64 protein-coding genes, 1 tRNA gene and 2 pseudogenes (1 of these 67 running past the window's edge) are annotated in these 83,165 nt (G+C 37.8%); 38 read left to right on the forward strand and 29 right to left on the reverse strand.

All coding sequences use genetic code 11. The annotated features are described in order from the left end of the window. From BTO22_RS12570 to BTO22_RS12585, 4 genes are all read left to right on the forward strand, one after another. Positions 1-801, forward strand: the 3' portion of a protein-coding gene (locus BTO22_RS12570; RefSeq protein WP_105055828.1) for an HlyD family secretion protein. It extends 267 nt beyond the left edge of the window; only the last 801 of its 1,068 coding nucleotides appear in the window; its start codon lies beyond the left edge, outside the window; the stop codon is at positions 799-801. Positions 802-814: 13 nt separating this feature from the next. Next, positions 815-1,840: a DUF2955 domain-containing protein gene (locus BTO22_RS12575; protein WP_105055829.1), complete on the forward strand. Its 1,026-nt coding sequence runs from the start codon at positions 815-817 to the stop codon at positions 1,838-1,840. Positions 1,841-1,963: 123 nt separating this feature from the next. After that, positions 1,964-2,968: a glycosyl transferase family protein gene (locus BTO22_RS12580; RefSeq protein ID WP_105055830.1), complete on the forward strand. Its 1,005-nt coding sequence runs from the start codon at positions 1,964-1,966 to the stop codon at positions 2,966-2,968. Between the two features lie 184 nt (positions 2,969-3,152). Then, positions 3,153-3,422 (forward strand): DksA/TraR family C4-type zinc finger protein, encoded by a 270-nt coding sequence (locus tag BTO22_RS12585; protein WP_105055831.1) that lies wholly within the window; start codon positions 3,153-3,155, stop codon positions 3,420-3,422. Between the two features lie 68 nt (positions 3,423-3,490). On the opposite strand, the gene BTO22_RS12590 is transcribed toward BTO22_RS12585, so the two are convergent. Together BTO22_RS12590 and BTO22_RS12595 are read right to left on the reverse strand one after the other, a co-directional pair. Continuing rightward, entirely contained in the window at positions 3,491-3,985 is a 495-nt protein-coding gene (locus BTO22_RS12590; RefSeq protein WP_105055832.1) for a GNAT family N-acetyltransferase, read from the reverse strand. Positions 3,986-4,151: 166 nt separating this feature from the next. Then, positions 4,152-5,783, reverse strand: coding sequence for a glycoside hydrolase family 13 protein (locus BTO22_RS12595; RefSeq protein ID WP_105055833.1), 1,632 nt, complete (start codon positions 5,781-5,783; stop codon positions 4,152-4,154). 144 nt (positions 5,784-5,927) lie between these two features. On the opposite strand from BTO22_RS12595, the gene BTO22_RS12600 reads away from it, so the two are divergent. The 10 genes from BTO22_RS12600 (at position 5,928) to BTO22_RS12645 (ending at position 19,965) form a co-directional block, all read left to right on the forward strand. After that, positions 5,928-6,806, forward strand: a complete 879-nt coding sequence (locus BTO22_RS12600) for a LysR family transcriptional regulator (protein WP_105055834.1) — start codon at positions 5,928-5,930, stop codon at positions 6,804-6,806. A 106-nt stretch (positions 6,807-6,912) separates the two neighbouring features. After that, positions 6,913-8,091, forward strand: coding sequence for an MFS transporter (locus tag BTO22_RS12605; protein ID WP_105055835.1), 1,179 nt, complete (start codon positions 6,913-6,915; stop codon positions 8,089-8,091). Between the two features lie 63 nt (positions 8,092-8,154). Beyond that, the gene (locus tag BTO22_RS12610; protein WP_105055836.1) at positions 8,155-8,433 is read left to right on the forward strand and encodes a GNAT family N-acetyltransferase; all 279 of its coding nucleotides are present in this window, start codon (positions 8,155-8,157) and stop codon (positions 8,431-8,433) included. A gap of 80 nt (positions 8,434-8,513) precedes the next feature. Then, positions 8,514-8,858 carry a HopJ type III effector protein gene (locus BTO22_RS12615; RefSeq protein ID WP_105055837.1) on the forward strand — a complete coding sequence of 115 codons (345 nt, stop codon included), beginning with the start codon at positions 8,514-8,516 and terminating at the stop codon, positions 8,856-8,858. A gap of 32 nt (positions 8,859-8,890) precedes the next feature. Continuing rightward, on the forward strand, positions 8,891-9,868 hold the full coding sequence (locus BTO22_RS12620; protein WP_105055838.1) for a Gfo/Idh/MocA family protein: 978 nt from the start codon (positions 8,891-8,893) through the stop codon (positions 9,866-9,868). Positions 9,869-10,146: 278 nt separating this feature from the next. Further along, positions 10,147-11,673, forward strand: coding sequence for a Na+/H+ antiporter NhaC family protein (locus BTO22_RS12625; protein WP_105055839.1), 1,527 nt, complete (start codon positions 10,147-10,149; stop codon positions 11,671-11,673). Between the two features lie 265 nt (positions 11,674-11,938). Then, positions 11,939-12,013 (forward strand) — tRNA-Gly (locus tag BTO22_RS12630). A gap of 320 nt (positions 12,014-12,333) precedes the next feature. Next, positions 12,334-14,031 carry a hypothetical protein gene (locus BTO22_RS12635; RefSeq protein ID WP_181044645.1) on the forward strand — a complete coding sequence of 566 codons (1,698 nt, stop codon included), beginning with the start codon at positions 12,334-12,336 and terminating at the stop codon, positions 14,029-14,031. A gap of 4 nt (positions 14,032-14,035) precedes the next feature. Continuing rightward, positions 14,036-15,127 carry a TolB family protein gene (locus BTO22_RS12640; protein ID WP_105055840.1) on the forward strand — a complete coding sequence of 364 codons (1,092 nt, stop codon included), beginning with the start codon at positions 14,036-14,038 and terminating at the stop codon, positions 15,125-15,127. After that, positions 15,127-19,965, forward strand: coding sequence for an OmpA family protein (locus tag BTO22_RS12645; RefSeq protein WP_105055841.1), 4,839 nt, complete (start codon positions 15,127-15,129; stop codon positions 19,963-19,965). Before BTO22_RS12640 ends, BTO22_RS12645 begins: the two co-directional genes overlap by 1 nt. 56 nt (positions 19,966-20,021) lie before the next feature. Here the strand turns inward: BTO22_RS12645 and BTO22_RS12650 are convergent, their stop codons facing one another. The 3 genes from BTO22_RS12650 to tssH are packed head-to-tail and all read right to left on the reverse strand — an operon-like array spanning position 20,022 to position 24,786. Further along, positions 20,022-20,522, reverse strand: coding sequence for a hypothetical protein (locus tag BTO22_RS12650; RefSeq protein WP_105055842.1), 501 nt, complete (start codon positions 20,520-20,522; stop codon positions 20,022-20,024). Next, on the reverse strand, positions 20,523-22,130 hold the full coding sequence (locus BTO22_RS12655; RefSeq protein WP_105055843.1) for a sigma-54-dependent Fis family transcriptional regulator: 1,608 nt from the start codon (positions 22,128-22,130) through the stop codon (positions 20,523-20,525). Further along, on the reverse strand, positions 22,117-24,786 hold the full coding sequence (tssH, locus tag BTO22_RS12660) for a type VI secretion system ATPase TssH (RefSeq protein WP_105055844.1): 2,670 nt from the start codon (positions 24,784-24,786) through the stop codon (positions 22,117-22,119). Before tssH ends, BTO22_RS12655 begins: the two co-directional genes overlap by 14 nt. Positions 24,787-25,250: 464 nt before the next feature. On the opposite strand from tssH, the gene BTO22_RS12665 reads away from it, so the two are divergent. From BTO22_RS12665 to tssG, 13 genes are all read left to right on the forward strand, one after another. After that, positions 25,251-25,769 (forward strand): Hcp family type VI secretion system effector, encoded by a 519-nt coding sequence (locus BTO22_RS12665; RefSeq protein WP_060992961.1) that lies wholly within the window; start codon positions 25,251-25,253, stop codon positions 25,767-25,769. A 69-nt stretch (positions 25,770-25,838) separates the two neighbouring features. After that, positions 25,839-27,917, forward strand: coding sequence for a type VI secretion system Vgr family protein (locus tag BTO22_RS12670; RefSeq protein WP_105055845.1), 2,079 nt, complete (start codon positions 25,839-25,841; stop codon positions 27,915-27,917). Beyond that, on the forward strand, positions 27,904-28,398 hold the full coding sequence (locus tag BTO22_RS12675; RefSeq protein ID WP_105055846.1) for a hypothetical protein: 495 nt from the start codon (positions 27,904-27,906) through the stop codon (positions 28,396-28,398). Before BTO22_RS12670 ends, BTO22_RS12675 begins: the two co-directional genes overlap by 14 nt. 8 nt (positions 28,399-28,406) lie before the next feature. Then, positions 28,407-29,726: a hypothetical protein gene (locus BTO22_RS12680; protein ID WP_105055847.1), complete on the forward strand. Its 1,320-nt coding sequence runs from the start codon at positions 28,407-28,409 to the stop codon at positions 29,724-29,726. Then, on the forward strand, positions 29,707-30,687 hold the full coding sequence (locus tag BTO22_RS12685) for a DUF2169 family type VI secretion system accessory protein (RefSeq protein ID WP_105055848.1): 981 nt from the start codon (positions 29,707-29,709) through the stop codon (positions 30,685-30,687). Before BTO22_RS12680 ends, BTO22_RS12685 begins: the two co-directional genes overlap by 20 nt. Further along, positions 30,684-31,625, forward strand: coding sequence for a hypothetical protein (locus BTO22_RS12690; RefSeq protein WP_105055849.1), 942 nt, complete (start codon positions 30,684-30,686; stop codon positions 31,623-31,625). The genes BTO22_RS12685 and BTO22_RS12690 overlap by 4 nt, the downstream gene beginning before the upstream one ends. Before the next feature lie 156 nt (positions 31,626-31,781). Beyond that, positions 31,782-33,749 (forward strand): protein kinase domain-containing protein, encoded by a 1,968-nt coding sequence (locus tag BTO22_RS12695; protein WP_105055850.1) that lies wholly within the window; start codon positions 31,782-31,784, stop codon positions 33,747-33,749. A gap of 5 nt (positions 33,750-33,754) precedes the next feature. Continuing rightward, complete coding sequence (gene tssA, locus BTO22_RS12700; protein ID WP_374954023.1) at positions 33,755-35,302, forward strand: type VI secretion system protein TssA; 1,548 nt, start codon at positions 33,755-33,757, stop codon at positions 35,300-35,302. Positions 35,303-35,325: 23 nt separating this feature from the next. Continuing rightward, positions 35,326-35,832, forward strand: a complete 507-nt coding sequence (gene tssB / locus BTO22_RS12705) for a type VI secretion system contractile sheath small subunit (protein ID WP_060992967.1) — start codon at positions 35,326-35,328, stop codon at positions 35,830-35,832. Positions 35,833-35,840: 8 nt separating this feature from the next. After that, positions 35,841-37,322: a type VI secretion system contractile sheath large subunit gene (tssC, locus tag BTO22_RS12710; protein WP_105055852.1), complete on the forward strand. Its 1,482-nt coding sequence runs from the start codon at positions 35,841-35,843 to the stop codon at positions 37,320-37,322. Positions 37,323-37,381: 59 nt separating this feature from the next. After that, positions 37,382-37,792, forward strand: a complete 411-nt coding sequence (gene tssE / locus BTO22_RS12715; RefSeq protein ID WP_060992969.1) for a type VI secretion system baseplate subunit TssE — start codon at positions 37,382-37,384, stop codon at positions 37,790-37,792. A 12-nt stretch (positions 37,793-37,804) separates the two neighbouring features. Next, entirely contained in the window at positions 37,805-39,553 is a 1,749-nt protein-coding gene (gene tssF / locus BTO22_RS12720; protein ID WP_105055853.1) for a type VI secretion system baseplate subunit TssF, read from the forward strand. Next, positions 39,550-40,548: a type VI secretion system baseplate subunit TssG gene (tssG, locus tag BTO22_RS12725; protein ID WP_105056558.1), complete on the forward strand. Its 999-nt coding sequence runs from the start codon at positions 39,550-39,552 to the stop codon at positions 40,546-40,548. The genes tssF and tssG overlap by 4 nt, the downstream gene beginning before the upstream one ends. Before the next feature lie 81 nt (positions 40,549-40,629). Here the strand turns inward: tssG and BTO22_RS12730 are convergent, their stop codons facing one another. The 4 genes from BTO22_RS12730 to BTO22_RS12745 all read right to left on the reverse strand — a co-directional run bounded on the left by BTO22_RS12730 (position 40,630) and on the right by BTO22_RS12745 (position 47,054). After that, positions 40,630-41,076, reverse strand: coding sequence for an Lrp/AsnC family transcriptional regulator (locus BTO22_RS12730; protein WP_105055854.1), 447 nt, complete (start codon positions 41,074-41,076; stop codon positions 40,630-40,632). A gap of 26 nt (positions 41,077-41,102) precedes the next feature. Further along, positions 41,103-44,492 carry a type VI secretion system membrane subunit TssM gene (gene tssM / locus BTO22_RS12735; protein WP_105055855.1) on the reverse strand — a complete coding sequence of 1,130 codons (3,390 nt, stop codon included), beginning with the start codon at positions 44,490-44,492 and terminating at the stop codon, positions 41,103-41,105. Positions 44,493-44,543: 51 nt separating this feature from the next. Next, the gene (locus tag BTO22_RS12740) at positions 44,544-45,833 is read right to left on the reverse strand and encodes a type VI secretion system ImpA family N-terminal domain-containing protein (RefSeq protein ID WP_105055856.1); all 1,290 of its coding nucleotides are present in this window, start codon (positions 45,831-45,833) and stop codon (positions 44,544-44,546) included. Positions 45,834-46,232: 399 nt separating this feature from the next. Beyond that, positions 46,233-47,054 carry a peptidoglycan DD-metalloendopeptidase family protein gene (locus BTO22_RS12745; RefSeq protein ID WP_105055857.1) on the reverse strand — a complete coding sequence of 274 codons (822 nt, stop codon included), beginning with the start codon at positions 47,052-47,054 and terminating at the stop codon, positions 46,233-46,235. Between the two features lie 249 nt (positions 47,055-47,303). Between BTO22_RS12745 and BTO22_RS12750 the strand changes: the two genes are divergently transcribed. Both BTO22_RS12750 and BTO22_RS12755 read left to right on the forward strand, forming a co-directional pair. After that, positions 47,304-50,882: a hypothetical protein gene (locus BTO22_RS12750; RefSeq protein ID WP_146107539.1), complete on the forward strand. Its 3,579-nt coding sequence runs from the start codon at positions 47,304-47,306 to the stop codon at positions 50,880-50,882. Then, positions 50,879-52,105, forward strand: a complete 1,227-nt coding sequence (locus tag BTO22_RS12755) for a hypothetical protein (protein ID WP_105055859.1) — start codon at positions 50,879-50,881, stop codon at positions 52,103-52,105. The genes BTO22_RS12750 and BTO22_RS12755 overlap by 4 nt, the downstream gene beginning before the upstream one ends. A 1,570-nt stretch (positions 52,106-53,675) precedes the next feature. Here the strand turns inward: BTO22_RS12755 and BTO22_RS12770 are convergent. The 8 genes and pseudogenes from BTO22_RS12770 to BTO22_RS20415 form a co-directional block, all read right to left on the reverse strand. Next, complete coding sequence (locus tag BTO22_RS12770) at positions 53,676-53,864, reverse strand: hypothetical protein (protein ID WP_181044646.1); 189 nt, start codon at positions 53,862-53,864, stop codon at positions 53,676-53,678. A gap of 49 nt (positions 53,865-53,913) precedes the next feature. Beyond that, positions 53,914-54,705, reverse strand: a complete 792-nt coding sequence (gene icmH, locus BTO22_RS12775; RefSeq protein WP_060992986.1) for a type IVB secretion system protein IcmH/DotU — start codon at positions 54,703-54,705, stop codon at positions 53,914-53,916. Next, positions 54,702-56,027: a type VI secretion system baseplate subunit TssK gene (gene tssK / locus BTO22_RS12780; RefSeq protein WP_105055861.1), complete on the reverse strand. Its 1,326-nt coding sequence runs from the start codon at positions 56,025-56,027 to the stop codon at positions 54,702-54,704. The genes icmH and tssK overlap by 4 nt, the downstream gene beginning before the upstream one ends. A gap of 11 nt (positions 56,028-56,038) precedes the next feature. Continuing rightward, on the reverse strand, positions 56,039-56,539 hold the full coding sequence (tssJ, locus tag BTO22_RS12785; RefSeq protein WP_105055862.1) for a type VI secretion system lipoprotein TssJ: 501 nt from the start codon (positions 56,537-56,539) through the stop codon (positions 56,039-56,041). A gap of 1 nt (position 56,540) precedes the next feature. Then, complete coding sequence (gene tagH / locus BTO22_RS12790) at positions 56,541-57,968, reverse strand: type VI secretion system-associated FHA domain protein TagH (RefSeq protein WP_105055863.1); 1,428 nt, start codon at positions 57,966-57,968, stop codon at positions 56,541-56,543. A gap of 9 nt (positions 57,969-57,977) precedes the next feature. Then, positions 57,978-58,580, reverse strand: a complete 603-nt coding sequence (locus BTO22_RS12795; protein ID WP_105055864.1) for a hypothetical protein — start codon at positions 58,578-58,580, stop codon at positions 57,978-57,980. Positions 58,581-58,920: 340 nt separating this feature from the next. Continuing rightward, a pseudogene (locus BTO22_RS12800) lies at positions 58,921-60,291 on the reverse strand (fructose-specific PTS transporter subunit EIIC); the annotation flags it as partial. Positions 60,292-60,372: 81 nt separating this feature from the next. Further along, positions 60,373-60,810: pseudogene (locus BTO22_RS20415) on the reverse strand (PTS sugar transporter subunit IIA); the annotation flags it as partial. 190 nt (positions 60,811-61,000) lie between these two features. On the opposite strand from BTO22_RS20415, the gene BTO22_RS12805 reads away from it, so the two are divergent. Continuing rightward, positions 61,001-61,300 (forward strand): PTS fructose transporter subunit IIB, encoded by a 300-nt coding sequence (locus BTO22_RS12805; protein ID WP_105055866.1) that lies wholly within the window; start codon positions 61,001-61,003, stop codon positions 61,298-61,300. Further along, a complete protein-coding gene (locus tag BTO22_RS12810) occupies positions 61,297-62,082 on the forward strand; it encodes a PTS sugar transporter subunit IIA (RefSeq protein ID WP_181044647.1) in 786 nt (261 codons plus the stop codon). The genes BTO22_RS12805 and BTO22_RS12810 overlap by 4 nt, the downstream gene beginning before the upstream one ends. A 72-nt stretch (positions 62,083-62,154) precedes the next feature. Here the strand turns inward: BTO22_RS12810 and manA are convergent, their stop codons facing one another. Next, positions 62,155-63,351 carry a mannose-6-phosphate isomerase, class I gene (gene manA / locus BTO22_RS12815; RefSeq protein WP_105055867.1) on the reverse strand — a complete coding sequence of 399 codons (1,197 nt, stop codon included), beginning with the start codon at positions 63,349-63,351 and terminating at the stop codon, positions 62,155-62,157. Positions 63,352-63,423: 72 nt separating this feature from the next. Beyond that, on the reverse strand, positions 63,424-65,325 hold the full coding sequence (locus BTO22_RS12820; RefSeq protein WP_105055868.1) for a PTS fructose transporter subunit IIABC: 1,902 nt from the start codon (positions 65,323-65,325) through the stop codon (positions 63,424-63,426). A gap of 306 nt (positions 65,326-65,631) precedes the next feature. On the opposite strand from BTO22_RS12820, the gene BTO22_RS12825 reads away from it, so the two are divergent. Next, positions 65,632-66,486, forward strand: coding sequence for a helix-turn-helix transcriptional regulator (locus BTO22_RS12825; protein WP_105055869.1), 855 nt, complete (start codon positions 65,632-65,634; stop codon positions 66,484-66,486). Positions 66,487-66,499: 13 nt separating this feature from the next. On the opposite strand, the gene BTO22_RS12830 is transcribed toward BTO22_RS12825, so the two are convergent. The 3 genes from BTO22_RS12830 to BTO22_RS12840 are packed head-to-tail and all read right to left on the reverse strand — an operon-like array spanning position 66,500 to position 67,337. Then, positions 66,500-66,898 carry a hypothetical protein gene (locus BTO22_RS12830; RefSeq protein WP_105055870.1) on the reverse strand — a complete coding sequence of 133 codons (399 nt, stop codon included), beginning with the start codon at positions 66,896-66,898 and terminating at the stop codon, positions 66,500-66,502. Further along, entirely contained in the window at positions 66,898-67,122 is a 225-nt protein-coding gene (gene yidD / locus BTO22_RS12835) for a membrane protein insertion efficiency factor YidD (RefSeq protein WP_105055871.1), read from the reverse strand. The genes BTO22_RS12830 and yidD overlap by 1 nt, the downstream gene beginning before the upstream one ends. Further along, positions 67,122-67,337, reverse strand: a complete 216-nt coding sequence (locus tag BTO22_RS12840) for a DUF4177 domain-containing protein (protein ID WP_105055872.1) — start codon at positions 67,335-67,337, stop codon at positions 67,122-67,124. The genes yidD and BTO22_RS12840 overlap by 1 nt, the downstream gene beginning before the upstream one ends. A gap of 222 nt (positions 67,338-67,559) precedes the next feature. Between BTO22_RS12840 and BTO22_RS12845 the strand changes: the two genes are divergently transcribed. Then, on the forward strand, positions 67,560-68,435 hold the full coding sequence (locus BTO22_RS12845; protein ID WP_105055873.1) for a DMT family transporter: 876 nt from the start codon (positions 67,560-67,562) through the stop codon (positions 68,433-68,435). 12 nt (positions 68,436-68,447) lie between these two features. Here the strand turns inward: BTO22_RS12845 and BTO22_RS12850 are convergent, their stop codons facing one another. From BTO22_RS12850 to gcvH, 3 genes are all read right to left on the reverse strand, one after another. Further along, positions 68,448-70,493, reverse strand: a complete 2,046-nt coding sequence (locus tag BTO22_RS12850; protein WP_105056560.1) for an EAL domain-containing protein — start codon at positions 70,491-70,493, stop codon at positions 68,448-68,450. A 352-nt stretch (positions 70,494-70,845) separates the two neighbouring features. Beyond that, on the reverse strand, positions 70,846-73,713 hold the full coding sequence (gene gcvP, locus BTO22_RS12855) for an aminomethyl-transferring glycine dehydrogenase (protein ID WP_105055874.1): 2,868 nt from the start codon (positions 73,711-73,713) through the stop codon (positions 70,846-70,848). Positions 73,714-73,736: 23 nt separating this feature from the next. Beyond that, positions 73,737-74,117 carry a glycine cleavage system protein GcvH gene (gcvH, locus tag BTO22_RS12860; RefSeq protein WP_105055875.1) on the reverse strand — a complete coding sequence of 127 codons (381 nt, stop codon included), beginning with the start codon at positions 74,115-74,117 and terminating at the stop codon, positions 73,737-73,739. Positions 74,118-74,419: 302 nt separating this feature from the next. Here gcvH and BTO22_RS12865 point away from each other — a divergent pair, with 302 nt between their 5' ends. From BTO22_RS12865 to BTO22_RS12875, 3 genes are all read left to right on the forward strand, one after another. Next, complete coding sequence (locus BTO22_RS12865; RefSeq protein WP_181044686.1) at positions 74,420-75,028, forward strand: helix-turn-helix domain-containing protein; 609 nt, start codon at positions 74,420-74,422, stop codon at positions 75,026-75,028. Between the two features lie 77 nt (positions 75,029-75,105). Then, the gene (gene gcvT, locus BTO22_RS12870; RefSeq protein ID WP_105055877.1) at positions 75,106-76,224 is read left to right on the forward strand and encodes a glycine cleavage system aminomethyltransferase GcvT; all 1,119 of its coding nucleotides are present in this window, start codon (positions 75,106-75,108) and stop codon (positions 76,222-76,224) included. Between the two features lie 427 nt (positions 76,225-76,651). Further along, positions 76,652-77,335 (forward strand): MaoC family dehydratase, encoded by a 684-nt coding sequence (locus BTO22_RS12875; protein ID WP_060993003.1) that lies wholly within the window; start codon positions 76,652-76,654, stop codon positions 77,333-77,335. 138 nt (positions 77,336-77,473) lie between these two features. On the opposite strand, the gene BTO22_RS12880 is transcribed toward BTO22_RS12875, so the two are convergent. After that, positions 77,474-78,367 (reverse strand): chemotaxis protein, encoded by an 894-nt coding sequence (locus tag BTO22_RS12880; RefSeq protein ID WP_105055878.1) that lies wholly within the window; start codon positions 78,365-78,367, stop codon positions 77,474-77,476. Positions 78,368-78,510: 143 nt separating this feature from the next. Between BTO22_RS12880 and BTO22_RS12885 the strand changes: the two genes are divergently transcribed. Then, positions 78,511-78,789, forward strand: coding sequence for a peptidylprolyl isomerase (locus tag BTO22_RS12885; protein WP_045103769.1), 279 nt, complete (start codon positions 78,511-78,513; stop codon positions 78,787-78,789). Positions 78,790-78,876: 87 nt separating this feature from the next. On the opposite strand, the gene BTO22_RS12890 is transcribed toward BTO22_RS12885, so the two are convergent. Then, positions 78,877-80,181, reverse strand: coding sequence for an inosine/guanosine kinase (locus tag BTO22_RS12890; RefSeq protein ID WP_105055879.1), 1,305 nt, complete (start codon positions 80,179-80,181; stop codon positions 78,877-78,879). A 461-nt stretch (positions 80,182-80,642) separates the two neighbouring features. Here BTO22_RS12890 and BTO22_RS12895 point away from each other — a divergent pair, with 461 nt between their 5' ends. Beyond that, positions 80,643-81,686, forward strand: coding sequence for a GMP reductase (locus tag BTO22_RS12895; RefSeq protein ID WP_105055880.1), 1,044 nt, complete (start codon positions 80,643-80,645; stop codon positions 81,684-81,686). Between the two features lie 159 nt (positions 81,687-81,845). On the opposite strand, the gene BTO22_RS12900 is transcribed toward BTO22_RS12895, so the two are convergent. After that, positions 81,846-82,877 carry a phage integrase gene (locus tag BTO22_RS12900; RefSeq protein WP_105055881.1) on the reverse strand — a complete coding sequence of 344 codons (1,032 nt, stop codon included), beginning with the start codon at positions 82,875-82,877 and terminating at the stop codon, positions 81,846-81,848. An 87-nt stretch (positions 82,878-82,964) separates the two neighbouring features. Continuing rightward, a partial coding sequence (locus tag BTO22_RS20005) for a hypothetical protein (RefSeq protein WP_181044648.1) occupies positions 82,965-83,165 on the reverse strand: 201 nt, incomplete at its 5' end.

The following is an 83,165-nucleotide window of genomic DNA, read 5'->3' on the forward strand; positions in this document are numbered from 1 at the left end:
ATAGCATTAGCACAGGCAAAAGAGCAAGAAGCTTCATTAGTGGCTGATATTGCTGCCGCACGATCTAATGTGAAAACCAGTAAAATCACAGCAGATAATGCCAATAGAGAATATCATCGTATTAAAAAACTAGCGAAATCAGGAGCGGTGTCTGTATCTGGTTTGGATACGATTTTAACTAAGCGCGATCAAGCGGCTGCAAATTTTATGGCCTCAAAGCAAAAGCTACACGCATTGGAAGTTAAGTTGGGTAAAGGTGATGGCCAAAGTAGTACAGTGCTGTCTGCAAAAAATTCGTTAAAACAAGCGCAATTAAACTTAGAAAACACACAAGTTATTGCACAAAGTGAAGGCATAATTACCAATATGCAATTGCATGTCGGGTTATTTGCAAACGCGAATCAGCCATTATTAACGTTTATTCCTACAGATTCATTATGGATCTCTGCTGATTATCGTGAAAAAGCCACCTCAGAAATGGTTAAAGGAATGAAAGCCGAAGTCGCTTACGATGCGATGCCGGGAGAGGTGTTTCCGCTATTGGTTGAGAGTCGTGATTATGGTGTAGCTTCAGCTCAACAAAAAGCAAATGGTCAATTAAGCACAGTTGAAGTGAGTAATCGTTGGGTGAGAGATGCACAACGAGTCAGAGTCAATTTAGTTAGTGAAGAGACAATTTCCCCACGATTATTTGTGGGTTCACGAGCGACAGTGATTATCTATACTTCAGGAAATACAGTGATTGATTACATTGGTCATAGCTTAATTACCATGATCAGCTACTTACACTACATATACTAGGTGGAGTACTGAGATGAAAGCATTACGAATATGGTTTGGTTGTGTTTTAGGCTTTGCGATGTGCACGGTGTTTGGTTGGTCTAATGGCATGTTTGGTACTTTATTACCTCTGTTTATCTTATCGAATCTAAACCGCTGGAACTGGGGAATGTTTATTCAACTGTTTATCAGTGTTGTTTGGGTGAGTATTCAAGTGGCGTTAATTGTTGGCTTTCTACAACCTTATCCACTTCTAATGACCGTTGCTGTTGGTATTTTGTTGTTGTTTAAGTGTCATGCCATGCATTATAAAGCGAGCTATCTATATGGTTATACTGGGTTATTAGTTGGTTCCATTTTGTTAAATTTTGGTTCGTATGCCACTTTTGATTTAGAGGATTTTATTGTTGGAGTATGGGTTGCCGCGATTATGGTGATCCCTATTTGTGCCTTAGCTTTTTATCTATTTCCAGACCCCATTGAAGCTCATACTCCTATTTTAAAAGTAGAAGGCCAGAGTAAAGATCCAAGAGAGATGCTAGAGCAAACTGCATTAGGTTGGATGGTAGCAATGATTGTGTTTTTGATCTTTGAAATTTGCGCATTAAATGACTCTTTATCAGCCCAAGCATCGATGTTGATTATGCTTTCACCAATGACTTTAGTCGGTTCATTAATGATGGCTCGCATACGTATCATTGGTACATTAGCTGGTTGTATGGCAGCGATGGTGATGCAGTTGATTTTGTATGATCTTTACGATAATCCTATTTTGTATATTTTAAGCTTTGCTATTGCATCAGGGTATTTTTGTAAATGGTTAGCGAGTGAAAATCCAATAATGAAAGGGATTGGTTTCTCCGCTATGGCAGGGTTAACTATACCAATTACAGGCGCAGTACCGGGACAAAAAGATGCCTTCTTTGCTATTTTATATCGAATGTCATCGATAGTTGTCGCTGTCATTGTTACCAGCTTACTGATTTGGGTTTGTTATCGACTGATTAAGCTTTTTCCTATTTTCTTTCGAGGAGTAGAAAGAGAAGAACAAAGTAGCTAAAATTGCATTATAGAATTATGAGCCAAGAGGTCTGTACATTGTTACGAACTGCTCTTGGCTTTTTTTGTTTATGTGATAACGTCTGTCTAGTTGAAAATTATAAAGAAAATAACAAGGACAGTCATGAGCTCAATTATTGAATGTATTAAAACGGTAGGGCGTGGTGAGCGCAGTCGTAAGCCGTTAAGTTTTGATCAAGCCTATCAGGTAATGAAAGAATACCTTGCCGGTGAAGTATCTAGTGACAAAATGGCAATGCTGATGATGCTTATCCGAGTTCAAAATGAAACGGTTGAGGAGATCAGCGGCTTTACTACCGCCATCCGTGAATTTATTCGTAACGAACAAACGCCAGAGCTAAAAGATCTTAATGTAGATATTGATTGGGCATGTTTTGCAGGTAAGCGTCAGGTTCAAGGTCCGTCATGGCAGTTGTATGCAGCACAAATTCTAGCGAATAAAGGCTTTAGAGTATTGCTTCATGGTCACTTACAACTTGGCAGCACGCGTGAACACGTATCTCAAGTCATTGATAAGCTAAATATTCCAAGTTGTTCAAGCATTGCTGAAACGCAGAAAAAACTGGATGAAGGTAATATCGCATATTTACCACTCTCTGTTTATGCTCCTCAAGTAGAAACCATGCTGTTATGGCAACATGAATATGGTCTACGCACACCGGCTAACACTTGCGCTCGTATGCTAAACCCTGCATCCGCACCTATCTCATTACGTGGTAGTTTTCATCCTGGGTTACCTCAGTTGCACGGCGAAGCAGAATCTCGATTACAACAAGCAACAGACGACAGTTCTGAATTAGCATTATGCTTTAAAGGCATGGGCGGAGAATCAGAGTTTAACCCTAAAGTAAGTCAATCTTTGTGGTGTGCATCAAAAGGGGTATGTGAAGAGTTGTATTGGGAAGAAGCGTTAATAGAAGATTTACCAAACCTAGAAAACTGTTTGTTAGGTACTAAATCAGAGCAATTACAACTAATGGCGAACACCGTTATTTTTAATGTTGCCAATGTACTGTGGGCAAGTAAACGTGAAGAAAACTACCCAAGAGAAGAGGCAATTAAGCTTGCTACTCAATATTGGGAAGAGTATGTAAACGCACTAGACTAGTTCATGATTAAACAAATGAATCTATTAAGCCGTAATTTTTATCGTTACGGCTTTTTTATAATTATAATTATAATAATTTAGTTTATTACACCAGTGTAATAGTAATTCACATTTAGCTCTATTATCAAATCATGGTTAATAATCGATAATACTCTCCTAGTCAATCATAGATTTGGAGACCATTATGGCTAATGGATTTACAAGAGATCGTGGCGTACAAGAACAAATTGATGCCACTGTTACTGATGCAATTAATCGTGCGAGAGCACACCTTAACCATGAACATAATGAGACAGATTATTGTCTTGAATGTGGTGAGTTGATCCCTGAAGGTCGACGTAAAATCATCCCCGGTGTTGAGTTGTGTGTTGAGTGTCAGGTAAAAGAAGATGCAAGAGAAAAAGCCTTTAGTGCCTATAACCGAAGGGCAAGTAAAGACAGTCAACTAAGATAACTATTTATAAAAATGGCGGAACAAAAAAGTCCGCCATGATATTCATTATTAATGCTTTATATTAAAACTTACTTACGATTGATACGTGCCAAGAAATAGGTATTTACGTACTCACCCTGCCTAAACGCAGAATCAATTGCTTCACCTTCAATGACAAACCCGAATTTTTTATACAGAGAAAGCGCCGCGTGGTTATCTACAAACGCGTCAATCTCAATACGGCGAACATTAAGCCAATTATCAGCAAGTTCTAAAACGGTTTCAATTAGCTTACTGCCAATACCACGTCCATGATAATCATCGTGAACACCCATTCCAAAATGAGCAACATGACGAGTCCTAGGATGTGTCACTTGTTCAAAACCAATATTACCGACAACCTTGTTATCAATAAGGGCAACATAGCTATAGACGTTATCAGGTTTACTTGAAATACGTTTTTCCCAGAGAGCAGGCGATGGGAGTGGCAGTTGAAGTGTTTGCGCTTGAGCTTGTGGTTGATTATACAACTCACATAAACCATCAATGTCTTTTAATTCTGTTGGGCGAATTATTATTTCCACTACGCACATCCTTGTTCTTTATCATTAAAAAGAGAATTTAACTTATCGTTAATTGTAAAGAGTAGCAAGCGAAGAGTTGATAAAAATAATACCCTATTCCAACAGTAGATCTAAGTAATAGAAAAGAAATAGGGCGTTACAGGTTGGTTCAATAATCTTGATATTCTTACAGTCTTATCACAATACTTTGATACGGTGTAAGCGTTAGTTGTGAGCCAAAATGAGTGACAGAGTCTAGATTAGCAATTAAACATTCGGCTTTTTTATTTATTAAATGCTCAGGTAAAATTAGCGTCTGAGGCTCAGCTGTAAAGTTATTTAACACAACCAAATGTTGGTCGGCATTTTTACGCTCATAAGCAAACACCGCAGCGTGATCTTCAAACAGTGGGATGAAATCACCGTACACAATCACAGGATTTTGTTTTCTCAGTGCGATCAGTTTTTGATAATGATAGAAAATAGAATCGTTATCTTCCAAAGCCGCAGCAACGTTTATCTGAGGGTAATTTGGATTCAGCTTGATCCAAGGTGATCCTTGAGTAAAACCAGCGTGAGCAGAATCATCCCAATGCATTGGTGTTCTTGCATTATCACGGCTATTGGCATGAATGCCTTTCATCATGGTCTCATGACTGACGCCTGATTCAGTTTTCACTTTATAGAAGTTCAGTGTTTCGATGTCTTTGTATTCTTCTAACGTATCAAATGCCACGTTAGTCATGCCAATCTCTTCACCTTGGAAGATATATGGCGTTCCCTTCAATAAATGTAGGGTTGTTGCTAACATCTTCGCAGACTCAACACGATATTGACCATCACAGCCGTACTTAGAAACAACACGAGGTAAATCGTGGTTATTCCAAAACAGAGAGTTCCAGCCGTTATTACTTAGCTCAAGCTGCCATTTGATCATTACTTGCTTAAAGGCATTAAGATCTAATGGTTTTGGCTTCCACTTATCTCCGTCTTCCCATAGCAGAGTAATGTGCTCAAACTGAAACACCATGGATAACTCATTACGAGCAGGGTTGCTATACAACTGCGCAGTTTCTGGCGTGGCATCCCATGTTTCACCAACGGTTAAGAGATCTTTATTACCAAAGGTCGCTTTATTCATTTGTTGAAGAAGCGGGTGAAGACGATCGCCATTACCTGTGATCTTTTTATCGATTTCTTTACCGATTAAATCAATTACATCCAAACGGAAGCCGCCAATGCCTTGGTCAATCCACCAGTTCATCATATCAAACACTTTTTGATGAACGGCAGGGTTCTCCCAATTTAAATCTGGTTGACGTTTTGAAAATAAATGGAAATAGTATTGCTGATTTTCTTCATCCCATTCCCACGCCGTACCACCAAAAATAGACCCTAAATCACTTGGCGCTTCGCCGTTTTCGCCAGCATCACGCCAGATATAAAAATCACGGTATTCACTGTCTTTGTTGCTCTTAGATTCAACAAACCAAGGGTGCTCATCGGAGGTATGATTAACTACCAAATCCATGACGATTTTGATACCACGTTGTTCTGCTTTTTGCATCAGTTCGCGCATATCATCCATGCTACCAAACTCAGCGGCAATGGCTTGGTAATCAGAGATATCGTAGCCGTTATCATCCATTGGTGATTTATAAACAGGAGAAAGCCAAATAACGTCGATACCAAGTGTGGTTAAGTAATCGAGTTTGTTGATAATACCTTGTAGATCACCAATGCCATCATTGTTTGAATCACAAAAGCTACGTGGGTAAATTTGATACACCACACTATTATGCCACCAACGTTTTTCCATTTTGATATCCAATATTCATTAAAGAAAGTAACGCTAATATAACGAAATTAAATGGGTATGAATAATTGATAATTTGAACTCTGATATAGAAAAAATTTATATCACAGGTATGGTAGAGCTGAAGTTATGATATGGATAATAATCATGGAAAAGCAGTACCGATATTTTTATGAAGTGGCTCGTCAAGGCAGTATTAAAGGTGCTGCGGATAAATTGTTCATTAGTCAACCAACGCTTACTACCGCAATCAAAAAGCTTGAAGATTTACTTGGGACGCTTTTGTTTCATCGAAAGTCTAAAGGGGTCGAATTAACCAGTGCTGGCTGGGTTTATTATCGCTATGTTCAGGATATTTATGAAAAACATGGCCAGATGATGCATCAATTATCTGATATGAAAGCCCGAAGCCAAGGTAAAATTAAAATTGGGATTGGTGAAGCGTGGTGGGAGTGTTTTGCTGCTGATGTGATTAAACAATTTATCGAAACCAACCCTAAAAATTCACTTTATATTGAATTTGGAAATGGTCTGTCGATGTTAAGTCATTTACTCAATGGTGATATTGATCTCTTTATAGGTCATGAGATAGAAAATATTGATTCTCGTAACCGAGTGCGTTTTATTCCCTTATTTACAGAGCGCGAAGCCTTATATGTTCGAGAAGGGCACCCATTATTGAATGATGGAGAGTTGAGTCGACATGATTACCCACAAATAAAAGTCACGCCAGATCATAGCCGAGATGGAAAGGTTCTGAATGATAAAGGGGCTGAAACGTTTGCAATTAAAGCACAGCAAGCCAAAGTTGTTTATGAATTGGACTCGTTAAAAGCCAGCATTGATATGCTTAAGATGAGTGATGCGATTATGCCTTATACTGATAAGATTAAAGACAAAATGAAGCAGCAGAGCATTGCGACGTTACCAATGACAGAGCACCGACAAGGTGTAGTAGGAGTTTATTCAAATACCGAAGTGTTGTCTGAAAATATGGAGTATTTGGTGAGCTTATTTAAGCAATAAACAGGGGGAGTAGGTAAATAAAGTAAAGATCATTATAAGATGAACTAGAATTAATTAAATATATGCTACTGTATCGATAATATAAACATTAATGAGAGTCACTACCATGTCGAGCACTGCTCATTGGAGAAATCCAAAAACCTTTCTTATTTTAATCTCGATTGTCGTTCCGATTGCGTTTTCGGCATGGAGTGCCTTGCTGAATAACTTTGTTATCGAAAAAGCTGCCTTTACAGGTGCAGATATTGGTTTATTGCAAAGCGTGCGTGAGATCCCTGGATTTCTAGCTTTTACTGCTGTTTTCGTCCTTCTTTTTCTTCGTGAACAAAAATTCATGATCCTCTCTTTGATCATGTTGGCTGTCGGTGTTGCTATTACGGGGTTCTTCCCTAGTGTATATGGTCTATTGTGTACTACGTTATTAATGTCGACGGGCTTTCACTACTTTGAGACTTTAAAGCAATCATTATCACTGCAATGGTTTACCAAAGAAGAAGCGCCTGAGATGTTAGGCAAACTCATATCAGTTGGCGCATTGGCCTCATTATGTACATATGGTGCGTTGTGGATATTGCTTGAAGTGATACAGCTAGAGTTTAAATGGATTTACTTAATTGCAGGCTCTGTTGCTCTCTCTATCATTATATTTATGTGGCTTGCTTTCCCTGAATTTAAAAGTGAAACGCCTCAAACTAAGAAGTTAGTATTACGTAAACGCTACTGGTTATATTACGCATTAACCTTCATGAGTGGTGCTCGTCGTCAAATATTCACGGTCTTTGCTGGTTTCTTAATGGTAGAAAAGTTTGGTTATTCTGCTGCTGATATCACCTTATTGTTCCTTGCTAACTACGCATTTAATTGGCTATTTGCTAAAAAAATAGGACGCTGGATTGGTGTTGTCGGTGAGCGTAAAGCGCTGATGTTTGAATATGTAGGTTTGATTTGTGTGTTTGTTGGTTATGCTGTAGTGCAAACTGCCGAAATTGCGGCGGCTTTATACATTATTGATCATCTATTCTTCGCGCTAGCGCTTGCTATTAAAACGTATTTCCAAAAAATTGCGGATCCTGCTGATATGGCATCTACTGCTGGTGTGGCATTTACGATAAATCATATAGCTGCGGTCATTATTCCGGTAAGTTTTGGTTTGATATGGTTAGTGTCTCCTGCTGCGGTATTTTATGTAGGGGCGGGAATGGCATTATTATCCTTAATATTGTCTTTAAATATTCCTCAGGCACCTACTGAAGGAAATGAGACTCGCATTTTGAAGTGGAACTGATTAAAGTAGAGCCATAGTGTATAAAAATGACATAACATACAGATTAATTAGAAGGAATTATGTATGAATGCAATTACTCATGATTCTAATAACAAATGCTATTTAATTACTCTAGAAGGTAATGCTGTAGCAAAAGTTTATTATGAAAAGAAAGGGAATATTTTGGATGTGATCAGCACTCGTATTCCTGATGAGTTGCAAGGTAGGGGTTATGGAAAAGTGATGATGGAATCGTTTCTCTCAGAAATGAAAACATCTAACTTGCAGATAGTTCCTGTTTGTTCTTATGTCGTACATTACATGAATAAGAACGAGCAATGGCAGTTCTTACTGGCAAAATAATTAAATAATGTAAAGCCTAGTTCAATTGAGCTAGGCTTTATTTTTATCCACCAAATTGAACAGAAACAAGGATGGAACAGATGTCTTTACACACGTTTATTGAAAGGTTAAATATACAACCAGAATTGGTCGAGTTTGCAGACACCATGTCAGTAATTGAGGCTAATTATGATTTTACGCCAACGGAGTTTTCTAATGGAAATACCGTTAATGAAGCAGGGCAGAACAGTGGTTCGTGTAAGATCTTTGCTTTTGCTCAATTAAATCAATTAACAGTTGAACAAACGTTGACTTGCTTCGGTCAATATTATCGTGAAGATGTATTACAAAACCCAACTAATGATGATCACCAAAATATTCGTAACTTTATGGTGACGGGTTGGAGTGGTGTTCAATTTAAAAGTGAAGCATTAAGAAGCAAATAAAAACACACAGAAACCAATAAAGAGAGACCATAATGATCAAACTTGCTGTTATTGGAACAAGCTGGATTACCGAACGTTTTATTGCGGGGGCGATAGCGTCAGGAAAATATGAATTAAAAGCGGTGTATTCTCGTTCATTAGAACAAGCAAAAGCCTTTGCAGAGAAGTTTGCCGTAGAACTTACTTTTGATCACTTAGATAAATTGGCTGAATGCAGTGAGATTGATGCGGTATATATCGCGAGCCCTAACTCTTATCATGCGCCACAATCTATTCAAATGATGAAGCAAGGTAAGCACGTTATTTGTGAAAAACCTATGGCATCTAACTACGCCTTGGCACAACAGGCGTATCAAACGGCAGAAGAGAATAATGTGGTTCTGTTTGAAGCATTTATGTCTCCATACTTACCTAACTTTCAAATAATCAAAGCGCAACTACCAAGCTTAGGGACAATCAGAAAGGCCCATATCACTTATTGTCAGTATTCTTCACGCTACCCTAAGTATTTGAATGGTGAAAATCCGAATACCTTCAATCCAGATTTTTCCAATGGCTCAATTATGGATATTGGTTTTTATTGTATTGGCTCAATGATTGAATTGTTTGGTGAGCCAACATCAATTCAAGCACAAGCGCATTTATTAGAATCAGGTGTTGATGGTAACGGCAGCATTATTTGCGGCTATGATGGCTTTGATGTGGTTGTGATGCACTCTAAAACCAGTGATTCTTATGTACCTAGCGAGATCCAAGGTGAGAATGGTGCAATCTTGGCTGACATGATTTCGATTGGTGAGAAAGTAATTAAAATCAATCGTGGTGGAGAAACAGAAAACTTAACTGTAGAGCAGAACTCAAATCCAATGTTCTATGAAGCGCTTAAATTTGCAGAGCAAGTAGAAGTGAATCAAATAGATAAACATGCGGTTGAGCGCTCATTGTTGATTTCAAAAGTAACCACTGAGATCCGTAAACAAACGGGCGTTGTGTTTCCTGCAGACAGTTAACTATTTCTAGCTAAAAACCTTAAATAAAAAAGCCGAATGAGAGTAAATCATTCGGCTTTTTTGTGCCTAACACATTTTAAATACTAATAATTTCAAATGCCTTTATTTATATTTCGGATGGGTATCTTTTTTGTGTTAATGACTGAATTATTGTAAGAAAATCGTTAATTTTAAAGAGGGGATTTTTTAGTGTTTACATAAGCATTGTAAGTATATATAGTCACAAATAGTGAATTTATATTTAATTTGTTTTATGCAGTAGCAAAAGGAATATCGTTATGGACCAGACAGACATTACCTCCCTAATACCCATTGTCATTACACTCTTTATTTCACTTACAACAAAAAATGTTGTAGTGGGTTTGTTTGCCGGAGTTCTTAGCGGGGTTGCTATGATTAATGGATTATTTACTCATGCCAACCCATTAGAAACGTTTGGTGTAATGATAAAAAGTTATATATCTCCACAACTAACGGACAGCTACAATGCTGGCGTTATTGTACTGCTTGTCTTTATTGGTGGTTTTGTTGCCTTGATGGAGAAGTCAGGAGGGGGTTATGCATTTGCAGATAAAATCACTGTATGGGTTAAGAGTAAGTTTCAAGCTCAAACCTCAGCGTGGCTAGGTGGGATTATTATTTTCTTCTCTGATTTAGGAACACCTTTAATTGTCGGTCCTGTTTTTCGTCCTCTTTTCGACAAATTAAAAATCTCTCGTCAAAAACTGGCTTTTATTATTGATTCAACATCTTCTCCCGTTGCTATATTGATCCCATTTATTGGATGGGGTGTTTATATCATGGGGTTAATTCAAAAAGAGTTTACCGCTTTAAATGTTGAACTGTCCGATTGGGATGCCTTTATTGGTGCCATTCCATTCCAGTTTTATGCAATTTTAGCAATTGCGATAGTCCCACTTGTTGCTTTTAAAAAGTTGGATTTTGGCCCGATGGCTAAAGCAGAAAATGCCGCTGAAAAAGGCGAAATACATGTGTCATCAGAAGCATCTAAAGAAATATTCACGCATAAAAATGCAAAATCCTCATTCGTATGGGCACCATTACTTGTTATGGGATTGGTTCTGAGTTTTATGCTTGTGCCTTTAGGATTCCCGTTTGAAAAAGTCTCTGGTTCTGTTTTTCGTTCTGCCTTATCAACCGCTTATTTCTTTGCTGCTGCCACGTTAATTTGTTTAATGGCTCTTTATAAAGTAAGAGGGTGGTCGGAAGGAATATCAGTTTATATGAAAGGCATGGGTAATATGATGCAAGTAGCGATTATCTTAATCCTTGCATGGTCATTAAGTTCTGTTGGTAAAGAGCTAGGCACTGCGGCTTATATTGCAGAGCAAGCTCAAAGTGGTTTTCCTAATTGGTTAGTTCCGGCGGTTGCATTCTTATTAGCTGCAATCATTTCTTTTGCCACAGGCTCATCGTGGGGAACGTTCGCAATTATGATGCCTTTAGTTATTCCAACGGCTCTAGCGATTGATGCGCCATTATACGCTTGTATTGGTGCTGTGTTATCTGGTGGCTTATTTGGTGACCATTGCTCTCCAATATCTGAAACGACCATTTTGTCATCAACAGGGGCTGGTTGTGATCAGTTTGAGCATTTTAGAACTCAACTGCCTTATGCATTATTAAACGGTAGCATCGCTTTGGTTAGTTTTGTTATCGCGGGTCTTGTCGAGAGTCCATTAATTTTTGTATTAGCTTTGATTGCACAGGCGACTTTGGTGTTTATATTAGCGAGATTAACTCCTGTTAATACTGTCAATAAAAATAAACTTGTGATCAGTTAGGTTAGTCTTTTATCTATTATTGCTGCAACCATCTACTATTGAATTAAAATCTAAGCAATTTTTTGTAATGGCGCACAGTAAGCATCGTTCACATTACCTAATGAGAAAGCAGGGTAGCGGTGCTTACTATTTATACCTGTTATATGGCGTGAGAGATGAAAATTTGTAACTTATGCTTAAATATCATGCAATCAATTAGTTAAGTGTAAAAAAATGCTTTACCTCAGCGCTCAGTATGGCATTATCTATCTCGTTCCAACGATGTGCGTACATCGTATAATGGCTATTACCTCAGCCTTCCAAGCTGATGATGCGGGTTCGATTCCCGCTGTACGCTCCAATCTCTTTTTATCATCCCAAGAGATTGTTCCTCTTTTCAAACTCACTTATTGAAAATTAAGCGCTTAATAGCGTGTTTTGTTGTATCTGGAATTTAAGCTTTTCGTAAAGATTTACTTTAAAATATGTAATGTATTTTTGGGCTAAATATCACAATTAATGCTCCTCTTATTTTAAATCAGCCTTTAATTTCAGCAAGCAATTGAATGAGTTTATAAATTTTAGTAAGGTCAACAAACCAAATCGTTATACCTAAGCCTTATCAGCTTAATTATCACTACAACCAATATAGAATTTTTGTTAATGGTTGTGGAGACCTACATGCATCTTACTTGCAAACTTATTCCTAGCCTCTCTTTATCACATCAAGAGCTAGAATATATTCTCACTCCTGACGAATACGTTAGGCTGCTTTCTCGTGAGAAAAATTCACAAAATATTGTAAAGTCACTCCCATCTCCGTTAAGGGAATCTTTAGCGCTTTCTTCTACAAAAAATACGCATTCATTATTGACCGCTTTAAAGCAAAAATTGGTAAAAGGTGAGTGGATAGCCGTATCAACAGGAAAGCGTTCTAAGCCGTTATCAGACACTCAACTCGTTCAATACCCTCAATTAAATAAGCATATTGTGAGAGTGGGTGAGACTCAATTTACAAAGTATGTAAAAGCAAACTTTCAAGCCGTCACTGATGATGTTGTGTTATCTCGTAGCCTTCAATATAACCCAGTAGAACCAACACCAGAGCATAAAATCGTGGTGGAGTTTGCAGGACAGTGGCCAAATAATGCGGCTTCTTTGTTACTTGCGAAATCGGATGAACAAAAAGAAAAAATCACCAAACCAAGAGCCGATATTCACGCCTCTCATCGCAGTATCGCCATTTTTAAAGATTTAGAACCAGAGCCAAGAAACCTGTACCTCACCATTCCAATGAGTGGCACGCCACAACCCTTAAAATTACTGCTTGCCGAAAACGTTCAACCTGTTGAGAAAAAAACAGAGATGGATGAATGGGATAATGTGTTAGTGCCTGTTGTGCCAATGAAGAAGGAAGGAGAAGAATATTCTTTATACCGAAGCGGTTTCTTTTATGTTATTTGGAATGGCAAAGTATGGCGAGAAATTACGATTGATTCTAATGGTTACTTTTGTGATCTCGATATTCAGCATGAACGAAAAGAGCCATTGGCCACGCGACATGCAAATATCAATGCGTCTGAGTTTTTTCCTGAAGATAATGTGTCTTTTGAGAAGTTTGAACTATATCAACAAGGACAAAAGGTATTTTCTGGAGAGCTGGATATTCGCGAACAAGCCAGGGTGTTTAACTTGGTCACAGAAGAGGTCGAGCTAAAATTTGTTGATTTTGAGCATGATGAGATTTTACTTGAAACGCATGAAAGTCCAATAAAAAATCAAGCGTCTAATGAGCGTGAAGCAAAGAGCTATCCAATGCCTCATGTCTGGTTACCTTATAAAATTTTAGGCGAAGTACAGACTGATTGTTATGTGAGTTATAGCCAAGCGGCATTATCTGATACAGAGATAAGCTCACTAGAATCTAATTATGCCAATATCGCTGTATCCATTGAGGAAATGTCGGTTTACAGTCAACAACAAGCGTTTGATGGAGAGCATATCTATACGCTTCCTATGGCAAAAAATACCTCATTTGGTTCTCATATTATCAACGAGCAGAATGGCAGTAACATTGCAGCAATCACTGTGATGCCACCAAAAAATCAAATCACATTACGTTATCGTATTTGTAGCACGACAGACCAACCTGATGATTTCTTTATGTTGAGAAATGAAGAGGAAGAATGGTCACAGAAAGTTTATTTCAGACAAGCAAAAGCCGATGATGAAGGCTTCTTAAATCTCCCTTTTTCTGGTTGGCCAAAAGAGGTTGAAGAGGTTGATATTATTCGCGGCGCAAGTGCTGATTTAGGAACAACAGAATACGAATTATCCGTTTTGAAAACAAAAATTAAAATTTCAGAATTAATAGGCTAGAACAATGAAAAATATACTATTACTTGCACTATTTAGCATCACTTTAATGGGGTGCAATGACCCTGAAAGTGTGGCAGCAGAAGCGGTTCAATTAAGAGCAGAGCAACACCCAGATCGTACTTACGTGGGTGAGCATAACTATTACACCATGGAAAGTAGTGGTGACATTCAATTCACAACAAAAAAAGATTTAAAAGTAATGTATCAAGATTTTCCACGTTACTTTATTGAAAAAGCCAAAGAGTGGCCAAAAGAAGATCTTAATGATGCCAGCTCATACGATTTACCGCGCTTTCAATTTGCATGGGCGAACTCAAGCTCAAAAGATGAATATGAGAGCGGGCTTAAAATTTGGAGCATGAAAACCGATGGTACTGATTTACGTTTAGTGACGGATGCCACCATTGGTTTTGCATCTATTCGTAATTTAGCTCGTTCACCAAATAATCGTTACGTCGCTTGGGCAGGTTCAGGTGGTCAGAAAGGTGTGTATGATTTAAAAACGGGTAAGGTGACAGTTATACAGAAGACGACTTCGCCACTTGATATGCTTTGGTCTGAAGACAGTCGCTATTTGTATCATGAAAGATATCGTAATCGTTATTCTCGTTGGGATTCTGAGACGGGTGAGATTAGTGAGGTTGATTTCGATGTAAGAACCACAGCAGTGAACTTTGGTGGAAAGCGAACGACTGTTTTAGATTTTGGCGTTTTGGTTGAAAATGCGAATACCAATGAAGAGCTCAACTGGATTGGTGTCGATCGTTCACTGTCAATGGATGAACGTTCATTAGATGTAACTTCAATTGATCCTGAAGGTCGTTATGCATGGGGGTCTAACCCTTCTTTTGGATTCTTTTTTGATATAGAAAAAGGAACTGTAAAGCAGATGACAACAGACTATACGCCTGCTCAAATTTTAGGCAAAGACGCTCATTTTAGTGCACTAGATAGCTTTGCTAAAGTTAGAATTGTTGATCGTGTTGGAGACCGTGTGTGGTCATGGCGCGCATTCTATTACGGTGCGTTATCAGGAGATGCAATTTTATATAATGGATTAGCGAACAATGGTTTGTGGTTTAAGGGGAATAAATAATGTCTGCTTTAAAAACTTATGACCATAGTGTTTATCTGTTAGGAGCATATTTTGACCTGCATGATAACGGACGGAAAAAAGAATTTAGAACTTGGCATCAATCATCTGATTTAACTGAGGATGATTTACACAATATACGCCCAATTCCTTTCACACCTGTTTTGGTTGATGATGCTGAACAACCAGTATTATGGGGCACGAATAAAGACGGTTTATTGTGTCAGCTAGGTTATTTTGATGAGAATGCAGCACCTGAAGCCGTAGCAAAAAAACAAACCTTTTTGCGTCATAAGCAGCCATTAACTGTTAGTGAATTAAATTTAGATAGACCATATTCATTAATGTTTCCGCCATTGAATGTGATTGGACAACTGGCTGAAACACACACCAGTGTTAAAGCGTTAAACGATTCACTAAAAGATATTTATTCCAATAAATTAAAAGTTGAAGAAAAATATTCCAAATTAATTGAATTTACTATCAGTAAAATCAAAGTTAGCCAGTTAGCTGAACCTTATGAAAAAGAACCCGGTAAACCACTGACAGATCAACAGAATGATTACAATGCTTGGTATGACAAAATTATAGCGAGTGAAGTAAAAGAGATTCAAGGCATCATTACTCCTGCTTTTCACTCAATTGGGGTGGTGTTCAGCAGTGATTTGTATGTGGGGGCAGAGGTTTCTCTTATTCAAGTGAAATCTAAACAAGATAATTCAGGTGAGTCAGAGGATGTATTGGCCACGAGTTTTGTCACTAAACCTGATCCAAGTGATGATAAAACAAATAACCCAGAAGATTATAAGAAAATAACACCTAGTGTCGTGTTTAATTTTGATCCTAAATTGATTGATGATGGTTATTTTCTGCTTCGCACGCGTTTTTGGGTCGAAGAATATTTAGAGCGACAGAAAGCAATTTTAGATGAAGGTATAGAAGTTACTTTTCCTGATTCAGTAAAGCAAGGGCAACTAAAATTTGAAGCTAGTATTGAGCATCCTGACAGCAAAACGGTACAAGACGTTTATACTTATGAGTTGCATGAAAAAGTCACTTTTAAACCGATAAGTGGTTTTGGTAAGCTGGCGATGGTATGCGGTGATTTGATCTCGCTTGAAGAGTGCTTAATTTATCAATACCCAACGGCACTACCTAGCTATTCTGATTTTATGACACAGCAAGGAAATACAGTGGCGTTAAAAGGCACTGGTGTAGCCACGCTTGGTGTTGCATCCGCAGTGCAAAAGACAGCGCAATCATATACTCAAGGTTTTGCGACAAAAGGCATTGGTGTCTTTGGTGATTTATCTAGCCAACAAATTGCAACCAGTGTAGCAAAAAACATTTGGAGTAAATTAACCGTTGAGGGTGTTTTACCTGAGCCGCTTACTGCTGGGGCGAGTTTCTTATTTGGTTTGCAATCGGTCAAAGAGGCGCGTGATGCGTTTACTGATGCAGTTAAGCTCACCGAAAGAGTACAACGATTTAATTTAACTGCGCCACAAACTTTTGGAAGAATGGTGCGTAACGGTTTTGCTAATAAGACGTTTATGCAGAATGCGCTAAAAGAGATGAAAGAAAGCTTTCAAAACCAAGGGGCATCCGTTAGTACTCGAAACCTCGCTGTAAGTTGGTTTGAAGGAAGCGGCTATACAAAATTGGCTAAAGGCTTACCTATTGTAGACAGTATTGGCAGTATGTATGATTTTTATCAACTAGTAGATAAACAAGGAAAGCTAGAGAAAAAATCGGATGAAGCACAAAAAGACTTTGATGGTGCAACTACTGATTATTTGCAAAAAATTGTAATGGTAAAAGCAGAGGCGGACTGGGCTAAGCAGCTTTCAGATGCCATTAAGATTTTGAATCATGACGGTAAGGAGCAAATAGCTCGTATTATTACGCAAGGTACTCGCGCGATTATTCATATTAACTTCAAATTTAATTCGTCGGAGCTACCAAATACAGGTACGACATTACGCAGTGATATTGATAAAGTTTGTGAGAAAATTGCTGAACTACTAAAAACACACCCAGACTATCGAATTCAAATCGATGGGCACGCAGGGCGAATTGGCAGTGTTAAGGCGAATAAAACGATTGCAGAGGATCGCGCGAAGCAAATTGAACAGGCTATTTTAGATAAAGCAAAAGAAGATAAAACATTACCTGAGCGTATTATTACTTTGTCACATGGCAAAACTCAACCTATGAGTGCAGACAGTGCTAAAGTCGATATGAGTGAAACAGGCGACGATTCGGCGTTAGCTGAGGATAGACGTGTTGAAATAAGCCTATTGCCTCCAACCTACTCATTGGCTTTACCTCCTAGCCGAACGGGTATGATTGACTTAGAGAAAGTTCGTCAAGCAAAACAGGCGATTGATGTTGGGCAAGATAATAATCAAAAAGAGCAAGTGTTAGCAGTATTCAATTCTTTAATGGGGGTGGCAATGTTAACGCCTATCGCCCCTGTTGCGGCTGGGGTTCTGTTGATAAAAGAGGGTGCTACTATTGCAGATAGTGGGTTAAGCTTTTTAGATTCAATATTAACAGAAGGGGCTTATAAGGATTTTAAAACCAAATATAAGAACGTTAATGAACTAAACCAGTTAGGTAAAATTCACATTGAAGTATTGCAACAGTATCGTGGATTTAAGGTGAAGATCGAACAGCAGTTAACAAAAAAAGAAGAGGTAGAAGCGTTTCTAAAGGCGAATAAAACATCAGAAGAATTACAAAAACGTTTCTTACTTCGAGCTTTAGCGTTAAATGGTTTAATTGAATTGTTTGCCAGAATATCATTAGGGAGCAGCTCAAATAGTGATTATAAAAAAGAACTTATAAGCGATCGAGTTCAAGATTACATAGAAACTTATATTCTTAATGATAATTGGGAAGCTCCTCAGTCGTCTTACAACACCATGGCTCAGAATTGGCTGAACCGAGTGAGGGATGATAAAACTGGCGCATCACAAGCACGTTCTTTCTTTGTCGAATATGCCAATAAGAATCAGAAAGCAACGTTAGATGAAGCAACGAAACATTTAGTTAAACGAGCTAAAATTCAAGGTACGTTTAATACCGGGTTCCCTGTGCAAACCAGTTTGTATATGGATGACAAAGAGAATGGTTTTGTTGATTTTGCTAAGTTGTTTGACAATACAGCTCAAGATGTAAAATCAGACGATATTGGTTTTAGTCGTTTATTGATACTTAACGATCGAGATGATGATAAATCATGGATGCCTTATTCAAAGTGGAAAGAAGAAGGTAAAACAAAGCGTATTACGCCATTTACTCGTGTTAAGTTACAAGTTGTATTGACCAACGACGCGTCAGAAGATGCGAAGAAATTCTTTAAAGCAACATTAAGCTATGGTTGTGATCGTGGCTGGCTTGATGTTGATGGCCCTCAATATCAAGTCTTATTATCAGCAAAAGAAGTGTCTGATTTAACCGTGTGTGGGCCATCAGATAAAGAATTGACGTCATACTACACACAGCAATTAGGCGATGATTATGCAGCGGATAAAGATGAAAAACAAACGTTAACCGCTGTTGAATTTGAACCAACCTATTGGTTCGGTGAGTATGAAATCCCCGGACTTAAACCTCTGTTTTCTGGTTATTGGTATGAAAATTTTGATACGTGGAAACAAGATGGTAAATACAAAGCTCTGTCGTATTTCTTTAAGCTTAATCAGCATAAAGTTTTGATAGAAAAACTGGACGTTGGTGGCGTGCTTTACGATATGAGCAATATTCACTATGGCATTGATGACAACAATACCTATGGAAGTGTTGATGCATCAACTAAACCGTTATATCTCTTTGATGGGTTAGGTAATCAAAGTGCGGTAATTAATGAAGCTGATTTGCTCGTTGAAAGCTTTGTTAAAGCTAATGAAAGTAGTAAAGGTGCAGGTAAAAAGCCCTATATAGAAGGAAATATCACATCGCTTGCGGCGTTAAATATAGGAAATAAATTTGAATGGTTTGATAAACAAAAGCCAATTAGTTCTCAACAGTTTGATTGGAGTAAAGAGCAACCAGCATCGATTTATGTGGCTTTATTAGCAGATAAAGATAACCGTGAAGATTATAAGAGTATTGGTTTCAATCTTGATAAGATCACTATGCAGCTAAAGTTAAGTATTGAAGAGCAAAACTCTACTTCTCTGTTTAAAGATAATGCAAAAGGACCAAGTTACTTTAGCTCTCTTCATCATGTAATGGATATTAGTTATAAAGTAGATATTGATCGCCGCACTGAATTGTTTACCTATAGTAATATTAAATCGAAAGTCGTTGAATTAAATATAAAGAGTGAAAATCAGAGTGAATTATTAAACTTTGCATCACTGGTCGTTGAGCAAGTTAAACAAACGCCTGATTTTGTTTTAAACCAGACCGCATTAGCATCGAAAAAACTCTATATCATGAAATTTGATTTGGATTATATGTCTCCAACAGGAAGAAAGGTCAAAGGATTAAGACCATTTGGCCCGATATTGGGTGATGAGAACGGTGATATTTACTCTTCTGAATTACGTCTTTTGGGATTATATCAAGAAGGTATTGATAAGGGGGAGAGTAAATACTTTTCAGGTTCTCCATTAGCGATAACATTGCCAAAAAGTGAGAGCTTTTATGAGGAAGGTTTACCTTGGACTCAAGAGGGAAATAAATCAGCTAACTTAGACATATCAGCACAAGCTAAATGGAAAGAACTGGATAAAGATAAAGATAAAGAGAAGCAGAAAAAATGGTTGAAAGGTTGGATAGAAGATAAGGCTGAAATTCGATCTGCGCCATCTGATCAAAGTATAAGTTAATTTCGAATAAAAAACCGCCTGATGGCGGTTTTTTATTACGATTGGTATTATTTATATTAAGAAGGCTTCATTGAAATAAACGTCGCTTCCTCTAATTTATCTGCTGTTAAGAATTGTTCTTCACTAAACTCAGCAGAAACATGCTGAGTCATATTGTCCATTTTTCTTGTTGTCGTACTTGGGAGCAATATGTTCATATTTCCAACTCTTGCAGGATAATTACCATTATAGAAATTTAAATCGTAACTAAAAATAAGGCCTTTATTTTTAGTTTTAGAGATAGTTATCTTACTCTGGCAATTAGCGATATAAACCCCTTGGTCAGCACATAAATCGAATGTTTTGGTAAAAGGTATTTTACTAAAATAAACAATCACTTCTTTATCGATATAGCCATTATTGTCTTTTGCTAAGTAATTAAATGAACCTACGTTTTGCGCCTTATTTCCTATGATATGAATATTTTTATATGGTGCTAGTGGGTCAGTAGTATGCTCTGGGTTTGAGCATCCAGCAACAACAAGTGCTGCTGGAATAAGTAAAAAATATGGTTTCATTTAATGTGTATGCTCAGATGAAATGTTGTGTTTTTTCATTTTATGGTTAAGCGTACTTAATGGGAGGGCAAGGTACTCAGCCACTCGTTTTGTTTGCCAGTTATAAGTGTTTAAGCATTCAATTAGAATGTTTTTCTCATAACTACCAACGATGTCTTTAAGGGAGTTCATACCATCTGCGTCCTCTTCAGAAGGTAGCTCTACTTGTACTTGAGTGGTAATTTCTTCTGCTTGAATCAGGTCACTTTCTCCAAATTCAATTGATGCAATGGTTTCAAAGTCAGATAAGAAAACAGATCGTTCTACGATGTTTTTAAGCTCTCGAACATTACCGGGGTAGGTGTATTCTAATAACTGTTTACGTACTTGCTTATTAAGAACTGGTGGTTCGATATTCATGCTTTCACTGAGCTGCTTAATAAAGTGTTCAGAAAGAGGAATAATGTCCGCTTGTCGTTCTTTTAGTGGTGGAATGGTGATTGGAAAGACGTTTAAACGATAGAATAAATCAGCTCTAAATTCATTCTTTTTAATTTTATCCATCAAATTAGCGTGCGTTGCTGCTAATACTCTTATATCTACCGCGATTTCTTTATTCGCCCCAAGAGGTCTAAATTTACGCTCTTGTAGTACTCGTAACAACTTTGCTTGCAATAGTAATGGCATATCTCCTATCTCATCCAAGAAAAGGGTACCGCCATTAGCCGCTTCAAAAAGTCCAACTTTGTCTTTGTCTGCGCCAGTAAATGCGCCTTTTTTATGACCAAAGAGTTCTGATTCTAATAATTGCTCAGGAATGGCTGCGCAGTTTTGTACAATCAATGCTTGTTGTGAACGGTCTGAATTATCGTGAATATACTGGGCGATAACTTCTTTACCTACGCCTGTTTCACCACGGATAAGTATATCAACGGGCAGAGTTAGTACTTTATTTAATCGGTCTAAAGCGTTAATCATTACATCACTTTCAGCAATAGGACCGTTATATTGGCTTTGTTTTCGCTGTTTTAACTGATTGTTTTCTCGCACAAGACTTGCATTATCTTTAGACAGTTCTTTGATCATATAGCCATAAGTTTCAAGCCAAACTGCTTGACGAATACTGGTTGCTGCTATTTGACAAAATGCGGTTAAACTTGCTTCATCGTTAATGGCGTTTAAATTGAATAACACCAACAACCCGACGGTTTTTCGTTCGTTATCGATGAGAGGCCATGCTAATAGATTTTGGCTTTTTCGATTTAAAATGGTCTCAGATTGATAAATATCATCACAATAATAACCATTGTATTGATAGAGGTCGTTAATCAGAACCACCTCACCATTACGAATCGCATAATTAAAGGGATCCGTTTCATTGGTTGATTCTAGCGTTAAAGGTAACCAAGGGTGATCTGCTAATATTTGCTCGTTATGATGAACAACACTTGGGATAAGTGCTTGTCCTGTTTGATCTAATACGTAAATAATACCGTGGTCAGCAAAAGTAAGCTGACGTGCTGCTGCCAAAATAGCGTCTAGAGTTAACGCTAATTGGCTGCGATCAGCTAGAGACTGGCTAATCGCAAGTAGGGCATTATTTAGGTTGTCTGGCTTAGCTAAAGACATAACCTAAGGTTCCTTGGTCATCAATTGAAATGACAATTTGTGTATGTACTTCATCTTTGTCATGAGCCAAAAGCTGAGTCGAAAGTTGAGGCAATAATTGACGGTTGATAACGGCATCAATGTTACGAGCACCAGTTTCAGCTAGACGGCAATTAGCAAGGATAAATGATACTAATTCATCACTGTAGCTTAACGTTAATTTATGATGTTTCTCTAATCGGGCAGATACTTTATTAAGTTTATGTACGATAATGTCGGTCATTGCTTCATCATTTAGAGGCAAGAATGGTAATACATTCATACGTGCTAATAATGCAGGTTTGAAATGGTTATTTAAGGTAGGACGAATAGCCTCGGCAACAATGTTTGCGTCAATGTCTTTTGACTGTTGAACAAGAGATTCAATCTCATGTGTTGCTAAGTTACTTGTCATGATGATAAGCGTGTTTTTAAAGTCAATAGTACGACCTTCACCATCATTTAATGTCCCTTTATCAAATACTTGATAGAACAAGTTAAGAACTTCAGGATCGGCTTTTTCTACTTCATCTAACAGAACAACAGAATAAGGACGTTGACGTACTGCTTCAGTTAGCATTCCACCTTCACCGTAGCCAACATAACCAGGAGGAGAACCAATTAAGCGAGAAACTGTGTGCTTCTCTTGGAACTCAGACATATTGATTGTTGTCATAAAGCGCTCACCACCGAACATTTGGTCGGCAATGGCACGAGCAGTTTCTGTTTTACCTACGCCACTTGGGCCAACTAATAAGAAAACACCGGTTGGAGCATCAGGGTTAACTAATCCTGCTTTTGCTGTTTGTAATCCTTCGGTCAGCGCTTGAATAGCAAAAGGTTGGCCTTTAATACTTTCTGTTAGTGCAGATTGTAGGTTTAATGTCGTTGCGGCTTCATCTTGCAGCATTTTCCCCATAGGGATCCCTGTCCAATCAGAAATAACATGACTGATCTCATCAGGTCCTACTTCAAAATGTACAAGAGGATGAGCGCCACGTACGCTTTCTAATTGCTCATTACAGGTATGAATTGCTTGGCGAGTTTCTTCTTCAGTAAAGTGATGGCAGTTAGGCAAATCGTCTTCTGATGCTTCTGATTGTTCATTCGTATCGACTGACTCTTCAGAGGTTAATGATTGAAGGTGGGCACGAAGTTCAATCATTTCATAAATAAAGGCTTGTTCTTTTTTCCATTGGTGTTGTAACACAGCTTGCTCTTCTAGAGCTTCATCCATGCGTTCTTGTAACTCAGGAATGGCAGCTAAGGCATGTCTATCACCCGTTTGTTGTAACTGATCTCGCTTAAGGGCTTCAAGTTCACGGCTTAGCGCAGCAATCTCTTGTTGTAATGTTTCAATCGGAGCAGGTACCGCATTTAAACTGATATTTACACGAGCACACGCCGTATCAAGTACATCAATGGCTTTATCTGGCAATTGGCGACCTGAAATGTAACGGTCTGATAGCATTGCGGCTGCTGTGATTGCATCATCACGGACATAAACGCTGTGTGATTTTTCATAAACAGATCGTAAACCACGAATGATTAAAACTGCTTGCTCTGTTGATGGCTCATCTAATTTAACCAGTTGGAATCGACGAGCTAGGGCAGGGTCTTTTTCAAAGTATTTTTTGTATTCAGACCATGTTGTTGTCGCGATGGTTTTTACTTCACCACGCGCTAATGCTGGTTTTAGTAAGTTTGCAGCGTCACTTCCGCCTGCTTGATTACCGCCACCAACAAGAGTGTGTGCTTCATCAATGAAAAGAATGATTGGGGTAGGTGAGTTTTTTACTTCATCAAGTACGGCGTTTAGGCGTTTTTCAAATTCACCTTTTACACTTGCACCTGCTTGCAGTAATCCCATGTCTAAACCGTAAAGCTCTACGCCTTTTAGACAATCAGGCACTTCACCTTGTACGATTTTAAGTGCTAAACCTTCAACAACCGCTGTTTTACCTACACCAGGTTCGCCAACGGCTATCGGGTTGTTTTTACGGCGACGAGCTAAGATATCTATAATTTGACGGATCTCTTGATCACGACAAAAAACTGGATCAATCTCACCTTTACGGGCTTTACCAGTAAAGTCGGTCGTGAACTGACTTAATGCAGAGCCATCTTCACGTGCGTGTGTTTGCTCTGATGTTGCGACTTGAGATTCAAGCGATTGCGAGGTTAGCTCGGCAAAGTTTCGTTTTAAGGTTTCAGGGTTAATACTTTCTAATAATGAAGAATAACTGTGTTGCCCGTATCGTAATGGGTTACTGATTAAAGTAAGTAATAATGCACCAGAACGGATTTTTGTTTCAGATAGATCAAGAGAAGAAACAAGCCAAGCTTCTTGTAACCATTCAATCAGCATTGCTGAGAAAACAGGTTTACCACCATGATTTTGATGATTGTTCTCTAAACTTGATTTAATACTCTGGCGTAAAAGATTTTCTGAACAATCAAAATGAGAAAGTAATTGGTCAAAATCACTGTTTGGGCGTTCTAATAAGCTTAATAGAAAGTGTTCGATTTGAACTTCTGATGCTCGTTCAGAAACAGCAAGAGTAGCTGCATCTTCTAAAGCCACTTTAGTAATAGTGTGTAGACGTTGTATTAAAGAGGAGAGATTTATATTTATCATGAGTAGTATCTATCTTTAGCCAATGTGAAAAATTGTGCCGAGTATACTAAATATAAAAATATCTTTTTTTTAGAATGCTATTTGTAACACCGTCTTTTAGATGAAATATAGGTGTATGACTTTATTATTATCATTATTAATTAATGCTTTTGGTTATTCTGATTTTTATAATAGTTATTATCACTATAATGCATGTCATTATGACTTTTTTGTTATTTGTGTTTTATATTAACTACCATTATTAGTATATGAAGATACAATGATTCTTGTCATCCAATTTCTTGTTAAAATAAACAAGAAATTGGATCTATAAATTGACTTTAATTTTATATTTCTTATAAGTCATTGATTATATTTGACTTAAAGGTTGGCATGGCTGTTGCTATATGTACATTACAATCGTAGTGATAAACGATTTGGTAAAATTAAATACTCTTATATATAAACAATGAAAGGATAATAGAATGCCAACTCCAGCATATATGTCAATTAAAGGTCAAACTCAAGGCGATATTACTAAAGATGCATACTCTGCAGATTCAGTTGGTAATACATGGCAGGAAGCTCACGTTGATGAATTCCTAGTTCAAGAACTTGACCACGTATTAACAGTTCCACGTGATCCACAAAGTGGTCAACCTACTGGTCAACGTGTTCACCGTCCTGTGATCGTAACTAAACAACAAGACCGTTGTTCTCCACTACTATTTAACGCTTTAGTATCTGGTGAGAAACTGCCTGAATGTAGCATTAACTTCTACCGTACTTCTACTTCTGGTAAGCAAGAGCATTACTACACAATCAAACTAATTGATGCACTATTGGTTGATATGCAAACACGTATGGCTCATTGCCAAGATGCTGCAACGTCTGATCGTGTTACTGAAGAAGTTCTTAAGTTCACTTACCGTGCAATTGAAGTAACTCATGAAACATGTGGTACTGCGGGTAACGATGACTGGCGTACTCCACGCGAAGCTTAATAGCCTTTGCGTTAAATAGTTAGGGCCACATTGTTGGCCCTCTTTTTATATTAGTATCAGGTAAAAGATATGGTTAGTGAGATAGAATTTAAGTTTGAAATCCTTGGAACAGAGCATGAATTTCGTGTCGAAAGCTTTAATGTAGTTGAAGAGTTGTCTAAGCCTTTTCATATCAACCTATCATTACTTTCACTTGATGCAGATATTACGTTTGATGAGTTAATTAGAAAACCAGCACTGCTTAATGTTTTTGGTCAAGGGGTTGGCGTTGCTCGTCAATTTCATGGTGTGGTTAATGAAGTTCGTTATCTAGGTGAAGGGCGTCGCTTTTCTCGTTATCAAGTGGTTCTGGTTCCACAATTATGGTTTTTAACACAGCGTCAAGACTGTCGTATTTTCCAAGATAAGTCTGTTATTAATATAGTTACAGAAGTACTTGATGAAGCTTCAGTGACTGATTATCGTTTTGATACATCAGGAATATATTCACCTAAAGAGTATGTTCTTCAATACAGAGAGAGTGATTGCCAATTTGTTCAACGATTACTTGCTGAGCATGGACTGTGGTATTACTTCGAACACTCTAGCGCAAACCATACTATGGTTATTGTGGATAAAAATGATGCAATTGCAGAGCTGATTAATACTCCTTTAAACTCTTCTTACGTTGGACCTATTGTTTATCAGGCCGAAGGGGGAGGGAATGCAGATAGAGAGCATATTTTTGAATTAGAATCAGTGAATCGTGTTCGTACTGGTCAAGTTACCTATACTGATTACAACTATGAGCAACCTCGTATTCCTCAAAAAATGGGGACGGCTGGTTCGATCGATAATGATCTCGCTTATTTTGACTTTCCAGGGCGCTATGTAGAACCAAGCCAAGGACAAATTCGCTCTGATGAATTAATGGCTGAAAGCGTGGTAGATAATCATCAGATTGAAGCTGTTAGTAGCGTTATGCGTTTAACACCAGGGTATAGTTTTATATTAAATAAGCACCCAAGAGCAGCGCTTAATCGTGATTATACTATTTTATCAGTGACACACAGTGGTTATGATCCGCAAGTGCATGAAGATGAAGCCAGTGGTATGCCTACCACGTATCAAAACCAATTTAGTTGTTTACCACGTGATATTGAATTTAAAGCGCCTAAGCTCCCTGCGCCAATTGTTGATGGCCCTCAAACCGCTGTTGTTGTTGGTCCTAATGGTGAGGAGATTTACACAGATAAATTAGGCCGTATTAAGGTCCAATTCCATTGGGATCGTTATGGCAATAATGATGAAAACTCTGGTTGTTGGATCCGCGTAAGTCAATCAATGGCAGCGCCAACATGGGGTGCTGTGTATTTGCCTCGTATCGGACATGAAGTAGTGGTGGCCTTTTTAGAAGGGGATCCTGATCGTCCATTAGTGACAGGGGCGGTTTATAATGGGTTACATTATCCTCCATACTCTTTGCCTGAGAATAAAACACGAACAACATTTAGAACGCAAACCCATAAGGGAACGGGTTATAACGAACTAAGCTTTGAAGATGAAGCGAATCAGGAAGAGGTTCACATTCATGCTCAAAAAGACATGTCGACAAAGGTGCTTAACAACCGCTTTAGAACCATTGGCCAAGACGAGTTCTTAACCGTAGATCGTAATCAAACTAATGAGATTAAGGGCGATCATAAAGAAACCATTGAAGGCCATAAGACTACGCAAGTAAATAGTACGTTTACCGAAACGGTAGAGCAAGATGTCACGGTTAAATACAACGCAAACGAACAGCAATCGGTGACCAATAACTCAACGTTAGATATTGGTGATAACCGCACCACGACAATTGGTAAAAATGACGATTTAAGCGTTACTGAAAACAGCAACCTATCGGTAGGAGAATCACGAACAAGTGATGTTTCAGCGGATGACAATCAAACGGTTGGTGGTAACTTAACGGTTTCAGTTCAAGGTAATACGTCTTATAAATCAGATGCTTCAACTCAAATTATCAGCGGTAGTAAGATTGTATTGCAAACTGGAAGCTCATCCTTAGTTATGAGCAGCGATGGCACAATTAAGCTATCAGGCAATGCGATTACTATTGAAGGTTCAAATACCGTAACAGTGAAAGGTGGCAAGGTTGCAGTTAACTAACTCTATCGAAGTTACTGACATTCTAGACAATACTTCGCAAGCTGAATCATCAGCTTGCGTTCCTCGTTTTGGTAAAGTCATTTCTTTGCACCCAACATTGGGTGATCGTCTTTATGTTGAATTTGATGGTCTGGCTCTAGGTACCTCGGTTCTTGCCAAAATAGGACGACAATTTAGAAAGTCTGAATTAGAAACAGCAATTGAAAGCGGCCTAACGTGCCGAATTGAGTTTCTTAATGGTGATCTTTCACTTCCTGTGCTTACAGACATTTTTTTCTCATTATTAGATGATGACCAGCCGATGATTTTAAGAGCTAAATCGTTAACTATTGAAACCGAAGATGAGTTAATTCTTAAAAGTGGTGAGACAAAAACCAGATACAGTGGTCGAGATGGGCGAGTAACTACTAATGCGAAATACATTACTTCGCAAGCAGAGAAGGCCCAAAAAATTCAGGGCTCAACGATCGCCATTAATTAGAGTGATGTATGAATCAATATCGTTATTTAGTTGAAGATGTAAAAAACGCCTTATCTGATATGGATAAAGCCGCAGCCTATGCGATTATCAAACAATCTCAAGAAGCATTGAGTGAATTTTCAACAGCTAAGGTTGAATTTTTACAAAATAAAGCGCTCTTAGCTGCTGAAAGTATGTCGTTTTGCATTAAACAGCAATACCGTTTTCATCAACAAGGATATCCTTCTTTAAGTGTTGATTATTTATCGCTACTACAAACACAACTAGCGTCTTTTTTATCTGTTTTTATTGCCTTGCACCGTATATCTCCTGCATTTGTATACTGTATCTATGATGAATTTCCAGAAGTCTTAGCTTGGTTATGTTTGGATGAGTCGCTTAAACAAGAAGACAAAAAAACGACCTTGATAGGGCTTTCTATCATTGATGATCTTGATGATGGCTTAGGCATGGGATTGCTACTTCGTTCAAATACTTCTGGTTTAGACAAAATATTAGCAAGGTTGGTAGAAGGGAAATCCAAAGCAAGTGAGGGTTACGTTCGTTGTTTAGTTTTGAGGCAGCGTGTGAGTGTATCTTTAATTAAACATTGGCTATCAATGTCATTTCTTCCTGAAGAATACTTACACTCCCAGCTTGCATTGTCTAATGTAGACAGCAGCATCGAATGGTTAGCTCAAGGACGATCCTATGATCTTACTTTATTTGAACAATTGGTGCTTAAAGAGGATAGAGCGACTTGGTTTCGTCAACAATATTCATCGGATTCATTACCCTCAGAAGAGATTGCGATTTATGCAATGCTGCTGAATTTGAAAGAGTTCAGTGAATTTGATATTCAACATGCTCATGCACCATTTCATCTTATGCTGTCTGGTGAAACCGCGTTAGTCGCTGATATTGTTTCTTATATGAGTTCACTTGATGAAATTGAAGGAATGCCATGGTGTGAGGCATTATTTACTGTATATGGAGAGCGTTTGCCATTATTGCCATCAGCGATTGGAAGTAGTATGGATTGGGAGCATGCATTGTCGTTATTTAATCAATGGATTGATGAAGAAAAGCATGACAGTCATTATCCATTAAGATTGGGCCAACGTTTATCTTTTGATTCTTCAATTGAAGCCTTAAAAAGCCCAGAGATAAGTGCGAATTTTCGAACTTGGTTATGGCGTGAAGTATGTATATTAAGCCGTGTTCATTTTCATTGGCATCCTCAATTGAGTGTTCAGCAGCAATCACGTTTACTCGATAATATTAGTCATATTGATCTTGTCCGCGAACGTTTTAATTTGAGAGGAAAACATGCAGCTTTGGGATATTGAACAACAGGACTTATACGCTTTAAAAGGCCGATTCCAACGTGATCGCCAAGGCCATGAGGTGTGGGTGCTAAGTATGAAAAGAGCATGGACTTGGTTAGAAGGGCGATGGGTAGAAGAAGAAGCACCTGCGATTATCAATGATGACCCTATTTATGCTGGTGACGCAGGTTTTTCTGCCATGATTTCAGATCATGACTTCCCAATACATAAAAAAAATACCGATGTGTTGGTGTATGGAAAAGCAAAAACATACACTAAAAAACCGATGAGCAGTCATACTTGTCGTTTGTTAATTGACGAACATATTGATAAATCATTAATCATTATTGGTGAGCGACAATGGATAGATCATAGTGGCAGTTTAACGGTTTCGTCAGCAAAACCTTTCATTGAGAGAGAGATTGATTATACCAATGCTATTGGAGGGGATGAGAGAAACCGTCTTGGATCAGGCATTGCTGATACGAATGAAGAACTCGCCAGTATGAAAGTGCCTTCTGTATTTTATGTGGGGCAAAATTGGCAAGCGAACAGCAATAAAGTTCAAGTGGCAGGCTTTGGTCCTTTACCTCCTTTTTTCTCTGAACGAAGCCGATGGGCTGGAACATTTGATGAGAGATGGCAGGAAGAGCGTCGTCCTTTGTGGCCAATTGATTTTGATGACAGGTTCTACCAATCGGCACCTCACGATCAGCAATGTAAAGGTTATCTTATTGGCGGAGAACGTTTAATGGTGAGTGGGTTTTGTCATGATGATGCCTTGTCATTTCGAATTCCTACAGAGAAATATCAAGCGACAGTCACCTTTCAAGATAAAGAAGAGATCTCGCTAATGCCTATATACACAGTTTGGATTGATGCGAATAAAAAACGAGTAGAAGTGATTTATACAGCCTCTTTTCATTGTCAGGATCGTGAACATTTACTTACATCATCTCGTCTAGAGGAAGTGTCATCATGAATCAACGGTATGGACAATTTGTTCTTGATAGTGAAATCGCCACATCAACGGGCATGAATGTAGAACTTGCCATTGCCGTTGCTAAAGCCGATATTGATCGTTTTTCAACCTATGAAAATGATGGTGATAAATACACCATTGCTGAACTTGATTATATAAAAGCGGATGACTTATTTGAAAAAACAAAGCAATTGCTCATTGAAGTATTGGTTCCGGTATTAGAACGATTACACATTTCATTAAAGCCATTACCATTACTGCTTTCTATTCCAGCTTCGCTTTCTCGTCACGATATTCGAGACTGGTTGAGTGAGAGCGAATACAGTGCGTATTTATCTAATATCACTATAAGTAAACATCAAGGCAATTTATTTATGGCTGAATGTTTACAAAGTTTAGATGAGCCAGATGCTGTCCTATGTATCGCTATTGATAGTCCGCTTAGCGAGATAGAGAGTTTAATTGAAAATAGACAAGTTATGAGTGCGAAAAATCCGTGGGGTATGGTCCCAAGTGAAGGGGCGGCAGGGATGGTATTAACAAAACGTAATGTCATAGACACATTAAAGATAACGCCTCAATCCCAACTTATGTATATGGGGTTTGATAAAGCATCAACAGATCGAAGAGGGTGTTCTCGTCTAATTAGACAAGCGTGTAACTCACATTCTAACCTAGGTGTTGTGTATAGCGATATGACGAATCAACGTGCTCATGTTGAAGATTATGGTTTTGCTATTGGCGCAAGAAGTGAAGCATTACCAAATGCGCAGCAAGTAAATTTAACTAATGAATATTGGGGTACATTAGGTGGGGCCTCGGGCATTGCGACTATAGCATCAATGAATTATCTTCATGACAGTAATTCTCTGGCGAGTTTATTTTTGTTTGACCAATTTAATACTCGCTCATTATTAATATTCAAACCGATAAAATAATATTATTTGTGTGGTGGCGTTTTTTCTATATTTCTAGGCACTTTAACTAAAAGCCTAGCGATAGTGTTCGTTTTGTTTTACAGTATTGAAAAACCATACACTAACTCATTAAAATCAAGCCTCATTAATTCGGTTTGGTATTAAAGAGAATAATAAGTGTCTAAACAGCAGGGATCAGCTAACGAATTTATTAATCAGTTAGTTGTAAAAGCGATCGAAAAAAAGAAAAAATATGAGCAAGCATTGGCTGAAAAAAATAAGCCAAGGTTGGAGCATGTATTATTTTCACAATTCGATGTATTAGATACGATTGAATCTAAAAATACCAAAACGACGTTATATCATCTAGCTAAAAAAGGTGAACCAGAGAAACAGATCTGTTGTAAGGTATTGAATGAAAACGCGCCAGAGTACGCTTGTTCAATGTTTATAGCCGAAGCAACGCACCTTGAAATATCACAACATCCAAGCATTGCTGAATTTATTAAACTGGGTAATGAATTCGATCGTCCTTATTTTATGTATAAATGGGTTCAAGGTGAATCTTTATCTGAAAAACTTTCTCGACACGGTAATAAAGGCTTTCGTCATGACCATGTTGCTTGGTTAATATATCAATTAGCAGGTGCATTAGAATATATGCACACCAAGGGTGTGTGTCATTTAGATATCAAACCTTCTAATATTATTGTGTGCGAAGATGATGGTATTAGGCTTATTGATTTTGGGGCTGCACAATATTCAGGAGAAGGTAAAGAATATTCTGAAGCAAGCTTATCTTATGCGTCCCCATTATTTTTAGAAACAGGAAAGTCCGATCCTCAAGACGATGTTTATTCAATGGCAATACTGACGTGTTGCTTATTTATTGGGTATACAGAAAACTCTGATTGGAAAGCAATTCTCACGCAACGAAAAAGACCGCACCAGATACCAAAGTCAGTATGGCTATTATTACGCCTAATTGTAACAAAACCGCGAGGCCATAAATTAACACCGATTGCTTTTGCTCAAGCATTAGCAAAAATTGATATTGATGCGATGCGTACCAATAATCACGCGCCAATTTTCACGCGATTACGCAATGCCGATTTGGTATTACGAAAAGAAAACAGCTTTGAGCCTTTGCGTCTTGGGATGTTTAAGTATTTAGAAGTGGCGTTAATTGCTAGTGTTTTGGTTATTACTGGTGTAATGCTATCCAGTTATTTATTGCCACAAACAGCGCCTGTGATCGGAACATCAAAAATAAAACCCGCACAAATGGCCGCTTTCCTAATAAAACCGCCATGGGAAATCACTAACGCGTTAGACGACAATGAAGGCGATTTATTAGCATTAGCACCTTATCGAGAAGCGGTTGATGTTAAAAATAATCAAATTGAGTTTTGGTATAACAAAGAAAAAGACAATTTAATAAAGAGACGTGAAAGTGAAGAGCGTCAAAGACAAGAGCTCAGCTCGATAAGAAAAGACATGGTTGCTCTGAATGACCATCTTAACCGTAATGCAGTTATCTCCTCTTCTGTGAACCGACGTCTAAGTAAATTAATGAAAGGGTTAAATAACCTAATGCTAGAACGTCAGAAATACACTTATTCACTGGGCAAAGAAGATCAAGCTTTAGCCGATATTATAATGTCTGGTGATTCAAAAGACGTAGAGAAATATTTACGTACTGAGTGGGTGAAAACACAAGCAGAATCTTATTTTTATGCTTATGTACTTCCACAAGAAATTCTAAATAAAGTGTTTGAATCTGTAAATAAAAACGCTGAGAACCATTTCTACTCGAAAGCGATTGATGAAATAAATCAAACCATCGCGCTTTTTGGCGATACAGTAGAACTGACCTCTAAAAGAACAGAACTAATAATAGACCGCAGTGAATATGTGCTCTTTGGTACGGTGACTGGTGAGTTAATGTTCAAAAGCGATAAGCTTAATACAGCACTATCAGACTTGCATGAAAACGCGCCATCTCGCTTCAAAGAAGTGTCACTGTTATTAAAAAATCTAGCAAGAGAGTCGCTTGAACAAAGCTTTCAGCAAGATGTTCCCGCTGAAGGTGCACTTGAGATAGAGAAAGCCTTAAATGCTTATCAAAAACAGGTAACACTCTAATGGCAATGAATTTTGATATTGAGACACTTTTAAAACCGATCAATGAAACGTCTCCCTCTGGTGAAGAAGCGAAATATGAATTCTGTTATGAGCTAATGGAATTTGAGATCAAAAAGTTTGGTTCATTGTTTGGTGAAACGGTTGATTGGAAAATTGTTGAAGCGAACGCAACTGAAGTATTAACCACTTATAGTAAAGATTTAAAAGCCATTTGTTACTTAACTCGAGCGCTGATCGAAAGAAAAGGGTTTGACGGGTTTAAAACCGGACTCTCGTTACTTTTACAAAGTTTAACGACGTTTAGTGATGGATTATATCCACGACGAAAGCGAGCGAGAGACGGTGCAATAGAATGGTTTATTTCTCAAATTGAAAGTGTATTACCAAAATTAAATACTGCGGCAGTGTCGTGGGAGCAAGGGTCGGTGTGTTTAACCTTAATTTCTGAGATTGATGATAAATATAAAGATGCATTTTCAGACTCAGATGTAGAGTTCTTTGTTGTTCGTTCTGCGGTTAACGCCATTATGGAGCGTTTACCACAAACTGGAGAGGGGACGATAACGCCTGTTGTTCAAGACTTGAAGCAACCAGATGTGGTTGAGACGGTTATTGAGAAAACACCTAAAACGGTGATTCCAACACCGGTGACGGCAGTAGTAAAAAAACCAGAAGCGGTTAGACAAGAAGTCGATATAGATACGGATTTTTCAAGCCCTAGCGCATCAAAAAGAACATTAAAAAAAGTCGCTGAGTTTATGCTGCACTCTAATATCGGTGCTTCTTTAGCTTATCGTTTACATCGTTATTCTACATGGTGTGATGTGGATGAATTACCTCCACACGATAATGAGAAAAAAACACCGATAAGTTTAGCTGTATCACAAGATCAGCTTTCTGAATATAAAGAAAAATCAAAGCAAGAAACCGATCCTGAAGTGATCAAACGTCTTGAAAAAACCTTGACGGATGCACCTTTTTGGCTAAGTGGTCATCATCTTATGTATCTGATGTTGAATAATTTGGGTCATGATTCTGCGGCTGAAGCAGTAAAACAAGAAACGGTATTATTCACTCAAGAGTTAAGTGGCGTTGAAGAGTTAATGTTCGCTAATTCAGTGCCTTTTGCTGATGAAGCAACCCTTAAATGGCTGACACCACGCACTGCGATTACCCCCGCGGCGTTGGTGCCAATGCCTTTTGAATTAACAGATGAGGAAACCTTATCTGAAGGTGATATTACCTTAGCGACATTAGGTGATTATGTTTCCACCATTGCCCAAGGTTTAGCGACTGATACGTCTGGACGTGGGCAGTTTATGTTGCAATTGAAATTAATAAAAGCGTACCACCTCGTAGGCTTGTTTCCTTTGTGCTTACCTCACATTGAAAAAATATGGGCGATAAGAGAAGAAATAAATTTAATGAGTTGGGAGCCTCATTTATGTAATCAGCTTGATACGTTGGTTGAGAAAACAATGACGGAAATGTATCCATCTAAGGATTTGGTTCCTGAAAAGTACCAACAATGGCTAACCATTAATAACAAATAAATAGATGAAAATAAGGAAGAATTATGTCCCGCGATGGCTCGGTTGCTCCTAAAGAGCGAATTAATATACGTTATGTCCCAGCGACAGGCGATGTGCAAGAAGATGTTGAATTACCGCTAAGTATGATGGTCGTTGGTGACTTTACTGCTCGTGCTGATGAGACGCCAATTGAAGATCGTACTCCAATCAATATTGATAAAGATAACTTTAATGATGTATTGGAAGGCTACTCTCCAAACGTAAAAGTAAACGTAAGTAATGAACTAAGTGGTGAAGAAGGTGCTCAACTTGGTGTTGACCTTACGTTTAACAGCATGAAAGATTTCTCACCAGAAGCTATCGCTAAAAGTGTACCTGAATTAAATGGTTTACTTGAACTGCGTGAAGCACTTGTTGCCTTGAAAGGTCCACTAGGAAACGTACCAGCATTTCGTAAGAAAATTGCTGCAGTACTTCAAGATGAAGAAGCTCGTCAAAAGTTACTTGAAGAGCTAAATCTTGGTGCAGATAAAGAAGAAAAGGCTGAGTAGAGGGTATTATGACAACAGAAGCACAAGCTCCCGAACAAGAAGCAACATTGGTTGAATCCGGTTCGTTATTAGACAGTATTCTTAATGAAACGCGTTTAAAGCCAAGTGATGAAGGTTTTGATGTTGCAAAGCGTGGCGTAGAAGCATTCATCGGTGAATTGTTAAGCAGCAAAAATACCGACAGTAAAGTTGAGCAATCATTAGTTGATTTAATGATTTCTGAGATTGACCAAAAACTGTCTAAGCAAGTGGATGCTATTCTTCACAATGAAGAGGTTCAAGCAATTGAATCAACATGGCGTGGTTTGAAATACCTGGTTGATCACACCGATTTCCGTGAAAACATTCAAATTGAATTGATTTCAGCGAAAAAAGACGAAGTATTAGATGACTTTGAAGATGCTCCAGAAGTCGTTAAATCTGGCCTTTATAAGCAAATCTATACGCGTGAATACGGTCAATTTGGTGGTAAACCAGTTGGTGCTGTGATTTGTGATTTCCAAATGTCTGCATCATCACCTGATGTGAAACTGATGGAATACATGGCGAATGTAGGCGCAATGTCTCATGCTCCATTTATTACTTCAGCATCAGCTAAGTTTTTTGGTTTAGATAGCTACGAAGACCTACCTAACTTAAAAGATCTTAAGTCTGTATTTGAAGGTCCTCAGTACACTAAATGGCGCGGTTTCCGTGAGCATGAAGATGCACGTTATGTTGGTCTTTGTACATCACGTATGATGCTACGTACACCGTATTCAGTAGAAGATAACCCAATTAAAGCATTTGATTATGATGAACAAGTTCAAGATGGTCATGATAACTACCTTTGGGGTAATTCAGCGTATGCGATGGCGTCTAAAATTAGTGAGTCATTTGCGAAATATCGTTGGTGTCCAAACATTATCGGTCCACAAAGTGGGGGTACTGTTGCTGACTTACCTGTTTATAATTACGAATCTATGGGGCAAATCGAAACTAAGATCCCAACAGAGATCTTAATTTCAGACCGTCGTGAATACGAACTAGCAGAAGAAGGGTTTATTGCTCTAACTATGCGTAAAGGCTCTGATAATGCAGCGTTCTTCTCTGCGAATTCAGTGCAAAAAGCAAAAATATTCCCGAATACACCAGAAGGTAAGCAAGCTGAAATGAACTACAAGTTAGGTATTCAATTGCCATACATGTTCATTATCAACCGTTTAGCTCATTACATCAAAGTACTGCAACGTGAACAAATTGGTTCATGGAAAGAGCGCTCTGATCTAGAAATTGAATTAAACAAGTGGATCCGTCAATACGTATCTGATCAAGAGAACCCACCAGCAGAAGTTCGCGGCCGTCGTCCATTACGTGCTGCAAAACTGGAAGTATCTGAAGTTGAAGGCGATCCAGGTTGGTATAAAGTATCAATGTCTGTACGTCCGCATTTCAAATACATGGGGGCAAGTTTTGACTTGTCACTAGTTGGTAAATTAGATCAGAACTAATTTGTCACCGTATATAAGCGGTCAGGTTGAGCCGACCGCTTATTTTTTAAGAAGTCATTATGGAAAAAGGTTACCGGCTTTTAGAGCGAATTGAATTGGGCGAACCCAAAAACTGCTATGAGAAAGTGGTCTCCCACAAACATCTGATAGAATCAATTCATCTCCACCTTGCTGATTTACTGAATACTCACGCAGGGAACGCCATGATAGATAATGAATACGGACTGCCTGATTTTAATGATGTGCTATCAAATAACACGAATTTGGTTCGTAATATTCAGCAAAACATTCGAACATCAATTGAAAAATTTGAACCAAGACTGAAAAATGTTGAGGTTCACTATCGCCAAGATAATCACAACCCACTGCAATTAAGCTTTGGTATTGGCGGAGAAGTAATGCACAACGGCGGTAAAGTCCCAATGTCAATTAATATATTCATGGGCGTCGATGGACAATTTAACGTTTAGTAGGAGAGAGTAGTGAGTAACAGTAAGTATTTTCAAGATGAACTGGCTTATTTAAAAGAAGCAGGCAGTGAATTTGCAAAATATCACCCTAAGCTGACTAACTTTTTATCTGAAGGAACCTTTGATCCCGATGTGGAGCGTTTACTTGAAGGCTTTGCTTTTTTAACCGGTCGTGTACGCGAAAAAATCGATGATGAACTACCAGAATTAACACAGTCATTAATCTCATTGCTTTGGCCTCATTACATGCGTTCAGTGCCTTCAATGTGCATTAGTGAACTTACTCCTCATTCAGGAAGCGTAACAGAAAAGACCATCGTAAACCGTGGTGCAGAAATGGCAAGTGAGCAAGTTGAAGGCACTCAATGCTTATTTAGAACGTGTTATGACGTTGCTTTATATCCACTTAGTATTCAACAGATAGAGCAAAATAACAGTCGCACCAATTCTTCTGTTCATGTGACATTAGCAGCAAATAATGGGTTAGAACTGTCTCGCATAAAATTAGATACATTACGTTTTCATTTAAATGGTGAGCAGCATATTACTCGCAGTTTATATCTTTGGTTATTCCGCTATTTAGAGTATGTAGAGTTAGATGTTGGTGGCGGTTATAAACATCGTATTCGAGCCGATCAAGTTACCCCTGTGGGCTTTGATGACGATGAAGCAATTTTGCCATACAGCAAAAACTCATTTTCAGGGTATCGCTTATTACAAGAGTACTTCTCTTTACCTGATAAATTCATGTTTTTTGATATTAAAGGTCTTGAATGGTTAAGCGGGATACCACAGCGCAGTACGGTCAAATTGTCCTTTGTTTTTTCGAGAGCCTTGCCTTCTGAAGTGGTTTTAAAAGATAAGCATTTAAAATTGCATTGCACACCAGCGGTGAACTTATTCGAACAAGATGGTGATCCTATCCGTCTTGATCATCAACGTAATGATTACAAAGTCCGTCCTCAAAGTTCAAATCAGGAGCACTATGAAGTTTACTCAGTTGAAAATGTAGAAAGTTGGAGTAAAGCAGAGCGCCGTAGGAAACAGCTAATTGAATTTGAATCGTTTGAACATCAAATAAATCAGCGCGATAAACGAGATTTTTATAAAACAAAAGTCAGTGAAAGAATTAATGGGCGAGGGCTAGAACGTTATATCTCTTTTCATTCGCACAACAATCAAATATCGGATTTAGGGACAGAAACCGTGTTACTTAAATTAGTGTGCAGCAATGCAGATTTAGCTGAACGCTTATCTGTGGGGGATGTTATCTATACCACACACAAGTCACCAACCTATGCCACGTTTAGTAATATTACAAAGCCGACTCAATCTGTTAGTCCACAGGTGAATGGAGAACTACAGTGGCAGCTTATTGCCAATATGTCCTTAAACTATTTATCACTCGCTAATATTGATGTGTTAAAAGTATTACTATCAACCTATGACTTCCATTCTCGTGTTGATAGACAGGCTCACAGAGCCTCTATACACCGTCTTGATGGTATTAGGTCTGCAAGTATGAATCCAACAGATAGAGTCTTTCGTGGCGTTGCTATTCGTGGTGTTAAGTTTAAGGTTGCGATGAACTCAACGTACTTTGTGAATGAAGGGGATATGTATTTACTCGCTAGTATTCTAAACGAGTTTATTCGATTGTATTCGAGTATCAATTCATTTACTGAGCTTGAAGTGTTTGATGAGGATACGGGTGAAGAATATGAATGGCCGAGCTTAACTGGGCAACAGACAATATTATGATTGAATATATTGTTAATAAACCTTGCGAGTACAGCTTTTTCCAAGCGGTATCTTTACTGGAAAAACACTATCAAAATTTTTCAGGTATTGAATTTAATGCGATTGGTGAAAATCAGTACGTAAAAAACGAGTACATACAGTTTAGTGTGTCACCAAAACTGAGTTTCCCCAAGAGCGATATAGAATACATCGCTCAGGTTGAACGTAATGATCAGGTGTACACAAAAATTGAAGTGAACTTCCTTGGCTTGCATGGCTCAAGTTCTCCGCTACCAGCGTCTTATACGGAAAAGCTGGCAGGTCGAGACAGTGACGATAATCCAGTAAAAGATTTCTTTGATTTTTTTCATCATCGTTACATTAGTATGCTTTATCGAGTGTGGAAAAAGTATCGTTATCATATTCAATATCAAAGTGATGCAACGGATCCATTCTCAGGAAGATTATTACATTTAGTTGGTCTGTCGAGTGTTATTCAAGAGAATAATGATGTTGATTTAGATAGAGCTAAATTACTTTCCTATGTAAACCAGTTATCCACGCGTACTCGTTCACCAAAGCTTGTTTCTGGTATCGTTTCCCATTACTTTTCACTTCCCAATGTTTACATTGAAGAGTGGGTATATCGTCGAGTGACGATCGCCGGTTCACAACGTAATAAGTTGAATCAAAAGAACTGTCAATTAGGGAATGATTTGCACCTAGGAAAGAGTATGGCGGATCTTACTGGAAAGTTTAATTTATGCATCGAAGATATTGATTTTGATACGTATACCAACTTTTTACCAGGAGGACGACTGCACAAGACGTTAATAGGGCTAATGAAGTTTATCTTATGTGACCCGATGGCATGGGATCTTAAGTTAACCGTTAAGAACAATACTATTCCTGAGAACGAATTAGGGGGTGGGATTGGGAATGTGTTAGGTCAAACGTATTGGCTAGGGAATATCGATAAGGAGGATACAATCATTAAAATTGTAGGCAGTAATTAAAGATAGATAAGATAGAAAGCGAACAACAAGTTGGCGCTTATTATTCGCTTTCTATAATAGTTTTAAGTGACCTAGGAATACTTATCGGCAAACAGGCTGATGTAAAACGATAGTACTCTTCACTTCTTTAATGCCCGTTATCGATTCAATTTCACTAGAGAGATAATGAATTCGATGTAAATCGGGTGCTTCAATCAAAGAAATAATGTCATAAGCCCCACCAACAATACTGGTCATCTTTACTTCAGGGATTTCTTTCAGTGCTTCTGAGACACCATCTTTTTGTCCAACCACACACGAAATTAACAAATAACAAGATGCATGATTCTCGCTATTTATTCGTATTTGGGCTGTATACCCTTTTATAACCCCTGTCTTTTCTAAGCGATTAATTCGTTCTGCAACGGCTGTTCTAGACAACCCAACATTACGTGATAAGTTCGCAATAGATTCTCTACCATTTGATAAAAGATTGGAGATAATTCTCCGATCTAATTTATCTAAGTCCTGTAGATTCATCTTTGACATGTTACTCCCTGCCTTAATTTATCTTCTTAGTTAATTACTTCTGGGAGCTTAAAGTTCGATAGCTCAGAGAAAGTAAATGGGTTGTTTTGTGTTAATGGTGTGAATTTCATACTGATATCACGACCACTCACTTTAATATGGCTAACAAAGCTACTATTGGTGACATCAGAGAGTGTAGAATCCCCTAATAATCGATAGATAGCCCACTGTCCATTTTCAGAAAGGGTATGTTGTTTACCCTCATCTGTTACGTCTTGTAAGGTAATTTTGACCTCAAAATCTCCGTTTTGTGGTGGCCATTGCAACTCTTGAACCTTACTTGGGCCGTGGTAATAACTCATCATATGGCTTCCCACATTGATGTTTGCTCGGATTGCACTTGAATCAAGATCAACAACTTTAGTACTAAAAGGGATGTGTACTTTATTGGTGCTTTTATTGATCATTGTGTTGCGTATTACATTGTAATTTCGTAATTGAACGAGCAGTTCAGGCGATAGATACATGACTTGTCCGTCTACTCGTTTTGCCGTCCATAAATTGGTGTCATAAAATGGTGCAAGATTATCTTTAATGAACACATTTAATATGCCGCCAGTGGCAAATAATTGTTCGAAATCTTCTAATGAAATATCTTCTTTTGCATTAACATCAAATGGGTATTTGTTTAACCCAGTTTGACGGAAAACGCTGTATACCTCACTGTACCATTTTGTTTGAATGCCTTTTTTGGCTTCTGTGATCATCACAGACCAGGTTTGATTTACTATATCAAGTAACCAACTGCGTACTGGCTCTGGTGATTTCTGAGCAATTTGTTTAAGTCGAATAAGAGGGTCGGCTTCCGATCTTATCATTCGAGCTCTTGCAGCGTCTAAGGCTGCTTGATGTACATTTGGAGAATCAGCAATATCCTTAATGTATGTTCTCAATGAATTCAAAGAGGTTAAGATATCTTCCCAAGGGGTAGGGGAGTTTTTCGTTTCATTTATTTGTAATTGATTTAATAAAGAAAACGCTTGTTCAACTCGAGACATTAAAACGTAATCGGGTTTAACTATCTCTTTTACGGCCTCAGTTGCTGTTTCTAAAGTATTTTTTAAATTCTTTTTTGGATCCAGTAACGATCCAATGTCACCAGTCGGTGAATAGTGTGTATTTGCGTACAGCTGTTTTAAGATCGTTGTCATTGGTGATGATGGACCAGAAATAAGATCTATCGCATTCGTCAAGTCATAGATATTGTCGTATGATTTTATTTTTAATTCGCTTAGCGCGTTACGCCAGTAATTAATATAGTCATCGGTATATTTCTTACGAACTTTATCTTTAAATTCTTCTTGCTCTTCGTCACTTGGAATAATGTTTTTTGATAATCCAAGCACCCAGTTGTCGGAGATGACTCGTTTTGAGAGTAAATCTACTTGTGGGCGATAGAACGAACTAAACCCAGTTGACGTGTATAGTTTGTTGATATTTAAGCTCTTATTGTTGATCGGATTCTTAAAAATATTATTAAAATCAAACCCAACCGCTCGCTGTAGATTAAGCGTGTCAATATCTGAACTTTTAGCTTGCTCTAAGATTTGAAGGTAGACCAAATCAACGTTTGATTTTGCTAGAAGGTTACGGCGAGTCGCACGAACCAGATCCATGTTAATGGAAATTGGTATGAACTTGGTACGGAAATAAGCATCCAAATAAGACATGGTTTTCTTTACAGTCTCAGGGCTTGAATGTAATTGAGTTAGTACATCAAAGGTCTGCTGTTTTAAGTAAGGAATATCTCGTTTACTTGGTTGATTTAACATCAAGTATCCCTTTAATAGAGGGAGAGAGAGGGAGATATCATTTTGATTTTTAGTTAATTGAATTCGATACGCTTCCGAAATAATCGGCATTAATTGTGTATTTATTTGCTCGATTAGTGCTCGGTATGCGATCTTAGTTGTTGGTTCTAAACGGCTGACTTTCATCGATAAAAGTTCGTCATCAAGCGCTTTGTTTCCGCTTAACCAGGTTCCATAAGTCGGTTCAATCCCTTCTTGAGCATTGGTTAATTGTGATTCGAATACGGCAGAGTTGTATTGCTCATGATCGCTGTCTTTTACATCAATTAACTGGTTAATTACCTGCAAATTACTTTCTAACGCTTGAAATAAAAAATAACTACCACTGGTAAGAACAACAATAGAGACCAAGAAAGCCAAACGACTGTTTTGTTGAATTCGGCGTAAGTAATTTTGGTTTTCACTAGAAAAGTCGGCTTCAGGCAATACTTTTGAGTCAACTAAGAATCGAGTAAAGTAAGGAGTCTCGGTGAGTTGCCCATGTTCAGATGCAATGATTGGTAAATTAAAGTAATTACTACAGCTTTTTGCTAATAAGTTATATTTACGACCGCCTTGAAGACTTGAGCTGAAGAATACCTCTCTAATATCAATAGAATAAGAGCCTTGATTTAAATCGTTTAAACGCTCAATAATGCGTTTTATTTCTGTTTGGCATAACTCAAATTGTTTAGGAAAAGCGAGAATTATTTGTTTTTCATCGACGTTGTTTGTGTGTGATGAAGAGTCGAGCGCACTTACTTCCATCACTTTTACGATGTTTTTATAGCTATCTTGAAAATAATCTAGGATGGCACCTTTCGCATCTTTTAATGGAATAGAAAGGAACTCAATGCTTGATTTTAATGGGCTAAAATGGATGTACTCTTTAAACCCTTCTAATTTATCCAATTTACTCATCACAAGGTATAGAGGCAGAGTAGCTCCTGTACTTTCTTTAATTGAGTCTAAACGTTGTAGAAGTATGTTGAGTGTATAGTCAGTTTGTTCATCTTCATTGACGATCAAGAATTCAAAATCGATTAATAATAAACAACCAGCAAATGGTTTTCTTGGTTTATGGTTAATGACTTCTGTTATTAATGCTCGCCATAATAGACTGTCAGTGCTTGAGATCTCTTGAAAAACAAGACGATGATTTGGTTTGATATAGACGGCAGAATCGGATTCAGACCATTCAAAAAAGTCATTTTTTACACTTTTCACTTTATCCATTGGTTTGATAGCATTAGAGACATGGAGGAATTGGTTTTTCCCTGATCCCTTATTACCAATCACTAAGTAGATTGGTTTTTGCTTGGCATTATGCAGTAATGGCTTTAGTACCATTGATAGAGTTTCTTCTTCTGTCTCAATATCTTGATTATTCTTACCTTTTCGTTTTTTTATATATAAAGTAAGATTAAATAATAAGTACAGCAGACCAATGACTCCCGCCGTTCCCCACACAAGCATAACTTCGGCTTCTGGAAACCAAAGAAGATAAGAACCACATAATACAGCCAGTATAAAAACAGTAATAAGTGTTGAGAGTAGTAACGGGCTTCTAACTAAAGTGTTTTTCATAGTTTTACTTTTTTGTTATGTTTGACGTTAGTAATACAGTGAGTTACAAGGCTAAAGTTCTTCTTTTAGCGTATTTATTTTGTGTTGGTAAATATTGAGTAAACGCTGTGTTTTATCGATCTCTGCCGATGTCATTTTTTTCTCTGCATATTCAATTCGACCAAGTAAGGGGAATAAAGAATTACTGTAGTCATATGCTTTTATGATGGATTTTTCTTGAGATTTTGCGTTAGCAAACACCGTCCTTGATTTTAAAAACTGGCGGTTAATCCCCTTGTATGCGTTATCAAATTCTATGGTTTGCGATGTGAGTTTTTCTTGCATACTTTTTGCTGCAGCTGAATCTGGGTAAATTGTTTTCAGTGTATCTACTGCAAAGGTTAGAGTTGGAAGTTGATTCACTCTTATAGGATCTAATTCCCAGCCTGAAACTAACCATTGAGTTCGCTTGATAATATCGGACTTGATCGATTGTTTAATCGGATCTTCTTTACGCTCTAACTCGGGGAGAAGGGCAACAATGTCGTCGATGTTGGCCGTTTCTATTTGTTCACGTAATGTTCTTTTTTGATTGTCGCTATAGAAAAAATTAGCGAATAGCATACAAAGAAAAAAGCCAAGAACAATAAGAATGATAAGTAAAGGTTTTGAATTATTTTCTGGCTTGTTAGTGGTTTCCACTTTAGTTACAGGGGCTTTCATTGCTGGCATTGATAGATTAACGTTAATCCCTTTAGGTTCTGCTGTGTTTTTGCTTTTTTTATCTTTGGACTCTTCTCTTTTCTTCTCTTTTTCTTCTTGTATTTGGATTTCTTCTATCCACTGAGAGAAAATACGACGGATCCCTCCTAAAGAGGGGCTTTTTGTTCCATAGTGAGAGCGTAATTCTTCTTCTATCTTAAGTGTTAATTTGTGTCCTTCTTCAATTAAAGGTAAGTCACTAGGAGATATCTTTAATGTTTTTTGTTTACGGACGGCGTGCTCAGTCAGCCACTCGATTGAACCAATTCGAGCAGTAGACTTACTTTCTTCTGGGTAAGCGGAATACCAATAAATGAGGCAAATATCGAATAATGCCTGTAAACCACCAACAAATCCTTTTAGTCCATCCACATGAGTTGCTGAAACGGTGTAGTAACAAGCACAACGGATGTCTTTACTTTCATTAAGTAGGATATTTTTAGATAATGAATGAACTATTTTCCATGAAATTTTAGACGTAACTGTATTAAGCTTATTAACTTGACGTTTAATTTCTGAAAAGTCGTCAAGAGCATTAGGGTTTACCCCACAAGGCAAATTTTGGCTAATAGGGCGCCGTGCAAAATCAGGAAGATTCATGAGTTTTTCCAACCTAGCGAATAACAATTATCTACATGTGGTCATGTATTATTATGTTTTATGTGCTTTTATATAATAAAACTGATTGTACTACTAAAATATAAAATGAATATAAAAAAATAATGTTTTTCTACGCATATCGTGCAAATGTCTACGTATATCGTGCAAATGTGATCTTGGTTCACATAATTACCACGCAAAAGCCAAAGTGTATACTATTAATATTTACATTAATTATTCTTTTGTTCCTTATTTGAGATAATTGATTTTATTTTTAACCTGCAGCTCTTATCTCTTCGGTTTATTCATTTACCAGACGAATAGTTCGTTTTAAATATGATAGTTATGGTTGATTTGTTGTTATCTGAGTTTTTTATATTTACATTTATTATAGTTATGTCAAATACTCTTTTTATTTGTTTTTTCAAAGTTTATGGGAATATCATTTTTTAAGTACTCGAAATGTAAATGGGGACCAGTAGTTCTACCTGTGTTGCCAGTTAATCCTATCTTCTGTCCTTTATATACAACATCACCCTTACTGATCATTCTATTATTAAGGTGGAGGTATCTTGTCTTAATTGAATTATCATGCTGTATAACGATGTAATTACCAGCAATTGGGTGGTATTTTGAAGTTATAATGACACCTTTATTAATAGCGAAGGTAGGTGTTCCAACTGGGGTCTTAAAATCAGTCCCTAAGTGTGGCTGAATTCGTTTAAGAATCGGGTGAGTTCGATGATTAGAGAAGTGAGAACTTATAGCATAATGCTTCTTTAGCGGTCTAACCATACCGTCATTGCTTAAATTAACACCATTTTGGTCGTGAAATACACCATTTTTATCTGTCTTGGCTATAAGTATCTGATTTGATGAATGAAGGATTAATGTGTCTATTTTTGTTGCTTCATTATTTAGAATCACTTTAAATTTATCTCCATGTCGGATACCTCTTACAAAATTGATGCTATATTTAAGTGATTCAGTCAGCGTTAGAATATGATCTACAGATAAACCACTGTTTAATGCTGAGCTAAAGAAAGATGTGGTTACCTCACCAGAAAAAATAGGTTTTACTTTTTTTACTTTAATTGGAAGGTGTATTTGAGGTTCAGGTATTATCTTCTGGTTAATTTTTGAAGAATTATAGATAAAGTAAAATCCAGACATAAGAATAAATAGATTGATAAAAATGAATGTAAAATATTTAGACTTCATAGAATTGACTTTTAATATACTGATTTTATGATTCTACACCATTTATTTTAAAGATAAATAGGCCTTTATTTAGGTGATATATAAAGGGTTTGAAATCATTGTTGGCAATTTTAGGTTAATGCAATAGTTACTTTAACTAAAGCCATGGTTATTTTAACTATATTACCACTCTTATCGACATGTTGTTATTTTAAAAAGCAGTAAATATAATACCTCCAAATATCTCCCTTAATTACTAAAAATAGCCTTATGCGTCTTAACTCGTTATTTAAATTACTTATTAGTATCTTATTTCTATCTTTTATTACATCTTGTGGGGGAGAAAAAGGAGATACATCTCCACCAGTACGTACTATGGGGTCAGTCTCTGGTTATGTATTTGACGCGCCAGTTTCGGGTGCTACGGTTACTGTGTGGGAATACAATAATGGGAAATTAGGACGGAAATTAGGGCAATCAATTACTAATCCGTCTGGTCAATATTCTATAAGCCTTGATTCATCGAGTATGCCGCTTTTTGTTAAAGCTGAGGGAGGAGCGTATCGTGATCCGTTAACTAAAAATATTGTCTCGGCAAGTAATAATAAATCAATAGTGATGTCGAGTGTGGTTAATTATGAGGAAGGAACAGAAGTACCAATAATGATTACGCCACTAACATACCAAGTCGCTGGACTCACTGAATATTATATTAATAAAGGTAATAATGTAGCTACTGCGATTAGTAATGCGATTGCAATGTATAGAGGTATGTATGGTTTTGATGTGAATACAACAATACCTATTGATATCACGACAGGAGGGCAAAGTAGTTTTGCATCTATAGGGCATAAGTATGGTGCATTGTTGGTTGGATACTCCTCTTATTCTTATGATTTAATTAAAAAATATCCAGGAAATGATAGTGAAGAACTTTATACTTCTTATCACCTTGCAGATATTGGTTATCGGGATATTGTTGCTGACGGGGAGCTTAATGGGCTTGAATTAGACAGTTCTGGTTTATTGAAAGATATCTCTTTTGGGCAAGTTCCTATTACCTCTGATCTTTACTCACATGAGATGGCACAGCATATTTTAATTGTTACTAGTGATCACCAATTAAATGTATCTGGAACACCAGTTTCCGATTATGAAAGTTTTAGTCGACAAATAAATGATTTCGGAACTAGTGGTTCAATTAACAGTGTTGTTGCTCCAAGAGCTTCAATTCCTATTGATCAAGATCCTCCGGAGGTGACTCGGTTAGGTTCTGACACTTTATCTGGTACCGATATTATTAAACTGTCATTAATTGATGAAATAGGTGTAGATAGTAATCGAGTGGTTCTTGAATGGAAGATGGAGTCAGATCTTGATGATCGTTGGACTGAATTAGAAGAATGTCCTAAAGATCATTCTGGAATATATTGTCAATTAGATCTCACTAACTTTCAATCAGGAGTTCGGGACACAGAAGAAAATGTGGACATTTATACCGAGTCGATAGATAGGTTGGATGCAGATACTGAAGACAATGATTTTGTACAATCACGGTTGGTCATTTACGCTGAAGATGTAATTGGTAATACGAATATTAATGGTGTCAAGATTCAATTTGATTGGGATAATATTGCGCCAGTTATTGAGGTTATCTCTCCTGATGCGATTAAATCAACAGCATCTAGCTATACATTGGAAGGTATTATAAAGAAAAATCCGAGTGAAATACAGAGTATTAGCGTTCAATTAGGAGCACAAGAAGCAACATTATTAAGTTGTTCTCCTATTAATGACGGCGTCAATACATGGTGTAAATTTAGTCAGATCTATAGTACGGATTCTTTCGGAGATAGTACGGCATTTAATATCACAGCAGAAGATATATTAGGAAATATAGGAAAAGACGAATTTATTGTTTATAAGGATGATCAGTTACCTCGAGAAACCGTCTCTTATCCCGATGAAATTAATGCAGATATGTACTTTATGACACTTGGTGGCTTTGATGCATCGAGATTGGGTATTTATTCTGATTATACGTATACCAAAGATACGGTAGATGATGCAACGGAGATCCTAGAAATAAATTTTGCTTATGCCTCTGATGGGATCGCGAGTGGCACTAGTTTTTCTGATTTTAATATTAATTTTCTTAAAGATAATAATATTCCTTATATAAAAGTTCGAGTTTCGGATCCTTATACATCAGGCTCTTATGGTTCTTCTGCGGATAAATTAACATTAAGAGTTGATTATTTTCGGAAACGTACAGGTGCGATTGAATATGATTTTGTTACGAGTAAAAATACAGTTGCGTCTACAGATAGCGTAGAGGCTAGCATACCTCATGAAGCTTTAATTAAAGAGGCTGATGGAAGGGTATCAGAGGTTATTTATTATATTCCTTTTACTAAAGATGTCCTTGGAACAACCTTTACCTCAACAACTGAAACCTATTCTCAAAAATTGAGTATTACGGTAGGAGATCCTTCTGGTAATTTTAGTGAACCGCTTGATGTTTACTTCCGATCTACGTTTGATCAGCCAAAATTAAAAGTGGTGACCCCTTTTATTGGTGTTACGGCAAAAATTGAAGGAATGAAAGCAAATAATGATTTTAATTCTCTTAAGAGTTGTACCACAGTACAAGTAGATAATAACTCAGGTGGAAAATCACTTGATGTTGCGGAATGTGAAATGACCTATAACCCTTTTGGTTATGACTTTTTTAGAGTAGTTTTACAGGCCAACCCAGGAGCCTATTACTACCAATGGGAATCGGGTTTATCAGCAAGAAAGAATATTGATTTTAATTATGGGTCTCCATCAAAAATTGCTAATTTTGGTGTTTATTTCTCTGAGGCTGAATCTCAAGTTCTATATATTGATGAATTATCTACATATCAAACGAGTTTATTTGAGAATCAATGGAATGGATTAGATCTTATTTATCAAACCTCAACCAAAGCGAAAGAACTTTTAAATGATGTAAATTCGGCTTTAGATACACAAATAAATTCATTCTTTGGTTTTAATCCTACCCAGACTCAGTATGCAACAAATGAGATGTTAGATAGTGTCATTCCTACTGAACCTAGTATCAATTATCAACATCGTTTTTTGGTTGAAAGTTTAGGTGATATGGCATCTAGGAATGCATCTGGAACTGATAGTATTGACTATGCCGTAGCAATTTATGATGACTTATTAATGGATGGCAAGGCTGATGGTCAAGGTGCTAATGGACAAATTGTTATTGGTAACCAGAATTTAAATGAAGATATATATAGAACTGATTTAGCTCAAACTTACTTTGATATTACGACAACAGAATATGGTGTTGAAGAGTTTATTGCTTTAAAGCAGGCCGATCATTTCTCTCTGGCTGACCCAGTGGTTAATGGTGTACGTGTATTTGGTTCAGGAGGGGAAAGTATTGATAAAAATGCACCTACTTTGACTCTTTCCCCTGATAATATTCAACCGGATGGTGTCGTTATTTCCGATCCTACAGGTAATGATTTTACAATTTCAGGTATCGTCAAATCAACATTAACAATTGAAGATATTGGCGGTATAAATACAACGGATACTGCTCCTATCAATAAAGTATATTGGTATGCAGGTAATCCATTAAAGCGCGCTGATGCTAATATTGATTTTCAGTTAGATTCATCTAAAAGTAATAGCTACCGTCAGGTATATACATTTACTATTGATTCTAAAAACGTAAATTATCCCGATGTTTCTAAATTTGAAATTGAAACGGAAGCTCAAGATATTATTGGGAATAATACGGGTAAGGTTATTATGTCATCTTACTTTGTCGATAATGGTGGCCCTTGATAACGCAGGCGACTTTCTCACCTACTTATGCAAATAGTGGCGACTCTGTAAATATAACCATCGATTTTTCTGAAGAGACATTAAATGCGGAGGCTAAACTTGGAGTGAACACTGTTACATGGATTTCAGGTCAAGATACGAGCGAGTGGATAGGAGAGGTTTCTATTCTAAGTGCATCACCGACAGATACTGAGCTTGCCTATACGGTTCAAGGATTTAGTGATACTCACGGTAACCTTGGTGATTCAATAACCAATGGTGTTGTGTACTTAACGCCATCAATCACTGTAGATGCGATTTCTGGTAGTGTCATTAACAGCAGCGATATTACGAATGTGGTTGTTAGTGGTGACACTTCTCGATTTGATGACAGCCAAAAAGTAACCTTAGTGTTGAGTAACAACGTTGATGCTCAAACAAAAAACGCGGAAGCTAATATTCAAGGTGATGGCAGTTGGAGCATGGCAGCTCAAGATTTAACTGGTTGGCCTGATAGTGAGGTAACTGCGACGGTCACTGGTTCAAATCAACATAGTATTGCTGCTAAAGCAGTGACAGAGACGGCGACCCTTTCGGCAGCGAAGCCAACGGTTTCAAGTGTCACGTTAAATCCGGTAACACCGTCAAATGGTGATAGTGTTCAAGTAACTATCCGATTTAATGAAAATGTCTCTAATGTAAGTGGAACTTTAGGCCAACCGATTGATTTTAGCTCTGTGACGCCCCTTGCTATTGAATGGATAGGGACTATTGTCTTTTTAAATGTAGGTGTTGAAAGCTATAAAGACTTAATCGTTTCTGCAGATTATGAAAATGCGTTTGGTAATAAAGGTGATGCATATAATGAGCAAGTTGCAATAACTCCCGAGATCACACTAGGTCTTGTAGCAGGAGATGATGTTATAGGAACTGATGATTCTGATCGTTTAGTTATCACTGGCACAAGTTTAGGATTTGCTGAAGGGGACAATCTTAATATTATTGTTCAATCAGTAGATCAAGGTGCTAAGAACTTTAATCAAACCGTACAGGTACAACGAGATGGTACTTGGACTACGACTACGGAAGATATTTCAGCTTGGAGAAATTCTAATATAACAATTACTCTTGATGGTATAAATGCTTCTGGTGTAAATGCAACAACAGTAAGTAGAACTGTGTCCTTAAATGATAGCGTTGCTTTTGTATATCGTGATGATTGGATTAATAAAAAAGTAGCGTAATTGATTTTGTTTTTGATATAAAAAGCCAGTGAACTCACTGGCTTTTTTAGTTTATATATATTCTTCTAAGTCATTTTTTAGATTGTTAATTGTATAGATAATATAACAATAGAATAATAGCCAAAATATAGAGTAAGGTAGTAAAAATAAGATGGTGACTTTTCCATATAAAGAAAAAATAGTATAACCAACAATATACATAGCTTGCGTAACTGTTAGGTAAGACACGAGGAATAATTGCCATTGATGCTTAAATAGAGCCTTCTTGTAACCATACGAATACAAAGTACTCATATAACAAATGCTGGTAAAGATAATGATCCTGTCTATTACATCAGTAAGTAGGTTATCAATATCATAGTTCTCAGATGCACCAAGAGTCATGATTGTAAGTGTAATAAGCAGAATGATTGTATTAAAAACCAATCGTGTGAATTTTCTGTCTTTTAATTGATTACTTGCAATAAATGCGATTAGTTGGTTAGCCATAATATTTTTATATGAATTTATTGTATAATAATATTATGCGATTAAAGGTTTTAAATCTCACTAAAATAATAGAAAAAGTAACTAAGGTGATAGGTATTTTGTATGTAGTGGTTGAATGCATTAAAGGTAAGATAAAAACACTAACAAGAATATTAGTTTTTTAGGCTATCATACGTCACTGAAGTCGCATAGTGTTTGTTTCTTATTCTATGTGGTCTAATTAAAATGATAGATATTTTGTATTGAAGAAGTATAAAATTAGTAGGAGCAAAAACACCAGCGAAAGAACTGGTGTTTATGATTAAGGAACTAGAATTGCTTACCCATTTCGAAACTTTAATAAACTTTAATAAACTTTAGAGTATCTACTTTATGTTTATTAAATATATCAACTATTTTTTGATGGAGGAAAACTGGAACACCACTTGCTTTTCTGGGATGAATACTAAGCGCTGCTCCTCTGGTATTACGTCTAATTTATTTGAATCAAGATAATATTTATCTATATCATGTCGCTTATGATCTTCATCATAATCATCAATAATACAATGTTTTAAGTTTAATAAATTTGTCTTATTGAAAATATTAAAAAACCAGAAATTGTCATAAAAATCACCATTGTCATCAATTATGATTGTTGGGTAAAGTTGGAAATTATCAATTTTAAAATTGTTTATGTCATCTTTTATTTTATCAGAAACAATAGGGTAGTTTAGATTTAAGTGTGTATTTTTAATTGGTCTTTGTATTGAGTTTAATAAGTCTTTATCTTTATATGCATTTTCAAAAAAAAGGGATCTTGCCCCATAATTGCTTTTGTATAGGTATAGTTTCTATCAAATGTTTTTTGTAAAGGGCTAAGGTAAAGAGTTTCATCGTTATAATTATCAAAAACTATATAGTATTCTTCGTTGTATTTATTCATTGACCTACCTTTGGCTCCCAATGTTGTTAACTAAATGTAATTAATTTCCTATTATCTTTTATTGTATCTTCTTTTCCCAGGTATCGAAAATCGATCCCCGAAATTTGACGAGATAAATTCTTTCCGTGTAATCTGTTAGCACATTTTGCTTCTGATTTAATGTTTTCCTTGACCTGCAAGATCGAAAAATACATCGTCGGTAAGGTTTTTTAGATAATGAGGATTAATACTTCTTGGTGAATTAATTACAAAATCATCAGCACTTTCTTTGTAAATAATGTAGATTTTCCCTGCGGATATACTAGATGCCGAGCCAATACCATTTGCTGCAACCGTTACGCCCATAATTGAATTACCTATCTGTAAAATTGAAGGGATAAAACCCCAGAGTCATTTATTGATAAATTGACAATAGCTTCTGAAAGCGAACGTCAATAATGAGGTACGTTGCGGCATATAAGGCAGCAAAAAGTACCGTACTTACTCCAATAATTACCTTTGGAGGCAATACTCGTTTTAATGGTTTTTTTAAGTATTTGGATTTCACATCCACTAAAGTGACTTTTTCTTGTTCAGCAAGGCGTTCATCTCGTACGAGACGATAAATGGTATTACCTATATCCGCTAAGCTTTCTGCACCACGCTCAGCACGACCGTATTTGCCTTTAAAACCGAGTTGCAGTAATAAATACAAAAACTCAATCACGTGACGGTACTTTTTTGGATCCGCTTTTAATCGCTCTAAAATGACAAAAAACTTATCACCACCAGAGGTTTCATTATGGAACTCAGACAATAAGCTGTTTTGGCTCCAGTTACTGTTTGCTCCCCATTCTTGTCGGCATACGGATTCATCCATTGCGGCACACAGGCAATAACGGATAACCAAAATAGAGGCGCGGTCGACCTCCATTTCATTAAGCATGCGCTCGCCTTTACGAATTTCACGAGCCACTTGTTCACGAAAGGGCATTGGGTCATCAAGCCAAGGGATAGAAGACATACAAGATAAGCTTGCAATGAGCCATGAGAACTGATCAACTAATGGGTTTATTCCCATCGAGGTGATGTTTAGCTCACTGACGGATATATTGCGAGACAAATCAGGAGCAGGCATCACCTCCATTGGTTTGCCCGGCTCTGGTTGAAAGAGTACGACGGTTACATCGTCTTCGGTGTAACTCATAATCTAACAGCCCAGAGTTGCAGTGATAGGTTCGCAAAGTCACCAGCAACATGAACCGCAATGGCGGCCGCCTTGTTTAGTGCTGCCCATTCTTCACTTGATTTATCCAACTCAAAATAGGTGTAGCCTGCATGATATGGCAGAGCACGAGGCACAACTGGCATTGGTTTGATACGAATACCAGGTAGCTGTAAATTGATAAGTTCGCGAATGTTATCAATAGAGCCAATCTTAGTTTGAGAGACGAATTGGGTATGAAGAATATCCAAGGTAACGTCTGCTTTAACTGCCAAAATAAAGGTGGTTGACTCAACAATACTTCTATCTGAAATTGGCGCAATACGAATACCGTAACCTTGCTCTTTAAGAACAAGCGGGATAGCACGTTGCTCAGACATCACACTCAAGGTCATTTTTGAGTTATTCAGGATCGTTGATAAACAACTTGTTAAGTTACCGTGGTTGTAAGGAACAAACTCCTGTGGACGACGAGACGCCGAGCATAACGTGGCTAATTCACCTTCAGCTTGCAATAGAACACGATAGAAAGCTTCTGGATGCACACCTTCAATATTAGCAAAGTGCCAAAATAGAGGTTCATAACGGTTAAGTGCTTGTAAAAGCATAAAGTCAGAAACCGAAGACACGCCTTGCTGATCAACAACGCCTAAACGTTGAACAATCGATTCAGCACGGTGACGGAGCATAGATGCAAATTCGGTTGTGAATTTTTTAAGCACACTTGAGGCATTAATATCAATACAAGTAGGAATGTATGATGTATCTAGAATAATACTGCCGTCAGGTTTTACCTCTGAAATTTTCAGAATAGGAATAGAGGTATAGGCACTTTTATCTTCGTCTTCGTACATTAAGCAAAAATTCAGCTTACCAATGGTGATATTGGCAATTTCTTCACTGTCATAGCATGCATCTACCGCATCTTGAGTGTGCATTGTGTAACGAGCGCCGTCTTTACTTGTACCGAATAGCTCAGAGCGCTCTGATGGCAAAGGACAGCACAAATATAAGACTTTATTTGCAATAGAAGCATCAACATCTTTTACTTCTGGCAATGAAGCGTGAAGTGGTAGATCAAAAGGAGTGCGATCTTGCAAAATCCCTTCAGCGTGAGTGATACCTATTTTACCTAAAGCCAATAATTCGGTATTGATTTCAATGCGTTTTATTCCCCAATGAAGAGGAGATTCAAACCCACTTAGCATTCCACTTTGTTTGCCTTGATAGCGATCTAACTGCTGGAAATGCTGCGGCTTCATAAACATTCCATCTTGCCACACGACAGGGTTATATAATGACATTGTTGATATCCTTAAAAATATGTTTGTTCAATACCACGAGTATTGTTGGAGCTAAGTTCACTTTCTTTTAGGTTTAGCTTTAAGAAGTATTCGCTTTTTTCTTCGATTAATTCGACTTTGCGCCACGACGATCCATTAATGTCTCGAAAGGCGACAGAGAAGCCAATAGCTCGCGTTTCAGGATCAAGTACTAAGGTTTCGTGAATAACGTCGCCAGGCTGTATTTGATATTCATAACGTTTAATATATTCATCACCCAATGACGCTTTATCATTTTCAAATAGAGCAAAAAAATCGAGGTTACGGAATAATACAGGGGAGTTAAGTTCATGAATTCTCAGAATTACAGGAGAAGATTGACCACCTTCACGAACATTAAGTATGCTGTCTGCAGTAATAATCAATTCGATTGATGACGTCTCTGGTGTTATGCCTGTTGATTCTTTAAATTGGTCCCACATGGTGCAACCAGAAAGAACTAAAGCCAATGTAACTATGAGTAGATTTCGCATGTTAAGCCTTTAATTTCTTAGAATATTGTTCTTTGATTTTCTGTTGCACTACTGAGCTAGAAATATCCACTTTGTCATGATTGTTTTTTTGATAAAAATCGACGTACTCTTTCCATAATTTGCCATTACTTTTTAATCTCGACTGAGAACGTACGATTTGAGCAAATTCTGTAGGATTTAAGGATTGTAATTTTTGGTTGATCACATCATTAGTGGCTTGAGCCATTTTGAATTTGTGACTGTCCAATTCATCAAGGATTTGTTCGATTAATTCATTTGGAGACAAAAGTTTTTGTTGATTTAATGACAGCATCAACTCAACAATATTGGTGATTGATGTGTCTTGCTCTGTTTCTTTTATTGTTCTTAATTCGGTAAGATCTTTTTGTAAGTCATTAATACATAAGCGTAAACATGTCCCCATTTGCTGGAAGAATTGCGCATCGCTTTGTTCAACTTGAGATTCAGAAACGCCCAGACCTTTAAAGAATGCCGCTTTTATATCGTGACTCACTTCTGGAATATACGCTGATTGTTGAGATGGGGCATCTTGCGTAATGACATCGCGAGAAGGGTAAGGCTCTTCTCTTTCTACTGTTGTTGCTGTTGATTGTATTGTTTGGGTTACGTCTTCCCAAGGCTGTTGTTCTGTTGGTAAAGGCTGTTCTTGATGAGCGACTTTAGGCTCTACAACTGGCTGAATTGGGGCCGTTTGAGGTATTTCTTGTTGTGACGTTGATGAAGTAAGATCACTAAAATCAGTTGAAAACCAATCTTCAGGAATAAGGTTTGGAATATCAAACTCAGCGTGTACGCTATTACTGTCATCAAGTAATTGACGGGTATTAACGGCCTCTGTTGGTTTTATCGTCGCTTTTTTTTCAGTGCCATGAAGTAGGTGCTCATCATTGCTTGTTTGAGTTTTGAAGTTTAAATGAGCGACAGGATCTGAGCTGTCTACTTTATCTATCCGAGTTTCTTTAAATAGATCAGCAATGTTACCTTTATCTTCTTTATCATCAACGGTGTATTCTGCAAGGTTCGCTAAAGGATCGATAGAATCTGTTTCTTCGGAAATATCTGCGGCAATATTGACGGAGTTAGACAGTTTTTCTAGACCAATGCTGATTTCATAGCGCCCAAGAATGATCGTATCGCCATCGTATAAGGAGATTGGTTGATTTTTTAGTAGTTTATTACCATTAACAAGCGTGCCGTTTGTACTCACATCACTAAGATAGTAAGTATCGCCATAAATACTAATAAGGCAATGAGAACCAGAAATAAAGCGATTGTGGTCGATTAAACTGACAGTATTACTTGGATTTCGACCGAGTGAACCTCCACTTTCTGGCATTTCAATGTGTTTTCCGCCCGTGTATTCTTCAGGAGATTTTGTAATAAACAGAGTGAGCTGATTTAAATGCACAATAACCCCTTAGAATAATAATGCGACGGATAACTCAAGCCCACCTAGGCCATCATTATAGAGAGGTTGAATATAAGAAGCTTGAGGGATTAGTTGAAGATGTGCATCAGGGTTACTGCCAATTTTAATGACGGTACCAAAAGAGAACACTGCTCCGACTTCAAATTGGTCAATATCATCAAGTTGCTTGCCGTACTTATAACCGTCTTCATCGACTTCCCAGCGGTCACCATATTGACTGTACCCAAGAGATAATCCCGCGCCCACATAGGGTGTGAATGCCCACCAGTTACCGAGTGCGAATTGAGGGACGATTCGAAGTTCGTAATTTGTTACTTCTTGATATACCCCATTAGCTGGCGCATCAATGTAGTCAGACAAATAATTAAATCCAAGCCACCAACGCCAACGGTTATTGTTCTCATCTATTGGGCGGGTATGAACTAAACCGTAACTGATTGTGCTGAGTTCGCCACTCATTCCTTGTTCGTACTCAGTAGATTCAATTGTCTTCATACTAGCCACTGCACCATAACGCTCGCCTTTAGCAAATGTTGAAGCAGAAAAAGCCAGTAATAAAGCCATAAAACCCAGTTGGATTGGCTTAGCCATTTTGTTAATCCTCTAGCAAAATATTTTTGTTACACCCTATTTAGCTTGCCAAAATATCAACTTAATTTGTTATTTCAATACGGTAGGGCGGCTTTATAAAAAAACACTCGGAATCACTATTTGAATAGTTATTATCACTGATAATTCAGTGGTTATGTCAGTGTGGTTTTTTGGGTTTTTTTAAGGAAATCAAAAATAGAATATTGTTTTATATAGGACTTAATCGGGGAGTAAATAGAGTGGGGTTGTAAAATATAAGGTACAAAATAGAGAAGGAAGTAGGCATCCATAAAATGAACAGAAAGCATTTTATGAATGCGAAAATAGAGCCAGTTTTGTGCTACAAAGTATAGCGCTTACAACTAATAGAATGTGTTTTTAGTAATTGCTCGCTATTGTACATTGCTTCTTTTGTACTAACATCAAGTGCTCGTTTTCCTTTAAAGCGTAATGGCTCTTTAATGGCAACGTCGTGTGCGAAAATAACAAATTTAGCGTTCTTAACATCAAGAGGGGTTATTCGGTTATTAATGCCATCAGCTCCCTGAGTTTCTACTTTAATCTTTATGCCTAAAGTATGAGCTGCTTTTTCTAAACTTTTTGCTGCCAAGAAGGTATGAGCAACACCTGAAGGGCAAGCGGTTATTGCTAATACATCTGCTGTGCCTTCGTCTTTTACAGAGCTAAAAATAAGTTGTTGTCCTTTTAAATCGCTATCTTCAACCGCATTTTTCTTCAAGGATATGACAATAAGAGCAGTCGTTATTGCCCCGATTAATGTACCTACGACATAACCAAATTTCCCATCAACAACAGGTAAAACAATCCACCCTCCCCAAGGGGCGTGGTTAAGTACATTAAATAAGAACCCAGTAACATTACCCACAATACCACCCGCAACGATGGCCGGAATAACACGAGCAGGATCAGCAGCAGCAAATGGGATTGCCCCTTCAGTAATGCCAATCATTCCCATGATACCTGCGGCTTTTCCTGCTTCTCTTTCTTCACGTTTGAATTTCTTAGGAGACAAGAAAGTGGCAAGAGCCATGCCTAGAGGAGGAGTACAAATCGCAATACCGACGCCACCCATGAGCCAAGGTTGGGTATTTACTTGAGTCTGAGCGAATAGAGTAGCCACCTTATTAATAGGTCCGCCCATATCAAATGCGGTCATTGCGCCAAGAATGGCACCCAGAACCACTTTTCCAGACCCTGCCATACTTGCAAGCCATTCATTTAATAACGTCATGGTGCTAGCAATAGGAGCACCTATTACCCACATCACAGCAGAACAAGTAATAAAGGTACCAATAAGTGGATAGATAAAAATAGATCCAAGAGAAGTCATACTGTCAGGTAATTTGATTTGCTTTAAAGCTCGTACAACGAAACCTGCAAAAAAACCAATGATAATCGCGCCTAAGAACCCTGTATTATATTGCTGAACGGCAATCCAAGAACCGATCATACCAGGAGCTAATCCGGGTTTATCTGCAATAGAGTAGGCTATGTATCCGCCTAATACCGCGGTAAATAAGGTCAAGCCAGCAATGCCCATTTGAGCAATATCCGCTAATATGCCTTCTGTCGGAACGGCACCATGTCCAGAGATCATAACGGAAAGAGATAACAACACACCACCAGCAACAATAAAGGGGATCATGTGCGAAGTACCAAATAAAAGGTGTTCTTTAGCTCGCCCTAATCGACGTTGTAATGTATTTTTCTCTGATGAGACAGAGGGAGGTTGATTAGGAGTGTATTCTTCTTCTAGTTTAATATTGTCAGTAAAAAGAGCCAGAGCCTCTGCCTCGGTTGATACTGATTTAAGTTTTTCAGTAAAGCCATCTTCAATCAGACGGCTAGATATCTGAGCTAATACTTCGATATGGTGTGTATCATCACCGTCAGGAGACGCTAACATAAAAAAGATATCTGAAGGTTCGCCATCTTCGGCACCATAATCGATACCATGACGGCTGATACCAACAGCAACTGCGGGAGTGATTACTGCAGAGCTTTTTGCATGAGGAATAGCAATACCATCTTCAAATCCAGTATTTCCAATTTCTTCTCTAGCCCAAACATCTAATAAATATTGTTTTTTATCAGAGAGTTTGCCTGCATCATCCAAAATCTGAACCATCTCTTCAAGAATACTCTCTTTAGAGGTCGCTTTGAGATCTAAACAAATAACGTTGGTATCGATAAGAGAATGGATGTTCATGATTTGCTCATTATTGATTATATTGTAGTTATTAGGTGTAATGTAAGTAAATATCTCTTTTTAGAATACAGCACAAAAAAGGCTTTTACTGGATTATTGTACCCTGAGTTATAAAGTGTGATTCTAATCGTTATCCATTGATATAAAGCATTTTATTATACCGTTAGTTTGTATTTTTTAAGAGTAAATCATGAAAATTGTGGCAGTAACTGCGTGTCCTACGGGCATTGCACACACCTATATGGCAGCCGATGTATTAACTAAAGCCGCAGCAAAATATGGTGTATCCATTAAAGTTGAAACGCAAGGAGCAATGGGAATTGAAAATGAATTAACGTCAGCTGATATCGTGAATGCGGACGTTGTGATCATTGCTTCTGATATTGAAATCGCAAATAAAAACCGTTTTGTTGGGATTAATACAAAACAATACAATATTGAGTTAGTATTGACGGATGTTGACCGAATTTTATCCAAGCATCTTTCATGATTGAACCCGTAACAAATGATTATCGAATAACCTTCTTTGTAAAACACAGTGGCTTGCCTCCTAAGTTGGCAAGTCAGTTGGCTCGATTAGCGAAAAAGTTTAAATGTTTGGTTTATATTGAAAATATCACCCGAGATCGCCGTTCTGATGTATCAAGTTCTCTTGGTTTATTGCAATTAGCATTAACGGAAGGCGATTTTTGTCAATTAGTTACGGTTGGTATCGATGCGGAGTGGGCAAACTTTGTATTAACAGATTTGCTCTCATCAGGTTTTGATTTTATTGCCTCAGATAAGTCTTGTGATTTTTCTGAAGCAATTGTCGATAAACACCCTAAATTAACCCCAAAATGTGACATTAATTTCCATTACGTAAAAGCCCAAACCCAACTCTCAAAGTTTGAAATTTTAAAAGGATTATCATTATTGATTTGTCCTGAAGAAACGGATGAGTTATTACTTCTTTTTATTAAACGTGAAGAGCGTTCGTCCACGTCGATGGCGAGACGAATTGCGTTACCCCATGTGATCACATCTTTAGTTGATAGGCCGATCATCGCTATTATTCGTAGTGATTACTCTATAGATTGGGCTTCTAAAATGGGGGATGTTAACTTAGTCATTGCCTTAGTTTTACCTGAGAATCCTACTCGAGATATGATCATAAGCGCGACTAAATTAACCCGTAGTATGTTGTCTTCCGATTTTAGTCAAAGACTTGTAAATACAAGACAACCAATGGGATTACAAGCATTGTTGCTTCATGCTATGTGCCAAGAGTAAAAAAATAGCCAACGAAAAGGAGTTACTCGTTAGCTATTTAGGGGGATTTAGATTGGTGTTTTATTTACAACGTTAATTAAAGGCTCTTGCAACTTTACCCTGGCTTTGTAATGTATATTGCTCTGTGTAAGCCGGTATAAAAATCGAGTGACCTTTAGACACAGAAACCGATTCTCCAGACGGATGATTTACGATCATATCTTCATCAATAGCAAATAAGATCTCGGCACTTTGAGTTGTTAATGGTAATTCTGTGCTAGGAGTTAGCACTGAGAATTTAAAATCATCAACAGGAATAGGGTAATTCATCCCACCATCAATACTTATTGGTTGCATCAATAATGCTGATTGAGGAATGCTGTCAAATTCAGTACATGCCATTAACTCATCAATGTCCATGAATTTAGGTGTTAGCCCTGCTCGCAATACATTGTCAGAATTAGCCATAATCTCCAGACCTGTGCCATTAATGTAAGCGTGAGGGGTACATGCTTTTAAATACATTGCCTCACCCGGTTGAAGGGTAATTACATTCAGCATCAATGGAGTAAATAAACCAATATCATTTGGGTATTGTTCAATGAGATCTTGAATTTGAATAAATAACTCATCGGTATTTTGTGATGCGAAGTTAACTAATTCAGTTAAAGCGGTGTCTTTTGCTTCACCTTCTAGAGATAGAATGGCTTTAAAGAATGTTTTTAGTCCGTTAGATCTTGGATCTTGAGAAAATTCAGTAACAAGAGAGTCTATCGAAGGTAATGACATTAAAGTAAACAGCGATATTATGTCGTCAAATGCTCTAAAACCGTTCATTGCCTTATAAGTCGTTAAGGCATAAACCAACTCAGGTTTGTGATTGTTGTCTTTGTAATTACGGTTAAATGCATTGATTGCAATGCCTGCTTTTTCTTCTTTATCATATCCGTCCATCGCTTGTTGTTTATTAGGATGAACTTGAATTGAGAGGGCTTTTTCTGCTGCGAGTACTTTAAAAAGATAAGGCAGTTCACCAAAGCTTTGTGCAGTAGGTGAAGATAAGAAGGCGTCTTTATCTTCATTGATTAAATCAGAAAGTAATACTGAGTTCCCATTGATTGTCACAACAGAACAACCATTTGGATGAGCTCCCATCCATAATTCAGCCTGAGGCTTCTCAGTTGTATTTTTGATATCAAAAAGAGTTTCGATAGAAGTATAACTACCCCAAGCATAATCTTGAATGACGTTATTCATCGGGTAAAAAAAGTGCTTTTTACATGCGTTCATAATGGACTCGTATAATATTAGGGTGACACCATCAAGCACAGGGGGAGATTGGTCGATGGTGCCACAAGACAATTAAGCTACTGCTACTGTGACGTTTTTGTTTTGACGCATCTTTTTAATAGAGACACAAACCAGAGCAGTTACGACAGTACCTGCCGCCATACAAGCGATAGCAAGGACTGGTTTATTCATAGCACCGAGTAGGGCAACCACTGGACCACCATGAGCAACACTGTTAGTGATACCGAATGAAAATGCCATTACTGCCGCTGTCATTGAACCGAGCATGTTTGCCGGAATAACTGAGATTGGATCTTGTGCAGCAAATGGAATTGCACCTTCAGAGATACCAACGAGACCCATCGCACCAGACGCTTTACCTGCTTCGATTTCTGATGATTCAAAGATATTGAACTTGCGACCAAGAACAGTAGCCAAAGACATACCTAGTGGAGCAACAGGAATTGCACATGCCATTGCACCCATAAATTGAGTTTGGCCGCTTGCAATCATACCGACAGAGAATAGGAAGGCGACTTTATTGAATGGACCACCCATATCAAAGCCCGCCATACCACCCAACACGATGCCAAGTAGAACAACATTACCAGTGCTCAAGTTAGTCAAAAGCACGGTTAATGAATCCATTAAACTTGCGATTGGCGCACCAATAACGAAGATAAACAGACCTGAAATAAACAATGAACCAGCAATTGGGGCAATCATGATTGGCACAAGTGGTTGGATAAATTTATGGTAATTAATACTTACGATAAATTTAACAAAGTAACCAACCAGTAAACCGGCAATGATGGCGCCAATGAAGCCTGTGCCTGCATCTGCACCATAGAAAGAACCGTTGTTAGCAATCCAACCACCGATAAGCCCTGGTGTTAATGCAGGACGATCAGCAATCGCGTAAGCAATGTAACCAGCAAGAACAGGGATCATTAAGGTAAAGGCAACAACACCAACATCGAGCACTTTATTCCATAGGCTACCCGGTGGGATTGCCATTCCACTTTCTGTTGGTTGACCGCCTAGTGCTAATGCAAGTGCAATTAATAAACCACCAGTTACAACGAATGGGATCATGTGAGATACTCCATTCATTAGATAGCGATATAAATCTGAACGAGTTTGAGATGCGGCACTTTTAGTGTCACTTGAAGAAGATGATGACTCAGCAACAAAAGGAGGTTGAGTCAGTGATTGAGTGATTAACCCTTTCGCGTCTTTGATTGGTGCTTTTACGTTGGTTTGAATTAATTTTTTCCCAGCAAAGCGAGTAAGATCAACTTGTTTATCACAGGCGACAATAATGGCATCGGCTTGCTCAATTTCTTCTGCTGTTGGGCTATTTTTAACACCAATAGAGCCATTAGTTTCGACTTTGATTTTGTAACCAAGCTCTGCTGCGCCTTTTTCGAGAGCTTCGCAAGCTAGATAGGTATGAGCAATACCAGCAGGACAACCAGTAACACCAATAAGAAAACCGTTGTTTGCTTCTACAGCATCTGTTGCTTCAGATTCTTGAAGTAGAAGTTCAAGAGCGGTTTTTGAAGAGGTAGTTTTAAGGAATTGTTCAATAAAACCATCTTCAATTAACTTAGAAGAAAGTTCAGCTAGCACTTCAATGTGATGGTCAGCACCATTTGCAGGAGATGCGATCATGAAGAATAATTTAGATGGGAGCCCATCTTCAGCGCCGTACTCAATGCCTTCTTTACTGACACCGATCATTACTGCTGGTGAAATAACTGCCGAACTTTTGGCATGAGGCAAAGCAACGCCTTCTTCAAACCCTGTATTTCCTAATTCTTCACGGGCATAGATATCTGCCAAAAATTGTTGTTTGTCATTGATGCGACCTTGTTGGTGTAACGTCTCAGCCATTTCTGAAAATACGTCATCTTTTGTTTTTGCTTTAAGATCTAAACAAATGAGTTGTTCATTAATTAAGTCGGTGATCATGATTTATTCCCCGTTTTTTATGATTTACTTAAGTGGGAATAGTGTGGGATGGATAGGGATTATTGATAAGTGTGTTAGAAAGGCATTTACTGGATTATTGTATCCTGTAGTGGCAAGTGTGATTAAGATCTTATTTTTATAAAACCAAATGACTATAATGTACGAGTCAAAAAAGCATTTAATAAATAGTTAGTTAGATGTTTTTTGTGGTCGGTTTCTATTTAATTATTCACGCTTTATTTTTTGTTTTCCTGAACTCTAGTGGATAAAAGTAGCGTTAATTAAATCTATTTGGTATGAGATGAAATGACAGTTGTATTTAATAGTGTGCTAGAAGCGCTTTTGTCTGAGCGAGAAAGCTTCAACCAGATCTGGTTTGCTGGTGATAAAGTCACCCCTCCAAAATTTAGCTATCAGGTAAACTTTCCTCGTTTAGAGTTAGTCGTCAGTGGTGAATATTTAAATCAAATTGAAGATCCAGATCTCGGCATTACAGAGATTAAAGTGATGGCGGGTGATGCCCTATATATTCCACCAAACTGTTGGAATAAACCAAGCTGGGATGAAGACTGTTCTGTCCTGAGTTTGTTATTTGGTCGTCGTCAGGTGGGCTTTAGCTTGGTGAGTAAACACAGAGGGGACTCCGGTTTTTACGATGTGCAGAAATACAGTATCCAAACACGTACAGGTCATGCGATCGATAATATTTTAGAAGCGTTGAATGCGTTAGCGAGAGAGCCTAAGAAAAAACCGATGGACGAGCACTTGCTGCTTGCTTTATTAAGTTACAGTAATGCAATGCTAGGTGAGCCGAATGATGTGATCTCTCCGAAAAAACGCAGTGAAGATCTCTATCAAGGGATATGTATATATATTCAGGAAAATTTCCATCGCAACATAGACAGAACAAATATCGCGAATCGATTTAATATTTCGCCGAATCATCTGTCACGAATGTTTAGGCAGCAAGGGCACATGACATTAGCGGATTACATTACATGGGTTCGAATTGAACGTGCAAAATTCATGTTGAAAAAATATACCTTCAGATTAACAGAGGTAGCAACTCGTTGTGGTTTTCAAGATGTGAATTATTTCTATCGAGTGTTTAAGAATAAAACGACTTATACGCCATCAGATTATAGAACAATGATAAAATAGGGCAGAAAATGCCCTAGATGAAAAGTTTGTTTTTGATTTTTTCTAATAGTGCACAAGAGAGTTTGTAGTTATGATCTCTTGCTATTTTTTGAGAAAAGAATAACTGAGGAAGCTCTATGATTGCAATTGCAATCAAGATGCAGAATCCAAAATTTTCGCCAGAGAAAATCAAGAATAGACTTAAAATTAAGGCTAATAACTCACCAAAGAACCATAAGTATTTTTCTAAATATAGGTGGTGAAACCCACCTAGAAATAAATAATTTAGAGTCGCATATGTATCAGGATCTTTAAGCTGTTCGCTTTGTTTTTGATAAAATATTTTGCGCTCTTCACTAGATAATTCAGCCACCTGTTTTCTAAGTCGCTCTTCTTTTTCTTCTAATTCGCTTAAATTACCAAGAAAATTCATTACGGAACCTCATCATAAATCACCTCAACCAAATCCGGTTGGTTACAGCGTCTTATTCTTTGTAAGCCTAACTTCCATCCTTTGAAAGCTCCATATTTTTCAATACATTGTTTTGTGTATTCAGAGCAGGTTGGTTCGAAGTTGCATGCAAGATTTAATAGCTTCTTTGACCCACCTTTATGTTGATAGGAGCGGATCAAGGTAATAGACAGTTGTGCGATCATTAACGACCTAATGTAATAATAACGGCTTCACGCTTCCAGAAAAGAAGAAAGCGTTTTTGCTCTACGATTTGAAACGCTAACTGCCAACCATCTTGGGCGTGTTTGTTTAGTTCGGCTTCCATTTTTTGAATTGGTACACCACTAGCGCCTAAAAAGATAGTGCCACAACCGCCTTCGACTAAGTGAATTACTTTGTATTCTTTAAAGCTTGTCATTATTATTTATTCTCTTGTTTTTAAAAGAAAAGAATGTATTTTATAATCTGTAAATTTACAATTTAAAAAAATAGAAGAGTAGGTATTTGTGGTGTAGATCTCATTACTATTTGGAACGTAATTTTTTATTATTTAATTAAATGAGGAGAGTGACTTCACATGTTACAAAAATAGAGTTAAGTTGGTTTTTATTGAGATTTAAATGCTAAATAAAGGATTATTTTGAGCTGGATACTTTTTACCTTACTGGCGGCATTCAGCCAATCATGGCGTAATGCGTTTCAGAGTCGTTTAAGTAAAGAAATGAACGTGATTGGAGTTACGCTGTCACGTTTCTTATGGGCCAGCCCACTTGCAGCACTCTACTTGTTTTCACTTTACCTATATCAGCCAGTTCCTCTGCCTACTTTTACTGCGCATTCCTATCTCTTTATTATTGGTGCTTCAATCATGCAGATCCTTGCAACTGGATTGATGGTGGTATTATTTAAACGAAAGAATTTTGCGATTGGTGCTGGGTTAGCCAAAAGTGAAGCGCCAGTAGCTGCCTTTCTGGGTGTTCTTTTTTTTGGTACTTCATTATCGTTATTCGGTTGGCTAGGGGTTGCTGTCGGAGCCATTGCAGTTTTTATGTTGAGCTGTCCCAACGGTATTCGTAGTATTTCATTAAAAACTGCGTTAATTGGTTTAGCCTGCAGTACTTCTTTTGCTTTAACCTCATTGTGGGTTAGAGAGGCAAGTTTAACATTAACGCTTCCATTCCCTCATCGTGCTGCTTGGGTATTATTATTGGTTATTTTCCTACAAACATTATTACTTGTGGGTTATATGTTAGTCAAAGACCGTAATACATTAAAAGCAATGTTTATCAAACCTAAATTAGTTGTGATGACTAGCATTGCAAGCTTTATTGGGTCACTGGGTTGGTTTAGCGCTATGTCATTACAAACTGTGCCATTAGTAAAAACACTTGGTCAAGTTGAAGTGTTTTTTACAATCTTGCTCTCTTTCTTTTGGTTAAAAGAAGGCATTAAGAGAAAAGACATATTCGCTCTCTTTTTAATTGCCATTGCTGCTGTTTTAGTTATGTGGCAATAGCGTGAAATAGGTTTAACGAATACTAATTCGTTGATGCTGCTCTATGAGTTTAAGCGCTGCTGAAAGTGGTTGTGGCCTTGCTAGTAAATAACCTTGCACGGCGTCAACCCCACATTTTGCTACGAATTCGTATTCTTCAGTGGTTTCCACGCCTTCTGCAACGACTTCACAATCAGCAATTTCACCCATTTTCGTGACTAATTGATAAAGCTCTTTTCCTTTTGGCGTTACTGCATCCTGTAGTAAAGAACGATCTAGCTTAATTTTGTCAAATGGGTATTTATTTAAGTGGGGGAATGAAGCATAACCGGTACCAAAGTCATCCATTGATATTTTAATTCCGTGTGATTTTAAGTTTTCCATCGTTTGTAGTAGTGCAAGGTTATCACTCAAGATGGCTTCTTCTGTTATTTCTAGCTCTAACCACTGTGGAGGAATTGAGAAATGACTTAACCGCGCCAGTAAGTGGGAAACAAAATCAGTTTTTTCAATAGACGCAACTGAAATATTAATGGCAACTCGATGTTGTGCTGACAGCTTCATCTGCTGCATATCTAATAATACTTTATCAATGACTAGCTTATCTAGCATTGGCATCATGTTTAATAACTGAAAGTCACAGATAAAAGTTGGTGGATGTAGTTTTCCGGTTTTATCTTGATAACGCAATAATGCTTCGAATGAAAAAGAATTTTTATTCAGTACTGATTGTAATAATTGGTAATGCATTAATAACTCGCCTTGGTGAAGCAAGGTGGCCAGTCGCTTTTGAGCTGAAGATTTATTTAAGCTATTACTTGCTGAGCTTCTAACATTGTCTAATAGATTGGTAAAAATACTTTTTTCAACCAATGTTTCTGACATTATCGACTTTAAACGAATTGAATATTTACCAGCAAAAGAAAGATAGAAAGGGCGGTAAATAAAAACACCTACAATAATGATGAATAATTGAAGCAGGGTTCCTTCGATATTATTACCCATTGCGATATAGCCACTAAATAATGGTGGAGTCATCCAGTTCACAATCTCTACTACGGGAGAAACAAGGCCAGATGAAATGCAAAGATAAGTAATAAGAAAGCTAATTAAAGGTAAACCGACAAATGGAATAATAAGGAGTGGATTAAAAATGATAGGTAAGCCAAACAATAAAACTTCGTTAATATTAAAAATGACTAATGGTAACGCAGCTAACGCTAGCATGATGTGGTTACGCTCTTTAGAGAATATTAACACACACAATAATAAGCTGATGCTGTTACCTGAACCGCCCATTGACATAAAAGCATCGTAGAACCCCTGGCTAATGATATTAAGAGACGTTTCTCCAGCAGCCCAAGCTGTCATATTTTCTTGTGTAGCAGAGTAGATAGTTTGCTTTATGGAAAACAACATGTTGTGGCCGTTAATCCCTATTGCGCCTAGTAAGCCCAGTAAGGTTTGATAAATCAATCCTCCTGAAAAAGTCAAAGGATCAAGGCTTAACCCATTAATCAGCGATGTAAAGTATTCGATTACTTTAACCACTACTTTAGATAAGAACAATGCAGAGCCGATAAAAACGAAAAAATGCAGCACATGTTTGAATAAACGGGATGAAAAATCTAATGCTTGTGGTTCAAGTTGCAGTAAATTGAAGCGGGTACAATAAACAAAAGTGACGAGAGCACTTAATAACGCAATTAATGGATTGTTCGGAAAGTAGTAAGCGGTAGAAAGGCTGTCGTTTTCTATAGAGACAAGGTAAAAAAGAACCAATGAATAGATAATAAAGAGAGCGCTATTAAATGTGGTTTTATGAGATAAATAATAACCAGCAATAACACAAAATGAAAGTGGATAAATATTGATTAATAAATTGGATAAATGAAAACACAATCCAGAGAAAAAAGGCAGTTCAAGAACGTTAAATGTATGCCCTAATAGTATGGCGAGTGCATTCGATAACGTTAGCGGTAATAGTAATAATGCAATGGCCGAGAGGTCATAAACATAAGAGTATGACTCATTATTGTTTGATGTTAGTTTATTTTTAAATACTGACAGTAGGTTGATAAATCGTGTATTTAATGAATTAGGGTAATTGTTGGTCTTCAAAGATTAATGTCCAATAAATGATCCAATTACGAGCCCCAAAAATGTTAAAAAAGAATGAAGGGCAATGGAAGTAAATCATCGTGATTAATATAAAGTAACGTGTTTTTTACTTCATAAAATAAGCCATATATTGGGGTGAATCTTATCACCATACTGGTTTTTAACCATGCCTTTTGTCATGTTTTTACGTTAAATAATCGAATTTAGAAGAACTATTGTTCAGTTAATAACTCTCAGTTTTAAGGAAAGAAAAAGGCAAACCTACAGGTTTGCCTCTATTGTATTTATAAATGATTCTATTGCTAGAAAACTATTCTTCGTAATTCTCGATACTTGGGCAAGAACAAATCAAGTTACGGTCACCAAATACATTATCTACACGGTTAACGGTAGGCCAGTATTTAGAAGCTTTTGCTTGAGTTGATGGGAAGCAAGCCACCTCACGAGTGTATGGGTGCTCCCATTCATTGGACATTAAATCTACTTGAGTATGCGGTGCATTTACTAGTGGATTATTGTCTAGAGGCCATTCGCCTTGCTGGACTTTGTTCATCTCTTCACGAATAGCAATCATCGCATCACAGAAGCGATCAAGCTCTGCTAAGTCTTCAGATTCTGTAGGCTCAATCATTAACGTTCCTGCCACTGGGAATGACATGGTTGGTGCATGGAAACCAAAGTCCATTAGACGTTTTGCAATGTCTTCTTCACTGATCCCTGTAGCCTCTTTAAGTGGACGAATATCAATAATACATTCGTGAGCAATACGGCCATTCGTACCACGGTACAAAACAGGGTAGTGCGGGCGTAAACGCTCCATCACGTAGTTTGCATTTAAGATAGCCACTTTAGTTGCTTCAGTTAGTCCCATTTCACCCATCATAGCAATGTAAGCCCATGAGATAGGAAGAATAGAGGCACTGCCTAGATCCGCAGCCGATACAGCATAATCTGAACCTTGAACACCGTTTTCAGTGTGACCCGGTAAGAAAGGTGCTAGGTGAGATTTAACACCGATAGGCCCCATACCTGGACCGCCACCACCGTGTGGAATACAGAACGTTTTGTGTAAGTTTAGGTGAGAAACATCAGATCCAATAAAACCAGGGCTAGTTAAACCAACCTGAGCGTTCATGTTGGCACCATCAAGATAGACTTGACCACCAGCAGCATGAACCATGTCACACACTTCACGAACTTGCTCTTCATATACACCATGTGTAGAAGGGTAGGTGATCATGATGCTTGATAAGTTTTCTTGGTGTTTTTCTATTTTCTCAGCTAAATCGATCATATCGATGTTGCCGTTGTTATCACATTTAACTACAACGACTTTCATGGACACCATTGAAGCTGTTGCTGGGTTTGTACCGTGTGCAGAACTTGGAATTAGGCACACATTACGTTGATCATCACCACGGCTTTGGTGGTAACGTTGGATCGCGATTAGACCTGCGTATTCACCAGAAGCTCCAGAGTTAGGTTGTAGAGAAAACTCATCATAGCCTGTGATTTCACATAACATCGATTTTAACGACGTTGCTAATGTAGTATAACCAGCAGCTTGGTTTAATGGTGCGAATGGGTGAATACCACCAAACTCAGGCCATGTTACCGGCAGCATTTCAGCAACAGCGTTTAACTTCATCGTACAAGAACCCAGTGGGATCATGCCATGAGTTAATGAGAAATCTTTATTTTCCAGTTTTTTCAAGTAACGCAGCATTTGTGTTTCACTGTGGTGCGTGTTGAATACTGGGTGTGTTAAGAATGAAGAAGTACGACGGCAGTTTTCTGGAATTGCGGCAAACTCATCAGCACCAACTTCATTAGAAAGCGTATCACACTCTGCATTATCAACACCAAATACCGTCAGTAGTGCAACAAGATCAGACACTGTTGTGGTTTCATCAAAGCTGATACCAAGTTTAGTATCAAACTTACGTAGGTTGATACTTGCTGCTAATGCTTTTGTGTAAAGAATGTCTGTCTGCTGTTCAGTTTTAACTGTTAATGTATCAAAGAAGCTTTGGTGTGCTAACTCAAACCCTGCTGATTGAAGTGCTTTTGCAACAATAGCCGTGAAGTGGTGTACACGACGAGCAATGGTTTTTAAGCCTTCTGGACCGTGGTAAACCGCGTAGAAAGAGGCCATGTTTGCAAGCAGCGCTTGTGCAGTACAAATGTTTGATGTCGCTTTCTCACGACGAATATGCTGTTCACGTGTTTGCATTGCCATACGCAGTGCTTGGTTGCCTTTTGAATCGACCGATACACCAATAATTCGACCTGGCATTGAACGTTTTAGCTTTTCGCGCGTAGCCATGAATGCGGCATGTGGACCGCCGTATCCCATTGGAACGCCAAAACGTTGTGCGCTACCAATGGCAATATCAGCACCCATTTCACCAACAGGTTTAAGAAGCACTGAAGCAAGAAGATCAGTGGCAACAACTACTAGGGTCTTTTTGGCATGAGCTTGTTCAATCAGTGTTGATAAATCTTTTACTTCACCCGTTGTGCCAGGGTATTGAAGTAGGGCACCAAACACATCATGTGAATCTAAGTTTGAGTCAGTATCAACAACAACGTCAAAACCGATGAATTTCGCACGGGTTTTAATTACCGCTAATGTTTGTGGGTGGACATCGTTAGCCACAAAGAAAGTGGTACTTTTATTTTTTCCACCACGCTTACACAGTGTCATTGCTTCTGCAGCCGCGGTTGCTTCATCAAGCAAAGAGGCGTTAGCAATATCAAGACCAGTTAAATCCATCACCATTTGTTGGTAATTTAGTAGCGCTTCTAAACGACCTTGAGAGATCTCAGGTTGATAAGGCGTATACGCGGTATACCAGCCCGGATTTTCTAATACATTACGCAAAATTACGTTTGGCGTGTGTGTATTGTAATAGCCTTGGCCGATATAGCTTGTATTGAGCGTGTTTTGTTGAGCTATTTGTTTTAACTCAGCAAGCATGGCATTTTCAGAAAGGCCGTGAGGTAATTGCATTGGCTGAGGTAAACGTATTGAGCTTGGTACGGTTTCTTCGATTAATTTTTCTAGTGTTTCAGCGCCAACCGTATTGAGCATATGTTGATGCTGTGAAGAAGCGGGACCATTGTGGCGACGAATAAACTCGTTATCCGTGCCTAATTGTTGAAGAAGCTGACTCATGATCTTAATCCTTTAAATTATTTTTATTCTTCTTCGATGCTTTCAAGGTATTGATCGCCAGGAATTAGGCTTTCAAGTTGACCTTCATCTGTCAGTCTGATTTTAGCAATCCAACCGCCTTCATATGGTTCTTCATTAACAAGTTCAGGACTGTCTTCAAGATCTTCATTGATTTCAACAATCACACCAGAAATAGGTGCATAGATATCAGAAGCCGCTTTTACAGATTCAACTAAAGAGAAATTCTCTCCCGCAGTTACTTCGTCATCAACGTCAGGTAAGTCTACAAATACAACATCACCAAGTAGGCCTTGAGCGTGGTTTGAGATACCAACGGTTACAGTGCCATCGCCATTTTCACGTACCCATTCGTGGCTTGCTGTAAATTTAAGATCTTTTTCCATGATACTTCTCCAGTGTGAATTGTTTTTAGCAAATTAGCTCTTGCAAAATAGCATTAGCGAAAAATGTCGTGTTATGTCTATTAACAACGATAATTATTCCTAAACATACAAGTGTGAAATGCAACATTCAATGCTGAAGTTTCCAATAAGAAACTTTGTTTCCCGTTTTGTTACCTAGCGCACTATTTAAGCATTTGTGTTGCTTTTTATCTCGCAATTTCCCTCCTTAAGATGAATATTAATAGAGCAACTTGGATGCTTAAATGAGCAAGGAGAAACGCTTGAACCAGCTTAAAAATATAATGGCAGAAGCAAAGATCGTTAAAGTTGATAAAAATAGCGAGGAGCAACCGATTGCACCGCTTGATCTTGGTAAGCGATTAAAAGACATTCGTATTCAACTTGGATTGACATTAGAAGAGGCAAGTAAGCGAACAGGATTAGCTCGTTCAACGCTTTCTAAAATTGAAAATGAACAAATCTCGCCTACCTTTCAAGCATTACAAAAATTGGCTAGTGGGTTAGATATTGATATTCCGCAAATATTTGAACCACCAAAACAGAAAGTCGCGGTGGGCAGAAGAGATATCACTCGTGTAGAACAGGGTAAACCTCATCCTACAGCGACTTATGAACATGAACTGTTAGCGACACAATTATCTAATAAAAGGATGATGCCATTTAAAAGTCGTATTCGAGCACGTAATTTTGATGCGTATGCAGAATGGGTGCGTCATGACGGAGAAGAATTTTTATTGGTTCTAGAAGGTGAAGTCTGTTTCTACAGTGAATTTTATGAACCGGTTAATTTAGCAGTAGGGGATAGTGTTTATTATGAAGCAAGTATGGGACACGTACTTATTTCAATCAGTGAAGAAGACGCTCAAATTCTCTGGGTTACTGCAAAATAAAGCGTAACCGATAAACGCCTACTTAATTAGAAAGATAACGACAAAATCAGCCAGAGATGGCACATGGAGAAAAGAAGATGTCAGAACAACTAAATAAAACTGCACTTTTTGATATGCACGTAGCTGCTGGCGCAAAAATGGTGCCATTTGCCGGTTATGATATGCCTGTTCAGTATCCACTTGGTGTAAAAAAAGAACACCTTCACACGCGTGATGCTGCAGGTTTGTTTGACGTATCGCACATGGGCCAACTTCGATTAACTGGCGAAGGTGCTGCCGCGGCATTAGAAGCGTTAGTGCCTGTTGATATTATTGACCTTCCTTCTCAGAAACAACGTTATGCGTTCTTCACAAATGAAGAGGGCGGTATTATGGATGACTTAATGGTGGCTAATTTTGGCGACCACCTATTTGTCGTAGTGAATGCAGCTTGTAAAGAACAAGATATAGCACACCTACAAGCCAACCTTCCTGAAGGTGTTGAACTTGAAGTAATTGAAGACCGTGCTTTATTGGCACTACAAGGTCCACAAGCGGCAGATGTATTGTCACGACTTCAACCCTCTGTTGCTTCTATGCTGTTTATGGATACGGCCGTTATTGATATTAATGGTATCGAGTGTTATATCAGCCGCTCTGGTTATACAGGTGAGGATGGCTATGAAATATCAGTGCCAAATGATAAAGCCGCAGAGCTTGCGCAAGCATTAACGTCTTTTGAAGAAGTCGAGTGGATTGGCCTTGGAGCGCGAGATTCGCTGCGTCTTGAGTGTGGCTTATGCTTATATGGTCATGATTTAGATACAACGACGACGCCAGTAGAAGCAAGTTTACTGTGGGGTATCAGTAAACATCGTCGTTCAGACGGTGAGCGCGCTGGTGGGTTCCCAGGTGCAGATATCATTTTAAAGCAGATTGAAACGAAAGATGTAAATCGTAAACGCGTTGGTTTAGTTGGTCAAACTAAAGCACCAGTGCGTGAAGGCTGTAAATTGTTTGATGCGAATGATATTGAAGTTGGAGTTATAACCTCTGGCACTGCAGGTCCTACTGCTGGGAAGCCAGTATCAATGGGGTATTTAAGAACAGATCTTTCTGTTATTGGCACTGAAGTATTTGCTGAGGTTCGTGGTAAAAAACTAGCAATGACAGTTGAAAAAATGCCGTTTGTTCCTCAACGTTATTATCGTGGTTAATGTCATTAGTTATTGATTAGCTCTGTTTAACTGCTGCTTTACAAAGCCCTCTATGCTTAATCAGCTAGAGGGCTTTATGTATAAAATATAATAAAAATTGGAATTTTCATAAAACTTACACTAAACATTAATAAAAGTATGGGGGAAATAGCTTAATTTGGGTTGTTCTTCATTTTTTGTGATTGGTTTATTTAGAATACATTCTTGGTGATTTTGAGAAAATTAATGAGTTTTACTTCTCACTCTTGATCTTTTTTGAACAGTGTTCATTGTCAGCAAGTCTTTGTAATTTAATAATAAACTTGGTTCTAGCGAACGCTTGTAAGCTAGAAAAGTGTTTGCATAAAAACGTGATGTGTAACACAATTATAATTCTGGCACTTACTAAGCATTGTTTTTACTATTAGATATCAAATAAGGTTTCTCTATGAAGGTTGTCGATTTTCTAAAGCATAAGCGTGAATATCTGGCGAAACATCCGTTTGAATTAAAAGACTGGATGTCACCAACCATTAAGGATTACTGGATTGAATTTTTACAGAAAGCCAATAATATTCACATTATTTCATGGGTTAAAGAACACAAACGTGCTGCAAATGGACCGCAGCAAGATGTAGTTCAACCTGAGCCAATAGAAATGAATCTAGATACTCAAGCTGTATTTGAAGAGTTAACCGCTCGTTTGGGCGAAGAAATCCACATTGGCGATTGGTCAATGATGGATCAAGAACGTATTAATCAATTCGGTGCTGTAACCGAAGATATGCAATGGATCCATACTGATCCAGAAAGAGCATCAGCAGAATCTCCGTTTAAAACACCTATTGCTCATGGCTTTTTAACGCTTTCAATGCTATCAAAATTAACAGACAACGTAGGCAGCGATAACTTATTATTTCCTACTGCAAAAATGACAGTGAACTACGGTTTAAATAAAGTGCGTTTTCCATACCCTGTAAAAGCAGGTAAACGAATTCGTGCGAGAAGTACATTAATGTCGGTAACTCCAATTAAGCGTGGTTTAGAAATTGAAACTGAAGTTAAAGTTGAAATTGAAAAATGCCGCAGACCTGGTTGTGTTGCTGTGTCAGTTATACGTTTGTATTTCTAATCGCCGAGAGAGCTAATTCTAATATATAAAAAAGCCGCGTTAATCTTTATCTTATGAAGATTAACGCGGCTTTTTTTATGTCGTTAGTTGACTAACATTTAACCAGTAATAATGATCGGATAATTATTGGGGTTGGTATTATTTCTTTTGATTGTGATTAGCACCACGCAGCATGGCTTGAACTAGCTCTGTTGCTTCAAATTTAGTTAACGCCTCATGCGCACCAACTTGCTTGGCTTGTTCAACACAAATTTCGCTTGAAAGAGAAGTGTGGAGAATAACGTAAGCGTCTTTTAGTTTAGTGTCATTTTGAATTTCAAACGCTAACTCATAGCCATCTAAGCCCGGCATTTCAATATCACTGACCACAATATCAAATGGGTTATTTTCTTCTGCTGCTCGCTTTAGAACTTCATAAGCATCAAGCCCATTAGTTGCAACATGATAAATAATATTAATACTGTCTAAAGCCGTTGATAGCTGTTTACGTGCCACAAACGAATCATCAACTAATAGAATATTAAGTGCTTTGAGTTTCTCTCTTTCTACATCCGCCAAGATAGGATAAAGATTTGAGGTATCTTCTGGGTAGATTTTTGATAATAGAAGTTCAACATCTAAAAGTTGAATTATTTTGTCTTCAACTCGAGTTATCCCTGTAACAAATACATTTGCCCCAGCGGTTTCTGGTGCTGCCTCAATGGCTTTCCAATCACACTCAATGATTTTATCGATAGCTCTAACTGCAAACCCTACCACAGTGCGCATACAGTCTGTGATGATGATATAACAGTCTTGTAATTCTTCTTCTTGAAGTGGTCTAAAACCAACCGCTGCTGACATATCGATGATTGGGATCGCCATATTTCGAATCGTTGCAGTTCCCAATACATGATGGTGAGAATAGGGAATAGAAGTGAGAGTTTGAAAAGGCACAATCTCACGAACTTTTAACGTACCAATGGCAAAACGCTGTGTTAGTGTGAGTTTAAATAGCAGCATCCCTTGAGATTGGTTCGCTTTGCTTTTCATAAATAATCGCCTTGTGGAAATAATTATTTTTCTGGATGCAATTGTAGTTTTTTTGAGACGCTTTTTAAAGGTGAGGCTATCAATTGTTGCTATATAAACGATATAATTAGACTAAATTTATCTAAGATCACTTTGAGGTATTCATGGCTAGCACTGCAGCAGCGCTACACATTCTTGTTAAGCATAAAGAACAAGCAGAAGACATTATTCAGCAGCTTAAAAAAGGCGCTAAATTTCACGTATTAGCGAAGAAATACTCTAGCTGTCCTTCAGGTAAAAAAGGAGGAGATTTAGGTGAATTTAAAAAAGGCCAAATGGTACCGCAGTTTGATAAAGTGTGTTTTAGTGGTGAAACATTGGTTCCGCATTTAGTGAAAACCAAATTCGGTTGGCACGTAGTGAAAGTACTTTACCGAACTTAACATTATTTATATTAGACTAAATAATACATACAAAAAATCCGACGCCTAACGTCGGATTTTTATTATTTATATAGAGTACTAAGTTGCTTAACGCTCCCAGTATGCTTCTTCTAAACAATCTTCACGTTCAGGCATTGATTTAGATAAACGTGGAGAGTGCTGAGTTAACACCTCGTAGCTTGCACGGTTTGAGTACTTACAAATTTGCGAGAAAGAAGAGTAAGTTAAATACTCGGCATCGTGTTTACTCGAGTTTGGTACGTTCTCTTTATGGTAGTAATTAGCTGCCATATCATGTAATAGGGCAGACAAAGCAGCATCACCAGCACCATTCGTGTTTTTAATCTCCATTGGGCCACCCATATAAGGGGCAATGTGAGAAGACACTTTAATTGGCTTAGTACATAATGCTTTCATCATTGGACGGCTGTATTCAAAACGGTTGAATTCAGGGATATTACCTGGAAGCAATGGTTTGTCAGTTTCACGCTTAATACTTTCTTCAGTAAAGCCAGCCATGTATAAACCAACAGGGCCTGCAGTACAAAGTACTAAATCTACCCACTCTAGCGCTTTATCTGCTGCAAGTAGGGGGTCTTTCTCACCAGTAAGAGCTTCAGCTTCTTCTTCATTCATCGCAACAACGGTTACATTCTCTTTCAAGAAGGTTTGCCACCATTCTGCTTTGCCTTCAATAACGTACTTAGTACCTAACGTTAACACTACTGGGACATTATGAGATTTTGCACATTCAATCGCTTTTTTAACCGCGTCCATCATAGGATCGCCTTCTTTACCACGAACAAGGTAAGAAGAAATCACTAATGCAGAGGCTTTTTCAAAAATATGCTCAGGAACGTGAGCAGGACAAAGCTGGTTCATGTCACCTTCATTGATCGCAAACGTACGTTCGCCATCTTCAGAAATTAAGGTGTAACAACGGCCGATAGGGCCTTGAACTGGTTGCAGGTGATCTAAATCCATACGGCTTGTTGTGTTACATAGATAACGATAAGCGTAAGAACCGATTTTGATGTTTTCACTCATTACCCCTAGCAGAATAGATTTGCTGTCTGCTAGAACAGAGTAGTTATGAAGGGTGTTACCTATGGTATCGCCAGGATACTCATGACTGATCAAGTTTCTTTCAAACAGTTCTTTATATAAAGCTTCTGCTTTTGATTCTTCAAGAACCAATGAATGGCCTTTACTTAACTGGTGACGCACTAAGAAATCATCGTCTACTTTTGCCTCAATATCGACAATAGTTTGACCAACACCGATAAGGTGGGTGCGTTCAAGTTTAGGCGTTTGTTTGATTTGATTCACTAATGGATCGCGAGTGTGAACAGGAAAATAGTGTTTAGACTTACGTTGGCCAGGAAACTTCATGAATTAAAGATCAGTTAATAAGTGAATTTTCCGAGATTATATCACAAGTTTTTTCATTAACATTCATGAATATAGTAAAAAATTGAGAACTAGATCACTTTGATTTTATTCGCTCAAATAGTAAACGTTTACTTCTATGGTTTTGGTGTGAAAATATCCAGTTTATCGTTCGATATAAAATGCTGATTATTGGTGTTTTTTAGTGATATTGTTTGGGGTGGCTTCTCTGTTAGGGTAATTATCCTGAAGGATGTTATTTGTTTGTAGATTTATCAATAGTATCACAAAAAAAAATGAATTATCAGGCTTGCGAAATAAGTTTCCGGCCCTATAATACTGAAAACCGGAGCGCCTGCCAGCGCTCCGGTTTTTTTGTGCCTGCTATCTTGGTTTGTTAACTGCCTTCTGCCAAAGGCAACAAGAGATAGTAGAGCCAGTATCGATAATACGAGGAATTTATCATGCGTATCGAACAAGAGTTAAAGTTAGGCTTCAAAGATGTACTGTTTCGTCCTAAGCGTTCAACACTGAAAAGTCGCTCTCAAGTCGAATTAACCCGCGAGTTTACATTTAAGCATAGCGGTCGTCAATGGTCTGGTACACCTGTAATTGCAGCTAACATGGATTCTGTAGGTAGTTTTGCAATGGCAAAAGCACTTTCTGAGCACGGAGTAATGACTGCAATTCATAAACATTACACTGTTGAAGATTGGGCTGGCTTTGTGAAAGAGAATGATGCATCAGTTCTTAAAAATGCAATGGTTTCTACTGGTACTTCAGAAGCTGATTTCCAGAAAACAAAAGACATCATGGCATTAACAGATGACTTGATCTTTATCTGTGTTGATATCGCAAACGGTTATTCTGAGCATTTAGTTCAATACGTTGAAAAAGTACGTGCTGAATTCCCAGACAAAGTAATTTCTGCGGGTAACGTTGTTACTGGTGATATGGTTGAAGAACTTATCCTAGCTGGCGCAGATATCGTTAAAGTAGGTATCGGCCCTGGTTCTGTATGTACTACACGTGTTAAAACTGGTGTTGGTTACCCACAACTTTCTGCAATCATTGAATGTGCTGACGCAGCACATGGCCTTGGTGGTCGTATCATTGGTGACGGTGGTTGTTCTTGTGCTGGTGACGTTTCTAAAGCGTTCGGTGGCGGTGCTGATTTCGTAATGCTTGGCGGTATGCTAGCAGGTCACGAAGAGTCAGGTGGTGAAGTTATCGAGCAAGACGGTAAGCAATTCATGAAATTCTACGGAATGTCTTCACAAAGCGCGATGGACAAGCACTCAGGTGGTGTTGCTAAGTACCGTGCAGCTGAAGGAAAAACCGTACTATTACCATACCGTGGTTCAGTTCATACAACGATTTCTGACATCCTTGGCGGTGTACGTTCAACTTGTACATACGTAGGCGCGGCGCAGCTTAAAGAGCTAACTAAGCGTACTACTTTCATCCGAGTACAAGAGCAAGAGAACAACGTTTTCGGTAAAGAGTAATCACTCGATATTTCGGAAATAACGAATAATGAAAGGTCGCATTTAGCGGCCTTTTTTTGGTCTAAAAATGGCTAATGACTACAAAATGACTACGCAGATCCAAGTTTTTATTTTCCACATTATTTAAATGTGATTAATTATGCATATTTAGTGAATTACTTAAAAGTAGCTTAAAGGGTTCTTTGTAATGGCATCACTTAAATGATCTGGTGCAAAGTGAGCGTAACGCATGGTCATTTGGATATCAGCATGACCAAGAATGTCACGAAGAACCAAAATATTACCGCCATTCATCATAAAGTGACTCGCGAAAGAGTGACGTAAAACGTGAGAAGCTTGTCCAGTAGGTAAATCAATACCTATTTTATGCTTTAAAATGTAGCAAAAAGGAGTGTAGCACTCTTCAAACAACTGACCTGATGTAGGCTTATAGATTTCGTTATACAACGCCTCACTGATGGGAACAGAGCGAATCTTCTTATTCTTTGTATTGGTATAAGTGATCTTAAACTCTGAAAGCTGATTACCAGTTAATTGTGCGGCTTCATTCCAACGCGCACCAGTAGATAAACACACCTTTACTATCTTCAGCATATCTTGGCGTTTATGGTCAGATACTTTTTCAAGAAGTAGGGCAATCTCTTCTTTTGCTAAAAAGCTCATTGGTCTTTCATGATCACTAAATGGCTTAATGCTTTCTAATGGGTTTGGGCCTTTCCATTCGCCTAGTTCTTTAAGCTTTTCAAATACTGCTTTAAAACGAGCCAATTCAGAATTTAATGTTGCAATACTTGGTGCGCCTTTTTGCCATTTACTATCTACAAAGATAATTTCACCAGCCATACGTTTACGGCGAAACTCTGCGTAAATCTTAGCTGTAAAAGTTGAGGCTAGAGGATTACCCATGGCCTTAACCATGTGTTCAAACTTTTGATAGATAATTTGGCCATTAGACAGACTTACGCCATACATAGAAAACCAAGTATCAATAAGGATTGATAAGCGACGGTTTTCAAGTTTGTCACCTTTCCACGGTTTTTCTTCTACTTTTTTTAGAGTGTAGTGTTCAAAGGTAGTAGCTTCACCTTTAGAGGCAAAGCGTTTACGAATGCGTATACCTTCGCGGCCGTTCGTGTAGAAGTCGGCAAGCCAAGGTTTCTTTGAATTGTCTTTTAGGTTGCGGATAGCCATGAAAATACCTTTGCACTGTTTTTATATACAGTACAAAGGTGGACAGTGAAAAGCAATGTTTAACATTGAATTTTATAAACAAATTTCTTAATTCATAATTGATTCTAAATTATCAGTTATTTTCATTTCATCATTGATTTCATCATTGATTTTATCTATTTCTTCTTTACATTTTGTCTTTAATGTTATTAATTCATATGAATCAGGATGCTTTTGAATTATTTCATATAGCTCAAATAATTTATCATTATTCCACAAAGATAAATCTCTTATTTGATTAGTTAGCCA

The sequence above is a fragment of the Aliivibrio sifiae genome (assembly GCF_002954705.1).
GTDB classification, from domain to species: domain Bacteria; phylum Pseudomonadota; class Gammaproteobacteria; order Enterobacterales; family Vibrionaceae; genus Aliivibrio; species Aliivibrio sifiae_A.

What these genes read in the sequence shown, in the direction of transcription:
- BTO22_RS12575 (WP_105055829.1), top strand. Translation starts at nt 815, where the DNA reads ATGAAAGCATTACGAATATGGTTTGGTTGTGTTTTAGGCTTTGCGATG.
- BTO22_RS12580 (WP_105055830.1), top strand. Translation starts at nt 1,964, where the DNA reads ATGAGCTCAATTATTGAATGTATTAAAACGGTAGGGCGTGGTGAGCGC.
- BTO22_RS12585 (WP_105055831.1), top strand. Translation starts at nt 3,153, where the DNA reads ATGGCTAATGGATTTACAAGAGATCGTGGCGTACAAGAACAAATTGAT.
- BTO22_RS12595 (WP_105055833.1), bottom strand. Translation starts at nt 5,783, where the DNA reads ATGGAAAAACGTTGGTGGCATAATAGTGTGGTGTATCAAATTTACCCA.
- BTO22_RS12600 (WP_105055834.1), top strand. Translation starts at nt 5,928, where the DNA reads ATGGAAAAGCAGTACCGATATTTTTATGAAGTGGCTCGTCAAGGCAGT.
- BTO22_RS12605 (WP_105055835.1), top strand. Translation starts at nt 6,913, where the DNA reads ATGTCGAGCACTGCTCATTGGAGAAATCCAAAAACCTTTCTTATTTTA.
- BTO22_RS12610 (WP_105055836.1), top strand. Translation starts at nt 8,155, where the DNA reads ATGAATGCAATTACTCATGATTCTAATAACAAATGCTATTTAATTACT.
- BTO22_RS12615 (WP_105055837.1), top strand. Translation starts at nt 8,514, where the DNA reads ATGTCTTTACACACGTTTATTGAAAGGTTAAATATACAACCAGAATTG.
- BTO22_RS12620 (WP_105055838.1), top strand. Translation starts at nt 8,891, where the DNA reads ATGATCAAACTTGCTGTTATTGGAACAAGCTGGATTACCGAACGTTTT.
- BTO22_RS12625 (WP_105055839.1), top strand. Translation starts at nt 10,147, where the DNA reads ATGGACCAGACAGACATTACCTCCCTAATACCCATTGTCATTACACTC.
- BTO22_RS12635 (WP_181044645.1), top strand. Translation starts at nt 12,334, where the DNA reads ATGCATCTTACTTGCAAACTTATTCCTAGCCTCTCTTTATCACATCAA.
- BTO22_RS12640 (WP_105055840.1), top strand. Translation starts at nt 14,036, where the DNA reads ATGAAAAATATACTATTACTTGCACTATTTAGCATCACTTTAATGGGG.
- BTO22_RS12645 (WP_105055841.1), top strand. Translation starts at nt 15,127, where the DNA reads ATGTCTGCTTTAAAAACTTATGACCATAGTGTTTATCTGTTAGGAGCA.
- BTO22_RS12650 (WP_105055842.1), bottom strand. Translation starts at nt 20,522, where the DNA reads ATGAAACCATATTTTTTACTTATTCCAGCAGCACTTGTTGTTGCTGGA.
- BTO22_RS12655 (WP_105055843.1), bottom strand. Translation starts at nt 22,130, where the DNA reads ATGTCTTTAGCTAAGCCAGACAACCTAAATAATGCCCTACTTGCGATT.
- tssH (WP_105055844.1), bottom strand. Translation starts at nt 24,786, where the DNA reads ATGATAAATATAAATCTCTCCTCTTTAATACAACGTCTACACACTATT.
- BTO22_RS12665 (WP_060992961.1), top strand. Translation starts at nt 25,251, where the DNA reads ATGCCAACTCCAGCATATATGTCAATTAAAGGTCAAACTCAAGGCGAT.
- BTO22_RS12670 (WP_105055845.1), top strand. Translation starts at nt 25,839, where the DNA reads ATGGTTAGTGAGATAGAATTTAAGTTTGAAATCCTTGGAACAGAGCAT.
- BTO22_RS12680 (WP_105055847.1), top strand. Translation starts at nt 28,407, where the DNA reads ATGAATCAATATCGTTATTTAGTTGAAGATGTAAAAAACGCCTTATCT.
- BTO22_RS12685 (WP_105055848.1), top strand. Translation starts at nt 29,707, where the DNA reads ATGCAGCTTTGGGATATTGAACAACAGGACTTATACGCTTTAAAAGGC.
- BTO22_RS12690 (WP_105055849.1), top strand. Translation starts at nt 30,684, where the DNA reads ATGAATCAACGGTATGGACAATTTGTTCTTGATAGTGAAATCGCCACA.
- tssA (WP_374954023.1), top strand. Translation starts at nt 33,755, where the DNA reads ATGAATTTTGATATTGAGACACTTTTAAAACCGATCAATGAAACGTCT.
- tssB (WP_060992967.1), top strand. Translation starts at nt 35,326, where the DNA reads ATGTCCCGCGATGGCTCGGTTGCTCCTAAAGAGCGAATTAATATACGT.
- tssC (WP_105055852.1), top strand. Translation starts at nt 35,841, where the DNA reads ATGACAACAGAAGCACAAGCTCCCGAACAAGAAGCAACATTGGTTGAA.
- tssE (WP_060992969.1), top strand. Translation starts at nt 37,382, where the DNA reads ATGGAAAAAGGTTACCGGCTTTTAGAGCGAATTGAATTGGGCGAACCC.
- tssG (WP_105056558.1), top strand. Translation starts at nt 39,550, where the DNA reads ATGATTGAATATATTGTTAATAAACCTTGCGAGTACAGCTTTTTCCAA.
- BTO22_RS12730 (WP_105055854.1), bottom strand. Translation starts at nt 41,076, where the DNA reads ATGTCAAAGATGAATCTACAGGACTTAGATAAATTAGATCGGAGAATT.
- tssM (WP_105055855.1), bottom strand. Translation starts at nt 44,492, where the DNA reads ATGAAAAACACTTTAGTTAGAAGCCCGTTACTACTCTCAACACTTATT.
- BTO22_RS12740 (WP_105055856.1), bottom strand. Translation starts at nt 45,833, where the DNA reads ATGAATCTTCCTGATTTTGCACGGCGCCCTATTAGCCAAAATTTGCCT.
- BTO22_RS12745 (WP_105055857.1), bottom strand. Translation starts at nt 47,054, where the DNA reads ATGAAGTCTAAATATTTTACATTCATTTTTATCAATCTATTTATTCTT.
- BTO22_RS12750 (WP_146107539.1), top strand. Translation starts at nt 47,304, where the DNA reads ATGCGTCTTAACTCGTTATTTAAATTACTTATTAGTATCTTATTTCTA.
- BTO22_RS12770 (WP_181044646.1), bottom strand. Translation starts at nt 53,864, where the DNA reads ATGGGCGTAACGGTTGCAGCAAATGGTATTGGCTCGGCATCTAGTATA.
- icmH (WP_060992986.1), bottom strand. Translation starts at nt 54,705, where the DNA reads ATGAGTTACACCGAAGACGATGTAACCGTCGTACTCTTTCAACCAGAG.
- tssK (WP_105055861.1), bottom strand. Translation starts at nt 56,027, where the DNA reads ATGTCATTATATAACCCTGTCGTGTGGCAAGATGGAATGTTTATGAAG.
- tssJ (WP_105055862.1), bottom strand. Translation starts at nt 56,539, where the DNA reads ATGCGAAATCTACTCATAGTTACATTGGCTTTAGTTCTTTCTGGTTGC.
- BTO22_RS12795 (WP_105055864.1), bottom strand. Translation starts at nt 58,580, where the DNA reads ATGGCTAAGCCAATCCAACTGGGTTTTATGGCTTTATTACTGGCTTTT.
- BTO22_RS12805 (WP_105055866.1), top strand. Translation starts at nt 61,001, where the DNA reads ATGAAAATTGTGGCAGTAACTGCGTGTCCTACGGGCATTGCACACACC.
- BTO22_RS12810 (WP_181044647.1), top strand. Translation starts at nt 61,297, where the DNA reads ATGATTGAACCCGTAACAAATGATTATCGAATAACCTTCTTTGTAAAA.
- manA (WP_105055867.1), bottom strand. Translation starts at nt 63,351, where the DNA reads ATGAACGCATGTAAAAAGCACTTTTTTTACCCGATGAATAACGTCATT.
- BTO22_RS12820 (WP_105055868.1), bottom strand. Translation starts at nt 65,325, where the DNA reads ATGATCACCGACTTAATTAATGAACAACTCATTTGTTTAGATCTTAAA.
- BTO22_RS12825 (WP_105055869.1), top strand. Translation starts at nt 65,632, where the DNA reads ATGACAGTTGTATTTAATAGTGTGCTAGAAGCGCTTTTGTCTGAGCGA.
- BTO22_RS12830 (WP_105055870.1), bottom strand. Translation starts at nt 66,898, where the DNA reads ATGAATTTTCTTGGTAATTTAAGCGAATTAGAAGAAAAAGAAGAGCGA.
- yidD (WP_105055871.1), bottom strand. Translation starts at nt 67,122, where the DNA reads ATGATCGCACAACTGTCTATTACCTTGATCCGCTCCTATCAACATAAA.
- BTO22_RS12840 (WP_105055872.1), bottom strand. Translation starts at nt 67,337, where the DNA reads ATGACAAGCTTTAAAGAATACAAAGTAATTCACTTAGTCGAAGGCGGT.
- gcvP (WP_105055874.1), bottom strand. Translation starts at nt 73,713, where the DNA reads ATGAGTCAGCTTCTTCAACAATTAGGCACGGATAACGAGTTTATTCGT.
- gcvH (WP_105055875.1), bottom strand. Translation starts at nt 74,117, where the DNA reads ATGGAAAAAGATCTTAAATTTACAGCAAGCCACGAATGGGTACGTGAA.
- BTO22_RS12865 (WP_181044686.1), top strand. Translation starts at nt 74,420, where the DNA reads ATGGCAGAAGCAAAGATCGTTAAAGTTGATAAAAATAGCGAGGAGCAA.
- gcvT (WP_105055877.1), top strand. Translation starts at nt 75,106, where the DNA reads ATGTCAGAACAACTAAATAAAACTGCACTTTTTGATATGCACGTAGCT.
- BTO22_RS12875 (WP_060993003.1), top strand. Translation starts at nt 76,652, where the DNA reads ATGAAGGTTGTCGATTTTCTAAAGCATAAGCGTGAATATCTGGCGAAA.
- BTO22_RS12880 (WP_105055878.1), bottom strand. Translation starts at nt 78,367, where the DNA reads ATGAAAAGCAAAGCGAACCAATCTCAAGGGATGCTGCTATTTAAACTC.
- BTO22_RS12885 (WP_045103769.1), top strand. Translation starts at nt 78,511, where the DNA reads ATGGCTAGCACTGCAGCAGCGCTACACATTCTTGTTAAGCATAAAGAA.
- BTO22_RS12890 (WP_105055879.1), bottom strand. Translation starts at nt 80,181, where the DNA reads ATGAAGTTTCCTGGCCAACGTAAGTCTAAACACTATTTTCCTGTTCAC.
- BTO22_RS12895 (WP_105055880.1), top strand. Translation starts at nt 80,643, where the DNA reads ATGCGTATCGAACAAGAGTTAAAGTTAGGCTTCAAAGATGTACTGTTT.
- BTO22_RS12900 (WP_105055881.1), bottom strand. Translation starts at nt 82,877, where the DNA reads ATGGCTATCCGCAACCTAAAAGACAATTCAAAGAAACCTTGGCTTGCC.